This window comes from Roseateles sp. FW301-B2 (genome assembly GCF_058788955.1).
The window spans coordinates 1-94,734 of the sequence record NZ_JBYTBE010000023.1 but is presented as its reverse complement, the minus strand read 5'-3'; the positions used below and the strand labels follow the sequence as shown (position 1 = coordinate 94,734).

Here is a 94,734-nt window from a genome sequence, read left to right as displayed (position 1 = left end):
CCCCATGGCAGCGCCCGCCACCCCCCTGCCCGGCGACCGCGCCTTCTTCGGCCATCCCGCCGGCCTGGGCTGGCTGGCCTTCTGCGAGCTGTGGGAGCGCTTCTCCTACTACGGCATGCAGGCCCTGCTGGTGCTCTACCTCAGCAACTACCTGTTCCTGCCCGAACACATCGGCCAGGTGGCCGGCATCGAGACGCTGCGCGCCTTCATCGAAGGCATCACCGGCCCGCGTTCGCCGCAGCAGCTGGCCTCGGTGGTGTTCGGACTCTACGCCGGCCTGGTCTACCTGACGCCGCTGTTCGGCGGCCTGCTGGCCGACCGCTGGCTGGGCCGCACCAAGACCGTGGTGATGGGTGCCAGCCTGATGGCGCTGGGCCATTTCCTGATGGCCTTCGAGGCCAGCTTCCTTGCCGCGCTGGCCTGCCTGCTGGTGGGGGTGGGCTGCTTCAAGGGCAATATCGCGGCCCAGGTGGGCGCGCTCTATGCGCCCGGCGACAAGCGCCGCGCCAGCGCCTTCCAGATCTTCATGCTGGCGGTGCAGATCGCGGTGATCCTGGCCCCCATCGTGTGCGGCACGCTGGGCGAGAAGGTGGCCTGGCACTGGGGCTTTGGCGCCGCCGGCGTGGGCATGCTGATCGGCCTGGTGGTCTATCTGCTGGGGCGGCGCTGGCTGCCGGCCGAGGCCGCGCGCGGCGCTGCCGCGAAGGCCGAGCTGGCCGGCCAAGCCAGGCCGCGCATGAGCCGCCAGGAGCTCGCCCGCCTGCTGCTGCTGATCGCGCTGATCCCGGTGCTGGTGCTCTCGGTGGTGGGCAACCAGCAGTACAACAACGCCTTTCCACTGTGGTCGCAACGGCATATGGACCTGGTGCTGCTGGGCTGGCAGGTGCCGGTGACCTGGCTGCAGGCGGTGGACGCCTTCTTCAGCACCGCCACCATGGTGGCCTCGCTGGCCTTCTGGCGCTGGTGGGCCACGCGCCGCCGCGAGCCCGACGAGATCACCAAGATGGCGCTGGGCTGCCTGGTCAGCGCAGCGGCCCCGGCGCTGCTGATCCTGGCGGCGGGTCATATCGCGGCCACCGGCGAGAAGGTCAGCTTCGCCTGGACCGTGGGCTACACCCTGCTCAACAACCTCGGCTTTGCCAACATCATGCCGGTGGGCCTGGCGCTTTACTCGCGCGCCGCGCCACGCCGCCTCGAGGGCCTGCTGATCGGCATCTACTACCTGCACCTGTTCGTCGGCAACTCCTTCGTCGGCTGGCTGGCCGGCCTGCTGGACGAGCTGCCCGGCAGCCAGTTCTGGGCCCTGCATGCGGCGCTGGTGGCGGCGGCGGGCCTGCTGTTGCTGATGGTGAAGCTGCTGTTCGGCAAGGTGCTGGCGCCGGACGACGCGCCAGCCTAACTGTCCGCAAGCCTGCGATAGGCAAGCAGGAACAGCGTGCCCAGCAGCACGTCGATGGCCGCGAAGATGCCCAGCGGCAGCGGCGCCCGCGCGGCCGCCAGCAGGGCGAAGCTGGAGGCCGCGAACGAGAACTTCTCGAGCACGGCGGCCAGCATCACCGGACGCAGCCGCGTGGGCTGCCTGGCAATCGCCAGAAAGGCGAACTGCCAGGCCAGCGCCAGGCCGATGAAGCCGTAAAAATGCTCCGGATGGGTGATGGGCGGCGGGAAGTCCCGCCCCAGCTGGCCCTCCAGAAAATACTGCGGCGCCAGCATGACGATGCCGTAGACGGCGGCCCAGAAGAACACGCGCTTGGCGAAGGTTTCGGATCTGTTCATGGCTGGAGAGTCTAGGCTTCGGCCGCATGGCAGACCACGCAGAGCTTGTTGCCATCGGGATCGCGGAAATAGGCGCCGTAGTAATGCTCGTGATACTCGGGTCGCAGGCCCGGGGCGCCCTCGTCCGTGCCGCCATGGGCCAGGGCCGCCGCATGGGCCGCGCGCACCAGCGCCCGGCTGGCGGCCAGCAGGGCCACCATCTGACCGTTGCCGGCATGATGGGGCGCGCGGTCGTAGGGCTTGCCGATCAGGAACAGCGGGCGCGGATCGGGGCTCGATTGCCAGCCCGCCCATGGCCGGCCGGCATCGCAGAAGCGCGCCTGGATGCCAAGCGCGGCCATCAGCGGCCGGTAGAAGGCGAGCGCGCGCTCGAAGTCACTCACGCCGACGAAGATGTGTGAAAACATGGCTGAACAAGAGGGGCGAGGTGGGCGTTGCGGGAAGATTCAGGCCTTTGCGGTCGCATCGAACAAGGCCCGCCGTGCGGCCCAGGCGATCGGTACGCCGAACAGCAGCATATGGGACAGCAGGTCCAGCACGGTGGCGAGCGGCTTGAAGCTGACCGGATAGGGGAAGGCCGACAGCGGCAGCACCAGCAGCCGCATGGCCAGGAAGACCAGGGCACCGAACAGGACGCCAGCAAGCAGCGGATGCAGCGTCAGCGCCGGCAGGCGCAGCGCCAGCGCGAGGAACAGGCCCGCCCAGAGCAGCGAGATCGCAAAGTGCAGCGCCAGACCCAGGGCGGCGACCGGCAGGCCGCCGGCAAACGCGGCGCTGCCGAGCAGGCCGCTGGCCACGGTCTGCAGCAGGCGCACGGGCGTGGCGCCCTGGTAGGCGGCAAAGGAAATCGCAAACAGGATGTCCAGCGCGCCGGCGATCGAGCCACCCAGCAGCACGGCGTAAAGATGCGCAGCGTTCATGAGCGAGCGATTCTCACGATGCGCCGGCAGGCCTGGCCAGTGCCATTGCTCACCTCGGGCGATCAGCGCGACACCGCCACCACACAGGCCTGGATGCGCCCCTGCACCGCGCCACTGCCGAAGGCCGCGGCGAGCGCGGCCTCGGCGGCCTCGGTCGCGGGCACGAGCCGGGCGGGGTCGATGGCTTCGATCTCGCTGCGCAGTGGCGTGCCCTGGCAGTAGGCCAGCGCCGGCAGGCGCGGCGATGCCGCGCGGCTCACGAAGCCGAGGGTGTGGAAGCGCGCCGGCGCCGCAAAGCCGGCGCGCGCCAGATCGGCGGCCATCTGCGCCCGGTCGTGGTAGCCATGCGGCAAGCGCAGCAGAAACTGCGGTGGCCGTTCGGGAAACAGCGCCGCCAGCGCGCGGATCACGACAGCGGCGAACTCGTTGTGCTCGATGGCGTCCCAGGCGCTGAAGAGGAAGGCGCCGCCGGGCCGCAGCACACGGCGCGCCTCCGCCATGGCGACGGCCCGGTCGGGAAAGAACATCACGCCGAACTGGCACACCACCACATCGAAAGAGGCGTCGGGGAAGGGCAGGCTCATCGCGTCGGCCTGCCGCCACTGCACCGGCCGCGCCGTGCCGATGGCGGCCGCATGCTCCAGCATCGGCGCATTGAGGTCGCTTGCCACCACGGCCGCCTCGGGCGGCAGGCGCGCCGCCAGCTTGCGCGTCAGCACCCCGGTGCCGGCGGCGACCTCGAGCACGCGCGCCGGCTGCAGCGCGGCGACGCGCTCGGCCATGTCGGCGGCATAGGGCTCGAAGATCAGCGGCACCAGGTATTGCTCGTAGAGCTGCGGAATGGAGCCGGCAAACAGGCGATCGGTCTGGGCTGGGTTCATCAGCGGGCTTATACGCCGCGGCGCTCGCTCGATCTTCATCAACCTTGCCCGCATATCGGCGTATGCGGCCCGCAGCAGCGCCCCCGCGGGCTATGCCTGCCACACCCCGTACCCCGCCTCGCGCAGGCCGATGGCAAGCTCGACCTCCATGTCGCGGGCGGCCTCGTAGGGCATCGGGTTGTAGCACTCGTAGAGCTCGGGCAGCAGACGCACGCCGTACTTCAGCACGAAGCGGTTCGCCTGCACGCCGGCCATGTGGCGATCGAAGCGCAGATCGGGATCCAGCCCGGTCATACCCACGTAGACGCAGGGCTTGCAGATATCGTGCGCCGGGTTGGCCTTGCGGAAGGCGGGCTCGTTCCAGACGCGGTCGGACAGCTGCACGACGTAGACGTGATGATGATGGCGTTCGCGGGGCCGGCTCATGGCAGGGCGAATTCTGCCCGCGCTCAATCCACGAAGAAGTCCGGCAGGAAGTTCGTCGTGCCCGGCTTGACGCTGTAGCGGTCCAGCTCGGTGATGCCGTGCTGACGCAGCAGATCCTCGTCGATGAAGAAGTTGCCGGTGGTGCTGCGCGCATCGCTGGTGAGCACCAGGTGGGCGGCATCGGCCATGATCTCGGGCTTGCGGCACAGCGCGGTGTCCACGCCCGGGATCATCTGCAGCGCCGCGGTGGCGATCGGGGTGCGCGGCCACAGCGAGTTGACGCCTATGCCCAGCGGCCGGAATTCGCCCGCATGGCCCAGAGTGCATTCGCTCATGCCGTACTTGGCCATGGTGTAGGCCACATGGTTGGCGAACCAATGTTCCTTCATGTTCAGCGGCGGCGACATGTTCAGCACATGGGGGTTGCGGCCGGCCTTGGCGCTCTTCGTCAGCTCGGCCAGGCAGGCCTGGGTGCAGAGATAGGTACCGCGCACGTTGACGCCAAACATCAGGTCGAAGCGCTTCATCGGCGTAGCCGCGGTGGGCGTGAGGCTGATGGCGCTGGCATTGTTGACAAGGATGTCGATGCCGCCGAAGCGCGCCACCGCCTCCGCCACCGCGGCCAGCACGCTGGCCTCTTCGCGGATATCGCATTGCAGCGGCAAGGCCTGACCCCCGGCGGCCTCGATCTCGGCCGCGGCGCTGTGGATGGTGCCGGGCAGCTTGGGGTTGGCCTCGACGGTCTTGGCCGCGATGACGATGTTGGCGCCGTCCGCCGCGGCGCGCTTGGCCACCGCCAGGCCAATGCCGCGCGAGGCGCCGGTGATGAAGATGGTCTTGCCCTTGAGGTTCAACATGCTTGCGTCTCCTGGTGTCCGAGCCGGCCCGCGCCGGGCGCGAGGCCGACGGTACACCAGTTCAGGGCGCGGGCGCCCAGCCGCGCGGCAAGCGCCGGCGCGCCCGCGGCAGCAGCAGCAACATCAGCCCGCCCAGCAGCATCGCCGCGCTGGCCGGCTCGGGCACGGCCGCCGCCACGCCCACCAGGCCGGGCTTGCTGAAGTCCAGCACGAAGGCATTGCGGTCCACGCCGTCCGGCAGGCTGCCGATGCGCAAGCCCTGGTGGTCCAGGCTGCCGCTATAGGCCAGGAAGCTGGGCAGGCTGCCGGCCGCAAAAAAGGCCGCGTCGCCGCTGAAGTTGATCACCCCGCTCAGCACCAGATCGCCCTGCACCAGCAGCAGATCGCTCTGGGGGCCCAGCTCGATCTGCAGCGCGCCGAGCGGGTCCAGGCTCACCGTCCCGTGCACGGCCAGGGTGCCCGGGCTGTTGCCGGGTGCGAGCACGCCACCGGCCAGCACATGCACGGCGCCGGCAATGCTGCCGCTGCCGCCCAGGATGGCGCCGGCCTGCACCTCCACGTCACCCGTGAAGCTGCCGTTGACGAGCAGGCGGCCGGCCTCCACCGTCGAGACGCTGGCCAAGAAGGCCAGGCCCTGCAGGTCCAGCGTGCCCTGGCCCAGCTTGTGCAGGCCGCCCGCGCCGCTCAGCGTGGTGTTCACGCCCAGGTTGTGGCCATTGCTGTCGAGATGGGCGCCGCCGGCCTGCACCACCACGCCCGCCACATTGAGCAGAAAGCTCGGCTGGTTGACGCTGGCGCGCAGCACGCCGCCGTCGAAGACGATGCTGCCGTTGGCGCGCACGATCTGCTCGGTTTCCAGCACGCCGCGCGCGGCGGCGGTGCCGTCCAGGTAGAGCGCGCCGCCGCCCGCCAGGCCCTGGCCCAGATAGGTCTTGGCGCTTTGCACCAGGCCGCCGCCGGCGATGCGCAGCGTGCCGCTGCCGCGCTCGCCGATATAGAGCGGGCCGGTGATCCAGCTGGCGGGCAGGCCGCCGGCGTCGGCGCCCTTCACCTCCACCGTGCCGCTGGCGCCGAACCATTTGCCGATCTCGCCCCAGGCGCTGCTGACGCGCGCGCCATTGCGGATATTGAGCTGGCCGCTGGCGTGGCCGTCGTAAAGGTCGCCCGTCAGGCCCGCCAGGCCGTTGCCGACGACCAGGCCCTGGCTCAGGGCCAGCGTCGTGCCGTCCACCGTCACCAGGCCCTTGCCGAGCTTGGAGGCGCCGATGTCCAGCGCCACGCTGCTCAGGCTGGCGGCGCTCTTGATGAGCAGCGTGCCGTCGCCGTTGTAGCCCACGAAGAAGGCGCCGCCATTGCTCCAGCTGGCGCCGTCCAGGGTGGCGTTGGCGATGGCGCTGGCCTCGCGGCCGATATAGGCGTTCTGGCTGCTGATGAGGGCGCCGTTGAGCGCGCTGAGCTGCGCCTTGCCATAGCCACCGATGATGAAGTCGCCCGCATGGGTCCAGCTGCTGTTGTCGACGATGGCATTGCCCAGCAGCGCATTCCTGCTCAGGTAGTAGCTCGAGCCGGCGCCGATCACGCCCGTCACATCGCTGACGAGGGCATGGTCGTGCAAGTAGAGCGTCGCCAGCCCGGCGCTGCCGACCACGAAGCTGTTGCTGTTGACCCAGCTCGAGTGCTTGATGTCCACCAGGCCCACGCCGTCGCTGCCGCCCACCGTGGTGTCGCGCGAGCCGATCCTGGCGTCGTTGGTGAGCAGCACGGTGCCGTTGTAGACGCCGTCACCCACGCCCACGTCGAAGCCCAGCGCGTTGGCCCAGCTGGCGCGGCTGCCGTCCAGCGTGGCCGCGCCATCGATGCTCACCAGCCCGGGCCCGCCGGCGCTGCCATTCAGCGTCACGCTGCCGCTGGTGAGGCGCGCACCCTTGCTGAGCCAGACCTGCCCGGCCGCGCCGCTGGCATAGAGGGCCTCCACCGAGAGCGTCGCCGGCGGCCCCACCGAGGAGAGCTCGAGCGAACCGTAGACGAACGCGAAGCGCGCGCCCGCGCCGGCCTGCTGCACCGTGACGGTATGGCCCGCCTTGATGGTGGCGGCATCGGCGCCGCCGGGCATGCTGGGCGTCCAGGTGGCGGCATCGAACCAGTCGCCGCTCTGCTTGGTTTCCACCGCCTGCGCCGCTGGCGCCAGGCCGATCAAGGCAAGCAGCAGCGCGGCGGCAAGTCCGGTGCGGCGGCATGGGCGGCGGCGTGAACATGGGCCTTGCATAGCTGCTCTCCCCGGTCGGGTGCGCCGCCGCCGGAAGCGCGGCGGGACGTTCCGCAATGTCACACACATTGCGCCCGCGCGGGGGGCCCACCCCCTAGGAGCGTCAGCGCCGCTTGCCCTGCTGCTGCATCAGCTCGCTGACCATCTTCACCGGCGCGCTGCCATGGCTGAGGAACTCGGTGTGGAAGTCCTTCAGCGAGAAGGCCGCGCCGCGCTGCGCCTTGAGCTGCTCGCGCAGCGCCATGATTTCCGAGTAGCCGGCAAAGTAGCTGCTCAGCTGCACCGCGGTGACCTGGGCGCGGTGCCATTTCTCGCTCGCCTCGGTCTTGGACTGGAAGGCCTCACGCTCCAGCAGCGCCTCGGCCTCGGCCTGGCCCTGGCCCAGCACATGGGTGCGGTAGTCGAGGATGGCGTTGCAGACGGTGCGCAGATTCCACTTCGAGTACATCAGCCACATCTCGGGGCTGGGCTGGCCGTCCACGTCGCCCCAGCCGGCCTCCATCATCATGCGCTCGCCATAGACCGCCCAGCCCTCCACCATCGCGCCATTGCCGAACAGGGCCTTGACCTTGGAGGGCGATTTGTTGGCGTGCAGCAGCTGCAGGTAATGGCCGGGGATGGCCTCGTGGATGCTGAGGATCTGCAGCACCCAGTGGTTGTACTCGCGCAGATAGCTCTCGGCCTCCGCGGGCTGGTACTTGTCCAGCGGGTCGACGTTGTAATAGGTCGCGCCCTGCGGGTCCAGCGGGCCGGGCGCGCTGATCGAGGCGCCGGCCACGCCGCGCATATAGGCGGGCGTCTCGCGCACCTGCAGCGGACGCGTCGGGTCCAGCGCCAGCAGATCATGCTGCTCGACGAACTTCGCCAGCGCCGGGATCTGCGCCTTGATCTCGTCCACATAGCCGGCCGGGCTGACGTGGTTCGCGCTCAGCTTCTCAATCACGCGGGCGATCTTGTCCAGGCGCTCGGCGGGCTTGGCGGCGTCGCCGAACAGGCCGGGCCAGAGCCGATCGGACAGCTCGCTCATGCGCTGGTGCAGCGCCTCCTTGTGCTGCAGCGCGCGCTCGTAGAGGCCGCGCGCATCGACGCCGGCCTGGATGTCGTAGCCGAACTTGGCCTCGAAGGCGGCCTGGCCGATGCGGAAGCTGCGCCCCGTGCCGGCGGCGGTCTGGCGCGCGTCCAGGGCCTTCAGCGCGGCGATATAGGCCTGCAGCGCGCGCTCGGCCGCGGCGTTGTGGCGCGCCAGGCGCTGCGCGGCCGCGGCAGGCAGCCGGGCCTGCTGTGCGGCCTGGGGGATGTCGGTGCTGAAGGTGGCCAGCGCACCTTCGCTCTGCTGGATCGCCAGGCGCAGATGCTCGGGGCTGGGTTCCTGCAGCTGGGCCAGCGCGGCGCGGTAATAGGCCGGCACCTGCTGCAGGCGGCGCTCGACCAGGGCCAGGCGCCGCGGCAACGGCGCGAAGTCCTTGTTGAGCAGCTCGCCAAAGGCGCTGGCGACGTTGTACTCGGAGGGGTCCCACTGCCAGCTTTTGAACTCGCGCAGCGACCAGAGGCTGCCGCGCAAATGGTTCTGCAGCAGCGCCAGGTCACCCTGCTGGGCGGGCGTGAGCCGCGCGCGGTCCAGGCGTGCCAGGCGCTGCAGCCAGGCCTCGCTGAAGCGCAGCTGGGCCTGGCGGTTGGCCGCCGTGGGCGCGGGCAGGCGCGCCGCGGCGGCGTATTCGCCGGCCGCCACCGCGGCCTCGGGCAGCAGCGCCCAATAGGCCTTCAGAAAGGCATCCACCTCGGCATCGAAGGCAGCAGGCTGTTGCTGCTGATGCGCGGCCTGCAGCGGCGCGGCCTGCAGGGGCGACAACGCGCCCAGCGCCATCAGGCTGGCCAGCGCGCAGCGGGTGAGTAGGGGAGCAAGGTTGGGCGACATGGCAGGGTTGTGGATGGCTGAATCCGGCGCATTGTGCATGGCCGGCGGGTGCGCAATTTCAAGACGACATAATGCCGGCAATGCTGATGAATCCTCCCGCCCTGCGTGCCCTGCTGCCCGCCTGCTACGTGGCCCTCAGCGCCGCGTTGCTGTCCGCCTGTGGCCTGAGCTCGCCGCTGAAGAGCCCGCCCAAGCCCTCGGTCTACCAGAACGAGAAGTTCCAGGCCGACGAGACCTTCTCGCGCCTGTTCGACGCCGGCGTGGGCGAGACCTGCGAGGCCGCGCGCCGCGCCCTGCTGAGCCAGGGCTATGTGATCACCAATGCCAACACCGGCATGGTGATGGGCGCCAAGCGCTTCCAGCCCGATGGCGAGGAGCATGTGGAGATCTCCTTCAACGTGGTGTGCGTGCCCGACGGCCGCAACAGCCAGATCGCCACCGCCTTTGTCTCGGCCCAGCAGGACCGCTACGTCATCAAGAAGAGCGCCAACGCCACCAGCATCGGCGTGAGCGCGCTGGGCTCGATCTCGGTGCCGCTGTCGTCCTCGCAGGACTCGCTCGTCAAGATCGCCTCCGAGACCATCCCCGCCGGCGCCTTCTACGACCGCTACTTCGCGCTGATGCAGCGCATGTTGCGCGAGCAGGCGGCGGATCAGCCGCAATAGCCGGCCCGGCCCGGCGCAACAGGAGTTCAAGCCATGGCCACCTACCGAACTCCTGGCGTCTATCTGGAAGAGATCCGGCCCTTCCCGGCCTCGGTGAGCGCGCCGGACAGCGCCGTGGCCGGCTTCTTCGGCTGCACCGAGCGCGGGCCGCGGCTGCAGCCGCAGGCCGTGCGATCCCTGCTGGAATTCGAGCAGCTGTTCGGCGGCGCGCCGGCCCTGCTGCACGCTGCGCTGCAGCTCTTCTACGCGAATGGCGGCGCTGCCTGCGTGGTGAGTTCGGTGGGCCCGGCCGCGCCGACCCTGGCGGCCCTGCGCGCCGGCCTGGATACGCTGGCCACGCAGGCCGCGGTGACCCTGCTGGTCTGCCCCGAGGCCTGCAGCCTGGCACGCCCCGACTATGCCCAGCTGGTGCAGGCCATGCTGGCGCAATGCGCGGCCAGCGCCAACCGCTTTGCCATCCTGGATCTCTACGACGGCGGCCAGAGCCGCGCCGACCTGGCCGCCCACCGCGCCCTGTTCGGCAGCCAGCACCTGATGTTCGGCGCGGCCTATGCGCCCTTTGTGCGCAGCGCCTTCGCGCCCGGCCTGGCCTTGCCGCCCAGTGCCGCGGTGGCCGGCGCCTACGCCAGCACCGACCAGCAGCGCGGCGTCTGGAAGGCCCCGGCCAATGTCGCGCTGCAGCAGGTCAGCGCGCCGCTGCTGGCCTTCAGCGACCGCGACCAGCAGGCCTTCAACGTCGATGCGGCGGGGGGCCGCTCGATCAACCTGATCCGCAGCTTCAGCGGCCGCGGCTGCCTGATCTGGGGCGCCCGCACCCTGGCCGGCAACGACAACGAATGGCGCTATGTGCCGGTGCGGCGCCTGTGCAGCCTGGTGTTGGCGAGCCTGCAGGCCGGCAGCCAATGGGCCGTGTTCGAGCCCAACGAGGCCTCCACCTGGACGCGGCTGGTGGCCATCGCCGAGAATTTCCTGACCCTGCTGTGGCGCCAGGGCGCGCTGCAGGGCCTCAAGCCCGAGCAGGCCTTCTACGTGCGCTGCGGCCTCAACCAGACCATGACAGCGGCCGACCTCGCCGCCGGCCGCCTGATCGTCGAGCTGGGCCTGGCCGTGGTGCGGCCGGCCGAGTTCATCGTGCTGCGCTATGCGCTGCAGCTGGCCGCCGCCTAAAGCGGCCGCTCGTACTGCAGCCTTGCCGTCATGCCGCTGCGCCAGCGGTCGTCCAGCCGGTGCTCGCTGCCCTGCACCAGCACGCGGCGCTGCGTCAGCTCGTCGGCGTGCAGCAGATGGCTCAGGCTGGCGCGCCACTGGCCGCCGCCGGCCGGCTCCTTCCACAGCGCGTAGAGGTCCAGCACACGCTTGCTCGGCAGATCGATGAAGCGCGTCTCGGCCTGGCGCTGCGGCCCGCCCGCCTGCAGGTTCAGGTTGCCACCCCAGCTCAGCGCCGTGCCGGCGACGCGGTGGTCCAGACCCAGGTTCAGGCTGGCGGGCGTCTGCTGCGCCAGCCGGTTGTCGGGCCCGGGCACGGCCGCCAGGCGCGAGCGGTTGAAGGCCAGGTTGGCGCGCAGGTCCAGCGCCGGCAGCACGGGCCAGAGCCGCTGCACCGCCAGGCGCGCCTCCAGCTCGATGCCCTGCAGCAAGGCGCGGCCGCGGTTGGCGCGCGTCTGCACCCAGGCGCCGTTGACTGCTTGCAGCAGGTCTTCGACCACCACGTTTTCGATGCGCTTGGCATAGGCGTTCACGCCCAGCTGGCCGGCCTTGCCGGTGGCCCCGAGCGGATGGCTCCAGCCCAGGTCCAGGCTCCAGGCCAGCTCGGGCCGCAGCGCCGGATTGCCCTGCAGATCGGGCGTGGTGGGGCTGTTGTTGTTAGCCACGAAGCGGCGCGGCATCAGCTCGCGCGGCGTGGGGGCCTTGTAGCTGCGCGCCAGGCCCAGGCGCAGCTGGTCGCGGCTCGCGGGCAGCTTCCACAGCAGCTGGGCCACCGGGCTGAGCACGCTGGCGCGGCTCGTCACGCCCTCGAACACATTGCCCTCGCTGCGCTGGTGCAGGCCCTCCCAGCGCAGGCCCAGGGTGGCCTGCCATTGGGGCGAGAGCTCCCATTCGTCCTGCACGAACAGGGCCAGGCGGCGCACCCGCGCCTGGTAGACCTCGTCGAGGTTTTCCACCGGCAGGCCGCCGGGCAGGGGCTGCTCGCGCTGCAGGCGGTCTTCGTTGCGCTGGCTTTGTTCGCCGTCCCAGCCCAGGCTGAGCTGGTGCGCCTCGCCGGCCGGCCGGCGCCAGCGACCGGCCAGGCTCAGGCCCTGATCCACCGCCAGCGACAGCACCTCGGCATCGCGGATCCAGCGGCCGTCGAAGTCATAGCCGTCGAAGTCGGCATGCGAATCGCGCTGGTTGCGCGTCAGCCCCAGCTTCAGCTCCCATTGCTGGCCGTCCTCCTGCTTGCGCTGCCAGTTGAAGCGGCTGCGCAGGCTGTAGCCATGGGCGGCGATGAGCAGATCGTTGCGCGCCTGCTGGGGCGGCGCGCCGAACTCGCTGCTGCGCCGGTCCAGCGCGCCGCCGCGCGAACGGAACAGGCGCAGCAGATGGTCGGTGCCCAGGCTCTCGTCAGGCGCGAGCGTCCAGCTGGCGCGCGGCGCCAGCGTCAGCCGGTAGGAATGATCGAACTCGCGCTTGTCGGTGGCATAGGCCTGGATGAGCTGGCCCTGCCCATCGTTGGAGGCCTGGCGCACCTGCTGCCGCAGCGCCATCGGCCAGACCAGCTTGTCGCTCGAGACCCCCAGGCCCAGGCCCCAGGCCAGCGCACCGGCGCGGTCGCCCAGCTGCAGGTCGGCATTGGCACTGGGCCGGTCGAACTGGCTGGCGAGGCCCAGCTTGAGCTCGCGCTGCGCGCTGCGCGGCACGCGCCGCAGCACGATGTTGACGCTGCCCGCGATCGCCTGGTTGCTCTGCGCCACCGAGGCGGCGCGTGAGACCTCGACGCGCTCGATCAGCTCGGGCGAGAGGCTCTCCAGCGCAAAGCCGGGCGGCACCGGCTCGCCATTCAGCAGGATCTGCGTGTAGCCGCCGCCCAGCCCCGACATGCGGATCTCCGCGCCGCGCGGGCCGTTGTTCACCACGCTCAGGCCCGGCATGCGCTGCAGCGCGTCGGTGAGGCGGGTATCGCCATGGCGCAGCAGGTCCTCGCGCCCCAGCACCACCAGGGCACCCACCGATTCGCGCCGCAGCGCCTGCGCGCTCGCCTCTCCCTGCACCTGCACCCGCTCCAGCTGTGCCTTGCCGCCATCGGCCGGCTGCGCCTGGGCGCAGGCCAGCAGGGGCGCGGCCCACAGCAGGGCCGCGCCGACCTTCTTCTCCCTCGTCTTCACTCGATCGCTCCTCCTCAAGGCCGGCGATTAGACAAGCACAATGCACATCAATCAATCTTGATCGGGTCGATCAACCTATGGCCAAGACCAGCCCCGCAATCCCCCTGCGCAGCCCCGTCACCCTGCTCAATTCCGACCAGGTGGTGCAGCGCCTGGGCATCAGCAAGCCGACGCTGTATGCCTATGTGAGCCGCGGCCTGCTGCAGGCGGTGGCCGACCCGGCGGACCCACGGGCACGGCGCTATTCCAGCTTCGAGGTGGAGCAGCTGCAGCGGCGCAAGCAGCGCGGCAGGCGCGTGGAGCCGCAGGCCAAGGCGGCGCTGCAAGGCCATTGGCCGGTGCTGGAGACCGCGCTCACCGGCATCGTCGACGGCGCGCCGGTGTACCGCGGCGAGCCGGTACTGGCGCTGGCACGCAGCGCCTCGGTGGAGGACGTGGCGCGGCGGCTCTGGCAGTTCGAGGCGGCCGACCCGTTCGCGAGCCCGGCACCGCGCCTGAACGCCGCCTGGCAACGCCTGACGCGCGAGTTGCACGCCCAGCCGCTGAGCGAGCGCACGCTGGCGCTGTTCGCCCATGCCAACACCCAGCTGCACGCCCCGGCCTGGCTGCCGGAGGGGCCGGCGCTGGCGCAGGCCTGCGGCGAACAGCTGCGCGCGGCGGTGGCCTGCTTTCTGTGCCAGCCGCCGCAAGCCGCCCCCATCGCCACCCAGTTTGCGGACGCCTGGGGCCTGCGCACCGGCAACAACAGGGCCGCCGAAGACGCGCTGCGCCAGGCCCTGGTGCTCTGCGCCGACCACCAGATGAACTGGGTCAGCTTCAGCGCGCGCGGCCTCGCCTCGGTGGGCGCGGGCCTGGGCGCGGCGCTGCTGGGCGCGCTGTGCAATCTGCCGGCGCAGTTCAACGGCGGCTCCTGCGCCCAGGTGGAGGCGCTGTGGGACGAGCTGCTGGCGGCGCCGCACCTGGAGACCGCGCTGCGGGCCAGGCTGGACCGCGGCGAGGCCCTGCCCGGCTTCAACCATTACGACTATCCGGCCGGCGACCCGCGCGCCACGCTGCTGCTCAAGCTCGCCGCCCAGCATGCGAAAGAAAAAAAGCTGCCGCCGATCGCGCGCCTAGCCGAGCGCCTCACCGGCGCCAAGCCGGCGCTGGACTTCGGCCTGGTGGCGCTGCGCCGCGCCCTCGGCGCGCCCCCCGAAGCCGCCGCGGCCCTGCTGATGGCCGGCCGCTGCGTCGGCATCCTGGCCCATGTGCTGGAACAGCGCCGCAGCGGCGAGCGCCTGGTGGCACGCTCGCGCTATGTCGGGCCCTGAGAGCCTGGCCGTGGTGCACGCCGCCTGTTCGGCATGTTTCGCGGTACAAACACCTGCCACCATCTCGCCAACGGCTTCTCAACCCGATCACTCTGGAGACCCCGCATGTTCAGCCACATCATGATTGGATCGAACGATATTGAACGGTCCAAGCGCTTCTACGACGCCGTGTTGGGCGTCCTCGGCGCAGGCGAGCCGATACGCAACACCGCAAAGACGGGCCACACACGCCTGTTCTATCGCCATGCCGGCGCCACCTTCTGCGTCAGCGAGCCCATCAATGACGAGGCCGCCACCTTCGCGAATGGCGGAACGATAGGCTTCAGCTGCGACTCGCCGGAGCAGGTCAAGGCCTTCCACGACGCGGCCGTGGCTCAGGGCGGCATTTCGGTGGAGGATGCTCCGGGGCTTCGGGAGGGCCCGATGGGCCCCTTGTACCTGGCCTACGTCAGGGACCCGGACGGCAACAAGCTCTGCGCACTCCATCGGCCCAAGTGAGCCGCTAAGCCGCCCCCTGCGCCCAAGCGGCGCGAGGCCTTTCTTCGCAAGCCTTGAGAACCAATGCCGGCCACACGCGACGCCTCAAGACTGTTCGCCATCAAGCTGCTCCACAGCGTGGTTTGGGCCTTCTTTGCCGGATGCATCGTCGCCATTCCCCTGGCCTCGTGGCGGGGCCACCACCTCACTGCGGCGGCGCTGATCGGCGTGGTCGCGCTTGAAGTTGCGGTGCTGGCTTTCAACAAGATGCGCTGCCCGCTCACCTCCGTGGCGGCACGCTACACCAGCGACCGGCGCGCGAACTTCGACATCTTTCTGCCCGAGTGGCTGGCCAGGCACAACCAGCTGGTGTTCGGCGCGCTCTATGCGCTTGGCCTTGTTTTCGCGTTGCTGCGCTGGGTTCAAACGCCGGGCTTGCAAGGGCAGTAGGGCCGCGCGCATGTGCAAAACTTCCAGCGACGCTCCTTTCAAATACTAGGTGTCTGTCCATGCTGATTGCCTTTCGAGTCGGAACAGTCAACCTTGCACTTGCCGCGATGGCTGTCGTATCTCCCTGCGCACATGCCCAGTTGAAGGAGCCCACGTCGCAATCCGATCGTGAGCTGGTCGCGTCCGTGTCTAAGCGCCTGGCAAGCTGCTTCACGAGCCTGGGCGTCAAGGGCGCGTTCGCACTTGCGCCTACGCTGCCTGCTGAATCCGAGCTGGCGGCGGTTACCCTGCTGCCGGCCACGGGCCCTGTTGTCAATGACGGCTACGCCTACTGGCTTGCGCTCCATGCCTCTCGGAAGCAGGTGTATGTCAGGCAGGTCGGCGGCTTCGCCGGCGCACAGAAGCTGTATGGGCCGATCGCCATCGACGCACAGTGCGGCTAAGGCGCCCCAGCAGCCGCTTCGCCGCTGAATCAGGAGAGCTCCCATGTACACAGGTTCATGCCACTGCGGCGCGGTCCGGATGACCTTGCCGTCCAGGCCCGAAGTGGCCACCGCCTGCAACTGCTCGCTGTGCCGTCGCATCGGCGGACCTTGGGTCTACTTCGAGTTCGGCACCGTCCAGATCGAAGGGCACCCGGAGGCCACGGCGGCGTACATCTGGGGCGACAGGACGCTGCGCACCATTCACTGCCGAACCTGCGGCTGCGTCACGCATTGGGAGCCGCTGCAGGCGACGGCTGGCGCGAAGCACGGGGTGAACCTCGGGAACTTCGATCCGGAGCTGATCGCCTCCGTACGAGTGCGGCGCTTCGACGGCGCGCACAGCTGGACATTCATCGATGCATGACCCGGTCGCATGGCCGGCCAGGCGCGCCGGCTGAGCCCGCGTCAGTGGCGCAGCGCGCCGTCGCCGCCGCCCATGGGGGGGGCGCGTTCCAGCAGCAGCGCGCGCTCGCGTGCGTTGCGCGTCAGCGCCGCGGCGCGTTCAAACTCGGCCTGCGCCTCGGCCGCGCGGCCCAGCTTGGCAAGCAGGTCGCCGCGCACGCTGGGCAACCAGTGGTAGTTCTGCAGCGCCGGCTCCTGGCGCAGCGCCTCCACCAGCTCCAGCGCCGCCGCCGGGCCAAAACCGGGGCCGCTCGCCATGCCCACCGCGACCGCGCGGTTGAGCAGCACCACCGCATTCGGCTGCAGTTGGGCCAGCGCGTCGTAATAGGCCACGATGCGCGGCCAGTCGGTGTCTTCGGGGCGGCGCGCACGCGCATGGCAGGCGGCCATGCCGGCCTGCAGCAGATAGGGCCCCGGCTCCTTGCCCAGCGCCTCGGCGCGCGCCAGCGCGGCCAGGCCGCGGCGTATCAGCAGCTGGTCCCAGCGGCCACGGTCCTGCTGCATCAGCAGCACCGGCCGGCCCTCGGCATCGACCCGCGCATGCAGGCGCGAGGCCTGGATCTCCATCAGCGCCACCAGGCCATGCACCTCGGGCTCGTCGGCGCTCAGCTCGGCCAGCACGCGGCCCAGGCGCTGCGCCTCCTCGCACAGCGCGGGGCGCACCCAATCCTCGCCCGCGGTGGCCGAATAGCCCTCGTTGAAGATCAGGTAGATCACCTCCAGCACCGAGGCCAGGCGCTCGGCGCGTGCGGCCGCCTGCGGCACCTCGAAGGGCACCTTGGCGGCCTGCAGGCTGCGCTTGGCGCGCACGATGCGCTGCGCAATGGTGGGCTCGGGCGCCAGGAAGGCACGCGCAATCTCGGCGGTAGACAACCCGCCCAGCAGCTTGAGCGTGAGCGCCACGCGCGCCTCGGTGGAAAGCACCGGGTGGCAGGCGGTGAAGATCAGGCGCAGCAGATCGTCGCCGATGTCGTCGGCGCGCTTGTCGTCCAGGCCGTCGACGAAGTCGGGCACCACCAGGGCCTCCTGCGCCTGCAGCTCCTGGCCGAGTTCCTCATGCTTGCGCGCCTGCATGGCAAGCTGGCGCAGGCGGTCCAGGGCCTTGTGCTTGGCGGTGGTCATGAGCCAGGCGCCGGGCTTGTCGGGCAGGCCATCGCGCGGCCAGGTCTCCAGCGCGGCGATGAGCGCGTCCTGCGCCAGTTCCTCGGCCTGGCCGACGTCGCGCAGCATGCGCGCGAGCACGGCGATCAGCTTGGCGGATTCGATGCGCCAGACCGCCGCAATGCTGCGCTCGAGTTCGACCCGGTCGAGCTCAGGCATCGCTGCTGGCATTGGCCTCGGGGCAGGCGCTGGCATCCATGAAGGCCAGCTCCCAGATATGGCCGTCCAGGTCCTCGAAGCCATGCGCGTACATGAAGCCATGGTCCTGCGGCGGGCGCGGCACCGCGGCGCCGGCGGCGCGCGCCTTGGCCACCAGAGCGTCGACCTCGGCGCGGCTTTCGCAGCTCAGGCAGATCAGGGTCTCGGTGCCGGCCCTGGCATCGATGATGGGCTTGCCGGTGAAGCCGCTCATGAAGCCCTCGGTCAGCAGCATCGCGAACAGGGTCTCGCCCAGCACCAGGCAGGCGCCCTGCTCGTTGCTGAACTGCGGGTTGAACTCATAGCCCAGGCTGCGGAAGAAGGCCTGCGAACGTGCCAGGTCCTTGACGGCCATATTGATGAAGATTTGCTGGTGCATGTTGGCTTCCTCTCAGGCGGCTTCCGCCAGGGTTTTCAGATTCTGCAGTCCGGCCTCGAAGTCCTGCCCGATCATGCGGTCCATATTGAAGAACATGCCCATCAGCTTGCTGACGAAGGGCACCGGACCCTGCATGGCCCAGCTGACCCGCTGCGCGCCGCCCGCCGGCGTGATGGTGAATTCCGCCTGGCTATGGGCCTCGAAGGGCTTGACGAAGTCCAGCCGCATCGCCACCCGCGTGGGGGCGGTGGCGGCGGTGATCTCCAGGCTGCCCACGCCCACCTCCTTGCTCTCCCAGGCATAGCGCGCGCCCGGGCCGGCCAGGCGTTCGCCGTAACTGCCTCGGATCGCCGGGTCCTTCTTCTCGTAGGGATTCCAGCGGTTGAATTGCTTGAGGTCGTTGATGAGGGCAAACACGCGCTCGGGCGGTGCCTGCACCGTGATGCTGCGTTCGACTTGGAAGCTGTCGGGCCGGTTGGCGGCCACCACCAGCAGCAGGGCCAGCGCAGCCAGCAACAGCAGGGCGATGGTCTTGATCATGACCGCTCTCCTTGCAGGTCGCGGAAGCGCTGCAGGGCCGGCTGCGGCTCGAAATCCTCCAGCTCGTAGAGCTGGCGCACCTCGACCTCGCCGCCATCGCCCTGGCCGCGCTTGCCGAAGGGGGCCGGGAAGCGGCGCGCCCATGCCAGCGCCTCTTCACGCGAGCGCACCTGGATCAGGGTGTAGCCGGCGATCAGCTCCTTGGTCTCGGCATAGGGGCCATCGGTGATGCGCGGTTTGCCGTCCTGGTAGTGCATGCGCCAGCCGCTGCCGCTGGGCTTGAGCCCGTTGGCGTCCAGCAGCACGCCGGCCTTGGCCAGTTCCTCGTGATAGGCGGCCATTTCGGCCATCACGCCATCCTCGGGGGCCGGCATCTCGCCGGCCTCGCTCTGGGCATTCGCCCGCACCATGATCATGAATCGCATTACTTCGCTCCTTGCAGGTGGACAGAGCGCGCCAACTTGCGCTCATGCCCACACGACGAAGCAGGCGCGGCGTTTTCGACAGGCCGCCGCGGGCTTCAGGGTTTTCCTGGCCTACTCATAGCAAGGGCCGACGCCGCGCACCTCCACGGTGGCCCATTCGGCCGCCGGGCAGCTGGCCGCGATCGCCAGCGCCTCGGCCTTGGTCTCGCAGTTGAGCAGGAAGAAGCCGCCCACCATTTCCTTGGCCTCGGCGAACGGGCCGTCGACCAGGCGCTGGCGGCCCTCGCGCAGCTGCAGGCGCACGGCGCGGTCGGTGGAGGCCAGGGAGTTGCTGGCCTCGAGCAGGCCGCGCTCCTGCAGGTCGGCGGTGAAGCGCAGCATGCGCTCGTAGACCTGCTCGCCCATCTCGCGGCCGCGCTCCTGGCGCTGGCCGGTGGGCTCGATGATCAGCAGCATATAGGACATGGATTCGCCTCCCTAGTGGTTCGCTTGCGCGTCATTGTGCTGGCTTTTTCTGCCCGCCGGCGGCAGGGGGCTCAGGGGCTCTTGCCGCGCTCGCCCTCGATCAGCCGGCCGGCCTCGCCGCTGTTGCGCAGCCGGGCCAGCTGCATGTCCAGCGCGCGCACGAATTCCTGCAGCTCGGGCCGCTTGGCGAGGGACTGCGCCGAGAAGCCGACCCAGGCGGTCTGCGTCGCCAGCACAAGGCCGGGCTCCAGCTGCTCGGGCATGCGTTTGGCCCACAGCGGGTCGGCCTTGGCCAGGCGGTAGGCGCTTTCGATGCTGATGCGGTCGTTGGCGTAGCAGTCGATCTGCGCGCTGGCGAGCGCGGCGAGGGCGTCGCGGGCATTGCGGAATTCGGTCTTCGTCAGCAGCTGGCGGGCAAAGGCATCGCTGAGCTGCTGGCTCAGCAGATAGCCGCGCATCACGCCGATGCGCTTGCCGACGAAGTCGGCGGGCCATTGGCTGGCCGGGCCCAGCGCGGTCTGCCGGCGGCAGCTCAGGATCACTTCCTCGCGGTGCAGCGGGCCGACATAGCTGGCAATCCACTCGCGCCCGAGGCCGCGGTAGGGCGGCAGGAAGCCGTCCACCTGGCCCTGCTCGGCCGCCATCAGCGCGCGTGCCCAGGGCATCGGCACCAGGCGCAGCTGCCAGCCCGGGATGGCCTGGGCGGCGCGCTGCACCAGCTGCACATAGAGGCCGGCGGGCTGCTCGTTCTCCACAAGGCTGTAGGGCGGGTAGGCGTCGTCCACCGCCAGCACCACCGGCTGCGGCTCGGCGGCGAGCGCGGCGCCCAGGCCCCAGCAAGCCAGCCATCCCGATAAGCTGCGTCGCCACATCTGCGTTCCAGGCCCCGCCTGCGTTGGATCTGCGTTTCAGTGTACGGCCGGTCCGGCGGCGCCTGCGCTGCGGGTAGCATCCGGACACACGCAGACTTGGGCCCCCTATGAAGCAACTCGCCGGACTGGACGCCAGCTTTCTGTTCCTGGAAACGCCCGAGATGCCCATGCATGTGGGCGCCCTGCATGTGCTGGAGCTGCCGCCGGGCTTCCAGGGCAGCTATCTGGACGCGCTGCGCGCCCATATCGCCAAGCGCCTGCCCTATCTGGCGCCGCTGCGCCGCCGCCTCGCCAGCGTGGGGCTGAATGTGGTGACGCCGGCCTGGGTGGATGCCGAACCCGACCTCACCCAGCACATCGTGCCCGTTAGCCTGCCGCCTGGCAGCGGCATCGCCGCGCTGGAAGAGGCGGTGGGCCGGCTGCATCCGGTGCTGCTAGACCGCAGCCGGCCGTTGTGGAAGTTCCATGTTTTCGAACAGCTCTCGCCCGCGCCGGACGGCAGTACGCGGGTGGCCCTCTACACCCAGGTGCACCATGCCGCCGTCGATGGCCAGGCCGCGGTGGCGCTGGCCGCGGTGATGCTGGACCTGGGCCCGGTGCCGCGCGAGCTGCCGGAGAAGCCGAAACGCCAGCGCCATGAGCCCGGCACGCTGGCCCTGATGCGTGGCGCGCTGGCGCACCAGTGGCAGCAATATGTGAAGCTGGCCAAGGCCCTGCCCGCGGCCATCGGCACGCTCGCCAGCCTGGCGGGGGAGACCCTCGGCCAGGCCGTCGCTGACAGGGCCGGCGGCCTCTCGCAGCGCCTGCGCGGCCACACGCCCGAGGGCGTGAGCCAGCTGCGCCTGGCGCCACGCACCCGCCTCAACCGCAGCATCGGCAGCAGCCGCGCCTTCGCCTCGGTGAGCCTGCCGCTGGCCGACATCCACGCGGCGCGCCAGCGCCATGGCGCCAGCCTCAACGACGCGGTGCTGATGATGTGCGGCTCGGCGCTGCGCCGCAGCTTCCTGGACTGGGGCGAGCTGCCCAAGAAGCCGCTCATCGCGGCGGTGCCGGTATCGCTGCGCGCCGAGGGCGATGCCAGCTCCAACAACCAGGCCACCATGACCACGGTGAGCCTGGGCACGCACATCGCCGACCCGAAGAAGCGCTGGGCCCATGTGCTGGCGGCCTCGCGCAATATGAAGTCCTCGCTGGGTCATCTGAAGGACCTGATGCCGCTGGACTTTCCCTCGCTGGGCCTGCCCTGGCTGATGGCCGGCGCGGCGCGGCTCTACGGCAAGGCCCATGTGGCCGAGAAGATCCCGGTGCTGGCCAATCTGGTGATCTCCAATGTGCCGGGCCCGCGGCAGGCGCTCTACCTGGCCGGCGCGCGCATGCTCAGCAATGCGCCCACCTCCATCGTCGTGCATGGGCTGGCGCTCAACATCACGGTGCAGAGCTATGGCGACTCGCTGGAGTTCGGCCTGATCGCCTGCGGCGAGGCCATGCCCGATGTGGCGGCGCTGGCCCGGCATCTGCGCGCGGCCTTCAATGAGTTCCAGGCCCTGCCGCCTGTCGCCAGCGCGACAGGCGACTAGGGCAAGCGCTCCATATGCGAGCGGGCGCGGCCGCTACCATGGCGGTATGACTGCAGCCCAGCGCAAGCCCCGCCTGCCCAAGCACGCCCAGCCGCAACGCGGCCTGCCCGCGGACGACCTGTCCTCCACGCACGACGATCTGCGCGCTCCCAACGCTTTCCTGATGATGCTGGAGGGCCGTGCGCCCTGGGAGTTCGCGGCCCTGCTGGCCAGCTACCCCTGGCTGCGCAAGCTGCCGCCGGGCGATGGCCATCCGGTGCTGGTGTTTCCGGGCCTGGGTGCCAACGACATCACCACGCTGGCGCTGCGGCGCTTCCTCGACGAGCTGGGCTATGTGACCCATCCCTGGGGCCAGGGCTTCAATTTCGGACCGCGCCACGGCGTGCTGGAGCAATGCTCGGCCGACGTGAAGCGCCTGTTCCGCCACCATGCCAAGCCGGTCAGCCTGATCGGCTGGAGCCTGGGCGGCATCTATGCGCGCGAGCTGGCCAAGGAGCTGCCCGACCATACGCGCTGCGTCATCACCCTGGGCACGCCCTTCACCGGCCACCCGCGCGCCACCAATGCCTGGCGCTTCTTCGAGCTGGTGAGCGGCCAGCAGGTCAAGGACCATGCGCTGCTGGAAGAGATACGCCGCACCCCGCCGGTGCCCACCACCTCGATCTACTCGCGCACCGACGGCGTGGTGGCCTGGCGCTGCAGCGTGATGGAGCCCGGCCCGCTGAGCGAGAACATCGAGGTGCATGCCAGCCATCTGGGCCTGGGCATGAACCCGCTGGCCCTCTATGTGGTGGCCGACCGCCTGGCCCAGCATCCGGGCGACTGGCAGCGCTTCGAGCCGCATGGCGCAAGGCGCTGGTTCTATCCGCGGAGCAGCCACTGATGCAGATCAGCGCCAACGGCATCGCCATCGAGGTGGAAGACCATGGGCCCGCCAACGGCGAGCCGCTGCTGCTCATCATGGGCCTGGGCATGCAGCTGCTGGCCTGGCCCGACGAGTTCGTGCAGCAGCTGGTGGCGCGCGGCTTTCGCGTGATCCGCTATGACAACCGCGACATCGGCCTGAGCCAGCGCTTCGACGAACTGGGCGTGCCCCATGTGGGCCTGGCCTCGATGCAGCATCTGCTGCACCTGCCGGTGAAGAGCGCCTACAGCATCGGCGACATGGCCGAGGATGCGCGCGGCGTGCTGGACGCGCTGGGCATCGCGCGCGCCCATGTCTGCGGCGCCTCGATGGGCGGCATGATCGCCCAGCATCTGGCGGCCCGCCATCCCGCGCGCGTGAAGAGCCTGACGCTGATGATGACCACCAGCGGCTCGCGCCGCCTGCCCGGCCCCAACTTCAAGGTGCGCAGCGCCCTGCTGGCGCGCCCGCCGCGCGAGCATGAGGCGCTGGTGGCCCATTCCGCCGCCTTCATACGCCTGATCGGCAGCCCCGCCTACCCGGCCCCCAAGGGCTGGCTGGAGGCCCGCACCGACCGCGCCATCCGCCGCAGCTACCGGCCGCGCGGCATGCTGCGCCAGCTGGTAGCGGTGGCCGCCGACGGCGACCGCAGCGCCCTGCTGCGGCAGATCCAGGCCCCGACCCTGGTGATCCACGGCAGTGCCGACCCGCTGGTGCCGGTGCCCGCCGGCCGCGACCTGGCCGCGCGCATCGCCGGGGCGGCGCTGGACGAGGTCCCCGGCATGGGGCACGACCTGCCCCCCGAGCTCTGGCCGCGCTTCGTCGACGGCATCAGCGCCAACGCGGCCAAGGCCCCCTAAGTTTCAGGATGCGAGGCGGCGCCGCCTGCGCCTAGGCTGCGGGTGTCAAGACCTGACACCAGGAGCCGCCCATGATCTACGACCACCAAGTCCTTGCCAGCCGCTACGAGAAGGCCTTCGGCAAGCTCACGCCCTCGCAATACCAGGGCTTGGATCAGATCCTGGGCTATGTGCAGCTGGACCCCGACATCACGGACGAGCGCTGGGTGGCCTATCTGCTGGCCACCGTCAAGCATGAGTGCGCCAACCAGTTCCACCCCATCACCGAGTTCGGTGCCGAGTCGTATTTCGCCAAGTACGAGCCCGGCACCAGCATCGGCCAGCGCCTGGGCAATACCGAGCCCGGCGATGGCAGCCGCTACAAGGGCCGCGGCTATGTGCAGATCACCGGCCGCGCCAACTACCAGCGCGTCGGCCAGGCGCTGGGCCTGGGCGCGGCGCTGGTGAAGCAGCCCGAGCTGGCGCTGGAGCCCAATGTGGCCTACCGCATCGCCTCGCTGGGCATGCGCATGGGCCTGTTCACCGGCCGCAAGCTGGCCACCTACATCAACGACGCGCAGTGCGACTATCTGAACGCGCGCCGCATCATCAACGGCACCGACCGCGCCCAGGACATCGCCGGCTACGCCCAGGCCTTCGAGACCGCGCTGCGCGCCGCGCGCCTGGACTGAGGCCGGAACTGCACCGGCTTCACCACGTTTTCCTGCCTGCACAGGGCGGGCCGATCGCGCTATGTTGCCGTTCTCGCTGCGCGCAAGGAGACCGGCCATGAACCTGAACAGCCTGAAGATCACCACCAAGCTCTGGGGCTTCGTGTCGCTGGTGGTGGTGCTCATCGTCACCATCGCGGTGGTGGGCGTGGCGCGCGGCAACGCCATCCTGGCCGAGGGGCGGGCCGCCCAGGGCGTCGCCACCGAGCTGGTGCAGGTGACCACGCAGTGGTACGGCATGACCGAGAGCAATGCCATGCGCAACCAGGCCCTGGCGCTGAGCGCCGAGCCGGCCATCAAGAACGCCTTCGCCAGCCAGGTCGAGAAGGCAGTGGCGGAGATCTCCGAGCTGCAGAAGCGCCTGGAAGCCCTGCCGCTGCGCGACGAAGACCGCGCCCAGCTGAAGAAGATCGGCGAACTGCGCGGGCAGGTGATCGAGACGCGCAAGAAGGCCGTGGCGGCGCGCGCCGAGGGCAATCCGGAGGAGGCCGTGCGCCTCGTCACGGAGCAGTACCTGCCGGCGATGGGCGGCTATCTGGGCGCGCTGAAGGAGCTGGTGAAGATGCAGGAGCAGCATGTCGTCAGCATCCAGAGCGACACCGAGGCGCGCCGCCAGCGCAACAGCCTGGGCATCATGGTCGGCCTGGTGCTGGTGATGGTGACGATCTTCTTCTCCACCGCCTGGCTGGTGCGCTCGATCCGCGAACCGCTGGCGCAGGCCAATGCGCTGGCCGCCAGCATTGCCCAGGGCGATCTGCGCGGCAGCATCAGCAGCCAGCGCGACGACGAATTCGGCGCCCTGCTGCGCTCGCTCGCCGAGATGGCGGCGGCGCTGGTGAGCATGGTGGACCAGGTGCGCCACAGCAGCGACAGCATCGCCACCGGCAGCGCCGAAATCGCCACCGGCAACAACGACCTGGCGCAGCGCACCGAACAGACCTCCAGCAGCCTGCAGTCCACCGCCTCGTCGATGGAGCAGCTGACGCACACGGTGCGGCAGAGCGCCGACAACGCGCGCCAGGCCAGCAGCCTGGCGGCCGATGCCTCCGGCGTGGCACAGAAGGGCGGCGCGGTGGTGGGCCAGGTGGTCAGCACCATGCAGGAGATCAACGACAGCAGCAAGCGCATCGCCGACATCATTGGCGTGATCGACGGCATTGCCTTCCAGACCAATATCCTGGCGCTGAACGCCGCCGTCGAGGCGGCGCGCGCCGGCGAGCAGGGGCGCGGCTTCGCGGTGGTGGCCAGCGAGGTGCGCAGCCTGGCGCAGCGCAGCGCCGAGGCCGCGCGCGAGATCAAGACCCTGATCCAGGCCTCGGTGGAGCGGGTCGAATCGGGCAGCCGCCTGGTCAGCGATGCCGGCGCCACCATGAACGACATCGTGCAATCGGTGCGCAAGGTGGCCGATGTGCTGAACGAGATCACCGCCACCTCGGCCGAGCAGAGCGCCGGCATCGCCGCCGTCAACGACGCGATCGCCAAGCTGGACCAGATGACCCAGCAGAACGCCGCCCTGGTGGAGCAGAGCGCCGCCGCGGCCGAAAGCCTGAAGGATCAATCCACCCAGCTGGACCGCGCCGTTTCGGCCTTCAAGACCTGAGTCGCGTGCACAATCGCGCCTTGCCCTGAGTTTCGAGGTTCGATCCATGCTGCATTCCTTCAAGCAACGCGTCGGCGTGCTGCTCGTCTCCTTTGCCTGTATCTCCATCAGCCAGCAGGCGCGGGCCTTTGCCGCGGTGGGGCATTCGGCGGTGGGCGATGTGGCGGCAGCGCTCATCAAGGGCAGCCGGGCCGAGACCGAGGTGAAGCGCATCCTGGGTCCGGTGTCGCTGCATGACATCGCCGTCTGGGCCGATTGCGTCAAGGGCATCGATGCCTACAACGACTTCAAGTACACCGTCGCCGGCCGCTATCCGGAATGTGCGCCGTTCGAGAACAACGCCGCCGAAGAGCGCTTGATGCGCGACTACGTGCAGCGCAACAACGATGCCTGCGCGCCCAAGCCGGGCGAGGAAAGCTGCCACAAGCAGTACCACTACACCAACCCCGCGGTGCAGACCGGCCGCTATGTGGCCGGCGCGGTGGGCACCGGCAAGAACGACATCGTCATGAGCTTGCGTGCCGCCATCGCCAGGCTGCAGGGCGGCAGCGTGCCGGCCCCCTACAGCCTGACGAACGAGCGCGAGGCCCTGGCCCTGCTCGTGCATGTGGTCGGCGATCTGCACCAGCCCCTGCACGTGGGTTCGATCTACCTGGATGCCGAGGGCAAGGTGATCGTGCCGCAGGCCGAGAGCTACGACCCGCTCAGCCACACGGTGGGCGGCAATGCCATCACCATGGTCGGCGGCAACCTGCATGGCTACTGGGACGGCGCGCCGAATCGCCTCAGCGAGGCCGAGCTGCAGGCGCTGCCCGAGGCGGCGCGCGCGGTGGCGCCCAGCGCCGGTGCCGTCAACACCTGGCCCCAGGCCTGGGCCGACGACACCATCCAGCAGGCAAATCAGGTGTTCGAGGGCCTGAGCTACGGCGCGCGCCAGCAAAGCCTGCGCGGCCCGCGCTGGTTGACCACCCTGCCGCCCGACTACGACGCCCGCTCGCTGGCCCTCACCAAGGCCCAGCTGGCCAAGGGCGGCGCGCGCCTGGCGCAGCTGCTGAAGGCGCTCTGGCCTTAACTCTGCCCTTAATTCCGACCCGCCGCCGGCTTGCGCCTGGCGGCGCGTGACGTCTGCGCCAGCTCCAGGCAGCGGCCCTCGGCCCATTCGGCCTGCATCTGCTGCATCAAGGCCTCCATCTCGGCGCGCTGGGCCGCCAGGCTGCGCTGCATGGCGTCGATCTCGGCGAGGCGCTCGCGCATGCTCTGCAGCACCAGCTCGTGCGGCAGCTCCTCACCCGGCGCCAGCAGCTTGCGCAGCACGTCCAGCGTGAAGCCCAGGCGCTGGGCCGTCTGTATCAGTAGCAGGCGCTGCAGCGTGTCCTCGTCGTAGATGCGGTAGCCATTGCCGCCGCGCCTGGCGGCGGGCAGCAGGCCGCTGGATTCGTAGAAGCGGATCGCCGAACTGGCCATGCCGCTGCGTTGTGCCAGTTCGCCGATCTTCATGTCCACAGGCTCTTGACTTTAAAGTTGACTTGAAGCTTAGCATGCGCGCCATGAACAGCCATCAAGCCCTTTTCGAGCCCCTGCGCCTGCCCAACGGCCAGACCCTGCCCAACCGCCTGGCCAAGGCCGCGATGGAGGAGGGCATGGCCGAGGCCGGCCAACTGCCCGGCACGGCCATCGAGCGGCTCTACGCGCGCTGGGCGCGCGGCGGCGTGGGCCTGATGATCACCGGCAATGTGATGGTGGACGGCCGCGCGATGACGGGCCCGGGCGGCATCGCGCTGGAACGCGGCACGCCGCTGGCCCCCTTCCAGCGCTGGGCCGAGGCCGCGCATGCGGGCGGCGCGCGCATCTGGATGCAGATCAACCACCCCGGCCGGCAGGTGTTCGCGGCCATGGGCGGCAGCAGCTGGGCGCCCTCGGCGGTGGCGCTGGAGCTGGGCAAGCATTCCAGCCTGTTCGCCCCGCCCGAGGCCATGAGCGAGGCCCAGATCGCCGAAGTCATCGCACGCTTTGCCGACAGCGCCGCGCTGGCCGAGCGGGCCGGCTTCGACGGCGTGCAGATCCATGCCGCGCATGGCTATCTGCTCTCGCAATTCCTCTCGCCGCTCGCCAACCAGCGGCGCGATGGCTGGGGCGGCGCGATCGCGCAGCGCGCGCGCCTGCTGGTCGAGGTGGTGCAGGCGGTGCGCGCCGCGGTGAGCCCGGACTTTGCGGTGGCGGTGAAGCTGAACTCGGCCGATTTCCAGCGCGGCGGCTTCAGCGAGGCCGATGCGCGCGCGGTGGTGCTGATGCTCAACGAGCTGAGCGTCGATGTGCTGGAGCTCTCGGGCGGCAGCTACGAAAGCCCGGCCATGCAGGGCCGCACCGCCGATGGCCGCACGCTGGCACGCGAGGCCTATTTCCTGGCCTTCGCGCGCGAACTGGCGGATGTGGCCCGCATGCCGCTGATGACCACCGGCGGCATCGGCCGCCCGGCCGTGGCGGCCGAGGTGCTGGCCAGCGGCGTGGCCCTGGTGGGCCTGGGCACGGCGCTGGCGCTGGCGCCGGATCTGCCGCTGGCCTGGCGGCAGGGTGGCGAGGCCGCCGCGCCGCGGCCGCGCGTGGCCTGGAAGGACAAGGTGCTGGCCGCCATGGCCACCATGGCCCTGGTGCGACGCCAGCTGCAGCGCATGGGCGCGGGCCGCGAGCCCCGCCCGCATGCCTCGCCGGCGCTGGCCCTGCTGCTGGATCAACTGCTGAAGAAAAGGCTCACCAGGCGTTATCGTGCCTGGCGCGCCGCGAGCGCCGAGCTGGCCGCCCTCAAGACCTGACCCCGCCGGAAAGAACCGCCATGACGACACTTGTGATCAACGGCCGGCAACGCCAGCTGGATATCGAACCCGAGACGCCGCTGCTGTGGGTGCTGCGCGATGAGCTGGGCCTCACCGGCACCAAGTTCGGCTGCGGCATCGCCAGCTGCGGCGCCTGCACGGTGGAGATCGACGGCGTGGCCACGCGTTCCTGCGTGATGCCCATACAGGCGCTGGAGGGCAAGACGGTGCGCACCATCGAGGCCGAGCCCGACCGCATCGTGGCCGCCCTGCAGGCCGCCTGGCTGCAGCACCAGGTGCCGCAATGCGGCTACTGCCAGAGCGGCATGATCATGGCCGCGGCCGGCCTGCTGCGCAGCCAGCCCCGGCCCAACGATGCGGACATCGCCGCCGCCATCACCAATATCTGCCGCTGCGGCACCTACCAACGCATTGTCGCGGCCGTGCACAGCGCGGCCGCGGCGCTGCAGGGAGTGCCGGCATGACGATCAAGCGACGCGGCTTCCTGATCGCCGGCGGCCTGGCCGGCGGCGGCCTGCTGCTGGGCGTGGGCATCAGCACCCCGCCCTCGGCGCGCACGCGCCTGGGCGACAAGCAGGTGTTCGCGCCCGCCGCTGGCCAGCTGGCCCTGAACGGCTGGGTCAAGATCACGCGCGAGGGCCGGGTGATCGTGGCCACGCCGCGCGCCGAGATGGGCCAGGGCGTTCACAGCGCGCTGGCCATGCTGGTGGCCGAGGAGCTGGACGCCGACTGGTCCATGGTCGGCACCGAGCAGGCGCCGGCGGCGCAGATCTATGCCAACGCGGCCCTGCTGTTGAATGTGGCGCCGTTTGAATCCGATGACGACGGCCTGCTGGCCCGCGTCGCGCGCGGCAGCCTGCAGCGCCTGGGCTACACCCTGGGCCTGCAGGTCACCGGCGGCTCGTCCAGCATCCGCGATGCCTGGGAGCCGATGCGCCTGGCCGGTGCCAGCGCGCGCGCCATGCTGGTGGAGGCGGCCGCGCGGCGCTGGCAGGTACAGGCCGGCGAATGCGTGGTGAAGCAGGGCGTGGTGAGTCATCCGCCCAGCGGCCGCCGCGCCGGTTTTGGCGAGCTGGCCGAGGCCACGGCCGCCATCGACCCGCGCAGCGACGTAGTTTTCAAGGACCCCGGCAGCTACCAGCTGATCGGCAAGCCGCAGCCGCGCCTGGACCTGCCCGCCAAGGTGAACGGCCAGGCGCAGTTCGGCATCGATGTGCGCCCCGAGGGCCTGCTGTACGCGGCGATCCGCCACGCGCCGGCCTTCGGCGGCTCGATCAAGCGCCTGGACGACGCCAGCGCCAAGCAGGGCCGCGGCGTGGTGGATGCCTTTGTGTTGCCGAACGGCCGCGCCGCCGTGGTGGTGGCTGACCGCTATTGGCGCGCCAAGCGCGTGCTCGACGCGCTGCCGCTGGACTTCGAGCCCGGCCCGCATGGCCAGCTGGATTCGGCCCAGATCAGCCAGCAGCTCCGCGCCGCGCTGGAGGGCGGGCAGAGCGGCACGGGCTTTCGCAACCAGGGCGACGCCGCGGGCCAGCTCGGGCAGGCGCGACGCAAGCTGCAGGCCGTCTACGAGGTGCCCTTCCTGGCCCATGCGGCGATGGAGCCCATCAACTGCACGGCGCAGTTCAAGGACGGCCGGCTGACGCTCTGGTGCGGCACCCAGGTGGCCTCGCTGGCGCGCTGGCGTGCCGCCCAGGTGGCCGGGCTGGACGGCGAGCGGGTGGACCTGCATGTGCCGCTGCTGGGCGGCGGCTTCGGCCGCCGGCTCGAGCTGGACATGGTGGAGGAGGCGGTGGCGATCGCCATGCGCCTGCCCGGCCGGCCCATCCAGCTGCTGTGGTCGCGCGAGGAGGACATGCAGCACGATATGTACCGCCCCGCAGCGATGGCCAGCTTCGAGGCGGCGCTGGATGAGGGCGGCCGGCCGCTGGCCTGGCTGAACCGGGTGGCGGCGCCCTCGGTGGGCCTGGCCACCATGGAGCGCCTGCTGCCCAGCATGGCGATGGACACGCCCGACAAGAACCAGATCGAGGGCGCCTTCGACCTGCCCTATGCGGTGCCGCACCTGAGCGTGCGCCAGCTGCGCGTGGCCACGCCGGTGCCGGTGGGCTCCTGGCGTAGCGTGGGCCATTCCTACAACGCCTTCTTCACCGAGAGCTTCATCGACGAGCTGGCCCACGCGGCTGGGCAGGACCCGTTCGCATACCGCCGCGGCCTGCTGGCCGCCAAGCCGCGCCATCGCGCCGTGCTGGAGCTGGCCGCTGCCAAGGCCGGCTGGGGTCAGGCATTGCCAGCGGGCCATGCCCGCGGCATCGCCCTGCACGAGTCCTTTGGCTCGATCTGCGCGCAGGTGGCCGAGGTCTCGCTGGAAAGCGGCAAACCCCGCGTGCACCGGGTGGTGTGCGCGCTCGACTGCGGCATCGTCGTCAACCCCGACACCGTGCGGGCGCAGATGGAGGGCGCCATCGTCTACGGCCTCAGCGCCGCGCTGTATGGCGAGATCAGCATCAAGAACGGTGCGGTGGAGCAGGGCAACTTCCCCAGCTACGAGGTGGTGCGCATGGCACAAATGCCAAGGGTGGAAACCCATCTCGTGGCCAGTACGGCCGCCCCCGGCGGCGTGGGCGAACCCGGCACACCGCCGATCGCGCCGGCGCTGGCGAATGCCTTGTTTGCCCTCACGCAGCAAAGGCTGCGGCGCCTGCCGCTGCGGCCGAAGACCTGAGGACTACACTCAAACCGCCGTCTTGCCCCACAGCCCTGTGCTGCATTGCGCCGATTCACGCATCACGCATTGGAGCCAGGCATGCCGGGTTACCAGGTCAAACAGGAGCGCGTCCACTTCGATGGGGTGGCCGCGCTCGACATCCGCTCCCTGCTCGACAAGCAGCAATACGCCGACCCGCTGGGCCAGGCCGAGGCCCTGGGCATCTCCAGCGCCCATTGGCCGCTGTTCGGCCTGCTATGGCCCTCGGGCCTGAGGCTGGCCCAGGCGATGGCGGACCGCCCCCTCATCGCGGGCGAAAGCATTCTGGAGATCGGCTGCGGCCTGGCCCTGGCCAGCCTGGTGAGCCACCGCCGCGGCGCGCTGGTGACCGCCAGCGACTGCCACCCTTTGGCAGGCGCCTTCCTGCTCGAGAACCTCCTGCTCAACCAGCTGGCGCCGATGCGCTACTGCCATGGCGACTGGTCGGCCGCCCCGGCCGAGCGCCAGGGCGCCCAGCTCACGCCCGGGGTACAGGGCCGCTTCGACCTCATCATGGGCAGCGACGTGCTGTACGAGCGCGACGAGGGCGGCGCCCTGCCCCTCTTCATCGAGCGCCATGCCGCGCCGGTCAGCGAGGTGCTGATCGTGGACCCCGAACGCGGCAACCGCTCGGCCTTCAGCAAGCGCATGGCGGCGCTGGGCTACCGCCTGGAAGAGACGCTGCTGCACCGCGATCTGCCGCCGGCCCAGGCCTACCGCGGGCGCCTGCTGCGCTACCGCCGCGAGCAGGGATAAGTCTGTGCACAAGTCTTGAACAACTGGGGGCTTATCCACAGGCGCCGGCCGCGCGGCGAAGTTGTTATCGCCCGGGCCAGCACAATGTGCGCACCGGCCCACATGGTTTGGCGGCGCCTAAGCGCTTGTCGGGCCTGCACAAAAGCCGCTTGTCCACAAATGCACGCCGGCTCTATTACGACTACCACCTTGAGAACCTTCAAATTCAATTGATAGAGAGTGCGGTGCGAAAATACGCCCACACAGCTCCCTGGTTCCATGAACACCTCCACCCTCCATGTGGCATCGGCCGGCTTCGAGTCGGCCTGCCAGATCGGCGCGTTGCCGATCGGTCACCGCAGCCATGGCCTGCATGGCCACAGCTATTTCGCCAGCGTGCGTGCGCTGCTGCCCGCCGGCACATTCGCGCCCTTCCCTGGCGCCGAGGTGGAAGAGCTGCGCCGGCGTCTGCTGGCCTGCGTCGCCCCGCTGGACCATGCGCTGCTGAACCGCCATATCGCCGAGCCCACCGACGAGAACATCGCGCGCTGGATCCGCCAGCGCCTTGAGGCGGAGTACGAGGTGCCGGGCATCCAGCAGATCGGCATCCAGAGCACCCAGCATTCGGGCGTGGATCTGGATGTGGACGGCCAGGCCCATGTCTGGCGGCGCTACCGCTTCCAGGCCGCGCACAAGCTGCCGAATGTGCCGCTGGGGCATAAATGCGGCCGCATGCATGGCCATGGCTTCGAGGTCATCCTCCATGCCAACCAGGACCTGGGCGAGCGCGACCTGAGCGTGGACTACGACCACCTCGACGAGATCTGGGCGCCCCTGCATGCCCAGCTCAACTACCAATGCCTCAACGAGCTGGAGGGCCTGGCCAATCCCACCAGCGAGGTGATCTCGGCCTGGCTGTGGGCGCGCATCAAGCCGCTGCTGCCCGAGCTCAGCTGGGTGACGGTGTACGAGACCGGCTCCTGCGGCGCCAACTTCGACGGCCGCCAGTACCGCATCTGGAAGGAGCTGACGCTGGACAGTGCCATCCAGCTCAAGCGCGCGCCGGCCGAGAGCCCGCTGCGCGCCATCCATGGCCACACCTACACGCTGCGCCTGCACCTCAGCGCCGAGCTCGACGCGGTGATGGGCTGGACGGTGGACTTCGGCGATGTGAAGATGCTGTTCGACCCGATCTTCAAGGCCATCGACCACCGGCCGCTCTACGAGATCGCCGACCTGCCCGATGGCGACACCGCCAGCCTCTCGGCCTGGGTGCTGGCCAAGGGCCGCGCCGTGCTGCCCCAGCTGGACCGGGTGGACATGTACGAAACCCGCGGCTCGGGCGCGATCGTGAGCGCCTCGGCGGCGGATGAGCTGATACCCGTATGACTTACGCCGTCAAAGAGATTTTCTATACCTTGCAGGGCGAGGGCGCGCAGGCCGGCCGGGCCTCGGTGTTCTGCCGCTTTGCCGGCTGCAACCTCTGGAGCGGGCGCGAGCAGGACCGCGCCGACGCGGTCTGCAATTTCTGCGATACCGATTTCGTCGGCACCGATGGCCAGGGCGGCGGCAAGTTCGCCAGCGCCGAGGCGCTGGCCGAGGCGATCGCCTCGCGCTGGCCGCAGGGCCAGGCCGGCAAGCCCTATGTGGTGTGCACCGGCGGCGAACCGCTGCTGCAGGTGGACGAGGCGCTGATCGCTGCGCTGCATGCGCGCGGCTTCGAGATCGCGGTGGAGACGAATGGCACGCAGCCGGCACCGCCTGGGCTGGACTGGATCTGCGTCAGCCCCAAGGCCGACGCCGAGATCGTGCTGACCCGGGGCGACGAGCTCAAGCTGGTGTTCCCGCAGCCACTGGCGCGGCCGGAGCGCTTCGCGGGCCTGCAGTTCCAGCATTTCTTCCTGCAGCCGATGGACTCGCTGCTGCAGAAGCAGCACACCCGCGAGGCGGTGGCCTATTGCATGGCCCATCCGCAATGGCGGCTCTCGGTGCAGATGCACAAGGTCATCGGCATCGAGTAGCCGGCGCTCCGGCTCAGGTTCAGGCCGGCTTGCCGGTGGGCATGTGCTGGTCCACCGCGTCCAGCACCTGCTCGGGCGCATCGGCCTCCAGCGGGGTCTCGTTGTTGAGCTGGCGCTGCAGGCGCTCGGTATCCAGATCGCCGGTCCACTTGGCCACCACCAGGGTCGCCACGCCGTTGCCGATCAGGTTGGTGAGGGCGCGCGCCTCGCTCATGAAGCGGTCGATGCCCAGGATCAGGGCCAGGCCCGCCACCGGCACACCGCCCACCGCCGAGAGCGTGGCCGCCAGCACGATGAAGCCGCTGCCCGTCACGCCCGCCGCGCCCTTGGAGGTGAGCAGCAGCACCGCCAGCAGGGTGAGCTGCTGGGTCAGGGTCATGGGCGTGTTGGTGGCCTGGGCGATGAACACGGCGGCCATGGTCAGGTAGATCGAGGTGCCGTCGAGGTTGAAGGAATAACCGGTGGGGATCACCAGGCCCACGGTGGACTTGCGCGCGCCGAGGTTTTCCATCTTGGCCATCATGCGCGGCAGCACCGATTCGGAGGACGAGGTGCCCAGCACGATCAGCAGCTCTTCCTTGATGTACTTGATGAACTTCCAGATCGAGAAGCCATGCGCGCGGGCGATGCTGCCCAGCACCACGAAGATGAAGAGCAGGCAGGTCAGGTAGAAGCTGGCCATCAGCTGACCCAGCTGCACCAGCGAGCCCAGGCCGTACTTGCCGATGGTGAACGCCATCGCGCCAAAGGCGCCGATCGGGGCCAGCTTCATGATGTAGCCGATGATCACGAAGAGCACATGCGAGCCCTTCTCGATCAGGTCGAACACCAGGGTGCCGCGGCCGCCAAAGCGGTGCAGGGCGAAGCCGAACAGGGTGGCGATCAGCAGCACCTGCAGCATCTCGCCCTTGGCAAAGGCATCGACCACGGTGCTGGGAATGATGGCGAGCAGAAACTCGGTGGTGCTCTGCATCTTGCCGGGGCCGGTATAGGCGGCGATGCCCTTGGTGTCGAGCGCGGCCGGGTCCACATTCATGCCGCTGCCGGGGTGCACCAGGTTCACCACCACCAGGCCGATCACCAGCGCCAGGCTGGAGACGATCTCGAAGTACAGCAGGGCCAGGCCGCCGGTCTTGCCCACCTTCTTCATGTCTTCCATGCCGGCGATGCCCACCACCACGGTGCAGAAGATGATGGGCGCGATCATCATCTTGATGAGCTTGATGAAGCCATCGCCCAGCGGCTTCATGGCCGCGCCGCTCTCGGGATAGAAATGCCCCAGCGCAACCCCCACCAGGATGGCGAAGATCACCTGGGCATAGAGCGATTTGTAGAGGGCTTGTTTGGGCTTCATGGCGGCTCCTGGGCGAATTGCGCCCATGTTGCATCGCAACAGGCCCGAAGTCTGTACGTGGAATTGCAGATTTGTGCCCCAGCACGAAGGCGGCGGGCTTGTCTAGTCACAAGTCTGTGGACAAGTCTTGCGCAGTTGGGCTGTTACCCACAGGCCGGCGCCCTGCGGCCAAGTTGTTGTAGATCCATACGCCCGCAAAAGAGGGCTCCGCACACATGCTTGTGAATTCGCCAAGCCCTTGTCGCAGCTGGCAAAAGAACGCTTATCCACAGAAATGGGCCGCCTCTACTACGGCTACCAATTCAGATATCTAAAACAATTCTGTTGAAAACAGTGGGCGCCCTTTTTCTGTGCTGTTGTCCTGCTGCAGCCCCGGCGCACGCCGCGCTTGGCGCGGGCCGCCGGCCCATGCACACTCGCGGCCCATGAACATTGCCGAGCTCCAATCCCGACTGCGCGCCTTTGCCGCCGAACGCCAGTGGGAGCCCTACCAGACGCCCAAGAACCTGGCCATGGCCATGGTGGTCGAGGCCGCCGAGCTGGTGGAAATCTTCCAGTGGCTGACGCCCGAGGAATCGCAGGCGATCGCGCAGGATCCCGCCAAGCACCAGCACCTGGGCGAGGAGATCGCCGATGTGCTGCTCTACCTGCTGCAGATCGCCGATCACAGCGGCGTGGACGTGGCCGCGGCGGTGGAAGCCAAGCTGGCCAAGAACGCGCTCAAGTACCCCGCCAAGGGCTGAACAGCCATGTCCGAGACCATTGCCGTCATCGACTTCGAGACCACCGGCATGTCACCGCAGAGCGGCGGCCGTGCCACCGAGATTGCCGCAGTGCTGGTGCGCGAAGGCCGGGTGGTGGACCAGTTCCAGAGCCTGATGCAGACCGGGGTCTGGGTGCCGCCCTTCATCGAGCAGCTGACCGGCATCAGCAACGCCATGCTGGCCAAGGCGCCGCCGGCCGAGGCGGTGATGCGCGAGCTGGCCCGCTTCACGCGCGGCTGCCCGCTGGTGGCGCACAACGCGTCCTTCGATCGCGGCTTCTGGCACTTCGAGCTCGAGCGCGCCGGCTGTGAGCCCGACCCGGCGCATGAGTTCGCCTGCACCGTGCTGCTGGCCAGGCGGCTCTATCCGGAGGCACCGAACTGCAAGCTCGGCACGCTGGCGCGCTACCACGCCCTGCCCGACACCGGCCGCGCCCACCGCGCGCTGGCGGATGCGCAGACCACCGCCCATCTGCTGCTGCGCATGCAGGACGATCTGGCCCAGCGTTATGCCGCCGAGCTGGGCAATATGGCGGTGGAGCATGGCCTGCTCGCGCGCCTGCAGCGGAGCGCCAGGACGGCGCTGAAGCGCTGTGTGCAGGACTATGCCAAGACCCGCCGGCCCCATGGCCAGGCGCTGCTGCACGCAAACTGAAGTCGAAAATATCGCGCTGTCAAGCGGCCGCAAGAACGCTTTTCGCTGGGAAAATTCCGCCCTTCGTTTTCATTTTCGACCCACTGGTTCTTCGTATGCCGAGTATTCAGGTACGTCCCGCAAGCCTGCGCGACGCCAAAGCCATTGCCGAAATCCACGTTGCAGCCGTGCAGGACGCCTACAAGGGTCTGCTGCCCGAAGCCACGCTGGACAGCTTCTCGGTGCAAAAGCGCCAGGCCTTCTGGCGCGAGGCGATCGACCTCTGCGAACCCCAGGTGATGGTCGCCCACATCGACAACGAGATGATGGGCTTTGTGGGCTTCGACCGTTCGCGCGACAAGGGCACGCCCTCCAGCACCGGCGAGATCTGGGCCATGTATGCCGCTCCCCAGCATTGGGACAAGGGCGTGGGCCTGGCGCTGTGGGACGCCGCGCGCGACGGCCTGCAGGAAGAGGGCTGCACCAAGGTCACGCTGTGGACCTATCTGCGCAACGAGCGCGCACTGCGCTTCTTCGAGCTGGCCGGCTTCAAGCGCGAGCTCAACACCACCAAGACCACCGAGGTGGGCAATGTGCGCCTCGAGGAGCTGCGCCTGCAGCGCTCGCTGGTCTGAGCGGCCAGACGGCGCAAACCAAGAGAGCCCGGCATGACCGGGCTTTTTTGCGCCCGTGGCATGACTATTTAATTGCGCGTCTCAATCCGAACGCATGGGGTCAGGTCTTGCCTGAGCGCCGAGCGACTGTCGGAAAGCGCTAAAGTAATGCCTCCTTACTTTCTGACTCTCCTACAATTGCTCGCGAAGATCACCTCCAAGAATCAATTGACCCTGCCGAAAAGCGTGACAGAACCACTGGGTCCGGTGCAGTACTTCGACGTGCAAACCAAGGCTGGGCAAATCGTGCTGACGCCGGTGCGCATCCAGCGTGGCGATGCCCTCAGAGCCAAGCTGGCCGAGCTCGATCTGAGCGACAAAACCATTGAGAGGGCGCTGGGTCAGGAAAAACCGGCGGCGCCCAGAAAAACACCCGCCAGGAAAAAACCGCTTGCGGCCAAAAAAGCGGCTGCAAAACCATTGAGTGGCAGCTCGCGCCGCGTCGGCCGCAAATGAGCGGCCGGGGAAAGAAAAAAACGGCCGCGCAGGCATTGCGCGTGGCCATCGATGCGCGCGTGCTGCTAGCCAGCCTGCTGCGCGGCGACGGCCGTGCCACGGCGCTGCGGCAGGCCTGGCAGGCGGGCCGCATCCAGCCCCTGGTCAGCCCGGCGATGGCGCAACACCTGATGCATGGCCTGGCCTATTCGGGCTTCGGCTTGAACGCGGCGCAGCAGCAGGAGCTGCTGGCCGATTTCCTGCCCTATGCCGAGGTGCTGCGGCCGGCATCCAAGCCCGCGCCCGCCGCGCTGGGCGCGCCGGCCTGGTCGGCGCTGGAGCTGGCCGTTGCCGGCCAGGCCGGCCTGCTGGTGAGCGACGATCCCGCCCTGCAAGCCTGGCTGAAGCGCAGCCGCAGCGCGATGGCGCGCGCCGTGTGCGAACTGCGTACCTCTGACGCGCTGCTGGCGGACTTTTGTTGACTTGTTCGCAGAGCCCGTTGCGGGCGCTTGTTACATTGCGGCGGCTATGAGCAGTTTCGACAACAAGATCTCGAAGAACATGTGGAGGGTGGTGTTCTACGAACGCCGCCAGAACCGCGTGCAGATGGATCGCACCGGGCCCTGGTTACCGCAGAAGCAGCTGGCCATGAACTGGGCTCAATGGTTCGCCGAGCAGGGCTATTTCGTGGCCCTGCAGGACCAGGCGGGCACGCTGGAGCGCCTGCACCAGGGCCTGCCGGCCTGAGCTGGCGGGCGTCAGAGTAAACACGCTTTCAGGGCAGGGCCCAGCCCTCGGTGGCATGCGCATGCTGCTGCACGCGCATGGGGCAGAGCTTCTTGGCCACCGCCTTGTGCAGCACCGCCTCGGCCTGGGCCGCCGTCATGTGCAGGGCAAACCTGGCCCAGCGCTTTTGCACCAGCGCGTCGGCCCAGGCATCTTCCAGGGCCCAGCGGATCTCCTGCGGCTTGACCAGACCCTGACGCTGCAGCACGCGTGGCACCAGGGCCAGCACGAAGCGGTTGAAGTCGGCGCGCAGGGCGTCGGTGGGCAGCAGGGCTTCGATGCGCGCCAGACGCTGGCTCCAGCCGGGCGTGGCGAGCTGGCGCGTCACCAGGGCCTGCAAGGCCTGGATGGGGTTGAACAGGCGCAGGCGGTTCGGTGGCAGCACATGCAGCGGGATCAGCGCCGCCTGCTCGTGCGGCAGTTCGGTGACGAAGCTGCACAGCACGGCGATGCGCTGCCATGCCTGGCTGCCCAGGCCCGCGATCTCCGTGAAGGGGCCCATGGCCAGGCTGCGCGCGATCTCGCTGGCCTCGGCCCAGCCATGGCTGGCCTTGGCCCGGTTGGCGGCGGGGCTCATCACCGCGAGGTTGCCGGCGGCATAGCCGGCGTCGTCGCGCACGCGGTCGACCGAGCGCAGGTCCAGCGCATGGCGGGTGATGGGGCACCAGTCGGTGTCGAGCTGCTGCAGGTAGTTGGGCGTCAGCAGCAGGGTCTCGAAATGGCGGCCGCGCGTCCAGGCATGGGTGCGCAGCTGCAGCCACAGCAGGGTGTGCGAGCGTGCCTTCAGGGTGCGGCGGCCGAAGGTGGCCTGGCCGGCCTGCCAGCCCTGGCGCAGCGGCGAGTTGCTGAACAGATGTTCCACCGGCGGGGTGACGCCGTGGTGGGCATAGTCCCAGCCCAGTTCGAAGCCGACGCGCTTGCCGGCGGGCAGAGGCGCCAGATCCGGCATCCGGACCTCATCGGGCGTGATGCCCAGTTCGATCTGCGCCGGGATGCGCTCTTGGGTGACGCGGGGTGCTGCTGCGATCTGTGCCATGGTCTCTCTCCGGTTAAGGCACCTGCCACACGCTTGTCAGGAACCATATGGCACAGTGTGGTCGCTGGCTAGCTCATGGCGTGAGCTAGCTCAAACCACGGGTAAATACGGGAGAGGGCATGGACCGGACCGAGCGCTTCTACAAGATCGAGATGCTGATTCGCGCGCGCGAATGCGTCAGCTTCGCCGCGCTGCTGGAGGCGCTGGAGGTCTCGCCTGCCACGCTCAAGCGCGACCTGCAGTACCTGCGCGAGCGCATGGATGCACCGATCGAGTACGACGCCATGGCCAACGGCTACCGCTTCGGCCAGCAATGGCGCGGCACCAAGCATGAGCTGCCCGGCGTGTGGTTCAGCGAGAAGGAGCTGCATGCCCTGCTGACCATGCACCAGCTGATGTCCAGCCTGGACGAGGAGGGCCTGCTGACGCGCCATCTGCAGCCCATGTTCGACAAGCTCAGCGGCATGCTGGGCAGCGACGAGGCCGAGGCGCGCGAACTCACCAAGCGCGTCAAGCTCATCGTCACCGCAAGGCGGCGCGTGCCCTCCGAGCATTTCGAGACGGTGGGCAGCGCGGTGGTGAAGCGCCAGCGCCTGCGCCTGCGCTATCGCAAGCGCTCGGGCGGCGGCGCCAGCGTCAGCGAGCGCGTGGTCTCGCCGCAGCGCCTGGTGCATTACCGCAATACCTGGTACCTGGATGCCTGGTGCCACCAGAGCGAGGGCTTCCGGCGCTTCGCGCTCGATGCTATTGAGCAGGCGCAGGTCCTGGAAGAAAAGTCCAAGGCGGTGAGCAGCAAGCAGCTGGAGGCCGAGCTGGACCAGGGCTATGGCATCTTTGCCGGAGGCAGGACGCAACAGGCCACGCTGGTGTTCAGCGCCGAGGCGGCGCAATGGGTGGCGCGCGAGGAATGGCATCCCAGCCAGCGCAGCGCCTGGCTGGACGATGGCCGCTGGCGTCTGGAGCTGCCCTATGTGGACGCCACCGAGCTGCTGATGGACCTGCTGCGCCATGCCGGCCAGGTGCAGGTGGAGGCGCCGGCGGCGCTGCGCCAGGCCTATGCCAGGCGGCTCAGGGAGGCCGCAGCGGCGCTGGACTGAACGCTCAGTCGCCCTGCTGCTTCAGGCGCTCGCTGTGCCAGTAGACGTCGTCGCCGCCCAGGCCGTCGAGGTTGGCGCGGTTGAGCACGCGGGCCAGCACGAAGAGCAGGTCGGAGAGCCGGTTCAGGTACTGGCGCGGCGCCTCGTTGATGGGCTCGGCCCCGGACAGCGTGACCACGGCGCGCTCGGCGCGTCGCGCCACCGTGCGGCACACATGGGCGATGGCGGCGCTGCGCGTGCCGGCCGGCAGGATGAATTCCTTCAGTCGCGGCAGGTTGGCGTTGTGGTCGGCCAGGGCCTGGTCCAGGCGCAGCACCGCATCCATCTTCAGCAGCGCATAGCCGGGCATGCAGAGTTCGCCGCCGAGGTTGAAGAGCTCGTGCTGGATGGTGATGAGCAGCTCGCGCACATCCTCAGGCAGGGGCTCGGCCAGCAGCACGCCGAGCTGGGAGTTGAGCTCGTCCACATCGCCCATGGCCTGCACGCGCAGGTGGTTCTTGGGCACGCGGCTGCCATCGCCGAGGCCGGTGGTGCCGTCGTCACCCGTGCGGGTGGCTATCTGGGAAAGTCGGTTTGCCATCTTTGTTCTGATGCTCAGCGGCCGGTAAAGCCCGCATCTTGCCTTACTCAAGCCCGGCCCGCGCCGGGCACCCGGAAGGTGTTCACCAACTCGGCCAGGTGCTGGGCCTGCTCACGCAAGCTCATGCCGGCCGCGGCCGTCTGCTCCACCAGGGCGGCGTTCTGCTGCGTCAGCTCGTCCATGTGCGAGACCGCCTCGTTGATTTGCACCAGGCCGCCGGTCTGCTCGGTGGAGGCCTGGCTGATGCGCGCCACCAGCTCGGCCAGGCTGCGGATCGAGCTGACCGTGTCCTGCATGGTGACGCCCGCGCCGTTCACCAGCTTGGCACCCGCGCCGACCTGATTGACGCTGGTGGCGATCAGCTGCTTGATCTGCTTGGCGGCCTCGGCGCTGCGCTGTGCCAGCGCACGCACCTCGGAGGCCACCACCGCAAAGCCGCGCCCCTGCTCGCCGGCGCGGGCCGCCTCGACGGCGGCGTTGAGCGCCAGGATATTGGTCTGGAAGGCAATGCTGTCGATCACCGCGATGATCTCCTCGATCTTGCGGCTGCTGGCCTCGATATCGCCCATGGTGCTGATGATCTGCGCCACCGCCTGGCCGCCGGTCAGCGCGACCTCGCAGGCGCGCTGGGCCAGGCCGCTGGCCTCGGCGGCCTGGTCGGCGTTGCTGCGCACCGTCACGGTCAGCTCTTCCATCGAGCTGGCGGTCTGCTGCAGCGCCGAGGCTTGCTGCTCGGTGCGTTGCGAGAGGTCGTTGTTGCCCTGGGCCAGTTCCTGCGAGGCCTGGGCCACATGGTCGGCATTGCCGCGCACCTCGCCAATCACGCCGCGCAGGCCGTCGCGCATCGCCAGCAGCGACTGGTTGAGCTGGCCGATCTCGTCCCTGGAGCTGGCATCCACATCGCCGCTCAGATCGCGGCGCGCGATCTGGTCGGCCAGCACCACCGCATGGCCCAGCGGCACGATGATGCTGCGCGAGATGCCGCGCGCCACCAGCAGGATGACCGCCATCATCAGGGCCAGCAGGATCAGCACGATCCAGCTGCTCCATTGCAGTTCGCGCACACGCTGGCTCAGCAGCTTCTCCAGCGCATCCATGGCCTGCTCGCCGCAGACGAACATCGCGTCGATGGTCTTGGTGTAGCTGGCGATGTAGTCGGGCGCCGGGTACTTGAGTTCGGTGGCGGCGACAAGTTCCTGGCGCGTCAGCTGCAAGGAGCCCTCCACCTGGCTTGCCAGGTTGGTGATGGCGCCGGCGAGCTGACGCTTCAGCTCGGCGTCGACGGCAAAGCTTTTCTCGAAGGCCGTGACCATGCCGCTGTGCTGGTCGGAGGCCTGCTGCACCAGGCCGGTCAGCAGGGTGCGGCCTTCCGGACCGATCTGCGCCTCGGCCAGGAAGCCGGCTCCGCGCGCACGCGCCTGACCCATGGCCTCGGTGGCCAGCGGCAGCTTGACCAGGCTGGCGGTGATGAGGAAGTAGGTGGCGGCCTCGGGGTCCAGGATCAGGCCCGACTGGTCGACCAGCTGATCGAGCAGCTTGAAGTAGACCGCGATCAGCTGCGCATGCTTGCTGCTGCTCTGTGCTGCCTTCAACGACTTGGCATCCACCTCGCCGGACAGCGCCTGCCACTGCTGCTGCGCGTTCTGCCAGGTCTTGCGCATCGGCTCGGTCAGCTCCAGCCGGGTCAGCATGCCGTCCACCTTGGCGAACTGCTTCTTGACCTCGGCGTTCTTGGCGGCGCGCGCGTCCTGCACCGCGTTGTTACCGCCCAGCTGCGCGGCCGAGAGGCCACGGTGTTGCTGGGTCAGTTGGGTGAGTTTGACGAGCTGGCGCGCCGGCGCCAGGCCTTCGAGTTCACCCTCGGCGGCGGCGGCCAGGTCGCGCGCCTGCTTGATCTGGAAGGCCGAGGGGATGCTGAGTGCCAGCAGGACGAGCAGGCTCAACAGCAGGAGCTTGCGGCGGATGGTGAGTCGGTTCAGCAGGCTCATGGAGATTCTCCTCAGAGCGCAGAAAGGGCGGCAGCCATGCCACCCGAACGACTCAGCGCGTGCTCCCACCTGTGCTCTTGGGCAACAGGACCGCTGACTTGGCTTTTGCTAGTCTACGCAGCCGTGCGAACGCCGGCCAGCCCTTATTCGCGGCAGGGTATCAGCCGCGCCGGCCGCTGCGATGAAAGTCGGGCTTGCGCGCCATCTGCGAATGTGCCGGCTCGGTGGGTTCCGGGAAAGCGGCGCCATGATGCAGCTCGGTGGGCGGTGGCGGCACCGGGGGACTGGGGGCCTTGAACAGGTTCAGCACGATGGCCGGCAAGAGATCAAAGCGCACCGCGCCGGCCAGGGCCAGCACCAGCACCAACAGGATCAGCAGGGATGAAGCAAGGTCGGACATGGATGGCCTCCGGGCTGTGCGCGTGTAAGGATGGTGGCACTGCGAGCGCGGGTGCACAAGTGGCGCGGCTTGCGTGATCACAAGCATTCAGCATGGGTTCAGCCCCGGCTTCCTAGAATGCCTGTTCCACCGGCCCGGAGGATTCCGCCATGAACGCTGCCCTGCCTCGCGATCTGCTGCCCGACTATGCGCCGCGGCCCCTGCCTCCGGCGATGCTGGAGGCCTTGCAGGCGCGCTTTGGCAGCCGATGCTCGGTGGCGCTGGCGCTGCGCGAGCAGCATGGCCGGGATGAGTCGCCCTTCGACGTGCCGCCGCCCGATGCGGTGGTGTTTGCCGAAACGAACGAGGAGGTGGCCGTGGTCGTGGCGCTGGCCCAGCAGCACCGCGTGCCGGTGATCCCCTATGGCGCCGGCACCTCGCTGGAAGGCCATCTGCTGGCGGTGCAGGGTGGGGTGAGCCTGGATGTGTCGCGCATGAACAAGATCCTGCGTGTGCATGCCGAGGACCTGACCGTGACGGTGCAGGCCGGCGTGACGCGCAACCAGCTCAACAACGAGCTCAGGCACCAGGGCCTGTTCTTCCCGATCGACCCGGGTGCCGATGCCTCGCTGGGCGGCATGGCGGCCACGCGCGCCAGCGGCACGAATGCGGTGCGCTACGGCACCATGCGCGAGAACGTGCTGGGCCTGACGGTGGTGACGGCGCAGGGCGAGATCGCGCAGACCGGTTCGCGTGCGCGCAAGAGCAGCGCCGGCTACGACCTGACGCGCCTGTATGTGGGCAGCGAGGGCACGCTGGGCGTGATCACCGAGCTCACGCTCAAGCTCTATCCGCTGCCCGAGGCGGTGTCGGCGGCGGTGTGCTTCTTTCCCAGCATCGATGCGGCGGTGCAGACCACCATCCAGATCATCCAGATGGGCGTGCCGATCGCGCGCTGCGAGCTGCTGGACGCCAACACGGTGCGTGCGGTGAACCTGCACGACCGCCTGGGCCTGCGCGAGTCGGCCATGCTGCTGATGGAGTTCCATGGCTCGCCGGCCAGCGTGGCCGAGCAGGCCGCCACGGTGCAGGAGATTGCGCGCGAGTTCGGTGGCGAGGACTTCGACTGGGCCACCACGCCCGAGGCGCGCAGCAAGCTCTGGACCGCGCGCCACCATGCCTACCTCTCGGCCCTGCAGACGCGGCCGGGCTGCCGCTGCGTCACCACCGATACCTGCGTGCCGATCTCACGCCTGGCCGAGAGCATCAATGCCTCGGTGCAGGAGGTGGAGGAGGCCGGCATTCCCTACTTCATCGTCGGCCATGTGGGCGACGGCAATTTCCACCTCGGCTATCTGATCGACCCGGCCAAGCCCGCGGAGCGCGAGACCGCCGAGCGCCTCAGCCATCAGATGGTGGCGCGCGCGCTGGCGCTGGAGGGCACCTGCACCGGCGAGCACGGCATCGGCCTGCACAAGCAAGGCTTTCTGGTGGAAGAGGCGGGCGAGGCCGCGGTGGCGCTGATGCGCACGCTCAAGCGCGCGCTCGACCCGCACAACATCATGAACCCGGGCAAGATCTTCCGGATCTAGCGCTCAGCTCAGCTCAGTTCAGCTCGCTGACGCTGTAGCTGGGCGTGTCGCTGCCGCTCGCATAGCTGGCGGTGACGGTGTAGCGCTTGGTGGCGCCCGCCGCGCTGATCTGCACCGCATAGACCACGCTGGCGGCGGCCGAGGCGGTGACCTCCACCTTGGCGCTGGCAGCGTTGCTGGCGGCCAGCGTGGCGATCGAGCCCAGGGCGGGCCGCGAGGCCTTCAGTTCCCAGGGCTTGAGCAGGTAATCGATCTTGTTGCCGCTGCCGCTGGCCCAGTAGGGCTGGCGCACCTGGGCGTTGGCCAGGCGGTACTGGCTGTTGGTGAGCGGGCCTTCCAGCTGGACCTTGCTGAGCACCAGATCGCCGATGGTGAGGGTGGGGGCACCGCTGGCGTCGTAGTCCACCGTGGCCACCGAGCTGTCGGGGCCGAAGCTGTAGTCGCCCAGCTTGCCGGCGAAGGCCGTGGTGCTGAGCTTGAGGTGGGCGTTGGCGTAGCTGCTGGCCTTGGTGTCGATCTCGCTGAGGAAGTCGATGCGGTACTGGCCGCTCAGGCTGATGGCGAGCCCGTCGACCGGGCCGGCCAGGTTGGTGAAGCTCATCGCGATGAAGCTGCTGGCCGGGATCTTGACGGCGTCGGCGGCGAAATTGGCCTCCACCGTGGCCGAGCCGGTGCAGGGGCCGGTGAACAGCTCCAGTTCCACACAGGTGAAGGCCTCGACCGCCTGCGCCTTGCCGAGCGCCAGCACCTGGGCGCTCGGCCGGTTGGCCGCCGCGGCATTGGCCGCCGCGGCATTGGCCGCCGCGGCATTGGCCGCGGCCGCACTGGGGCTGCCCAGGTCGAACAAGGGGTTCTGGCCCAGCACCACGCTCTTGCTGACCGCCGTGTTGGCGGCGCTCAGGCTGCCCTCCACCGCCTTCTGCGCCTCGGAGCTGGCGGCGTAGAGGTTGTCGGTGGGGCTGCTGCTGTCGGAGGAGCCGCCGCCACCGCAGGCGGCCAGCGCGGCGGCCAGGCCGAGGGCCGCCAAGCGGCCGGGCCGCGGGTTGATGAGCACAGACATGGGGAACTCCCTGAGCGAGCGATAGCCAGCAAATTCTAGGAGTCGGCAGCCGCTTCGCGCGTCGCAAGTAGGGCGGCTAAGCCCCGCTATTGACCTGTTCAGCCCCCCTTCAATGTTCGGGGGCGGGCACGCTCCAGCGCTGGGTGATGTCGCCCAGGGCGTTGGCGCTTTCCAGGTGCACGCCAAAGCCCCACAGCCTTGCCACATGCTTGAGCACCTCCTGCGCGGTTTCATGCAGGGGGCGGTCCATATGCTGGGTGTGGCGCAGGGTCAGCGAACGGTCGCCGCGCAGATTGACGTTCCAGACCTGGATATTGGGCTCGCGGGTGGAGAGGTCGTACTGCTTGGACAGGGCCTCGCGCACATGCTGGTAGCCGGACTCGTCGTGGATGGCCGAGATCTCGTAGTCCTTGAGCTTCTCGTCGTCGACGATGGAGAAGAGGCGGAACTCGCGCATCAGATTCGGGCTGAGGTACTGGCCGATGAAGCTCTCGTCCTTGAAGTTGCGCATCGCATGGTGCAGGGTGGGCAGCCAGTCGCTGCCGGCGATGTCGGGGAACCAGCGCCGGTCCTCCTCGGTGGGCTGCTCGCAGATGCGCTTGATGTCGGTGTACATCGCGAAGCCCAGCGCATAGGGATTGAGGTTGGCCATGGGCTGCTGGGCGATCACATTGGTGTGCGACTTCAGCCACTCGATCATCATGCCGTCGCTGAGGTAGCCGTCGTCATACATCTGGTTCAGCAGGCGGTGGTGCCAGAAGGTGGCCCAGCCCTCGTTCATCACCTGGGTCTGGCGCTGCGGATAGAAGTACTGGGCGATCTTGCGCACGATGCGCACCACCTCTCGCTGCCAGGGTTCCAGCAACGGCGCGTTCTTCTCGATGAAGTAGAGGATGTTCTCCTGCGGCTCCTCGGGGAAGCGGCGCGCGCTTTGCGCCTCGGCCTCCTTGTCGGCGCGGCGCGGCAGGGTGCGCCAGAGGTCGTTGATCTGCTGCTGGGCGTAATGCTCGCGGTCCTTGAGCCTGGCGCGCTCCTCGGCCAGCGAGAGCTTGGCCGGGCGGCGATAGCGGTCCACGCCATGGTTCATCAGCGCGTGGCAGGAATCCAGCAAGGCCTCCACCGCCTCCATGCCGTGGCGCTCCTCGCATTCGGCCACATAGTTCTTGGCATAGACCAGGTAGTCGATGATGGACGAGGCGTCCGTCCACATGCGGAACAGGTAGTTGCCCTTGAAGAAGCTGTTGTGGCCGTAGCAGGCATGGGCGATCACCAGCGCCTGCATGGCCATCGTGTTCTCCTCCATCAGGTAGGCGATGCAGGGGTCGGAGTTGATGACGATCTCGTAGGCCAGGCCCATCTGGCCGCGCTTGTAATTGCGCTCGGTGGCGATGAACTCCTTGCCATAGCTCCAATGCCGGTAGTTCACCGGCATGCCCACCGAGGCGTAGGCGTCCATCATCTGCTCGGCGGTGATGATCTCCAGCTGGTTGGGGTAGGTGTCCAGGCCATAGCGCTCGGCGGTGGCACGGATCACGTCGTGATATTCGTCGATCAGCTCGAAGGTCCAGTCGCTGGGCGATGCCAGGTGCTGGCTGGGGCGCCTGGGCAGGGGCTTCATCTCGCGCAGCGGCTCGGGCGTGCGGCGGCCGCCGTATTCGCCGCTGTCCGAGGCCCTTCCGATATTGCGGCGGTTCTCGATCTGGCTCATGTGCTTGCTCCTTCCTTCTTGAACAAGTCACGGAACACCGGGTAGATCTGCGCCACCTCCACCGCCTTGCGCATCGCGAACGGATAGCCCTCGTCGGCCAGCTTGCAGTATTCCTCCCAGAGGTTCTGCTCCTGCTCGGCCACCTGCACATAGGCGAAGTAGCGGCACAGGGGCAGGATCTTCTCGGCCAGCAACTCGCGGCAGCGGCCGCTGTCGTGGTGCCAGTTGTCGCCATCGCTGGCCTGGGCGCCGTAGATATTCCACTCGGTGGGGGAATAGCGCTCGCGGATGATCTGTTCCATCAGCACCAGGGCCGAGGAGACCACCGTGCCGCCGGTTTCGGTGGCGTGGAAGAAGTTCTGCTCGTCCACCTCCTGGGCCTGGGTGTGGTGGCGGATGAAGACCACGTCGATCTTCTCGTAATGCCGCGTCAGGAACAGGTAGAGCAGGATGAAGAAGCGCTTGGCCAGATCCTTGCGCGATTCGTCCATCGAGCCCGACACATCCATCAGGCAGAACATCACGGCTCTTGTGGTCGGCACCGGCACGCGCACGCGGCTGCGAAAGCGCAGATCGATGGGATCGAGAAACGGGATCCTGGCGATGCGTTCCCTCAGCAGCGCGATGCGCGCCTCGGTCTCGGCGATCAGGGCCTTCACATCGGGCTTGTTGGCGTCCTCCCGCTTGAGCAGCTCCAGGCGTTCCTCCAGCTCGTGCAGCTCGCGCCGCTTGCCCATGCCCAGCGCGATGCGCCGGCCTAATGCGCCGCGCATCGAGCGCACCACGTGCAGATTGGTGGGCGTGCCATCGCTGGTGTAGCCGGCCCGGTGCGTCTTGTACTCGGGGGTGTCGGCCAGCGTGGTGCGCGCCAGATTGGGCAGGGCCAGGTCCTCGAAGAAGACCTGCATGAACTCTTCCTTGCTGAGGTGGAAGACGAAGTCGTCCTCGCCCTCGCCTGAGTCGCTGGCCTTGCCGCCGCCCTGACCCTGGCCGCCTCCCTTGGGCTTGGGCACGCGGTCGCCCTTCACATGCTCGGTATTGCCCGGCCGCACCACCTCGCGGACGCCGCCCTCGCCATGGCCGAACACCGGCTCGCTGAGGTCCTTCTTGGGGATGTGCACATCCTCGCCGCGCTCCATGTCGCGGATACCGCGCCCGTCCACGGCGCGGCGCACCGCCTCGCGGATCTGCTCCTTGTGGCGGCGCAGGAAGCGCTCGCGATTGCCTATGGACTTGTTCTTTCCCGAGAGCCGCCGATCAATGATCTGTTGCAGCATTTGTGCTCCTGGTTCAAGAACTCTTGCGCACTCTCAAGTACCACTCGCAGAGCAGGCGCACCTGCTTGGCCGTGTAGCCCTTGTCCACCATGCGCTGCACGAAGTTCTCGTGCTTCTTGGCCTCGTCGGCACTGGCCTTGGCGTTGAAGCTGATCACCGGCAGCAGCTCCTCGGTGTTGGAGAACATCTTCTTCTCGATCACCGTGCGCAGCTTCTCGTAGCTGGTCCAGGCCGGGTTCTTGCCGGCGTTGTTGGCGCGCGCGCGCAGCACGAAGTTGACGATCTCGTTGCGGAAGTCCTTGGGGTTGCTGATGCCGGCCGGCTTCTCGATCTTCTCGAGCTCGGCGTTCAGGGCCGAGCGGTCGAACACCTCGCCGGTGTCGGTGTCGCGGTACTCCTGGTCCTGGATCCAGTAGTCGGCATAGGTGACGTAGCGGTCGAAGATGTTCTGGCCGTACTCGCTATAGCTTTCCAGGTAGGCGGTCTGGATCTCCTTGCCGATGAACTCGGCATAGCGCGGCGCCAGATGCTCCTTGATGAAGCCGATGTACTTGTCTTCCAGCTCCTTGGGGAACTGCTCGCGCTCGATCTGCTGCTCCAGCACATACATCAGGTGCACCGGATTGGCCGCCACCTCGCTGGAATCGAAGTTGAAGACCTTGGAGAGGATCTTGTAGGCAAAGCGCGTGGAGACGCCGCTCATGCCCTCGTCGACGCCGGCATAGTCGCGGTACTCCTGGTAGCTCTTGGCGCGTGGGTCGGTGTCCTTGAGGTTCTCGCCATCGTAGATCTGCATCTTCGAGTACAGCGAGGAGTTCTCGGGTTCCTTCAGTCTCGTGAGGATGGCGAACTGGCTCATCATCTTGAGCGTGCCGGGGGCGCACTTGGCGTCGGACAGCGATGAGCCGCGGATCAGCTTCTCGTAGATCTTCACCTCTTCGCTGACGCGCAGGCAGTAGGGCACCTTGACGATGTAGATGCGATCGAGGAAGGCCTCGTTGTTCTTGTTGTTGCGGAAGGTCTTCCACTCACTCTCGTTGCTATGCGCCAGCACGATGCCGTCGAAGGGGATGGCGCCAAAGCCCTCGGTGCCCTTGAAGTTGCCTTCCTGCGTGGCGGTCAGCAGCGGGTGCAGCACCTTGATGGGGGCCTTGAACATTTCCACAAACTCCAGCAGGCCCTGGTTTGCCAGGCAGAGGCCGCCGGAATAGCTGTAGGCATCGGGATCGTCCTGCGCGTAGGTCTCGAGCTTGCGGATGTCGACCTTGCCCACCAGCGAGGAAATGTCTTGGTTGTTTTCGTCACCCGGCTCGGTCTTGGCCACGCCGACCTGCTTGAGCACGCTGGGGTAGCGCTTCACCACCTTGAAGCGGCGGATGTCGCCGCCGAACTCGTCCAGGCGCTTCACCGCCCAGGGGCTGAGGATGCGGTTCAGATAGCGGCGCGGGATGCCGTATTCCTTCTCCAGCAGCGGGCCGTCCTCGGCCGCGTCGAACAGGCCCAGCGGCGATTCGTTCACCGGCGAACCGGCCAGCGCATAGAAGGGCACATGCTCCATCAGCTGCTTGAGGCGCTCGGCGATCGAGCTCTTGCCGCCGCCCACCGGGCCCAGCAGATAGAGGATCTGCTTCTTCTCTTCCAGGCCTTGCGCGGCATGGCGGAAGTAGCTCACCACCTGCTCGATCGCATCCTCCATGCCGTAGAACTCGGCGAAGGCGGGGTAGAGCTTGATGGTCTTGTTGGCGAACAGGCGCGAGAGGCGCTGGTCGTGGCGGGTGTCCACCGTATGCGGCTCACCGATGGCCTGCAGCATGCGCTCGGCGGCGCTGGCGTAGGCGAGGGGATTGCGCTTGCACTCGGCGAGGTATTCCTCAAGCGTGAGTTCCTCGACGCGGGTGCGTTCGTAGCGTGCGGCAAAACTGCTGATCACGTCCATGCTGACCTCCTGTGTTCGTGGGAGGCGACGCCGGATCCGGCAGCGATGCTGGCGTCGTCTGGGAAGTTCTGGCGGCGTCCTGAATCAAGGCGCCGTCAGAGCTTTCCTGAGCTCGGCATGTCTACAGCTTCGATCAAGGCAAGCGTGTCAATGCTTTGAAAAAGAGGGCAGTTGGCGCCGCCCAAATTCGATCGCTTGACACCATGCTACGCCCATCCGCCATCATGTGCGCGGCAGGCGACGTGATGCCCTTCACACTGCCTTCAGCGTGTTGCGCGCACGGCCAGTTGACAGCTGTTTGCATGGCCCGAGTTTGCATGAAAAAAGCCGTGCGCTCCGGCACGGCTTCGTTGCATTGCTGCTTTGCTTTTTACTGCGGACCGCGCAGCCTGTCGATCAGGCCGTTGAGCTCGTCGAGCGAGCCGAACTGGATGCTGAGCTCGCCCTGTTCGCCGCGCTTGGTGCGCTTCTTCACCACGATCTCGACCTGTGCGGTGAGCAGATCGGACAGCTCTTCCTCGAGCCGCAAGAGGTCGCGGCTCTTCTCGTTCTTGACGCGCAGCAAGGGCGTCTGGCGGCCCGCGCCCTGGCGCTGCACCAGCTTCTCGGCCTCGCGCACGCTGAGCTTCTTGGCGGCGATCTCGGTGGCGCAGGTGATCTGGTGCGCGCCGTCCAGGGCCAGCAGGGCGCGTGCGTGGCCCATGTCCAGATCGCCCGCCATCAGCATGTTCTGCACCGGGCTGGCGAGCTGCAGCAGACGCAGCAGATTGCTGGCGGCACTGCGCGAGCGACCCACTGCCTGGGCGGCCTGTTCGTGCGTGAGACCGAACTCCTCGGTGAGGCGCTTCAGACCCTGCGCCTCTTCGAGCGGATTGAGGTCCTCGCGCTGGATGTTCTCGATCAGGGCCATCGCCGCGGCGGCCTCGTCGGGCACCGCCTTCACCAGCACCGGCACCTCGCGCAGGCCTGCCAGCTTGGCGGCGCGGAAGCGCCGTTCGCCGGCGATGATCTCGTAGCGCACCGCGCCATCCGGCTTGATGGGGCGCACGAGGATGGGCTGCATGATGCCCTGCGCCTTGATGCTCTCGGCCAGCTCGTAGAGCGAGCCTTCGTCCATGCGCGTGCGCGGCTGGTACTTGCCGGCCTGCATCTGCTCCAGCCTCAGTTGGCTGGGCTCGCCGTCACCGGCGGGTGCGGCGGATTCGCTGACTTTGGGGCCGAGCAAGGCCTCCAGGCCCATGCCCAGGCCCTTGGGTTTTTTTGTCACCATAGGGCGCGATTGTCCCTTACTGCCGGAGTTGGCCCAGCAGGGCCTGGCCGGCGGGCCAGCCGCCCAGTCCGGACGCCGTGTTGAGATGGCCCAGCGCGCCGGCGATCACCAGCTTGGCGCCCCAGTCGGCGGCCATTTGCGCGCCGCGCTCCGGTGCACAGAAGGGGTCATCGCTGCTCACCACCGCGATGGCGGGAAAGGGCAGGGCGCGGCGCCGGATCGGCCGCCAGTTGTGCAGCTGTGGCGGCATGTCATCGCGCTCGGTATCGGGCGGCGCCACCAGCAGTGCGCCCGCCACGCGGGCGCTGTGCCGGCTGTGCTCGGCCCAGCTGGCCACCAGCTGGCAGCCCAGGCTGTGCGCCACCAGCAGGGCCGGCCGGTGCAGCAGGCGGGCGTCGTTCAGGAGCACCTCGTCCAGGCGCGCCATCCAGTCGCCACGGCGCGGCCAATCCCAGTCGGCCTGCTCGATGCGCTGGTGGCCCAGCTCGCGCTCCCAGCGGCTCTGCCAATGCTCGGGATCCGAGTTCAACCAGCCGGGCAACAGGTATACAGGGTGATCCGACATGCTTTGGCTTTATGCTTTCAGTCCTTTTGTTTGGATTGTGCTGGAGAAGTCATGACGTACGCGGTGTTTGTGGATGGCCAGGAGGGCACGACGGGCCTGCGTATTCACGAGTACCTGGCCCAGCGCCAAGACATCGAGGTGCTGCGCATTGACGCCGACAAGCGCAAGGACGCCACCGAACGCGCGCGCCTGCTGAACGCCGCCGATGTGGCCTTTCTCTGCCTGCCCGACGCCGCCTCGCGCGAGGCCGCGGCCATGATCAGCAATCCCAACACCTGCCTGATCGACGCCAGCACCGCGCACCGCACGGTGCCGGGCTGGACCTTCGGCCTGCCCGAGCTGTGCAAGGGCCAGCGTGAGGCCATCCGCGCCGCCAAGCGCATCGCCAACCCGGGCTGCCATGCCAGCGCCTTTATCCTGGCGCTGCGCCCCTTGGTGGACGCTGGCCTGCTGGGCGCTGAGGCGCTGGTCTCGGCCACCTCCATCACCGGCTACTCGGGCGGTGGCAAGAGCATGATTGCCCAGTATGAAGCTGGCGGCGATGCCAGGCTGCAGGCCCCGCGGCCCTATGCTCTGGGCCTGACGCACAAGCACCTGCCCGAGATGATGGCGCACACCGGCCTGCGCCATGCGCCGGTGTTCCAGCCCATCGTCGGCAATTTCTACAAGGGCCTGGCGGTGAGCGTGCCCCTGCACCTGAGCCAGCTGCGCGCCGGCAGCACGCCCGCGCAGGTGTGCGAGGCCCTGGCCGCGCATTACGAGGGCGAGCGCTTCATCCGCGTGATGCCGCTGCGCGACCCCGCCACGCTGGAAGACGGCTTCTTCGATGTGCAGGCCTGCAACGACACGAACCGGGTGGACATCTTTGTGTTCGGTAGCCCGGACGACAAACCTGGCCAGATCCTCATGATGGCACGCCTGGACAACCTCGGCAAGGGCGCCAGCGGTGCCGCCGTGCAGGCGATGAATGTGCACCTGGGCGTGGAAGAAAGCCTGGGCCTTTGAGCGCGCTGCGGCAATGGCGGCGTGACGAGGAGGTGCCGCAGGCCGCGCTGGATGCGGTGCGCGAGGGCGTATTCATCCACGGCCGCCAGCAGGCCCAGGGCAGCGATGCGCGTGACATTGCCTGCGCCCTCTACGAAGGCGATGAGCTGCTGGCGGGCGCTACCGGCCGCACCGAGTTCGGTCGGCTCTATGTGAACTATCTCTGGGTGGAGGCCGATCGGCGCGGCGAGGGGCTGGGCGGCGCATGCCTGCGCCAGCTCGAGGCGCAGGCGCTCAAACGCGGCTGTGTGGACGCGCTGATCGAGACCCTCTCGGACGAAACGGCGCAGATCTACGAGCACCTGGGCTACGCCTGCATCGCCCATGTGCATGACTATGTGCCGGGCTTCACCCGCCACATCCTGCTCAAGGTCTGGAAGCCGCGCGACTGAGCGTCGCTCATGCCGCGGCGCGCGGATCGTGGCTGCGGTAGTGGTAGCGATAGGCCTGGATGAAGCCCAGCCGGCGGTAGAGGCGCTGTGCCACGGCGTTCTCGGTGCCGACCTGCAGATAGGCCGCGCACGCGCCCTGCGCTGCCGCCTGACGCAAGAGGGCGCGGCACAGCTGCTCGCCATGCCCCTGGCCGCGCTGATCGGCCGGCGTGAAGATGTCGAACAGGCCGACCATGTCGCCCTCGCGTGCGAACTGGCCGCAGCAGAGCAGGGCGCTGTCGTTGCTGCGTTGCAGCAAAAACCCCTGATAGGGAACGGCCGAGGCCTGCATGCGTTCGGCATGGGCAGCAATTTCGGTGGCGCTGGAGCCGCGCAGCAGGCCCACCGCCCGCGCATAGGTATCCGCATCCACCGCCCGCAAGACCTGACCCTCGGGCAGGCCCTGCCATGCCGCATCGACGAGATGCGCGCGCACCATCACATCGGCAGCGTCGAACTCGAACCAGCCGCGCCCGGCCAACTGTTGGTCCAGGTCGGCGGGCTGGCTGTAAGGGGTGATGCGCAGCACCAGCGGCAGGCCGGCGGCGTCGAAGCTGGCCTGGCAACGCGCCAGCAATTCATCCAGCGGCAGGCTGCCGGCCTGCAGGGCGTTGATGCAGCGCGAGCGCTTGGCTTTGCCGGGGGAAAGGCGTATCAGCCAGCCATCCACCCAGGCCTCCTGCGGCGGTGCGCTGGCGTTCAGGCCGGCCTGCTCGGCGCGCTGCGCCAGCGCCGCCAATGCTGCGGTGTCCACCGTCACATCGTGGCGATGCGCCGCACCATCTCGCGGGCAAAGTCCACAAAGGCCTGGGCACCCTTGGAGCTGGGGTCGAACACGACGCCGGGCAACCCATAGCTGGGCGCCTCGGCCAGGCGCACATTGCGCGGGATCACGGTGTCGAACACCTTGTCGCCGAAATGCGCCTTGAGCTGGTCGCTGACCTGGTTCTGCAAGGTAATGCGCGGGTCGAACATGACGCGCAGCAGGCCGATGATCTGCAGATCGGCATTCAGATTGGCATGCACCTGCTTGATGGTGTTGACCAGGTCCGACAGACCTTCCAGCGCGAAGTACTCGCACTGCATGGGCACCACCACGCCATGGGCGCAGCACAGGCCGTTGAGCGTCAGCATCGAGAGCGAGGGCGGGCAATCGATCAGGATGAAGTCGTAGTCGGCGCTGGCGGCGGCCAGGGCAGTCTTGAGGCGGCGCTCGCGGCGCTCCAGCTCCACCAGCTCGACCTCGGCGCCCGCCAGCTCGCGGTTGGCGCCCAGCACGTCGTAGCCGGCCTTCTCGCTGTGCTGCTTGGCCTCGGCCACGCTGGCGGATTCCAGCAGCACGTCGTACACGCTCAGTTCCAACGCGCGCTTGTCGATGCCCGAGCCCATGGTGGCGTTGCCCTGCGGGTCCAGATCCACCACCAGCACGCGCTGGCCCACCTTGGCCAAGCCGGCGGCAAGGTTGACGGTGGTGGTGGTCTTGCCGACCCCACCTTTTTGATTGGCAACGCAGAAGATCTTGGCCATGGTCTTTTATTTTGTGCAGGCAGGATGGTAGCCGCGATGCGAAGCGGCCATGGTGAGATCAGCCCTTGGGTTTGATCCAGATGAGACAGCGCTGCGCATCCAGGCCTGGCACCTGCAGTTGTTCCACGTGAAACACATCCAGGTCGGCCGGCAGGGCCGCCAGTTCTTCCGTGGGGTGTTGGCCCTTCATGGCCAACCAGATCGCGCCGGGTTTCAGGTGTGCCCGGGTGAGGGTGGTGAAGTCCAGCAGCGAGGCAAAGGCGCGCGAGGTGATCAGGTCAAAGGCCGGCACCTTGAGCGCCTCGACCCTTGAGTGTTCCCCGTGCAGATTGGATAAGCCCAGCTCCGCCGCTACCTGCTTGATAAAAGTGGCCTTCTTGGCCACGGCATCCACGCAGGTCACATCGATGCCCGGCTCGCAGATGGCCACCACCACGCCCGGCAAGCCACCGCCGCTGCCCACGTCCATCATGCGCAGAGCTTGGCCTTGGGCATGGCGGCGCAGCGCCGGCAGCAGGCTCAGGCTGTCCACCAGATGCTGGGTCAGCATGGCCTGGGGGTCGCGCACGGCGGTGAGGTTGTAGACCTTGTTCCATTTCTGGATCAGGTCCAGATAGGCGAGCAGTTGGTCCAGTTGCTTGTCGCTGAGCGTCAGGCCCAGGGTCTGCGCGGCCGCTTGCAGGGGGGCGCGCAGGGATGCGATGTCGGTCATGCGGCGGCGTTGCTGTCGTCGTTGGAGGCAGGGGTGGAGCCGTCGAAGCCCTTGAAGCGGCCCTTCTTGAGGTGCACCAGCAGCAGGGAGATGGCGGCCGGGGTCACGCCCGAGATGCGCGAGGCCTGGCCCAGGGTCTCGGGCAGGTGCTTGCTGAGCTTCTGCCGCACCTCGAAGGAGAGGGCGCTGACCTGGCTGTAGTCCAGCTCGGCGGGCAGGCGCAGGTTCTCGAAATGCGCGGCGCGGGCCACATCCTCGACCTGCTTGTTGATGTAGCCGGCGTACTTGACGCTGGTCTCCACCTGCTCGATCACGGCCGCGGCCAGGGTCTCGCCCAGCTCGGCATTCAAGGAAGCGCGCGAAACATCGGCCTCGGGGCGGGCAATACGGCTCACCTCGGTCAGGGTGTCGAACACCACGCCGGGGCGGCGCAGCAGGTCGATCAAGGTGTACTCGCGCTCCAGGGCCTTGCCCACCAGGCGCTCGGCGTCGCCGGCCGGCAGGATGCCGGGATGCACCCAGGTGGACTTGAGCTTCTCTGTTTCACGTGAAACAGCATCGCGCTTGCGGTTGAAGGCATCCCAGCGTTGATCGTCCACCAGGCCCAGTTCGCGGCCGACCTCGGTCAGGCGCAGGTCGGCGTTGTCCTCGCGCAGCTGCAGGCGGAATTCGGCGCGGCTGGTGAACATGCGGTAGGGCTCGGTCACGCCCTTGGTGATGAGGTCGTCCACCAGCACGCCCAGGTAGGCCTGGTCGCGTGCCGGCAGCCAGGGGCCGCGGCCTTGCACCTGCAGGGCGGCGTTCAGCCCGGCGAACAGGCCCTGGGCGGCGGCTTCCTCATAGCCCGTCGTGCCATTGATCTGCCCGGCGAAGTAGAGGCCGTGGATGGCACGGGTTTCGAAGCTGCTCTTCAGCTCGCGCGGGTCGAAGTAGTCGTACTCGATGGCGTAGCCGGGGCGCAGGATATGCGCCTCTTCCAGGCCGGGAATCGAGCGCACGGCGGCCAACTGGATATCGAAGGGCAGTGAGGTGGAGATGCCGTTGGGGTAGAACTCGTGCGTTGTCAGGCCCTCGGGCTCCAGGAAGATCTGGTGGCTGTCCTTGTCGGCAAAGCGGTTCACCTTGTCTTCGATGCTGGGGCAGTAGCGCGGCCCGACGCCCTCGATCACGCCGGTGAACATGGGGCTGCGGTCGAAGCCCGAGCGGATGATCTCGTGCGTGCGTGCCGAGGTGTGCGTGATCCAGCAGGGCAGCTGGCGCGGGTGCTGGGCGGCGTTGCCCAGGAAGCTGAACACCGGCACCGGGTCCAGGTCACCGGGCTGCTCCTGGCACTTTGAAAAATCGATGCTGCGGCCGTCGATGCGTGGCGGCGTGCCGGTCTTGAGCCGGCCCTGCGGCAGCTTCAGCTCCTTCAAGCGCGCCGAGAGCGAGACCGCCGGCGGATCGCCGGCGCGGCCGGCGCTGTAGTTCTGCAGGCCGATATGGATGCGGCCATCGAGGAAGGTGCCGGCCGTCAGCACCACCGCGCGGGCGCGGAACTGCAGGCCCGACTGGGTGACGGCGCCGACCACGCGATCGCCCTCCACCATCAGATCGTCCACCGCCTGCTGGAACAGCCACAGGTTCGGCTGGTTCTCCAGGCGCTGGCGGATGGCGGCCTTGTAGAGCACGCGGTCGGCCTGGGCGCGGGTGGCGCGCACGGCCGGGCCCTTGGAGCCATTGAGGATGCGGAACTGGATGCCGGACTCGTCGGTGGCCGCGGCCATCGCGCCTCCCAGGGCGTCGACTTCCTTGACCAGATGGCCCTTGCCGATGCCTCCGATCGAGGGGTTGCAGCTCATCTGGCCCAGGGTCTCGATATTGTGGGTCAGCAGCAAGGTGCTGACGCCCATGCGCGCGGCGGCCAGCGCGGCCTCGGTGCCGGCATGGCCGCCACCGACCACGATGACGTCGAATTCCTTGGGATAGAGCATGGGGAGTGGGCCTCGATTCGGCGCCGTCGCAGGGATGTGCAAAGTGGCGCGGGCAAACCCTGGATTTTACGCAAGGGGCTGTGGATAAGTCACGGTCGCCAAGCTTGTCCGCATCGACAATATCGCGATGAATTGCCGTGACCATTGCGCCGCCTGCTGCATCGCGCCCTCCATCAGCTCGCCCATCCCCGGCATGCCCCTGGTCAATGGCATCAGCAAGCCGGCCGGCGTGCGCTGCATCCAGCTCGACGAGCAGGACCGCTGCAAGATCTTTGGCCGCCCCGAGCGCCCCGCCGTGTGCGGCTCGCTGCAGCCCAGCGAGCTGATGTGTGGCGAATCGCGCGAACAGGCGATGCGCTGGCTGGGCTGGATGGAGCGCGAGACAGCACCTTGACAGCGGGGCTGTATAGACTGGGCCGACAAGCCCATACGGAGACCAGCCCCATGACCCTCGATCGCCGCCTCTTGCTTCAATCCGGCCTGGCCGGTGGTGCTGCCCTGCTGGGCCTGCCCGCGGTGGCCCAGGCCGGCTGGCCCAGCCGCTCCATCCGCCTGGTGGTGCCCTTCGCACCCGGTGGCAGTTCGGAGATCGTGGCGCGCGCCACCGCGGCCGAGCTCACCAAGACCCTGGGCCAGACCGTCTATGTGGAAAACAAGCCCGGCGGCGGCGGCAATATCGCGATGGGCGAGGTGGCGCGTTCCGACGACCAGCACACCCTGATCCTGGGCCATGTCGGCACCCTGGCGGTGAATCCGTACATCTACGACAAGCTGCCCTACGACCCCAACAAGGACTTCAAGCCCGTCACCCTGCTGGCCAAGGTGCCCAGCCTCTACGTGGTGCACCCCGATGTGCCTGCCAAGGACCTGAAGGAGTTCGTCGCGCTGGTGCGCAAGAACCCCGGCCGCTACAACTACGGTTCGGCCGGCAATGGCAGCGCCGGCCATCTGGCGATGGAATACCTGAAGATGGCCGGCAACCTCTTCATCCTGCATGTACCCTACCGCGGCACCGGCCCGCAGCTGACCGATCTGCTCGCCGGCCGCCTGGAGGCCGCCTCGGTGGGCGCGCCGGCCATCATGCAGTTCATCAAGGCCGGCAAGCTACGCTGCATTGCCACCGGCTCCAAGGAGCGCCTGGCCCAGCTGCCCGATGTGCCCACCGTGGCCGAGCAGGGCTTCCCCGGCTTCGAGATGACGCAGTGGTATGGCCTGATGGCGCCGGCCAGCATGGCCAACGCCAACCTCGACAAGCTCGCCAGCGAGGCTGCCAAGGCGATACGCGCCAGCGGCTCGCGCGAGCGTCTCAGCAACGACGCCGCCGAGGCGGTGGGCAACACGCCGGCGCAATTCGCCGCCTTCATCGCCCAGGAGCAGCAGCGCTGGAAGGCGGTAGTGGCGCGCGCCAAGATCAAGCCCGATTGAATGCACTAGGGCTTGGCATCAGGCCTGCGCGCCCGGGCTGGCCACCGTGCGCAGGTCCTGCATGACGCGCCCGCCCTGCAGGTTGATGACGCGCTGCGCCGCCGCGATGGTCTCCTGCCTGTGAGCAATCACTATCTTCGTAAGTGAGAGCTGGCGTAGGCTGGCGTTGACCTGGCGCTCGCGCTCCGGGTCCAGCGCGCTGGTTGCTTCGTCCAGGAACAGGAACTTCGGGCGCTTGTAGAGCGCGCGCGCCAGCAGCACGCGCTGGCGCTGGCCGCCCGAGAGGCTGGAGCCCATGTCGCCGATCAGGGTCTGGTAGCCCATCGGCATGGCGGCGATGTCCTCGTGCACGCAGGCCAGGGTGGCGCATTCGGCCACCCAGCCGGGGGCGGCCTCGGGGTCGAAGAAGGAGATGTTGTCGGCCAGGCTGCCGGCGAAGAGCTGGTCGTCCTGCATCACCGTGCCGATCTGCTCGCGCCAATGCTGCAGGCCCAGTTGTGCCAGCGGCACGCCGCCCACCAGGACCTCGCCCTGCTGCGGCGTGTGGATGCCCAGCATCAGCTTCAGCAGGCTGGTCTTGCCGCAGCCCGAGGGGCCGACGATGGCCACCGATTCGCCGGCGGCGATCTGCAGGTCGCAGCCGCTGATGACCTCGGCCTCGCCCTCGGCATAGCGGAAATGCACCCGCGTCAGCGTCAGGCCGGCGTCCGCGGGCAGGGGGCGCGGCGCGGCGCTGGCCGCCGCCTCGGCCGGGCTCAGCACGATGTCCGCCAGGCGTTCGCCCTGCAGGCGCAGCATCTTCAGCTGCACCGCCTTGTCGATCAGCGCGCTGACGCGCAGGCTGAACTGCTCCTTGTAGGCCAGGAAGGCGAACAACATGCCCACCGAAAGTTCGCGGTCCAGCACCAGCAGGGCGCCCAGCCAGACGATGGCCACGCGCTCCAGGCCGAACAGCAGCTTGTTGCCCAGGCCCATCCAGAGGTCCAGCTTGCGCCCCACCAGGCTGGCATTCATCTGCTCCACCACCAGGTTCGCGAAGCGCGAGCCGCGGTCGGCCTGGGCGTTGAAGAGCTTGATGGCCTGGGCGCCGCGCAGGCTCTCCAGGAAATGGCTGTTCTGGCGCGCCTCGTGCACCAGGGTCTCCTGCGCCGCCTCGCGCAGCGGCCGGAAGAAGGCCCAGCGCAGCAGCGCATAGCCGGCCACGGCGCCAAGCGCCAGTGCGCTCAGGCGCGCGCTGTAGACGGCCATCATCGCGAGCGTGATCAGCACCATGGTGCCGTCCAGCAGCGCCTCGATGAAGCTGCCGGTGAGGGTCTTCTGGATCTCCTGCACGCTCGCGAAGCGCGACCAGATGTCGCCCATATGGCGCTTCTCGAACCAGGCCAGCGGCAGGCGCAGCAGATGGGCGAACACATTCGTCAGCCACTGCAGATTCAGCGAGGCCGAGAGGTAGAGCACGGCCCAGGAGCGCAGCGCGCCGATGGCGCCGGAGAGCAGCACCAGCAGGCCGAAGCCCAGGCCCAGGGTGACGAGCAGATCGCGGTCGGCGCTGACGATCACCCCGTCCACCACCCATTGCAGCAGGAAGGGCGAGAGCAGGGCCAGCAGCTCCAGCGCCAGCGCCAGCGCCAGGATCTGCGCCAGCGAGCGCTTCAGCCCGCTGATGCGGCCCAGCAGTTCGCGCCAGCGCGGCGCCGGCGCGGCGGCCTTGGGGGCGAAGGCCTGGCCGGGGCGCAGCTCCAGCGCCACGCCGGTGAAATGCTTGCCCAGCTCGGCCAGGCTCAGGCGGCGTTCGCCGCGCGCCGGATCGAGGATCAGCGCGCCGCCGGCGCCGACTTCGCTGAGCACCACGAAGTGATTGAAGTCCCAGTGCAGCACGCAGGGCAAATGCAGCTGCGCGAGCTGCTCCGGCTCGGCGCGCAGCGCGCGGCCGGCGAGGCCCAGCTGGCCGGCCATGCGCACCAGCCCGGCCATGGTCACGCCCTTCAGCGAGACCGCGAAGCGGCCGCGCAACTCGGCCAGGCTCCAGCGCTGGCCATGCGCGCCGGCCACCATGGCCAGGCAGGCCAGGCCGCACTCGGTGGCCTCGCCCTGCAACACCACGGCCATGCGCGGGCCGCGGCCCGGGCCCAGATTCAGTCGATGAAGAAGATGCGCAGGCATGTGCTCAGACACGGCGTGCCAGGCTCAGGAGGGGTTCGAAAATCCATTCGATCAGGCGGCGGCGCTCCAGCAGCACATCGGCATCGAGCTGCATGCCCACCGCCAGCGCCTGTTCCTGCCCGTAGGCCTCGACGGTCTGCCGTTCCAGCTGCACGGTGATGCGGTAGAGCGGCTCGCTCGCCGGCCCCTGGCTGAGCGTGGCGGGCAGGGCCAGCTTGGCCAGCTCGCTGGCGCCCAGCGGCGTGCGCGAGACCTGCAAGACCTGACCCTTCTGCTGGCCGAAGCGCTGGTACGGAAAGGCCTGGTAGCGCAGCTGCACCGCCTGGCCCGGCCGCACAAAGCCCACCGCGCTGCTGGGCGCGTAGAGCTGCGCCAGCATGCGGGTCTGCGCCGGCAGCAGGCTGGCCAGCGCCGCGCCCGCCGCCACCGGCTCGCCGGGCTCGGCCTGCAGCGTGCTGACGATGCCATCGCTGGGCGCGCGCAGCACCAGCCGGCGCTTCGCCTCGGTCTCCAGGCCCAGGGCCTTGAGGCTGGCGAGGTCGCGGCTGATCTCGCCCTGCTGCACCTGCTGGCGCAGCGGCAGCTCGCGCTGCTGGGCTTGCAAGCTCAGCAACTCCCTGTGCAGGCCCTCGCGCTGTCGCGCCAGGGCCTGCTGCTGAGCTTGCAAACCCAGCAACTCCTCGCGTTTGGCCTGCACCTGGGCGCTGGATGCGAACTGGTCGCGGCCCAGCGCCTCCAGGCGGGCCTGCGCCTGTTCGGCCAGGGCCAGCCGCTCCTGCTGCAGCTTCGCCTCGGTGCTGATCTGCGCCAGCTCGCGCTGCAGGCCGGCCACGCGCAGCTCCAGCGCCTGCGCCTGCGCGCGCGCGAGCTGCTGCTGCTGGCCCGCGGCCTGACCCAGCGACTGCTCGCGCTCCGCCAGGCTTTGCGCGATGCCCTCGCCGGTCTGGCTGGCACTGTCCAGCGCGAGCACGAACAGCACCTCGCCGGCCTTGACGCTCTGGCCCTCGCCAACCGGCCTGGCCAGCACCGTGGCGCCCTGCGGCGGCGCGATGCGCAGCACCCCGCGGTCGGGCACCAGATAGCCGCTCACGCGGGCCTTGCGGGTGTATTCGGCGGTGCAGAGAAACATGCCCACCAGCACCAAGCTGCCCAGGGCCGCGGCCGTGAGCAGATGGAGGGGCAGGGGGCGATGCAGGCTGATGCTGCCCAGCCCGGTCTGTTGTGCGACTGCGAGCGCCTGTGCTCTGAACAGCTTGGCCATCGAGAATTTGCGGGCGCGAAACTGCGCCTGCGAGGGCCTTACCAGCCTTGGCGCGGCGTTTCGATCGGGCCCGAACCACCGCCCACCTGCTCCAGCAGCTCCAGCGGCAATTCCTGCAGCAACTCGCGCGTGACGCGGTCTTGCTCGGTGGCTTCAGGGCGGGGTGAAGGCAGATGTTGTGCGAGCTGTTCCATGCGGGACTCCTGTTTGGTGCAACGCGAGAGGGGCGTTGATCAAATTGGAGCAGTGCGTCTGGAGGCTCGTAACTGTCAACTCTTACAGGGACAGCGTCGCTGGCGCAAGGGAGAAATCAACGGATCAGGCCAAGGCGCAGGGCCTTCAGCACGGCCAGATGCTTGTTGCTGCAATCCAGCTTGTGCATGGCATTGTTGATGTGCAGCACGGCGGTGCGTTCGCTGATGCTGAGGATGGCGCCGACCTCCCAGGCCGTCTTGCCCTCCATGGTCCAGCGCAGGGCTTCGAGCTCGCGCGGCGTCAGCCGCGCGCCACTGTGGGCCGATTCGCTGATCGCGGGCATCAGCACGCGCCATGCCGCCTCCTGCGCATGCACGGCGAACAATTGCAGGTCGGCCACCATGCGCGTGAGTTCGCCGCTGTTGCGCGGCAGGGCCTGGTCGCGCTCCACGCCCAGGATGAAGTGACGCCCCTCCGGCAAATGCAGCGCCATGGCGATGCCAGTGCGGAAACCGAAGGGTGCCTGTTCTTCCCAGAGATCGCCCAGCCCGTTGCCGACATAGGTGCCCTGATCCCAGACGATGGGCACGCTCTGACGCTTGCAATGCTGCATCACCGGGTCGACGCGCCAGCTTTCCTGGTCCACGAAGGCGTCGGAGAAGGTGCTGGGAATGTTGTCGACGGTGACGAACTGGGTTTCGCTGACGGCGTGGTCGATCACCGCGGTTGCCGCGACGGTCTCGAAGCCCAGGCCGCCGGCGAAGCGCACGACCTCCCCGCGGAACTCATCCCGGGTTCGCGCCTCCAGCACCGACTGGTACACACCCTGCAGCATCGCACCTTCCACATTCGCAAAGCCCATTGACGGGCACAACTGCAGCCCTCGCGTGCATCTCCCTGACAAGGTTTACAGCTATCGGCGAAGTGAGCAAGTTCCGAAACTGCCCGGACGGGTCGCTCAGACCTAACCTCTCAACTTCAACGAAGCAGATGACGCCAGCTTGGATTGTGTACGCATGGCCGCGGATATTGTGCGAAGCAGAGCGCGCACCTTGCCTGCAGTTCGCTCATTTAAGTACCCGGGTGTTGGTCGCGGGCGACGCGGCGCGGCCGTCCACCGGGCAAACCCTGTGGTTTGGCGAGTCGGGCCATGGGGCCGCCGGGGTGGCCTGGGATTGGGTGCGCCTGCCCTATGGCGTGGTGGCGATGGCCGATCCGATGGCGCTGATCACCAATCTGCAGCTGATCAACACCGCCGGCGAGGTGCTGGCGCCGATGGAATCGGTGCGCCAGCTCAACGAGATCGTGCACGCGCTGCCCTGGCAGAGCGAGGTGCAGCGCGCGCTGGGGGTGCATTGACGCTGGGGGTGCATTGACGTTTAGCGCGACACCGCGTTGCGCATCGAGTGCGCAACGTAGCCGAGGCAGGCCACCGTCAGCGCCGCGCCCACCAGCATCGGCGGCAGCAGCTTGGCCAGGTCCAGGGCCTCGCCCTTCAGCACCAGCATCATCTGGGTGTTCTGGGCCAGGCCCGGCACCCAGTAGTACCAGGCCGCCTCGCCGCCCGGGTTGAGCAGGCTCACCATCGGCGCCAGGCCCACCAGGGTGATGATGATGGTGCTGCTGGCCTGCGCCTCCTTGAAGGTCTTGGAGCGGATCGCGATCGCCATCAGCGCGGCGCCCAGGCCGGCGGCCAGCGGCAGCTGCAGCAGCAGGAAGCTCGTCACCTCGTGCCAGCCGAACTGGAACATCGCCTGCAGGCTGTCGCTCTTGATGAGCTGCTGCGCCGGGATGAAGCTCAGGTTGGCGAGCAGGGCCACGGCCATGCCCAGCAGCGCCACCGCGCCCCATTTTCCCAGCACCAGCGCCATATGCGGCGCCGGGTTCATCAGCAGCGGCTCGAGCGAGCCGCGCTCGCGTTCGCCGGCGGTGCTGTCCAGCGCCGCGGTGAGCGCGCCATAGAGCACCGCCATGATGATGAACATCGGGATGATGCCGGTCAGGCGTGCCGCGCGCGCCTGGGTGCTGGCGAGATCGCGCTCCTCCACGGTCGCCGGTTGCAGCAGCTCGGCCGAGACCCCGCGCAGCGCCAGCTGGGTGCGCGCACGCTCGCGGCCGAAGCCCTGCAGCAGCCGCGTGAGCGTGCCCACCCCGGCGCTGGCGCGCTGGTTGGCGCTGTCGGTCACCAGGGTCAGCGTGGGTTGGTCGCCGGCGGCAAGCTCCTGCTCGAAGTCCTTGCCCACCACCAGCACCGGGTCCAGCAGGGTGGTGGCGCGCAGCTGGGCCTCGTAGTCGGCGGGGGCCGGCTTGATGGTGTAGGTCTGGCGCTCGAGGAAGTTGCGCAGCGTCGGCGCATGCTCGATGCCCACCACCTGGATCTGGCGCAGCTCGGCGCGCTCCTCCAGCGAGGCGATCAGGCCCGAGAGCGCCAGCAGCAGCAGCGGCCCCATCAGCACCGAGGGGATCAGCAGGCGCAAGAGGGTGCGGCGGTCGCGCAGCGCGTCCACCACTTCCTTGAGGAACACCACCTTGAAGGGGCGCATGAATGTGTGGAGCTTGGTGCTGCTCATGCCTGAGCCTCCTGGCTGTGATCGGGGTGGAAGGCAAGCCTGACGAAGGCGTCCTCGAAGCGGCTCTCGCCGGCCTGGGCCAGCAGTTCGGGCACCGTGCCCTGGGCCACCGAGCGGCCGTGCGCCACCACCACCACGTGGTCGCAGAGCTGTTCCACCTCCTGCATGATGTGGCTGGAGAAGACGATGCACTTGCTGCCGCCGGCGGGCGAGCGCAGATGGCGCAGCGCCTCGCGCAGGGCGCGGGTGGCGAGCACGTCGAGGCCGTTGGTGGGCTCGTCCAGCACGATGTTGGCGGGGTCGTGCACCAGCGCACGCGCCAGCGCGGTCTTCATGCGCTCGCCCTGGCTGTAGCCCTCGCTGCGGCGGTCCAGGATGTGGCGCATGTCCAGCAGCTCGGCCAGGGCCTCGGCACGCGCGTTGGCGGCGTCGGCCTCCATGCCCTGCAGCTGGCCGAAATAGACGATGTTCTCGCGCGCCGAGAGGCGCGGGTAGAGCCCATGCGCGTCGCCCAGGATGCCCATGCGGGCCAGCGCCGCGCGCGGCTGGCGCTTCACGTCGATGCCGTCCACGCCGATCTCGCCCTGGTCGGGCGGGAACAGGCCGCCCAGCATGCGCAGGGTGGTGGTCTTGCCGGCGCCGTTCGGGCCCAGCAGGCCGGTGATGCGGCCGTTGGGCGCGTCCAGGTCGACCTGGCGCACCGCGTGCACGATCTGCTTGGGGGCGCGCTTGAACACCGAGCCGCCCGGCCGGGTGACGAATTGCTTGCTGAGTTGGCTGATCTTGATCATGGCTTGCTGGCCTCCGTACCGGTGGCCGACTTGGCTGCCTGCACCGGCAGGAAGGGGGTGGGGCGGGGGATGCGGGTGGCGCAGCCGGCATCGACCTTGAGCGCCTCGGCATCCGCCTTGGCGTCGATGAAGCGGGTCAGCACCTCGCCCATGCAGCCGATGCCCATCACGCCGTGGCCGGCCTCGGGCACCACCACATGCAGGGCCTGCGCGCCCAGCGCCTTGGCCACGCGCTCGCCATGGCGTGGCGGCGTCGCCGGGTCGGCGCCGCCGCTGAGCAGCAGCACCGGGGTCTTGGCCGGCGGCAGGCTGTAGAAGGCCGCGGGCACCTCGCCGCGCGGCCAGTGCTTGCACACCTGGCCGTAGAGCTCGGCATCGCTGCGGCCGAAGTCGCTGCCGGGCTGGTCGCTGCTCTGCGCCAGGCGCGGCATGTCCTCGGCGCAGACCACCGAGAAATGCATGCCCATGGCCAGGCGCGTGCCCTTGCCGGCGATCGCGCCGCCCAGGCCGGCAATGCCCTCGAAGCGGCCCTGGTGCGCCGCATGGATGGCGGCGGGCAGGGCGGCCGCCTGGCTGGGCACGTAGAGCGGCATGCGCACCGCGCGCAACAGCATCTCGCGCGTCAGCGTCAGGCGCTCGGGTTCGCCGCTGAGCGGGTGCTGCAGGCTGATGCTGCGCGGCAGGCCTTGCAGCAGGCCGGCCCATTCGGCGCGCAGGCCGGGGTAGCGCGCCTGGCAGGCGGCATCGCCCTCGCAGCTCTTGAACACCGCGTCCAGCGCCGCCTGGCCGTCGGTGGAGAAGCTGGCCGGCAGCACCATGTCGGGCGGGGCCACGCCATCGATCACGCTGCGGCGCACCTGCTGCGGGAACTGGCGCAGGTATTCCAGCGCGGCGCGCGTGCCATAGGAGGCGCCCACCAGATTCCATTGCGCGACGCCCAGCGCGGCGCGCACGGCGTCGAAATCCTGCATCGCGATGGCGGTGGTGTACTGGCGCAGATCGCCCTGCGGCAGCTTCTGCAGATCCGCGCGGCATTGCTCCAGGCGCTGCTGCATGGCCTTGCCGTCGAGTGCCTCGGCGGTCGGCAGCTTGCTGTCGTCCGCGCATTGCAGGGGGGCGGAGCGGCCGGTGCCGCGCTGGTCGATGAAGACCAGGTCGCGGCGGTTGTTGAGCCGCGCCAGGCGCGGCAGCACCAGGGGCGCCACCTGGATGGCGCTCTGGCCGGGGCCGCCGGCCAACAGCAGCACCGGGTCGGGGAGCTTGTTGCGCGCCATCGCCGGCACGACCAGATAGTGGATGGCTATCTGCGTGCCCTGGGGCTTGGCGGGGTCCAGCGGGCGCGCCAGCTGGCCGCATTGCAGCTCGGTGGGCACGCCCTCGATGCGGCAGGGTGCGGTGCCGGCATGGGCCGCCGTGCCCAGCGCCGCGATCAGCAGCGCCAGCGCCTCTCTGTTGGGAAACATATCCGTCCTCCTTGGTGGGGCGGATTATGTTCAGCGCGGCCCGGCGCCGCCTCGGTCATGTCCCGAATGGCAAACGGCGCCGACGAGCTGTCGGATTCAGCCGGCGGCTGGCGGCTGGCGCAGGCCGAACATGCCCCAGCCCTCCATCGTCATCACCGGCTCGCCATGCTGGTTGAAGACCTCCCAGCCCGAGCGCACCAGGCCGATCTGGGGTCGGGTCTTGCTCTGGCGCGCTTCCAGCACCGTCATGCGCACCTTGAGGGTGTCGCCCGGCCGCACCGGCTTGAGCCAGCGCAGCGCGTCGATGCCCGGCGAGCCCTGGCTGGTGGAGTCCAGCAGATAGGCGTCGCACATCATGCGCATGGTCATGGCGCAGGTGTGCCAGCCGCTGGCCGAGAGCCCGGCCAGCACCGAGGCCTCGGCGGCGGCCTCGTCCAGATGCAGGGGCTGGGGGTCGTAGGCGGCGGCAAAGCGCAGCAGTTCCTCGCGGTCTACCACGCGCTGGCCGAACTCGAAGCTGCGGCCGGGCTGGAAGTCCTCGAAGGCGTAGGTCGGTGTGTTGCTCATGCCAGCGCTTCTAGCACAGCCCGGCCGCAGCCGCTGTCACCGGGTTATCAACAAGCGCGTATCGTCCGAGCTCCCATCGAATCCAGAGAGGAAATGTCAATATGAAGCTCTATCACAGCCCCGGCGCCTGCTCGCTGTCGCCCCACATCGTGCTGCGCGAAGCCGGTCTGCCCTTCGAGCTGGTGTTGGCCAGCACCAAGACCAAGAAGCTGCAGGACGGCACGGACTTCTACACCATCAATGCCAAGGGCTCGGTGCCCGTGCTGGAGCTGGACAACGGCGAGCGCCTCACCGAAGGCCCGGCCATCGTGCAATACATCGCCGACCAGGTGCCCGCCAAGAACCTCGTGCCCGCCGCCGGCACCTGGCCGCGCTACCGCCAGCAGGAATGGCTCAACTTCATCACCAGCGAGCTGCACAAGGGCTTCTCGCCGCTCTTCAACCCCGACGTGCCCGAGGCCTCCAAGGCGATCTCGCGCGCCAAGCTGGGCGAGCGCCTGGCCTGGGTCAACGAGCAGCTGGAAGGCAAGCAGTACCTGATGGGCGATACCTTCACCGCCGCCGACGCCTATCTGTTCACCGTCTCCAACTGGGGCCAGTACGTGGGCGTGGATGTGAGCGGCCTGGCGCACCTGGTGGCCTACCGCGCCCGTGTGGCGGCGCGTCCGGCCGTGGTCGAAGCCATGAAGGCCGAGGGTTTGCTGAAGTGACGGGCCAGCGCGCCGAAGCGGCCGGGCAGCTCGCAGGCTATCTGGCGCGCTACCCCGACGAGGCGGCGCGCCTGGCCGCGCTCGCGGCGCAGCTCGCCGAAGACGGCGGCGATGTGTTCGGCCGCGCCAATATGCGCGGCCACATCACCACCAGCGCGATCGTGCTGGACGCCAACCTGAGCCGGGTGCTGCTGATCCATCACAAGACGCTGGATCGCTGGCTGCAGCCCGGCGGCCATTACGAGGCGCCGGGCTCGCTGTGGGACTCGGCGCTGCGCGAGGTGGCCGAGGAGACCGGCGTGCAGGGCCTGCGCGCCCACCCGGCGCTGCAAGGTCTGCCGCTGGACATCGACAGCCATGCCATTCCCGCCAACCCGCGCAAGCAGGAGGGCGCGCACTGGCACCACGACTACGCCTATCTGGCGCTGGCGAATCAAGACGCTGCCGCGCCGCAGGCACTCAGCGCCCAGCTGGACGAGGTGCATGCGGCCGCCTGGCGGCCGCTGGCGCAACTCGGCAGTCTGCCCAGCGACAGGTTGCGCACCGTGCTGCGCAAGCTGGCGTCCCTGCTGGCTTAGCCCTTCTTCGCCGGCGTCTTCACCAGGCTCTCGCAGGTCTCGCGCTGCTTGTCGGCCGCGTCCACCTTGGCGCAGATGCCGTCCAGCTGGCTCTTCAGGCGCGCCAGCACGGCGTCATGCTGGCCGTTCGCGTTCCACTTGGCGAGCGAGCCGCCCACCTTCTGCAGCGAGCGCGCGCTGCGCTCGTAGAAGCTGCCCTTGTCCTGCGCGGCCTCGCTGAAGAGCTGGGCGGCGGTCTTCTCGATGCGGGCGGCATCCTGCGGCGCCAGCTCGGTGAGGGCGGCGAAATAGCCCGAGCCCCATTGCAGGCGCGTGGCCGGGCCCTCGCTCTTGTTGAAGGCCTCCTCGTACCACTTCAGCGCCTCGTCCTTGCGGCCCTGCTTCTTGGCATTGCCGCCCAGCGAGCTCATCAGGTAGTAGGGCGAGTGGCTCTTGGTGAGGCTGGCCTTGAGCAGCTCGTCGCTGTCCTTCCAGAGCCCGGCCTGGCCCAGCACATGGGCGGCCGAGGTGATCACGGCCTGGCGCTCGTAGCCGTCGGTGATTTCGCGGTCGGCGCGCGCGGCATGTTCCTTGACCTCGTTCACCAGGCCGGCGCTGAGCTTGGGATGCAGCTCGCTCGGCGCCACCTCCAGGCGCGCCAGGTCCACGCGCGCGATCAGCGCGGTGATGCGGTCGGCGCGCGAGAGCGTGGCATCGGCCTCCAGGCGCTTGAGCGTGGTCTCGAAGGCGGCCACCAGGGCCTTGCGCTCGGCGCCGGCCGCGGGCGTCAGGGTCTTGACGATGTCGGCCGCGCCATTCGTCAGCACATCCATGTGCAGGCGCGACTCGGCGGGGTTGGCCAGCACCGCCCTGACCTTGTCGCCCAAGGCCTTGTCGGGCTTGACGCCCTTGCCATCGTCGCTGGCGGCCAGGGTCTTGAGCCACAAGCGCGTGGTGGTCTCGCCGTCCACGCCCTGGCTGGCCGCGGCCAGCTGGGCCAGCAGGCCGGCGCGCTCGGCCACCGGCACCAGCTGCTGCTCGTCGGTTTCCCAGGAGTAGAAGCTCAGCAGCTTCCATTCATTCGCTGACAACTTCTTGCCGGCCTTGGCATCGGCCAGCACCGCCTTGATGGGGCGGCCGCCGGCCAGGCCCAGCTGCAGCACCTTCAGCACCTGCGGCGCATCCGCCTCGCCGGGCAGGCGCGTGAGCTCCTGGCCGTCGGGGCTGAACAGAATCATGGTCGGGTAGCCGCGCACCTTGAAGCGGGTGCCCAGCTTCTGCGCGCCGGGCACGTCGCCGTCGATATGCACCGGCACGATGGCGCGGGTCTGCTCGATGAAGTCCTGGCGGTTGAACAGCGTGGCCTTGAGCTGGTTGCAGGGCGGGCACCACTTGGCGCCCCAGTACAGCAGCACCGGCTTCTTCTCGCCGCGCGCCTGCGCAAAGGCCTTGTCGACATCGCTGTCGCCGGCGGCCTCCTGCCAGGCGATGCTGGCGCTGGCGGCGGCATGCGCTTGCGGCGCGGCCAGACTGAGGGTGACCGCGAGGGCGATGGGCGTGAAGAGTTTCATCATGGTGCGTGAGTCCCCGGGGCCGCCCTTGTGAGCCGGCCATGGTTGGCTGGAAAGAGGCTGATTGTCCGCGTTGGCGCCGGCTGCCGATAGTCGGGCTGCGCCTGAGCTTATGCTGCCAACTCATTCTGCTCCGCCCCCCGCCCGATGGCCGAAATGCATCCCTCCGTGCCCCTGGCGCAGCGCCTTCAAGAGGCGCTGGCGGCCCTGCGGGCCCAAGCGCGCCCCGATCAGCTGGCCGGCATGGCGCGCTTCGGCCTGACCGGCGCCGGCCGGCTGGGCCTGGCCGTGCCCAGCCTGCGTGCGCTCGGCAAGCGCCTGGGCCCCGACCATGAGCTGGCGCTGGCCCTGTGGGACAGCGGCATTCCCGATGCCCAGATCCTGGCCTCGCTGCTGGCCGAGCCCTCACGGTTCACGCTGGCGCAGCTGAACCATTGGGTCGCCGGCATGCAGGCCTGGGATGTGTGCGATCAGGCCTGCCTGAACGCCCTGCGCCGCTCGCCGCTGGCCTGGGCGCGCATCCCGGTGTGGGCGCGCCGCCGCGAGGAATTCGCCAAGCGCGCCGCCTTCTCGCTGCTGGCCGTGCTGGCGGTGCACGACAAGGCGCGCCCCGATGCCGATTTCGAGGCCATGCTGCCGCTGATTGACGCGGCCGCCGGCGACGCGCGCAACTTCGTCAAGAAGTCGGTCAATTGGGCGCTGCGCCAGATCGGCAAGCGCAACAGCGCGTTGTGCAGCGCCGCCATCGCCGCAGCCGAGCGGCTGCGCGAGCGCCCCGAGCCCAGCGCGCGCTGGATCGCGGCCGACGCGCTGCGTGAGCTTCAGCGCCGGCGCGGCGCCTGAGTTCAGGCGGCCGGCCAGCTCAGCCGCACCTCCAGCCCGCCCAGCTCGGCGCTGCGGCCCAGCTCGATGCGGGCGCCCTGGGCCTGGGCGATGCGGCGCACGATGGACCAGCCCAGGCCGCTGCCGTCGCGGCCGCTGCCCAGCACGCGGAAGAAGCGCTCGCCCAGGCGCTGGCATTGCGCCGCGTCCAGCCCTGGCCCGCTGTCGGCCACCAGCAGCCGGGTGGCGCCGGCGGCCTGGTCGACGCTGACGCGCACGCGTGCGCCGGCCGGGCTGTAGCGCAGCGCGTTGTCCACCAGATTGCGCAGCAGCACCGCCAGCAGGGTTTCGTTGCCGGCCACCGGGCAGGGGGCTTCGCCCTCCAGGGCCAGGTCTTGCCCCTGCTGCAGGGCCGCCGGTGCCAGCTCGGCCAGCACGCGGCGCGCCAGCGCCAGCAGGTCCACCGGCGCGCCCGCCGGCGCCTGCTCGGCCTCCAGCCGGGCCAGGGTCAGCATCTGTTCCACCAGCCGGCCGGCGCGGTCGCAGCCCTGCAGCGTGGCCTGCAGGGCATGGCGGCGCTCGCCGTCCTCGCTCGCACCCAGCGCCACCTGGGCCTGGGCGCGGATCGCGGCGATCGGGGTGCGCAGCTCATGTGCGGCGTCGGCGGTGAAGCGGCGCTCGGCCTCCAGCAGCGCGGCGATGCGCTCGAACAGGGCGTTGAGCGCGTCCAGCATGGGCCGCATCTCGGCCGGCGCGTCCGGCAGCTGCAGGGCCAGCAGGCTGTCGGGGCGGCGCTGGCGCAGCTGTGCCCCCAGGGCGCGCAGGGGCAGGGTGCCGCGCCGCACCGCCCACCACAGCGCCAGGGCCAGCAGGGGCAGGGCCAGCAGCATCGGGCTCAGCATGCCGCGCAGCACCGCCCAGACGATGGAGGCCCGCGAGGCGAGCTGCTCGCCCACATAGACCTGCACATCGCGCTCGCTGCCATGGGCGGCGAACACGCGCCAGGCCTCGCCGCCAACCCGCACGCTGCGCAGGCCGCTGCGGAAGCCCGCGGCGGCATCGACCAGCGGCGCCGCCGGCGCATTCGCCGAGCGCAGCACCAGCCGGCCCTCATGAAAGACCTGGAAGGCCACCTTGGGCGCGTAGCGGTGCAGGCTGGGCGCGTCCACGCCCGCGCCATGCTCGTCCGCCATCTCGTGCACCTGCTGGGCCACCAGCAGGGCGGCGGCCTGCGCCAGGTGGGCGTCCAGCAGCTCGTCGAGTTCGTGGCGCGTGTCCAGCCACACCACCAGTGCGCTGGCCAGCCAGGCGCCCAGCACCAGGCCCAGGGTCAGCGCCAGCAGCCGGGCCTGCAGCGAGCGCGGGCGCGGCCAGGTCGGCCTCATGGCTTGGCTGCCTCGCGCTGCAAGAGATAGCCGACGCCGCGCACCGTCTGTATCAGGCCGGCGCCGAGCTTGCGGCGCAGGTGGTGCACATGCACCTCGACGGCATTGCTCTCCACCTCCTGGCCCCAGGCATAGAGCTGCTGCTCCAGCTGCTCGCGCGAGAGCACGCGGCCGGCGTTGAGCATCAGCAGCTGCAGCAGATCGAACTCGCGCGTGGCCAGCGTGACGGGCTGGCCGTCCAGGCTGACGCTGCGCCCGGCCGGGTCCAGCACCACGCCCTGGGCGCGCAGCAGCTCCTGCGGCTGGCCATGGGCGCGGCGCACCAGCGCGCGCAGGCGCGCCGCCAGCTCATGCAGGTCCACCGGCTTGAGCACATAGTCGTCGGCGCCCAGGTCGAGGCCGCGGATGCGCTCGGGGATGGCGTCGCGCGCCGTCAGCACCAGCACCGGCAGGCTCACGCCCGCGCGCCGCACGCTGGCCAGCACCTCCATGCCGTCCAGGCCGGGCAGGCCCAGGTCCAGCACCGCGGCGGCATAGGGCTCGGCGCGCAGCTCGCGCTCGGCGGCCGGGCCGTCGCGCACCCAGTCCACCGAGAAGCCGAGCTGGCGCAGGCCGGCGCGCAGGCCGTCGCCCAGCAGGGGGTCGTCTTCGGCAAGAAGGATGCGCATGGGGTGATTATTGGTGGTTCAGCGCGGCACGCGCACGCGGTGCTCGCTGAAGTCGCCCTGCTCGGCGCCGGTGTGGCAGGCCGCGCAGTTGGCCGGGCTCTTGATGGCGGGGCGCTGCCAGACGCCGGCCGGCAGCTCGTCGTGCTTGCGCTGGAACCAGGCGGCGCGCGTGATGCGGTCCTGCGGCGGTGCCTCGCGGGCGCGCTTGCCGCTGCCGGCGTTCAGCAGCAGCCAGCGCGTCAGCGTCTGCGTGGTGGCCGGGTCCAGCGAGGCATCGCTGCCGTAATGCTTGCCGAGGTCGGCGGTGATGCGCTGCCACGAGGCGGCCGGCAGCAGGGCGGGCGGATAGGCCAGGTGGCAGCCACCGCATTCCTGCTGGTAGCTGGGGTTGGCGGTGGCGGGGCGCAGGCGCTCGCCATCGGCGCGGGCGGCGGCGGCGGGCAGCAGGGCCGCCGCCAGCAGCAGCGTAAAGCTCTTCATGTTCATCATCGGTCCTCAGGGTTTGAGCGTGATCAGCCAGGCCAGCACATCGGCCTTCTCGCCGGCGCTGCATTCGCGGCCCAGCACGTCCTTGCAATTGCGGCGGAACCATTTCTCGCTCTTGGCCGCATCGCCGAAGCGCTCGGGGTTGAAGGCCGGCGCCAGCGGCGCGATCGGCTTGCCGGTGCTGGCATGGCGACCCGCCTGGGTGGGCAGGGCGCCATGGCAGGACGAGCAGCTCCACTCGGCGCCATGCTTGCTGGTGAAGAGGCGCTGGCCGCGCGCCGGGTCGCCGGCGGTGCCGGCCTGGGCGCTCAGCGCGGCCAGCTGTTCGGCCGGCGTGGCGGCACCGGCCATACCGTTGACCATACTGCCGGCCACGGCCAGCAGCGCAATGAAGATGAGGTGCCAGGTCTTGCTTCGCATGTCGACTCCTTGATGTCCGACATGCTGGGCCGTGCCGCTTAGCGCTTTCTTAACGCGGGCGGCTCGCATAATCGCTGCACCATGGCAGCCAGCGACACGACGCCCCGAGGACTGAGCGCCGCGCAAGCGGCCGCGCGCCTGGCGCAGGACGGCCCCAACCAGCTCACGCCGCCGCGCCCGCGCACGCTCTGGCACATGCTGGCCGAGCTGGTGCGCGAGCCGATGCTGCAGCTGATGCTGGCAGCCGGCCTGATCTATCTGCTGCTGGGCGACCGCCGTGAGGCGCTCATGCTGCTGGCCTTTGTGGTGCTGATGGTGGTGATCAGCCTGGTGCAGGAGCAGCGCACCGAGCGCGTGCTGGAGGCGCTGCGCGATCTCACCAGCCCGCGCGCCCTGGTGCTGCGCGATGGCGCGCCGCAGCGCATTGCCGGCACGGCGGTGGTGCGCGGCGATGTGCTGGTGCTGGCCGAGGGCGACCGCATCGCCGCCGACGCGCGCCTGCTCGAGGCCTACGACCTGCAGGCCGACGAGTCCCTGCTCAGCGGCGAGTCGCTGCCGGTGCTGAAGGCGCGGGGCGAGGCGGTGCTGGCCGGTTCCATGGTGGTGGGTGGCCAGGGCCTGGCCGAGGTGACGGCGATCGGCGCGGCCAGCGAGATCGGCCGCATCGGCAGCGCGCTGGCCGAGATCGCCAGCCCCGATTCGCCGCTGCGCAGCCAGACGCGCCGGCTGGTGCGCGTGTTCGCGCTGCTGGGCCTGACGCTGAGCGCCGGCCTGGTGCTGCTCTACGGCCTGGCGCGCGGCGACTGGCTGGCCGCCGTGCTGGCGGGCATCTCGCTGGCGATGTCGATGCTGCCGCAGGAGTTCCTGCTGATACTGACCGTCTTCATGGCGATGGGCGCCTGGCGGCTCTCGCGCCAGCGCGTGCTGACGCGCCGCGCCGCCACCATCGAGACGCTGGGTTCGGCCACCGTGCTGTGCACCGACAAGACCGGCACGCTCACGCTCAACCAGATGGCGGTGGCCGAGCTGCAGCCCTGGGGTCAGGTCTTGCCGGCCGAGCTGCTGGAGTTTGCCGTGCTGGCCAGCGAGCGCGAGCCCTTCGATGCGATGGAGCGCGCGCTGCTGGAGCGCGCGCGCAGCCAGCAGCCGCCCGCGCCCCTGCACCCGGGCTGGCGCCTGGTGCATGAATACGGGCTCAGCAGCAGCCTGCCGGCCATGACCCATGTCTGGCACGACGAGGCGGGCGCCGTGGTGGTGGCGGTGAAGGGGGCGCCCGAGGCGGTGCTGAGCCTCGCCCGCCTGCCCGCCGCGCAGGCCGAGGCGCTGGCGGCGCAAGCGCAGGCGATGGCGGCGCGCGGCCTGCGCGTGCTGGCGGTGGCGCGCGCGGGCTGGCAGGGGCAGGAGGACTGGCCGGCCGCGCCGGACGGCTTTGCCTGGCAGCTGCTGGGCCTGGTGGCCTTTGCCGACCCGCTGCGCCCCGAGGTGCCGGCCGCGATCGAGGAATGCCGCGCCGCCGGCCTGCGCGTGCTGATGATCACCGGCGACCATGCCGAGACCGCGCGCGCGATTGCCGCGCAGGCCGGGCTGGCGGCGACGGCCGGCGTGCTCACCGGCCCCGAGCTGGCCGGGATGGGCGAGGCCCAGCTGCGCGCGGCGGTGCGCAGCCACCAGGTGTTTGCGCGCATCCGGCCCGAGCAGAAGCTGCGCATCGTGGCGGCGCTGAAGGCCCAGGGCGAGGTGGTGGCGATGACCGGCGATGGCGTCAACGACGCGCCCTCGCTGAAGGCCGCGCATATCGGCATCGCGATGGGCGGGCGCGGCACCGACGTGGCGCGCGAGGCCGCGGCCCTGGTGCTGCTGGACGACAACTTCGCCTCCATCGTGCAGGCGGTGCGGCTGGGGCGGCGCATCTTCGACAACCTGCGCAAGGCCATGGCCTTCGTGTTGGCCGTGCATGTGCCGATCGCCGGGCTCTCGCTGCTGCCCCTGCTGCTGGGCTGGCCGGTGCTGCTGGGGCCGGTCCACATCGCCTTTCTGGAGCTGCTGATCGACCCGGTGTGCTCGGTGGTGTTCGAGGCCGAGCGCGAGGAGGGCGATGTGATGCGGCGGCCGCCGCGCGACCCGCAGGCGCCGCTGTTCTCCGCCGGCCTGATGGCCTGGAGCGCGGCCCAGGGCCTGCTGGTGCTGCTGGCCGTGGCCGGCCTGTTCGGCTGGCTGCTGGCGCAGCAGTTCAGCGCCGAGCAGGCGCGCAGCCTCGCCTTCGTGGCCCTGGTGGCCTGCAATATCGGCCTGATCCTGGCGAACCGGAATCTGCGCAGCAGCCTGCTGCAGGCCTGGCTGCGGCCGAACGCGATGCTGTGGAGCATGTTGCTGGCCACCGCCGCGCTGCTCGCCGCGACCCTGGGCCTGGCGCCGCTGCGCGAGGTGTTCCGCTTCGCGACGATGCCGCCGCCGCAGCTGCTGGCGGCGCTGGGCCTGGGCCTGCTGGTGTGGCTGCTGCTCGAGGCCATGAAGGCCTTGGCGCGCCGGAGGCTGTGATAGCGTGATGGCGATGTGGACGAGCGCGCTGCGGGCAAGCGAAAAAAGCGTCGGCAGGGCCTGGGCCCTGGCGCTGTTGGGCGCACTCGCGGCCCCGGCCTGCCCGGCGGTGGAGGTGACGATGGCCTTCGGCGAGAAGATCCCGCCCTTCTGCTTCCCGCAGACCAACTCGGGCATCGAGGTCGAGGTGATACGCGAGGCGCTGGCCTACAAGGGCCACCAGCTCAAGCCCAGCTACTACCCGTTTGCGCGCGTGCCGCTGGCCTTCAAGGACCGCTCGGTCGACGCCACCATGACCGATCTGGGCCAGGACCTGGGCGCGCATGGCGGCCATTACGGCGACACCGCGGTGCTCTACGACAACGTCTTCATCAGCCTGCACAGCCGCGGGCTCAACATCCGCAAGCCGGCCGACCTGGCGGGCCTGTCGGTGGTGTCCTTCAGCGGCGCCGCGACGCGTTTTCCGGAATGGCTGGAGCCGGTGAAGCGCGCCGGCCGCTATCTGGAGGTCAACGACCAGGCGGCCCAAGTCAAGACCCTGATGCTGGGCCGCTACGACCTGGTGCTGAGCGACCGCAGCATCTTCAAGTACTTCGCCCTGCAGCTCAAACGCGAGGGCGTGGCGATCGCGCCGGTGGACGAGCATGCCTTCACCGTGCCCAACCCGATGGACTACCGCCCGGTGTTCCGCAGCCGCCAGGTACGCGACGATTTCAATGCCGGCCTCAAGCACATGAAGGACGCCGGTCGGGTGCAGGCGATCTACGACAAGTATTTGAAGGAGTAGCTCAATCGGGCGCGGGCGCGGCCACCACCGCCGCATGCGGCGCGAACTGCGCCAGCGCCACGCCCGAGAGGGTCAGCGCCGCGCCCGCCAGCTTGACGGCGGTGAAGCTCTCGCCGGTGCTGAGCCAGGCCGCCAGGCCGGCGATGGGCGGCATCAGGTAGATCAGCGGCGCGGTGCGCGCCACGCCGCGTTGCGCATTCACCCAGCCCCAGCCCAGCCAGCTGACGAAGCCGATCATCACGATGGCCCAGGCCGCGCCCAGCCACAGCCAGGGCGAGACGCCGGCCCAGTCCACCCGCAGCGCGACGGGCGTGGCGTAGGCCAGCACCGGCAGGGTGGTGGCCAGGCTGGCGTAGCACATCACCAGCACCGCGCCATGGCGTTCGATCAGCGGCTTGGCCGCCACCGTGTAATAGGAGAACAGCGCGGCCGCCAGCAGCAGCACCAGATCGCCGCCGCTGGCGCGCCATTGCCCGCCGGCAAGCTTGTCGGACATGAAGACCAGGGCGCCCAGCGCCGCCAGCGCGATGCCGATCAGCTGGGCGCGCTGCAGCCGCTCGAGGCCGTAGGCGCGCAGGATCAGCAGGGTGAACACCGGCCCGCAGGCCAGCAGCACCGAGCTGGAAAAGGGCGTGGAGAAATGGATGCCGTAGCTGGAGAGCGCCAGGTGCAGGCCCTGGCCCAGGCAGCCCAGTCGCGTGAGTGCCCAGGCATCGCCACGCGACACGCGCGGCCAGGCCAGGCCATAGCGCTGCAGCAGCAGGCCAAGCACCAGCAGCGGCATGAGTGCAAAGCGCAGGAACAGAAAACCCTCGGGCTGCATGGCCGTCAGCAAGGCCTTCTGGATCGGGAAATTCAGGCCCCAGATGATGACGATGAGCAGGCCGGTGATGAGCGAGCTGCGGCCGGCGGGCGCGGGCGTCGGGTTATGCATCGCGGCATCATGCCGCAGCTTTCGGGGACGCGCAGGGCCGGGGCCATCCACTAGAGTCGCTAGCTTTCCGAGTCAGCTCCCTAGCCAACCGCCATGCAACGCAAGCTTTCCCTTTCCCTCCTCGCCCTGAGCGCGCTGGCGCTCACCGCCTGTGCCACGCCCGATGCCGGCAAGCCGCCGATGACGATGGGCGGCCGCATGGCCGTGGCCTCGCTCACCCCCACTCAGGGCAACCAGGTGCGCGGCCTGGTGATGTTCCACGCCATGGACGGCCACCTGATGGTGCATGCCAAGCTCAGCGGGCTCAAGCCCAACGGCGAGCATGGCTTCCATGTGCACGAGAACGGCAGCTGCGCCAGCACCGACGGCAGCAGCGCCGGCGGCCATTTCAACCCCGATGGCCAACCCCATGGCCCGCAGCAGACCGCCCACCATGCCGGCGATCTGCCGGCGCTGAAGGCCGATGCCGAGGGCGCGGTGGACCAGAAGTTCATGCTGATGGGCCCGACGCTGGGCCAGGGCGCCGCCAACCTGATCGGGCGCGCGGTGATCGTGCACGCCCAGGCCGACGATTACGCCACCCAGCCCACCGGCAACTCGGGCGCGCGCATCGCTTGCGGCGTGATCGCCGGGCATTGAGGCGCCGCTCAGAACAGCTGGTAGTTCAGCGCGCCGCCGTCCTGTGCGCGCACCGAGGCAAAGCGCGCCGAGAGGCGCGATTGCACGTTCACCGTCAGCGGCGCGAAGCCGGTGCCGCGGGTCAGCTCGTCGCCGTGCAGAAAGCACCAGTAGAGAAAGCGCATCGTCATGGCGGCGCTGTCGGCGCGCTGCGGGCGCGCATCGAAGAGCACGAAGCTGGTGAGGGTGATGGGCCAGCTGTCGGCGCCGGGGCGGTTCAGCAGGCTGGCCGTGTCCTTGCCCTGGGCGGCCAGGTCGCTGTGGCGGATCGCCGAACGAAAGCCCTGGTCCGAGGCCGCCACCCACTGGCCATCGGCATTGCGCAGGCTCACGCCGATGAGCTTCTCGCGTACCACGCGGTCGTAGCTGACATAGCCGATCGCGCCCTCGTTGGCCTTGAGCGCGGCGCTGACGCCGTCGTTGCCCTCGGCCGCCAGCACCTCGCCGGGCCAGTGCGGCAGCTGGCTCGCGCCCACACGCTCGGCAAAGGCCGCCGAGCTCAGCGCCAGGTAGCGCGTGAAGCCCTCGGTGCTGCCGGACTTGTCGGCCCGCACCACGCGCCGGATGCGCAGCGCTGGCAGGGCCAGGCCGGGGTTCTGCGCGGCGATGCGCGCATCGTTCCAGCGCAGCACCTCGCCGGCCATGATGGCGGCCAGCAGCTCGCCGCTCAGCTGCAGGCGGTTCGCCGCCACGCCGGGCAGGTTCACCACCGGCACGATGCCGCCCACCAGCATGGGGATCTGCACCAGGCGGCGCTGCTCGAGCTCGCTGGCGGACAGCGGGGTGTCGGAGCCGCCGAAATGCACCGCGCGTGCGCTGATCTTCTTGAGCCCCTCGCCCGAGCCGGTGGCGCGGTAGTCCACCCGCACCCCGCTGTCCTTTTCATAGGCCTGGGCCCAGCGCTCATAGACCTTGGAGGGGAAGCTGGCGCCGCTGCCCTGCACCTGCGCCTGGGCGGGCAGGGTGCACAGGGCGAGCAGCAGGGCGAGGAGGGCAGTTCGAAGCATGGGCTGGACAGGGCACACCGGCAACCGGCGGCGCGATGCTAGCCATGGCATATGAAAGCTTGATGTCCGGTGTGCCCGGCAAGAAAAAACCCCGCGTCGCAGGGCGATCGCGGGGCGAAGAGGAGTCGGAGCAGGGCTTAGCGCTCGCGCCGCAGCGTGCCCAGCATATTGCTGGCGCCGCCCATCATGAAGACGCTGTAGACGCCGCTGGAGAGCACCGGCAGGCTGGCGATGCTGAACACCGGCGTGCCCGAGGTGGGCGAGCTGACGCTCAGCAGCGAGGCCGTGCTGGACGGGATGCTGCTGTTGGCCGAGCTGGTGCCGGGCACCACATTGGTGGCGATGGCGCTGTAGTCCACGCTCATGGTGAGGCCGGTGTTGAGGCTGGCCACGCCGTTGATGAGGCGGATCTTGGCGGTGCTGAGGGTGGTGGGCAGGCGGTTGTCGTCGGCCAGCACGCTCAGCTGCGGCGCGGCCGCGTCGCCCCACACCAGCAGGGTGTAGTCCCCACCGGCCTTCAGGTTGGGGCTGGCCACGGCCATGGCCTGGCCGTTCACCGTCAGGCCCAGGTTGGCGCTGCCGGCCGCCACCGTCTTGTACTCGCCGATGGTGGGCGCCACCGAGGTGGGCAGCAGGCTCACGTCGCCCAGCAGGCCGCTCACGCTGGCATTGCCCGAGACGGCGGCCACCACGCGGGCACGCGCCACCGCGCCGGGGTAGTTGGTCACCGCGCCCTGCTGTTTCACATGCAGGCCGTTCACCAGCACGCCGCCCTCGGTGGCGGTGATCAGCAGGGTGGAGACGCCGGTGGATTCCAGCGTGATGCTGGGGATGTCCAGGCGCACATCGCTCTTGTTGCCATAGCCGGTGAGGCGCACGCGGTAGCTGCCGGCGTTGATGCTGTTGTAGCCGCTGCCGCTGCCGCCGGCCAGGTTGGTGGAGATGGGCGTGGCGTTGTCGAGGCTGTCGGTGGCTGGGGTGACGTAGACGTCCAGCGCGCCGGCGTCGGTGGCCAGGTTCAGCACCAGCAGCTTGCTCTTGCCGCTGTCGGCGGCGGTCTCGGCCTCCTGCAGCAGGGTGGTGTGCAGGGCGCCAGCCCAGCCGTAGGCGATCAGGCTGTAGTGGCTGCCGCTCGCCAGCGAGGGGGTGGTGCTGGCCACCGTGGTGCCGACGCCGCTGGCCAGCACTTGCGAGCTGGTGGCGCTGGTGCTGACGCTGGCATAGCTGCCGGCGTTGGCATAGGCGACGTTGCCGTTGACGCTGACGCTGTTGACCGTCAGGTCCAGCGAGCCGTAGCCGCTGCTGGCGTTGAGCAGGCGCAGGCTGGTGTCGTTGCCACTGCTGCTGCCGCCGCCGCAGGCGCTGAGCAGAAGGCTTGCGCCCGCCATGGCCAGGCCAAGGGCCCAGGGTTTGAATCGCATCTGATGACTCCGCAAGGAAAGGGTTCGAGAGGGTTCGGGCGATTCCAACCGGGGCGCGTTGCTGATCGGTGTGCCAGCGTGTCGCAGCGGTGAAGAACTGTGTCTGGGCGGGGCGGGCGTGCGAGTAGTGCAAGCTCTCCAAAGCGGGGTTTGCCAGCATCGGCGCCGCGAGGGCCGCTGCTAGCATGGCCCGCACTTTTCACGAGATCCGCCCCGCCCATGAGCTATCCGCACCTGCTTGCCCCCCTGGACCTCGGCTTCACCACGCTGAAGAACCGCGTGCTGATGGGCAGCATGCACACCGGCCTGGAAGACGGGCGCAAGCATTTCGAGCGCATGGCGGTGTACTTCGCCGAGCGCGCGCGCGGCGAGGTGGGGCTGATCGTCACCGGCGGCTATGCGCCCAATATCGAGGGCTGGGCCAAGCCCTTTGCCGGCACCCTGGCCACCTCGGGTGCGGCCAAGCGCCACAGCATCATCACCAAGGCCGTGCATGCCGAGGGCGGCAAGATCGCGCTGCAGATCCTGCACACCGGCCGCTATGGCTACCAGCCCTTTTGCGTGGCGCCCTCGCGCATCCAGTCGCCGATCTCGCCCTTCACGCCGCGCGAGCTGAGCGCGCGCGGCATCGAGCGCCAGATCCGCGCCTTCGTGCGCTGCGCCAGGCTGGCGCGCGAGGCCGGCTACGACGGCGTCGAGGTGATGGGCTCCGAGGGCTATTTCATCAACCAGTTCCTGGTGGAGCACACCAACCAGCGCCAGGACGAATGGGGCGGCAGCTACGCGAACCGCATGCGCCTGCCGCTCGAGATCCTCACGCGCATGCGCGAGGCGGTGGGGCCGGACTTCATCATCATCTACCGGCTCTCGATGCTGGACCTGATCCCCAACGGCAGCAGCTGGGACGAGGTGCTGCAGCTGGCGCGCGGCGTGGCCAAGGCCGGCGCCACCATCATCAACACCGGCATCGGCTGGCACGAGGCACGCATCCCGACGATCGCCACCTCGGTGCCGCGCGCCGGCTTTGCCTGGGTCACGCACAAGCTGCGCGAGCAGCTGCGCGCCGAGGGCATCACGACGCCGCTGATCACCAGCAACCGCATCAACACCCCCGAGGTGGCCGAGAACGTGCTGGCCGAGGGCGCGGCCGACATGGTCAGCATGGCGCGGCCCTTCCTGGCCGACCCCGACTTCGTCAAGAAGGCCAGGGAGAACCGCGCCGACGAGATCAACACCTGCATTGCCTGCAACCAGGCCTGCCTGGACCATACCTTTGCACAGAAGATCTCCACCTGCCTGGTGAACCCGCGCGCCGCCTTCGAGACCGAGCTGAAGATCGTGCCTATCGCCGCCGGCGGCCAGCGCCGCAAGAAGATCGCCGTGGTGGGCGCCGGCCCGGCCGGGCTGGCGGCCTCCACCACCCTGGCCGAGCGCGGCCACGAGGTGCATCTGTTCGATGCCGCCGGCGAGATCGGCGGCCAGTTCAATATGGCCAAGCGCATCCCCGGCAAGGAGGAGTTCCAGGAGACGCTGCGCTACTTCGGCCGCCGCATCGAGGTGACGGGCGTGCAGCTGCGGCTGAACACGCGCGTCGGCGTCGAGGCGCTGAAGGGCTACGACGAGGTGCTGCTGGCCACCGGCGTGACGCCGCGCAACCCGCGCATCAAGGGCCAGGAGGAGGGCGCGGCGCGGGGTCAGGTCTTGAGCTATATCGAGGTGCTGGCCGGGCGTGCCCAGGTGGGCCAGCGCGTGGCCATCGTGGGCGCCGGCGGCATCGGCTTCGATGTGGCCGAGTACCTGCTGGAGGCCGGCCATTCGCTCACCCTGGACGCCGCCGCCTGGCGCCGCCACTGGGGCGTGGGCGACCCCACCGAGACGCGCGGCGGCCTGCTGCGGCCGGCGCCCGAGGCGCCCACGCGCGCCATCACGCTCTTGCAGCGCAAGGCCGGCAAGCTCGGCGCGGGCCTGGGCAAGACCACCGGCTGGATCCACCGCGCGGCGCTGAAGATGAAGAACGTCGACATGCTGGACGGCGTCAACTACGAGGCGATCTCGCCCGAGGGCCTGTGGGTCAGCTATGGCGAGAAGCGCGCCGACACCCAGCTGATCGAGGCCGACACCATCGTGCTGTGCGCCGGCCAGGAGCCGCTGCGCGAATTGCAGGCCCCGCTGCAGGCCGCCGGGGTCTCGGTGCACCTGGTGGGCGGCGCGCTGGAAGCCGGCGAATTGGACGCAAAGCGTGCAATTTTGCAGGGAACGCGGCTGGCGTCGTCGCTGTAAACCCTAGCCAGTATCAAGCCAGCTCACGACACTCCGAAAGGCCGAGAACGAGGGGACGCCCGCAGTGCAGGGGTGATCGACGAATGGCCTGCGCCGCGCCAGCGGCGCCCGAGGTTTCCTGGGACTTATGAGCTTGACCTTGCACCGCCGCATCGTGCCGTTGGCGCTGGCTTGGCCCTGGTGGGCCAACGCGCAAACGTCTGCCGAAAGCATCGCCAACCCGCTGGGGCTCAGCGGTGGCAGCGCCATTCTGTGGCTGAGTTCGCTGTGCGTGGCCGGTGGCGTGGCCATGGGGCTGGTGCTCAGCCTGGTGCTGAGCCAGCGCGTGCGCCTGCGCCGCCGCCGTGAGGAGCTCCTGCGCCTGCGCCGCGACCGCGCCAAGCTGCGCGCCCTGCTCAACGCCATCCCCGACCCGATGTATTTCAAGGACGCCCAGGGCGCTTACGAGGGCTGCAATCCGGCCTTCGAGAGCGTGGTGGGCGCCGGCGAGGCCCAGCTGATGGGCCGCCGCGATGCCGATCTGGCCAAGCCCCCCACCTGGACCAAGCAGACCAGCGCCAGGCGCGTGCTCAACTGGGTGGAGAAGCCCGATGGCCAGCGCCTGTGCCTGGACGTGGTGAAGGCCGAGGTGTTCGACGACGACCATTACCTGGGCCAGGTGGCGGTGGCGCGCGACGTCACCCAGCTGCAGCAGGCCATGGAGCAGGCGCGCCGCGCCGCCACCGTGTTCGAGCATTGCGGCGAGGGCATCATGGTCACCGATGCGCGGCTGCAGATCTGCGATCTCAACCCGGCCCTGTGCGCCATCACCGGCTACAACCGTGCCGAGCTGCTGGGCCAGGTGCCGCGCCTGTTCCGCGACGGCGAGCAGGACCCCGAGAAGCTCAAGGCCCTGTGGGCCGATGTGGAGCGCTGCGGCAAATGGAGCGGCGAGCTAGTGGACCGCCACAAGAACGGCGACACCGTGCCCGTTTGGGTGACGGTGGTGCGCGTGCCGGCCGATGAGTCGCAGGCGCAGGAGGTGCAGTACCTGAGCGTGCTGACCGACATCTCGCGCATCAAGCAGACCGAGGCCGAGCTGCTGCACCAGAGCCTGCACGACCGCCTCACCGGCCTGCCCAATCTGGCCCTGCTGCGCGACCGCATCGCGCGCCAGATCGGCATTGCCCAGCGCGACCATACCTGCGTGGCGGTGCTCTATATCGATCTGGACGGCTTCCGCGACGTCAACGACATCGCCGGCCATACGGCGGGCGACCAGGTGCTGCTCACCACCACCGAGCGCTTCGTCAACGTGATGCGCGCCAGCGATTCGGTGGCGCGCGTGGGGGCCGACGAGTTCGTCGTGGTGCTCAGCGGCCTGGTGGACGAAGAGACCGCGATGCGCCTGGGCGACCGCCTGATCCAGGCCATGGACGAGCCCATCGTGGTGGGCCAGCAGCGCTTCAACCTGGGCGCCAGCATCGGCCTGGCGCTGTTCCCCACCGACGGCGTGGCGGTGGACGATCTGCTGCGCAATGCCGAGGCCGCGATGTGCCGCGCCAAGGTGCATGCCCGCAACACCGTGCAGGCCTACCGCCCCGAGCTGACCCAGGTGGTGCAGCAGCGCTTCGAGCTCACCCATGCGCTGCGGCATGCCAACGAGGCGGCGCAGTTCCGCCTCGAATACCAGCCCCAGGTGCGCCTGTCCGACGGCCATCTGGTCGGCGCCGAGGCCCTGCTGCGCTGGCGCCACCCGACCCGCGGCCCGATCTCGCCGGCCGAGTTCATCCCGCTGGCCGAGGACACCGGCCTGATCATCCCGATCGGCCGCTGGGTGCTGGAGCAGGCCTGCGCCCAGGCGGCGCGCTGGCAGGGCCAGCCCGGCAAGCCCCAGCAGGTGGCGGTGAACGTATCGGCGCGCCAGCTGCGCCAGTCGGACTTCATCGACACCGTCGACTTCATCCTGAAGGAAACCGGTTGCCCGCCCCAGGCCCTGGAGCTGGAGGTGACCGAGAGCCTGCTGCTGGAAGACGCGGAGCAGGCCATCGAGCTGCTGGGCCAGCTGGCCAGCCGCGGCGTGCGCGTGGCGATCGACGATTTCGGCACCGGCTATTCCTCGCTCTCCTACCTGAAGCGCATGCCGGTGCAGACGCTCAAGATCGACCGCAGCTTTGTGCAGGAGCTGGGCAGCGACAGCAACGTCGCCGCGATCGCGCGCACCGTCATCGTGCTGGCGCGCAGCCTCAACCTGGACGTGCTGGCCGAGGGCGTGGAAACCGCCGAGCAGGCCGAATGGCTCAAGCGCGAGGGCTGCGACTGGGCCCAGGGCTGGCACTACGGCCGCCCCATGCCGGCCGAGGACTTCGTGCTGCCCAAGCAGGAGCCGGCGCGCAAGCCCCAGCTCAAGCATCTGCATCTGGCCTGAGCGTTTAAGCTCGGCCCATGCTCGCAAACCCTGGGTCTTCGCCGGACTTCTTCTGGCCCCTGTTGACGCGCCTGGGCGAGGCCCAGCTGCTGCTGCCGCTGGCCCTGGCCGGCGCCGCCTGGCTGGCCTGGCATGGCGGGCAGGGCACTCTGGCACGACGCTGGCTGCTCGCCTTGGCGGCGGCGGTGGCGCTCACCACCGCCAGCAAGCTGGCCTTCCTGGGCTGGGGCCTGGGCCTGGCCGAATGGGACTTCACCGGCTTCTCGGGCCACGCCATGTGCGCCGCGGCGGTGCTGCCGGTGATGGGATGGCTGGCGCTGCGCGGCCGGCCCTGGGGCTTTGGGCTGGGCCTTGGCCTGGCCGCCCTGGTCGCCTATTCACGTGTGCAGGTGAGCGCACACTCGGCGTCTGAAGCCTTGTCTGGCTTGGTGCTGGGTGCGGCCGTCAGCCTGTGGGCGCTGCGCGGCCAGTTCTGCCTGAGGCTGGTGCTGCCGGCCTGGCTGCCCGCCGGCGCGCTGGCCTTGCTGCTGCTGGCGCCGGTGGCCGCGCCGCGCGCCCGCACGCATGACTGGGTGGTCCAGCTGAGCCTGCAGCTCTCCGGCCGCGACCAGCCCTATACCCGGCTGCAGCTGCAGCGACGCATCCATCAGCCAGAGCGCTGGCAGGCGCCCCGGCCTTCGTGAGCCGTCGCTCATGCCGCAGGGCATGAACTCGGTGCTCACTCAGTGCAAGGCAGCGGGGGCCGGCTTGAGCTCGCTCCACAGCGCCAGCAGCTCCAGGTCCGACAGCTCGTGCACATCCAGTCCCTGGCGCAGCTCCAGGCTGGAGTCAAACCAACCGCAGTGCGGGTGTTGCGGGTGTTGGCGTTGCAACTGGCTGGCGGTGGTTTGCATGGTGCGGCTCCTGGACAGCGGCTTGATGTGAGATCCAGTTTGGGCGCTCGTGCCTCGGCTTCCCATCACACGCGGGTGGGATCGAAGGGGGTGCACCCCCCGATGGGGGAGTCGCTTGAAATTCCTAAATGGGCAGGGCGGTGGTGTTCTTCACCTCTTCCATCACCGCATAGGTGCGGGTCTCGCGCACGCCCGGCAGGGTCCAGATCACGCTGCCGATGAACTCGCGGTAGGCGCTCATGTCCGAGACGCGGGTCTTCAGCAGGTAGTCGAAGCCGCCCGCCACCAGATGGCATTCGAGGATCTCGGGGCGGGCCTGGACGGCGGCCTTGAAGTTGTCCATCACGTCCTGCACCGTGCGGTCCAGCAGGATCTCGATGAAGACCAGCATGGCCGCGCCCAGCTTGGCGGGGTTGAGCCGCGCCTCGTAGCCAAGGATATAGCCCTCGCGGGTGAGGCGCTTGACGCGCTCCAACACCGCGGTGGGGGAGAGGTGCACCGCCTCGGCCAGCTTGAGATTGGAAATGCGCCCATCCTGCTGCAGCACGCGCAGAATGCGGGCATCGATTTTGTCGAGTTCGTTGGCTTCGCTGCCCATCTGGATTTCTCACTAGCGATCAGTTGATCATCGGAATTTAATCCAAGAGGCGCGCGAATAAAGTTCAGGTCTTCACTAGATGACCGCCCTTTCCGGGGGATGCCATGACCGCCTTCGCCTTGCCGCCCGAGACCGCCCGCCTGCCCAACCCCTACCGCGACGAGACCGAGGTCCTGCGCGCCCTGGTGGCCGCCTTCGGTGCCGGGCCCGACTGGACGGCGGTGATCAACCAGGCCACCCCCTGGGTCCAGCATGTGCGCGACAACCCCGCCCCCTTCTGGGCGATGGAATCGCTGCTGCGCGAGTACCCCATCACCAGCGCCGAGGGCCTGGCCCTGATGCGCCTGGCCGAGGCGCTCCTGCGCGTGCCAGACGCGCCCACCGCGATCGCGCTCACGGCCGACCAGCTCGGCCGCGCCCAGTTCGAGGGCGGCTCCGACGGCCCGCACAAGATGCTGGCCAGCCTCTCGGCCAGCGCCATCTCGCTGTCCAAGAAATTCCTGCCCGACGCCGATGGCGAGGGTGGCCTCTTGACCCGTCTGGGCGCGCAGACGGTGGTGGCCGCCACGGTGCGCGCCATCCAACTGCTGGGCCGCCAGTTCGTGCTGGGCCGCAATATCAAGGAGGCGATGGCCGAGGCCGACAGCGAGCGCAAGGCCGAGCCCAAGCTCAGCTTCAGCTACGACATGCTGGGCGAGGGCGCCCGCACCGAGGCCGATGCGCGCCGCTACCACGCCGCCTATGTGAGCGCCATCGAGGCCATCGCCAGCGGCCGCAAGGCCGAGGCGCCCGAGACCGCCGACGGCATCTCGATCAAGCTCAGCGCGCTGTTCTCGCGCTACGAGGTGCTGCAGCGCGAGCGCGTGTTCGCCGAGCTGCTGCCGCGCGTCTGGCAGCTGATCGAGAAGGCCGCGCAGGCCAATATCAACCTCACCATCGACGCCGAGGAGGTGGATCGCCTGGAGCTCTCGCTGGAGGTGCTGGACGCGCTGGCCGCGCGCATCGCCAGCCATTTCCCGCAGTGGCGCGGCTTCGGTCTGGCGGTGCAGGCCTACCAGACGCGTGCGCTGGAAGTGGTGGACGAGGTGGCCCGCATCGCGCGCCAGCATGGCCTGCACTTCATGGTGCGGCTGGTGAAGGGCGCCTACTGGGACGGCGAGATCAAGCGCGCCCAGGAGCAGGGCCTGGAGGCCTACCCGGTGTTCACGCACAAGCAGCACACCGATGTCTCCTACCTGGTCTGTGCCCAGCGCCTGATCCGGCATGCCGACGTGATCTACCCGCAGTTCGCCAGCCACAACGCCGGCACCATCGCGGCGATCCTGCAGATGGCCAAGGCAGCGGGTGCCAACTTCGAGCTGCAGCGCCTGCACGGCATGGGCGAGGGCATCCACCGCGAGGCCATCAAGGACGGCACCATCGCCTGCCGCGTCTACGCCCCGGTGGGTGAGCACCGCGACCTGCTGGCCTATCTGGTGCGCCGCCTGCTCGAGAACGGCGCCAATTCCTCCTTCGTGCACCAGCTGGCCGACCCCAGCGTCAAGCCGGCCGAGCTGCTGGCCTCGCCGCTCACCCAGCTGCAGCAGCATGGCGCCCTGCCGCTGCCGGTGCGCCTCTACCAGGACCACCAGGGCCTCGGCCGCCGCAACTCCAGCGGCGTGGACCTGACCGTGCTGGCGCAGCGCGCGCCGCTGGCGCAGGCGCTGGCCGGGTGCCAGGTCTTGCCGGTGGCCGAGGCCACGCCGGCCGAGGTGGATGCCGCGATGGCACGCCTGCAGGCCGGCTTCGGCGGCTGGAACGCCACGCCGGTGGAGCAGCGCGCCGCCATCCTGCGCCGCGCCGCCGACGCGCTGGACGCGCGCCTGCCCGAGTTCTGCGCACTGCTGGTGCAGGAAGCCTTCAAGACCCAGGGCGATTGCGTGGCCGAGGTGCGCGAGGCGGTCGACTTCCTGCGCTACTACGCCGACGAGGCCGAGCAGCATGGCGGCGCCATGCAGGGCCGCGGCGTGTTCGTCTGCATCAGCCCCTGGAACTTCCCGCTGGCCATCTTCGCCGGCCAGGTGGTGGCCGCCCTGGTGGTGGGCAACACGGTGGCCGCCAAGCCCGCCGAGCAGACCCCCTATGTGGCGCTGAAGATGGTGGAGCTGCTGCACGCCGCCGGCGTGCCCGAGGATGCGCTGGTGCTGCTGCACGGCCCAGGCGAGACCGTCGGCGCCCGCCTCACCGCCGCGGCAGAAACAGCCGGCGTGTGCTTCACCGGCTCCACCCAGGTGGCGCAGATCATCAACCGCACCCTCGCCGCCAAGCAGGGTCAGGTCGTGCCCCTGATCGCCGAGACCGGCGGCCTGAACGCCATGCTGGTGGACTCCACCGCGCTGCCCGAGCAGGTCTCCGACGCGGTGGTGCAGAGCGCCTTCCGCAGTGCCGGCCAGCGCTGCTCGGCGCTGCGCCTGCTGTGCGTGCACGAGAGCATTGCCGATGGCGTGATCGAGATGATTGCCGGCGCGCTCAAGGAGCTGTGGGTGGGCAAGCCCGCCGACCTGGCCACCGATGTGGGCCCGGTGATCGACGACGAGGCCTTCGACAACATCGCCCACCATGTCGAGCGCCTCAAGCGCGAGGCCAGGCTGATCGCCGAGGCCCCGGTGCACGACGCCGTGCCCCGCCTCATCAAGCCGGTGGCCTTCGAGATCCGCAAGGCCAGCGAGCTGGGCGCGGAAATCTTCGGCCCGGTGCTGCACGTGCTGCGCTGGAACGGCGAGCCCGATGCGGTGATCGCGCAGATCAACGCGCTGTGCTATGGCCTGACCCTGGGCATCCAGACCCGCATCGACAGCCGCGCCCTGCGCCTGGCTGACAAGGCCCGCATCGGCAATGTCTATGTGAACCGCAACATCATCGGTGCGGTGGTGGGCGTGCAGCCCTTTGGCGGCGAAGGCATGTCGGGCACCGGCCCCAAGGCCGGCGGCCCCAACTACCTGTGGCGTTTTGCGGCCCAGCCGGATACCGGCGCCGCGGCCGCCGGCCAGCCCGAGCCGGTGCCGGCCAGCGGCCAGGTGGATCTGAGCGCCGTCAACACCCTGCGCGTGGGCCATGCCCATTGGAGCGAGGTGGCGCTGGAAACCCGCGTGGCCGCGGTGCAGCGTGCCACCGCGGGCCTGGACGAGGCGGCGGCGCGCGCCCTGCGCGCCCATGCCCAGCAGGCCCAGCGCGGCCTGGCCACCAAGGTGCTGCCCGGCCCCACCGGCGAAAGCAACGAGCTGCGCCTGCATGGCCGCGGCGTGATCGCGGTGCTGGCCCAGGGCGCCAGCCCGGCCGAGGTGGCCGGCGCGGTGGGCGCGGCCCTGCTGGCCGGCAATGCCGTGGCCCTGCTGGGCGCCGCCTCGGGCGACGCGTTGCGCCTGGCGCTGCTGCGCGGTGGCGTGGCCGCCGAGGCCCTGGCGCTGCTGCCGGGTGATGGCGGCACCCAGCGTGCGCTGCTGCAGCATCCGGAGCTGGCCGGCGTGTGCATCGCCGCCGCCAGCAACGGCTCGGCGCGCGCCCTGGTGCAGGCCCTGGCCGAACGCAAGGGCGCCATCCTGCCCCTGATCAGCGCCGCCGAAGCCGCCAACCCGCAGCACCAGTACCGCTTCGCCGCCGAGCAGACGCTCACCATCAACACCGCGGCAGCGGGCGGCAACGCCGCCTTGCTGGCTGGCATGCACTGAGCGAGGCTGCCGCACAGGCCGCCTACACTTGCCCCCCATGAACAGCACCCTGGCATTCATCGGCGGCGGCAATATGGCCAGCGCCATCATCGGCGGCCTCATCAAGGCCGGCCGCCCGGCCGACTCCATCCTCGTGGTGGAGCCCTTCGAGGCGCAGCGTGCCAAGCTGCAGGCCGAGTTTGCCGGCCTGCGCGTGCATGAGGCGGCCGCCAACGCCGGCCTGGCCGAGGCCGCGCTGCTGGTCTGGGCCGTCAAGCCGCAGCTGTTCGGCGCGGCTGCCGCACCCTGCGCCGCTCATGTGTCCCAGGCCCTGCAGCTCTCGGTGATGGCCGGCATCCGCAGCGAGACGATCGCGCGCGCCACCGGCGCCGCGCGCGTGGTGCGCGCCATGCCCAACACCCCGGCCCTGATCGGCCAGGGCATTGCCGGCCTCTACGCCAATGCGGCCGTCTCGGCCGCCGACCGCGCCCTGGTGGGGGCCGTGCTGGCACCCACCGGCCGCACCCTGTGGGTGGACGCCGAGGCCGATCTGGACGCGGTGACCGCGCTCTCCGGCTCGGGCCCGGCCTATTTCTTCTATGTCGTCGAGGCCATGACGGCGGCCGCGCAGCAGATGGGCCTCAGTGAGGCCCAGGGCCGCGAGCTGGCCCTGGCCACCTGCGCCGGCGCCGCCGCGCTGGGCCTGCAGTCCAGCGAATCGCCTAGCGTCTTGCGTGAGCGCGTCACCTCCAAGGGCGGCACCACCTACGCCGCCATCACCAGCATGCAGGCCGCCGGCGTGGGCGAGGCGATCCAGCGCGCCGTGCTGGCCGCCCAGCATCGCGCCCGCGAGCTTGGGGACGAGTTCGCTGGCTGAGCTGCGGTGGGGATCGCTAGTCGTTCAAGCCTGCGCGCCTGGCTGCGCGCGCCCGGTTCGCTGAGCCGGCGCCTGGCGCGCCTGGGCGAGCGCTTCGAGGTCGAGGTGCTGCGCCAGGCCGTCACGCCGCTGCGCGCGCAGGAGCGCCTGGCCCTGGGGCTGCCGCGGCGCGGCTGCACGGTGGTGCGCGAGGTGCTGCTGCGGGTGGATGGCGTGCCCCTGGTGTGGGCGCGCTCGGCCCTGCACCAGAGCGCCCTGGCCGGGCCCTGGAAGGCGCTCAAGGGCCTGGGCGCCCGGCCGCTCGCGCATCTGCTCTACGACGATCCGCGCATCACGCGCAGCGAGCTGCAGCCGCGCCGCCTGGCCCGGCATGGCCACACGCGCCGGCAGATGCTCAAGCAATGGCGCCAGGCCACCGGCACCGAGGCCTCGGCCCAGATGCTGTGGGCGCGCCACTCGGTGTTCAGGCGCGGCGGCGCGCAGCTGCGCGTGCTGGAGTTGTTTGCGCCGGAGCTGGCGGGGCGGGCTGTAGGGCGG

General features: G+C 69.4%; 94 protein-coding genes. 45 read left to right on the top strand and 49 right to left on the bottom strand.

Going from position 1 to position 94,734, the window contains the following annotated elements; all coding sequences use genetic code 11:
* Positions 1–1,399 (top strand): peptide MFS transporter (locus AC3WQY_RS16420; RefSeq protein ID WP_492709649.1); only part of this gene is annotated, 1,399 nt, incomplete at its 5' end.
* Here the strand turns inward: AC3WQY_RS16420 and AC3WQY_RS16415 are convergent.
* From AC3WQY_RS16415 to AC3WQY_RS16380, 8 genes are all read right to left on the bottom strand, one after another.
* Positions 1,396–1,776, bottom strand: a complete 381-nt coding sequence (locus AC3WQY_RS16415; protein WP_492709648.1) for a hypothetical protein — start codon at positions 1,774–1,776, stop codon at positions 1,396–1,398. The two genes, AC3WQY_RS16420 and AC3WQY_RS16415, sit on opposite strands and share 4 nt — an antisense overlap.
* An 11-nt stretch (positions 1,777–1,787) precedes the next feature.
* The gene (locus AC3WQY_RS16410) at positions 1,788–2,183 is read right to left on the bottom strand and encodes a VOC family protein (protein WP_492709647.1); all 396 of its coding nucleotides are present in this window, start codon (positions 2,181–2,183) and stop codon (positions 1,788–1,790) included.
* Positions 2,184–2,222: 39 nt separating this feature from the next.
* A complete protein-coding gene (locus AC3WQY_RS16405; protein ID WP_492709646.1) occupies positions 2,223–2,696 on the bottom strand; it encodes a hypothetical protein in 474 nt (157 codons plus the stop codon).
* A 62-nt stretch (positions 2,697–2,758) separates the two neighbouring features.
* Positions 2,759–3,577, bottom strand: coding sequence for a class I SAM-dependent methyltransferase (locus AC3WQY_RS16400; RefSeq protein ID WP_285234476.1), 819 nt, complete (start codon positions 3,575–3,577; stop codon positions 2,759–2,761).
* A gap of 90 nt (positions 3,578–3,667) precedes the next feature.
* Positions 3,668–4,003 (bottom strand): hypothetical protein, encoded by a 336-nt coding sequence (locus tag AC3WQY_RS16395; RefSeq protein ID WP_492709645.1) that lies wholly within the window; start codon positions 4,001–4,003, stop codon positions 3,668–3,670.
* Positions 4,004–4,026: 23 nt separating this feature from the next.
* Positions 4,027–4,860: an SDR family oxidoreductase gene (locus tag AC3WQY_RS16390; protein ID WP_285234478.1), complete on the bottom strand. Its 834-nt coding sequence runs from the start codon at positions 4,858–4,860 to the stop codon at positions 4,027–4,029.
* A gap of 61 nt (positions 4,861–4,921) precedes the next feature.
* Positions 4,922–7,126: a hypothetical protein gene (locus tag AC3WQY_RS16385; RefSeq protein ID WP_492709644.1), complete on the bottom strand. Its 2,205-nt coding sequence runs from the start codon at positions 7,124–7,126 to the stop codon at positions 4,922–4,924.
* Between the two features lie 103 nt (positions 7,127–7,229).
* Entirely contained in the window at positions 7,230–9,041 is a 1,812-nt protein-coding gene (locus AC3WQY_RS16380) for a DUF885 domain-containing protein (RefSeq protein ID WP_492709643.1), read from the bottom strand.
* Positions 9,042–9,121: 80 nt separating this feature from the next.
* Here AC3WQY_RS16380 and AC3WQY_RS16375 point away from each other — a divergent pair, with 80 nt between their 5' ends.
* Both AC3WQY_RS16375 and AC3WQY_RS16370 read left to right on the top strand, forming a co-directional pair.
* Positions 9,122–9,706, top strand: a complete 585-nt coding sequence (locus AC3WQY_RS16375; RefSeq protein ID WP_492709642.1) for a DUF2242 domain-containing protein — start codon at positions 9,122–9,124, stop codon at positions 9,704–9,706.
* Positions 9,707–9,739: 33 nt separating this feature from the next.
* Positions 9,740–10,873 (top strand): phage tail sheath family protein, encoded by a 1,134-nt coding sequence (locus AC3WQY_RS16370; RefSeq protein ID WP_492709641.1) that lies wholly within the window; start codon positions 9,740–9,742, stop codon positions 10,871–10,873.
* Here the strand turns inward: AC3WQY_RS16370 and AC3WQY_RS16365 are convergent.
* The gene (locus tag AC3WQY_RS16365; protein ID WP_492709640.1) at positions 10,870–13,068 is read right to left on the bottom strand and encodes a TonB-dependent receptor plug domain-containing protein; all 2,199 of its coding nucleotides are present in this window, start codon (positions 13,066–13,068) and stop codon (positions 10,870–10,872) included. The two genes, AC3WQY_RS16370 and AC3WQY_RS16365, sit on opposite strands and share 4 nt — an antisense overlap.
* Positions 13,069–13,145: 77 nt before the next feature.
* On the opposite strand from AC3WQY_RS16365, the gene AC3WQY_RS16360 reads away from it, so the two are divergent.
* From AC3WQY_RS16360 to AC3WQY_RS16340, 5 genes are all read left to right on the top strand, one after another.
* On the top strand, positions 13,146–14,378 hold the full coding sequence (locus tag AC3WQY_RS16360; RefSeq protein WP_492709639.1) for a citrate/2-methylcitrate synthase: 1,233 nt from the start codon (positions 13,146–13,148) through the stop codon (positions 14,376–14,378).
* Between the two features lie 105 nt (positions 14,379–14,483).
* Positions 14,484–14,876 (top strand): VOC family protein, encoded by a 393-nt coding sequence (locus AC3WQY_RS16355; protein WP_492709638.1) that lies wholly within the window; start codon positions 14,484–14,486, stop codon positions 14,874–14,876.
* 63 nt (positions 14,877–14,939) lie between these two features.
* On the top strand, positions 14,940–15,305 hold the full coding sequence (locus AC3WQY_RS16350) for a hypothetical protein (protein ID WP_492709637.1): 366 nt from the start codon (positions 14,940–14,942) through the stop codon (positions 15,303–15,305).
* 59 nt (positions 15,306–15,364) lie between these two features.
* Complete coding sequence (locus AC3WQY_RS16345; RefSeq protein ID WP_492709636.1) at positions 15,365–15,748, top strand: hypothetical protein; 384 nt, start codon at positions 15,365–15,367, stop codon at positions 15,746–15,748.
* 43 nt (positions 15,749–15,791) lie between these two features.
* Entirely contained in the window at positions 15,792–16,154 is a 363-nt protein-coding gene (locus tag AC3WQY_RS16340; RefSeq protein ID WP_492709635.1) for a GFA family protein, read from the top strand.
* Between the two features lie 41 nt (positions 16,155–16,195).
* Here AC3WQY_RS16340 and AC3WQY_RS16335 read toward each other — a convergent pair whose 3' ends face one another.
* From AC3WQY_RS16335 to AC3WQY_RS16310, 6 genes are all read right to left on the bottom strand, one after another.
* The gene (locus AC3WQY_RS16335; protein ID WP_492709634.1) at positions 16,196–17,512 is read right to left on the bottom strand and encodes an RNA polymerase sigma factor; all 1,317 of its coding nucleotides are present in this window, start codon (positions 17,510–17,512) and stop codon (positions 16,196–16,198) included.
* A complete protein-coding gene (locus AC3WQY_RS16330) occupies positions 17,505–17,930 on the bottom strand; it encodes a VOC family protein (protein WP_492709633.1) in 426 nt (141 codons plus the stop codon). Before AC3WQY_RS16330 ends, AC3WQY_RS16335 begins: the two co-directional genes overlap by 8 nt.
* A gap of 12 nt (positions 17,931–17,942) precedes the next feature.
* Positions 17,943–18,470 (bottom strand): SRPBCC family protein, encoded by a 528-nt coding sequence (locus AC3WQY_RS16325; protein WP_492709632.1) that lies wholly within the window; start codon positions 18,468–18,470, stop codon positions 17,943–17,945.
* Complete coding sequence (locus AC3WQY_RS16320) at positions 18,467–18,895, bottom strand: YciI family protein (RefSeq protein WP_492709631.1); 429 nt, start codon at positions 18,893–18,895, stop codon at positions 18,467–18,469. Before AC3WQY_RS16320 ends, AC3WQY_RS16325 begins: the two co-directional genes overlap by 4 nt.
* Positions 18,896–19,006: 111 nt before the next feature.
* Positions 19,007–19,360 carry a YciI family protein gene (locus AC3WQY_RS16315; RefSeq protein ID WP_285234492.1) on the bottom strand — a complete coding sequence of 118 codons (354 nt, stop codon included), beginning with the start codon at positions 19,358–19,360 and terminating at the stop codon, positions 19,007–19,009.
* A gap of 71 nt (positions 19,361–19,431) precedes the next feature.
* A complete protein-coding gene (locus tag AC3WQY_RS16310) occupies positions 19,432–20,232 on the bottom strand; it encodes a substrate-binding periplasmic protein (RefSeq protein ID WP_492709630.1) in 801 nt (266 codons plus the stop codon).
* A gap of 107 nt (positions 20,233–20,339) precedes the next feature.
* Between AC3WQY_RS16310 and AC3WQY_RS16305 the strand changes: the two genes are divergently transcribed.
* From AC3WQY_RS16305 to AC3WQY_RS16280, 6 genes are all read left to right on the top strand, one after another.
* Entirely contained in the window at positions 20,340–21,809 is a 1,470-nt protein-coding gene (locus AC3WQY_RS16305) for a wax ester/triacylglycerol synthase family O-acyltransferase (RefSeq protein WP_492709629.1), read from the top strand.
* Positions 21,810–21,855: 46 nt separating this feature from the next.
* Positions 21,856–22,692: an esterase/lipase family protein gene (locus AC3WQY_RS16300; RefSeq protein WP_285234495.1), complete on the top strand. Its 837-nt coding sequence runs from the start codon at positions 21,856–21,858 to the stop codon at positions 22,690–22,692.
* Positions 22,692–23,573, top strand: coding sequence for an alpha/beta fold hydrolase (locus tag AC3WQY_RS16295; RefSeq protein ID WP_285234496.1), 882 nt, complete (start codon positions 22,692–22,694; stop codon positions 23,571–23,573). Before AC3WQY_RS16300 ends, AC3WQY_RS16295 begins: the two co-directional genes overlap by 1 nt.
* Positions 23,574–23,644: 71 nt before the next feature.
* Positions 23,645–24,244, top strand: coding sequence for a glycoside hydrolase family 19 protein (locus AC3WQY_RS16290; RefSeq protein WP_492709628.1), 600 nt, complete (start codon positions 23,645–23,647; stop codon positions 24,242–24,244).
* Between the two features lie 97 nt (positions 24,245–24,341).
* On the top strand, positions 24,342–25,883 hold the full coding sequence (locus AC3WQY_RS16285; RefSeq protein ID WP_492709627.1) for a methyl-accepting chemotaxis protein: 1,542 nt from the start codon (positions 24,342–24,344) through the stop codon (positions 25,881–25,883).
* Between the two features lie 46 nt (positions 25,884–25,929).
* A complete protein-coding gene (locus AC3WQY_RS16280) occupies positions 25,930–26,955 on the top strand; it encodes a S1/P1 nuclease (protein ID WP_492709626.1) in 1,026 nt (341 codons plus the stop codon).
* A gap of 8 nt (positions 26,956–26,963) precedes the next feature.
* On the opposite strand, the gene AC3WQY_RS16275 is transcribed toward AC3WQY_RS16280, so the two are convergent.
* Positions 26,964–27,380, bottom strand: a complete 417-nt coding sequence (locus AC3WQY_RS16275) for a MerR family transcriptional regulator (RefSeq protein ID WP_285234500.1) — start codon at positions 27,378–27,380, stop codon at positions 26,964–26,966.
* 50 nt (positions 27,381–27,430) lie between these two features.
* Between AC3WQY_RS16275 and AC3WQY_RS16270 the strand changes: the two genes are divergently transcribed.
* From AC3WQY_RS16270 to queE, 6 genes are all read left to right on the top strand, one after another.
* Complete coding sequence (locus tag AC3WQY_RS16270) at positions 27,431–28,693, top strand: NADH:flavin oxidoreductase/NADH oxidase family protein (protein WP_285234501.1); 1,263 nt, start codon at positions 27,431–27,433, stop codon at positions 28,691–28,693.
* Between the two features lie 20 nt (positions 28,694–28,713).
* A complete protein-coding gene (locus AC3WQY_RS16265; RefSeq protein ID WP_285234502.1) occupies positions 28,714–29,178 on the top strand; it encodes a (2Fe-2S)-binding protein in 465 nt (154 codons plus the stop codon).
* On the top strand, positions 29,175–31,439 hold the full coding sequence (locus AC3WQY_RS16260) for a xanthine dehydrogenase family protein molybdopterin-binding subunit (RefSeq protein ID WP_285234503.1): 2,265 nt from the start codon (positions 29,175–29,177) through the stop codon (positions 31,437–31,439). Before AC3WQY_RS16265 ends, AC3WQY_RS16260 begins: the two co-directional genes overlap by 4 nt.
* Positions 31,440–31,520: 81 nt before the next feature.
* On the top strand, positions 31,521–32,216 hold the full coding sequence (locus AC3WQY_RS16255; protein WP_285234504.1) for a class I SAM-dependent methyltransferase: 696 nt from the start codon (positions 31,521–31,523) through the stop codon (positions 32,214–32,216).
* Between the two features lie 258 nt (positions 32,217–32,474).
* Positions 32,475–33,584 carry a 6-carboxytetrahydropterin synthase gene (locus tag AC3WQY_RS16250; protein WP_285234505.1) on the top strand — a complete coding sequence of 370 codons (1,110 nt, stop codon included), beginning with the start codon at positions 32,475–32,477 and terminating at the stop codon, positions 33,582–33,584.
* Positions 33,581–34,216 carry a 7-carboxy-7-deazaguanine synthase gene (queE, locus tag AC3WQY_RS16245; protein ID WP_285234506.1) on the top strand — a complete coding sequence of 212 codons (636 nt, stop codon included), beginning with the start codon at positions 33,581–33,583 and terminating at the stop codon, positions 34,214–34,216. The genes AC3WQY_RS16250 and queE overlap by 4 nt, the downstream gene beginning before the upstream one ends.
* 19 nt (positions 34,217–34,235) lie before the next feature.
* Here the strand turns inward: queE and AC3WQY_RS16240 are convergent, their stop codons facing one another.
* On the bottom strand, positions 34,236–35,570 hold the full coding sequence (locus AC3WQY_RS16240) for a dicarboxylate/amino acid:cation symporter (protein WP_285234507.1): 1,335 nt from the start codon (positions 35,568–35,570) through the stop codon (positions 34,236–34,238).
* A 425-nt stretch (positions 35,571–35,995) separates the two neighbouring features.
* Between AC3WQY_RS16240 and AC3WQY_RS16235 the strand changes: the two genes are divergently transcribed.
* From AC3WQY_RS16235 to AC3WQY_RS16210, 6 genes are all read left to right on the top strand, one after another.
* On the top strand, positions 35,996–36,313 hold the full coding sequence (locus AC3WQY_RS16235) for a nucleotide pyrophosphohydrolase (RefSeq protein ID WP_285234508.1): 318 nt from the start codon (positions 35,996–35,998) through the stop codon (positions 36,311–36,313).
* A 6-nt stretch (positions 36,314–36,319) separates the two neighbouring features.
* Positions 36,320–36,988: a 3'-5' exonuclease gene (locus AC3WQY_RS16230; RefSeq protein ID WP_285234509.1), complete on the top strand. Its 669-nt coding sequence runs from the start codon at positions 36,320–36,322 to the stop codon at positions 36,986–36,988.
* A gap of 95 nt (positions 36,989–37,083) precedes the next feature.
* On the top strand, positions 37,084–37,602 hold the full coding sequence (locus tag AC3WQY_RS16225) for a GNAT family N-acetyltransferase (RefSeq protein WP_285234510.1): 519 nt from the start codon (positions 37,084–37,086) through the stop codon (positions 37,600–37,602).
* A gap of 177 nt (positions 37,603–37,779) precedes the next feature.
* Positions 37,780–38,097 (top strand): AbrB/MazE/SpoVT family DNA-binding domain-containing protein, encoded by a 318-nt coding sequence (locus AC3WQY_RS16220; RefSeq protein ID WP_492709625.1) that lies wholly within the window; start codon positions 37,780–37,782, stop codon positions 38,095–38,097.
* A 41-nt stretch (positions 38,098–38,138) separates the two neighbouring features.
* Positions 38,139–38,558, top strand: a complete 420-nt coding sequence (locus AC3WQY_RS16215) for a PIN domain-containing protein (protein ID WP_492709624.1) — start codon at positions 38,139–38,141, stop codon at positions 38,556–38,558.
* A gap of 46 nt (positions 38,559–38,604) precedes the next feature.
* A complete protein-coding gene (locus tag AC3WQY_RS16210; RefSeq protein WP_285234513.1) occupies positions 38,605–38,823 on the top strand; it encodes a hypothetical protein in 219 nt (72 codons plus the stop codon).
* A gap of 28 nt (positions 38,824–38,851) precedes the next feature.
* Here AC3WQY_RS16210 and AC3WQY_RS16205 read toward each other — a convergent pair whose 3' ends face one another.
* A complete protein-coding gene (locus AC3WQY_RS16205) occupies positions 38,852–39,898 on the bottom strand; it encodes a hypothetical protein (RefSeq protein WP_492709623.1) in 1,047 nt (348 codons plus the stop codon).
* 119 nt (positions 39,899–40,017) lie between these two features.
* Here AC3WQY_RS16205 and AC3WQY_RS16200 point away from each other — a divergent pair, with 119 nt between their 5' ends.
* Positions 40,018–40,995, top strand: a complete 978-nt coding sequence (locus AC3WQY_RS16200; RefSeq protein WP_285234515.1) for a helix-turn-helix transcriptional regulator — start codon at positions 40,018–40,020, stop codon at positions 40,993–40,995.
* Between the two features lie 4 nt (positions 40,996–40,999).
* On the opposite strand, the gene AC3WQY_RS16195 is transcribed toward AC3WQY_RS16200, so the two are convergent.
* The 3 genes from AC3WQY_RS16195 to AC3WQY_RS16185 form a co-directional block, all read right to left on the bottom strand.
* Complete coding sequence (locus AC3WQY_RS16195; protein WP_492709622.1) at positions 41,000–41,575, bottom strand: cob(I)yrinic acid a,c-diamide adenosyltransferase; 576 nt, start codon at positions 41,573–41,575, stop codon at positions 41,000–41,002.
* A 47-nt stretch (positions 41,576–41,622) separates the two neighbouring features.
* Positions 41,623–43,563: a methyl-accepting chemotaxis protein gene (locus AC3WQY_RS16190; protein ID WP_492709621.1), complete on the bottom strand. Its 1,941-nt coding sequence runs from the start codon at positions 43,561–43,563 to the stop codon at positions 41,623–41,625.
* 160 nt (positions 43,564–43,723) lie between these two features.
* Positions 43,724–43,963, bottom strand: coding sequence for a hypothetical protein (locus AC3WQY_RS16185; protein WP_285234518.1), 240 nt, complete (start codon positions 43,961–43,963; stop codon positions 43,724–43,726).
* A 149-nt stretch (positions 43,964–44,112) separates the two neighbouring features.
* Here AC3WQY_RS16185 and AC3WQY_RS16180 point away from each other — a divergent pair, with 149 nt between their 5' ends.
* A complete protein-coding gene (locus tag AC3WQY_RS16180; RefSeq protein ID WP_492709620.1) occupies positions 44,113–45,534 on the top strand; it encodes an FAD-binding oxidoreductase in 1,422 nt (473 codons plus the stop codon).
* A 13-nt stretch (positions 45,535–45,547) separates the two neighbouring features.
* Here the strand turns inward: AC3WQY_RS16180 and AC3WQY_RS16175 are convergent, their stop codons facing one another.
* From AC3WQY_RS16175 to AC3WQY_RS16150, 6 genes are all read right to left on the bottom strand, one after another.
* Positions 45,548–46,594, bottom strand: a complete 1,047-nt coding sequence (locus AC3WQY_RS16175; protein ID WP_492709619.1) for a hypothetical protein — start codon at positions 46,592–46,594, stop codon at positions 45,548–45,550.
* A gap of 109 nt (positions 46,595–46,703) precedes the next feature.
* Entirely contained in the window at positions 46,704–48,302 is a 1,599-nt protein-coding gene (locus AC3WQY_RS16170; protein WP_425334676.1) for a SpoVR family protein, read from the bottom strand.
* Positions 48,299–49,579, bottom strand: coding sequence for a YeaH/YhbH family protein (locus AC3WQY_RS16165; protein ID WP_492709618.1), 1,281 nt, complete (start codon positions 49,577–49,579; stop codon positions 48,299–48,301). Before AC3WQY_RS16165 ends, AC3WQY_RS16170 begins: the two co-directional genes overlap by 4 nt.
* A 13-nt stretch (positions 49,580–49,592) precedes the next feature.
* Complete coding sequence (locus tag AC3WQY_RS16160) at positions 49,593–51,515, bottom strand: PrkA family serine protein kinase (RefSeq protein ID WP_285234522.1); 1,923 nt, start codon at positions 51,513–51,515, stop codon at positions 49,593–49,595.
* Between the two features lie 370 nt (positions 51,516–51,885).
* Positions 51,886–52,785, bottom strand: coding sequence for a ParB/RepB/Spo0J family partition protein (locus tag AC3WQY_RS16155; RefSeq protein WP_285234523.1), 900 nt, complete (start codon positions 52,783–52,785; stop codon positions 51,886–51,888).
* A 16-nt stretch (positions 52,786–52,801) separates the two neighbouring features.
* Positions 52,802–53,350 carry an RBBP9/YdeN family alpha/beta hydrolase gene (locus AC3WQY_RS16150; protein WP_492709617.1) on the bottom strand — a complete coding sequence of 183 codons (549 nt, stop codon included), beginning with the start codon at positions 53,348–53,350 and terminating at the stop codon, positions 52,802–52,804.
* A 51-nt stretch (positions 53,351–53,401) separates the two neighbouring features.
* Here AC3WQY_RS16150 and argC point away from each other — a divergent pair, with 51 nt between their 5' ends.
* On the top strand, positions 53,402–54,355 hold the full coding sequence (gene argC, locus AC3WQY_RS16145) for an N-acetyl-gamma-glutamyl-phosphate reductase (protein WP_492709616.1): 954 nt from the start codon (positions 53,402–53,404) through the stop codon (positions 54,353–54,355).
* On the top strand, positions 54,352–54,786 hold the full coding sequence (locus tag AC3WQY_RS16140; protein WP_492709615.1) for a GNAT family N-acetyltransferase: 435 nt from the start codon (positions 54,352–54,354) through the stop codon (positions 54,784–54,786). The genes argC and AC3WQY_RS16140 overlap by 4 nt, the downstream gene beginning before the upstream one ends.
* 7 nt (positions 54,787–54,793) lie before the next feature.
* Here AC3WQY_RS16140 and AC3WQY_RS16135 read toward each other — a convergent pair whose 3' ends face one another.
* Genes AC3WQY_RS16135 through mnmG form a run of 4 tightly spaced genes read right to left on the bottom strand, consistent with a single transcriptional unit; the run spans position 54,794 to position 59,037 of the window.
* Positions 54,794–55,579, bottom strand: coding sequence for a GNAT family N-acetyltransferase (locus AC3WQY_RS16135; protein ID WP_492709614.1), 786 nt, complete (start codon positions 55,577–55,579; stop codon positions 54,794–54,796).
* Between the two features lie 2 nt (positions 55,580–55,581).
* Entirely contained in the window at positions 55,582–56,352 is a 771-nt protein-coding gene (locus AC3WQY_RS16130) for a ParA family protein (RefSeq protein ID WP_285234528.1), read from the bottom strand.
* Positions 56,353–56,410: 58 nt separating this feature from the next.
* On the bottom strand, positions 56,411–57,064 hold the full coding sequence (rsmG, locus tag AC3WQY_RS16125) for a 16S rRNA (guanine(527)-N(7))-methyltransferase RsmG (protein ID WP_492709613.1): 654 nt from the start codon (positions 57,062–57,064) through the stop codon (positions 56,411–56,413).
* Complete coding sequence (mnmG, locus tag AC3WQY_RS16120; RefSeq protein WP_492709612.1) at positions 57,061–59,037, bottom strand: tRNA uridine-5-carboxymethylaminomethyl(34) synthesis enzyme MnmG; 1,977 nt, start codon at positions 59,035–59,037, stop codon at positions 57,061–57,063. Before mnmG ends, rsmG begins: the two co-directional genes overlap by 4 nt.
* A gap of 127 nt (positions 59,038–59,164) precedes the next feature.
* Between mnmG and AC3WQY_RS16115 the strand changes: the two genes are divergently transcribed.
* Together AC3WQY_RS16115 and AC3WQY_RS16110 are read left to right on the top strand one after the other, a co-directional pair.
* Positions 59,165–59,431, top strand: coding sequence for a YkgJ family cysteine cluster protein (locus AC3WQY_RS16115; protein WP_285234531.1), 267 nt, complete (start codon positions 59,165–59,167; stop codon positions 59,429–59,431).
* Between the two features lie 50 nt (positions 59,432–59,481).
* On the top strand, positions 59,482–60,462 hold the full coding sequence (locus AC3WQY_RS16110) for a Bug family tripartite tricarboxylate transporter substrate binding protein (RefSeq protein ID WP_285234532.1): 981 nt from the start codon (positions 59,482–59,484) through the stop codon (positions 60,460–60,462).
* An 18-nt stretch (positions 60,463–60,480) separates the two neighbouring features.
* Here AC3WQY_RS16110 and AC3WQY_RS16105 read toward each other — a convergent pair whose 3' ends face one another.
* From AC3WQY_RS16105 to AC3WQY_RS16090, 4 genes are all read right to left on the bottom strand, one after another.
* On the bottom strand, positions 60,481–62,625 hold the full coding sequence (locus tag AC3WQY_RS16105) for a peptidase domain-containing ABC transporter (protein ID WP_492709611.1): 2,145 nt from the start codon (positions 62,623–62,625) through the stop codon (positions 60,481–60,483).
* 4 nt (positions 62,626–62,629) lie between these two features.
* Entirely contained in the window at positions 62,630–63,886 is a 1,257-nt protein-coding gene (locus tag AC3WQY_RS16100) for an HlyD family secretion protein (RefSeq protein WP_285234534.1), read from the bottom strand.
* 38 nt (positions 63,887–63,924) lie between these two features.
* Complete coding sequence (locus tag AC3WQY_RS16095) at positions 63,925–64,080, bottom strand: hypothetical protein (RefSeq protein WP_285234535.1); 156 nt, start codon at positions 64,078–64,080, stop codon at positions 63,925–63,927.
* A gap of 116 nt (positions 64,081–64,196) precedes the next feature.
* Positions 64,197–64,916 carry an autoinducer binding domain-containing protein gene (locus tag AC3WQY_RS16090; protein WP_492709610.1) on the bottom strand — a complete coding sequence of 240 codons (720 nt, stop codon included), beginning with the start codon at positions 64,914–64,916 and terminating at the stop codon, positions 64,197–64,199.
* Positions 64,917–65,164: 248 nt separating this feature from the next.
* Here AC3WQY_RS16090 and AC3WQY_RS16085 point away from each other — a divergent pair, with 248 nt between their 5' ends.
* Positions 65,165–65,440 (top strand): DUF4902 domain-containing protein, encoded by a 276-nt coding sequence (locus AC3WQY_RS16085; protein ID WP_285234537.1) that lies wholly within the window; start codon positions 65,165–65,167, stop codon positions 65,438–65,440.
* 20 nt (positions 65,441–65,460) lie between these two features.
* Here the strand turns inward: AC3WQY_RS16085 and AC3WQY_RS16080 are convergent, their stop codons facing one another.
* The 4 genes from AC3WQY_RS16080 to AC3WQY_RS16065 all read right to left on the bottom strand — a co-directional run bounded on the left by AC3WQY_RS16080 (position 65,461) and on the right by AC3WQY_RS16065 (position 69,472).
* A complete protein-coding gene (locus tag AC3WQY_RS16080; protein ID WP_492709609.1) occupies positions 65,461–66,651 on the bottom strand; it encodes an ABC transporter permease in 1,191 nt (396 codons plus the stop codon).
* The gene (locus AC3WQY_RS16075) at positions 66,648–67,442 is read right to left on the bottom strand and encodes an ABC transporter ATP-binding protein (RefSeq protein WP_285234539.1); all 795 of its coding nucleotides are present in this window, start codon (positions 67,440–67,442) and stop codon (positions 66,648–66,650) included. Before AC3WQY_RS16075 ends, AC3WQY_RS16080 begins: the two co-directional genes overlap by 4 nt.
* On the bottom strand, positions 67,439–68,905 hold the full coding sequence (locus AC3WQY_RS16070) for an alpha/beta fold hydrolase (protein ID WP_492709608.1): 1,467 nt from the start codon (positions 68,903–68,905) through the stop codon (positions 67,439–67,441). The genes AC3WQY_RS16075 and AC3WQY_RS16070 overlap by 4 nt, the downstream gene beginning before the upstream one ends.
* A 96-nt stretch (positions 68,906–69,001) precedes the next feature.
* Entirely contained in the window at positions 69,002–69,472 is a 471-nt protein-coding gene (locus AC3WQY_RS16065; protein ID WP_285234541.1) for a MaoC family dehydratase, read from the bottom strand.
* Positions 69,473–69,573: 101 nt separating this feature from the next.
* Here AC3WQY_RS16065 and gstA point away from each other — a divergent pair, with 101 nt between their 5' ends.
* Together gstA and AC3WQY_RS16055 are read left to right on the top strand one after the other, a co-directional pair.
* The gene (gene gstA, locus AC3WQY_RS16060; protein ID WP_285234542.1) at positions 69,574–70,182 is read left to right on the top strand and encodes a glutathione transferase GstA; all 609 of its coding nucleotides are present in this window, start codon (positions 69,574–69,576) and stop codon (positions 70,180–70,182) included.
* Complete coding sequence (locus tag AC3WQY_RS16055) at positions 70,179–70,760, top strand: NUDIX hydrolase (RefSeq protein WP_492709607.1); 582 nt, start codon at positions 70,179–70,181, stop codon at positions 70,758–70,760. Before gstA ends, AC3WQY_RS16055 begins: the two co-directional genes overlap by 4 nt.
* Here AC3WQY_RS16055 and AC3WQY_RS16050 read toward each other — a convergent pair.
* Positions 70,757–72,313: a thioredoxin family protein gene (locus AC3WQY_RS16050; RefSeq protein WP_492709606.1), complete on the bottom strand. Its 1,557-nt coding sequence runs from the start codon at positions 72,311–72,313 to the stop codon at positions 70,757–70,759. The genes AC3WQY_RS16055 and AC3WQY_RS16050 overlap by 4 nt on opposite strands.
* 153 nt (positions 72,314–72,466) lie before the next feature.
* Here AC3WQY_RS16050 and AC3WQY_RS16045 point away from each other — a divergent pair, with 153 nt between their 5' ends.
* Entirely contained in the window at positions 72,467–73,153 is a 687-nt protein-coding gene (locus tag AC3WQY_RS16045; RefSeq protein ID WP_285234545.1) for a DNA alkylation repair protein, read from the top strand.
* Between the two features lie 2 nt (positions 73,154–73,155).
* Here AC3WQY_RS16045 and AC3WQY_RS16040 read toward each other — a convergent pair whose 3' ends face one another.
* The 4 genes from AC3WQY_RS16040 to AC3WQY_RS16025 are packed head-to-tail and all read right to left on the bottom strand — an operon-like array spanning position 73,156 to position 76,034.
* A complete protein-coding gene (locus tag AC3WQY_RS16040; protein ID WP_492709605.1) occupies positions 73,156–74,517 on the bottom strand; it encodes an ATP-binding protein in 1,362 nt (453 codons plus the stop codon).
* Positions 74,514–75,185, bottom strand: coding sequence for a winged helix-turn-helix domain-containing protein (locus tag AC3WQY_RS16035; protein WP_285234547.1), 672 nt, complete (start codon positions 75,183–75,185; stop codon positions 74,514–74,516). The genes AC3WQY_RS16040 and AC3WQY_RS16035 overlap by 4 nt, the downstream gene beginning before the upstream one ends.
* An 18-nt stretch (positions 75,186–75,203) precedes the next feature.
* The gene (locus AC3WQY_RS16030; RefSeq protein ID WP_492709651.1) at positions 75,204–75,665 is read right to left on the bottom strand and encodes a diheme cytochrome c; all 462 of its coding nucleotides are present in this window, start codon (positions 75,663–75,665) and stop codon (positions 75,204–75,206) included.
* A gap of 15 nt (positions 75,666–75,680) precedes the next feature.
* Complete coding sequence (locus AC3WQY_RS16025; protein WP_492709650.1) at positions 75,681–76,034, bottom strand: DUF1924 domain-containing protein; 354 nt, start codon at positions 76,032–76,034, stop codon at positions 75,681–75,683.
* A 138-nt stretch (positions 76,035–76,172) separates the two neighbouring features.
* Between AC3WQY_RS16025 and AC3WQY_RS16020 the strand changes: the two genes are divergently transcribed.
* Together AC3WQY_RS16020 and AC3WQY_RS16015 are read left to right on the top strand one after the other, a co-directional pair.
* Positions 76,173–78,629, top strand: a complete 2,457-nt coding sequence (locus AC3WQY_RS16020; protein WP_492709604.1) for a cation-translocating P-type ATPase — start codon at positions 76,173–76,175, stop codon at positions 78,627–78,629.
* Between the two features lie 7 nt (positions 78,630–78,636).
* Positions 78,637–79,416: a substrate-binding periplasmic protein gene (locus AC3WQY_RS16015; protein ID WP_492709603.1), complete on the top strand. Its 780-nt coding sequence runs from the start codon at positions 78,637–78,639 to the stop codon at positions 79,414–79,416.
* Between the two features lies 1 nt (position 79,417).
* Here the strand turns inward: AC3WQY_RS16015 and AC3WQY_RS16010 are convergent, their stop codons facing one another.
* Positions 79,418–80,350, bottom strand: a complete 933-nt coding sequence (locus tag AC3WQY_RS16010; RefSeq protein WP_492709602.1) for a DMT family transporter — start codon at positions 80,348–80,350, stop codon at positions 79,418–79,420.
* A 93-nt stretch (positions 80,351–80,443) separates the two neighbouring features.
* On the opposite strand from AC3WQY_RS16010, the gene AC3WQY_RS16005 reads away from it, so the two are divergent.
* Complete coding sequence (locus tag AC3WQY_RS16005) at positions 80,444–80,989, top strand: superoxide dismutase family protein (protein ID WP_492709601.1); 546 nt, start codon at positions 80,444–80,446, stop codon at positions 80,987–80,989.
* Positions 80,990–80,997: 8 nt separating this feature from the next.
* Here the strand turns inward: AC3WQY_RS16005 and pstS are convergent, their stop codons facing one another.
* Both pstS and AC3WQY_RS15995 read right to left on the bottom strand, forming a co-directional pair.
* Positions 80,998–82,035: a phosphate ABC transporter substrate-binding protein PstS gene (gene pstS, locus AC3WQY_RS16000; RefSeq protein WP_285234553.1), complete on the bottom strand. Its 1,038-nt coding sequence runs from the start codon at positions 82,033–82,035 to the stop codon at positions 80,998–81,000.
* A 137-nt stretch (positions 82,036–82,172) separates the two neighbouring features.
* Complete coding sequence (locus tag AC3WQY_RS15995; protein ID WP_285234554.1) at positions 82,173–83,456, bottom strand: DUF4397 domain-containing protein; 1,284 nt, start codon at positions 83,454–83,456, stop codon at positions 82,173–82,175.
* A 219-nt stretch (positions 83,457–83,675) separates the two neighbouring features.
* On the opposite strand from AC3WQY_RS15995, the gene AC3WQY_RS15990 reads away from it, so the two are divergent.
* From AC3WQY_RS15990 to AC3WQY_RS15980, 3 genes are all read left to right on the top strand, one after another.
* A complete protein-coding gene (locus AC3WQY_RS15990) occupies positions 83,676–85,736 on the top strand; it encodes an NADPH-dependent 2,4-dienoyl-CoA reductase (RefSeq protein ID WP_285234555.1) in 2,061 nt (686 codons plus the stop codon).
* A gap of 127 nt (positions 85,737–85,863) precedes the next feature.
* Positions 85,864–88,143, top strand: coding sequence for a putative bifunctional diguanylate cyclase/phosphodiesterase (locus tag AC3WQY_RS15985; RefSeq protein ID WP_285234556.1), 2,280 nt, complete (start codon positions 85,864–85,866; stop codon positions 88,141–88,143).
* A gap of 17 nt (positions 88,144–88,160) precedes the next feature.
* A complete protein-coding gene (locus AC3WQY_RS15980) occupies positions 88,161–88,826 on the top strand; it encodes a phosphatase PAP2 family protein (RefSeq protein ID WP_285234557.1) in 666 nt (221 codons plus the stop codon).
* A gap of 39 nt (positions 88,827–88,865) precedes the next feature.
* Here AC3WQY_RS15980 and AC3WQY_RS15975 read toward each other — a convergent pair whose 3' ends face one another.
* Together AC3WQY_RS15975 and AC3WQY_RS15970 are read right to left on the bottom strand one after the other, a co-directional pair.
* Positions 88,866–89,036 carry a hypothetical protein gene (locus tag AC3WQY_RS15975; protein WP_285234558.1) on the bottom strand — a complete coding sequence of 57 codons (171 nt, stop codon included), beginning with the start codon at positions 89,034–89,036 and terminating at the stop codon, positions 88,866–88,868.
* 124 nt (positions 89,037–89,160) lie between these two features.
* Positions 89,161–89,634 (bottom strand): Lrp/AsnC ligand binding domain-containing protein, encoded by a 474-nt coding sequence (locus AC3WQY_RS15970; RefSeq protein ID WP_285234559.1) that lies wholly within the window; start codon positions 89,632–89,634, stop codon positions 89,161–89,163.
* Between the two features lie 104 nt (positions 89,635–89,738).
* On the opposite strand from AC3WQY_RS15970, the gene AC3WQY_RS15965 reads away from it, so the two are divergent.
* The 3 genes from AC3WQY_RS15965 to AC3WQY_RS15955 form a co-directional block, all read left to right on the top strand.
* A complete protein-coding gene (locus AC3WQY_RS15965; RefSeq protein ID WP_492709600.1) occupies positions 89,739–93,341 on the top strand; it encodes an L-glutamate gamma-semialdehyde dehydrogenase in 3,603 nt (1,200 codons plus the stop codon).
* A 37-nt stretch (positions 93,342–93,378) separates the two neighbouring features.
* Positions 93,379–94,197, top strand: coding sequence for a pyrroline-5-carboxylate reductase (gene proC, locus AC3WQY_RS15960; protein ID WP_492709599.1), 819 nt, complete (start codon positions 93,379–93,381; stop codon positions 94,195–94,197).
* Between the two features lie 6 nt (positions 94,198–94,203).
* Positions 94,204–94,734 (top strand): chorismate--pyruvate lyase family protein (locus tag AC3WQY_RS15955; protein WP_492709598.1); only part of this gene is annotated, 531 nt, incomplete at its 3' end.

Bases quoted from the DNA above. Each gene is read 5' to 3' on its own strand.
- AC3WQY_RS16415 (WP_492709648.1), bottom strand. From the start codon at position 1,776: ATGAACAGATCCGAAACCTTCGCCAAGCGCGTGTTCTTCTGGGCCGCC.
- AC3WQY_RS16410 (WP_492709647.1), bottom strand. From the start codon at position 2,183: ATGTTTTCACACATCTTCGTCGGCGTGAGTGACTTCGAGCGCGCGCTC.
- AC3WQY_RS16405 (WP_492709646.1), bottom strand. From the start codon at position 2,696: ATGAACGCTGCGCATCTTTACGCCGTGCTGCTGGGTGGCTCGATCGCC.
- AC3WQY_RS16400 (WP_285234476.1), bottom strand. From the start codon at position 3,577: ATGAACCCAGCCCAGACCGATCGCCTGTTTGCCGGCTCCATTCCGCAG.
- AC3WQY_RS16395 (WP_492709645.1), bottom strand. From the start codon at position 4,003: ATGAGCCGGCCCCGCGAACGCCATCATCATCACGTCTACGTCGTGCAG.
- AC3WQY_RS16390 (WP_285234478.1), bottom strand. From the start codon at position 4,860: ATGTTGAACCTCAAGGGCAAGACCATCTTCATCACCGGCGCCTCGCGC.
- AC3WQY_RS16385 (WP_492709644.1), bottom strand. From the start codon at position 7,126: ATGCAAGGCCCATGTTCACGCCGCCGCCCATGCCGCCGCACCGGACTT.
- AC3WQY_RS16380 (WP_492709643.1), bottom strand. From the start codon at position 9,041: ATGTCGCCCAACCTTGCTCCCCTACTCACCCGCTGCGCGCTGGCCAGC.
- AC3WQY_RS16375 (WP_492709642.1), top strand. From the start codon at position 9,122: ATGCTGATGAATCCTCCCGCCCTGCGTGCCCTGCTGCCCGCCTGCTAC.
- AC3WQY_RS16370 (WP_492709641.1), top strand. From the start codon at position 9,740: ATGGCCACCTACCGAACTCCTGGCGTCTATCTGGAAGAGATCCGGCCC.
- AC3WQY_RS16360 (WP_492709639.1), top strand. From the start codon at position 13,146: ATGGCCAAGACCAGCCCCGCAATCCCCCTGCGCAGCCCCGTCACCCTG.
- AC3WQY_RS16355 (WP_492709638.1), top strand. From the start codon at position 14,484: ATGTTCAGCCACATCATGATTGGATCGAACGATATTGAACGGTCCAAG.
- AC3WQY_RS16350 (WP_492709637.1), top strand. From the start codon at position 14,940: ATGCCGGCCACACGCGACGCCTCAAGACTGTTCGCCATCAAGCTGCTC.
- AC3WQY_RS16345 (WP_492709636.1), top strand. From the start codon at position 15,365: ATGCTGATTGCCTTTCGAGTCGGAACAGTCAACCTTGCACTTGCCGCG.
- AC3WQY_RS16340 (WP_492709635.1), top strand. From the start codon at position 15,792: ATGTACACAGGTTCATGCCACTGCGGCGCGGTCCGGATGACCTTGCCG.
- AC3WQY_RS16335 (WP_492709634.1), bottom strand. From the start codon at position 17,512: ATGCCTGAGCTCGACCGGGTCGAACTCGAGCGCAGCATTGCGGCGGTC.
- AC3WQY_RS16330 (WP_492709633.1), bottom strand. From the start codon at position 17,930: ATGCACCAGCAAATCTTCATCAATATGGCCGTCAAGGACCTGGCACGT.
- AC3WQY_RS16325 (WP_492709632.1), bottom strand. From the start codon at position 18,470: ATGATCAAGACCATCGCCCTGCTGTTGCTGGCTGCGCTGGCCCTGCTG.
- AC3WQY_RS16320 (WP_492709631.1), bottom strand. From the start codon at position 18,895: ATGCGATTCATGATCATGGTGCGGGCGAATGCCCAGAGCGAGGCCGGC.
- AC3WQY_RS16315 (WP_285234492.1), bottom strand. From the start codon at position 19,360: ATGTCCTATATGCTGCTGATCATCGAGCCCACCGGCCAGCGCCAGGAG.
- AC3WQY_RS16310 (WP_492709630.1), bottom strand. From the start codon at position 20,232: ATGTGGCGACGCAGCTTATCGGGATGGCTGGCTTGCTGGGGCCTGGGC.
- AC3WQY_RS16305 (WP_492709629.1), top strand. From the start codon at position 20,340: ATGAAGCAACTCGCCGGACTGGACGCCAGCTTTCTGTTCCTGGAAACG.
- AC3WQY_RS16300 (WP_285234495.1), top strand. From the start codon at position 21,856: ATGACTGCAGCCCAGCGCAAGCCCCGCCTGCCCAAGCACGCCCAGCCG.
- AC3WQY_RS16295 (WP_285234496.1), top strand. From the start codon at position 22,692: ATGCAGATCAGCGCCAACGGCATCGCCATCGAGGTGGAAGACCATGGG.
- AC3WQY_RS16290 (WP_492709628.1), top strand. From the start codon at position 23,645: ATGATCTACGACCACCAAGTCCTTGCCAGCCGCTACGAGAAGGCCTTC.
- AC3WQY_RS16285 (WP_492709627.1), top strand. From the start codon at position 24,342: ATGAACCTGAACAGCCTGAAGATCACCACCAAGCTCTGGGGCTTCGTG.
- AC3WQY_RS16280 (WP_492709626.1), top strand. From the start codon at position 25,930: ATGCTGCATTCCTTCAAGCAACGCGTCGGCGTGCTGCTCGTCTCCTTT.
- AC3WQY_RS16275 (WP_285234500.1), bottom strand. From the start codon at position 27,380: ATGAAGATCGGCGAACTGGCACAACGCAGCGGCATGGCCAGTTCGGCG.
- AC3WQY_RS16270 (WP_285234501.1), top strand. From the start codon at position 27,431: ATGAACAGCCATCAAGCCCTTTTCGAGCCCCTGCGCCTGCCCAACGGC.
- AC3WQY_RS16265 (WP_285234502.1), top strand. From the start codon at position 28,714: ATGACGACACTTGTGATCAACGGCCGGCAACGCCAGCTGGATATCGAA.
- AC3WQY_RS16260 (WP_285234503.1), top strand. From the start codon at position 29,175: ATGACGATCAAGCGACGCGGCTTCCTGATCGCCGGCGGCCTGGCCGGC.
- AC3WQY_RS16255 (WP_285234504.1), top strand. From the start codon at position 31,521: ATGCCGGGTTACCAGGTCAAACAGGAGCGCGTCCACTTCGATGGGGTG.
- AC3WQY_RS16250 (WP_285234505.1), top strand. From the start codon at position 32,475: ATGAACACCTCCACCCTCCATGTGGCATCGGCCGGCTTCGAGTCGGCC.
- queE (WP_285234506.1), top strand. From the start codon at position 33,581: ATGACTTACGCCGTCAAAGAGATTTTCTATACCTTGCAGGGCGAGGGC.
- AC3WQY_RS16240 (WP_285234507.1), bottom strand. From the start codon at position 35,570: ATGAAGCCCAAACAAGCCCTCTACAAATCGCTCTATGCCCAGGTGATC.
- AC3WQY_RS16235 (WP_285234508.1), top strand. From the start codon at position 35,996: ATGAACATTGCCGAGCTCCAATCCCGACTGCGCGCCTTTGCCGCCGAA.
- AC3WQY_RS16230 (WP_285234509.1), top strand. From the start codon at position 36,320: ATGTCCGAGACCATTGCCGTCATCGACTTCGAGACCACCGGCATGTCA.
- AC3WQY_RS16225 (WP_285234510.1), top strand. From the start codon at position 37,084: ATGCCGAGTATTCAGGTACGTCCCGCAAGCCTGCGCGACGCCAAAGCC.
- AC3WQY_RS16210 (WP_285234513.1), top strand. From the start codon at position 38,605: ATGAGCAGTTTCGACAACAAGATCTCGAAGAACATGTGGAGGGTGGTG.
- AC3WQY_RS16205 (WP_492709623.1), bottom strand. From the start codon at position 39,898: ATGGCACAGATCGCAGCAGCACCCCGCGTCACCCAAGAGCGCATCCCG.
- AC3WQY_RS16200 (WP_285234515.1), top strand. From the start codon at position 40,018: ATGGACCGGACCGAGCGCTTCTACAAGATCGAGATGCTGATTCGCGCG.
- AC3WQY_RS16195 (WP_492709622.1), bottom strand. From the start codon at position 41,575: ATGGCAAACCGACTTTCCCAGATAGCCACCCGCACGGGTGACGACGGC.
- AC3WQY_RS16190 (WP_492709621.1), bottom strand. From the start codon at position 43,563: ATGAGCCTGCTGAACCGACTCACCATCCGCCGCAAGCTCCTGCTGTTG.
- AC3WQY_RS16185 (WP_285234518.1), bottom strand. From the start codon at position 43,963: ATGTCCGACCTTGCTTCATCCCTGCTGATCCTGTTGGTGCTGGTGCTG.
- AC3WQY_RS16180 (WP_492709620.1), top strand. From the start codon at position 44,113: ATGAACGCTGCCCTGCCTCGCGATCTGCTGCCCGACTATGCGCCGCGG.
- AC3WQY_RS16175 (WP_492709619.1), bottom strand. From the start codon at position 46,594: ATGTCTGTGCTCATCAACCCGCGGCCCGGCCGCTTGGCGGCCCTCGGC.
- AC3WQY_RS16170 (WP_425334676.1), bottom strand. From the start codon at position 48,302: ATGAGCCAGATCGAGAACCGCCGCAATATCGGAAGGGCCTCGGACAGC.
- AC3WQY_RS16165 (WP_492709618.1), bottom strand. From the start codon at position 49,579: ATGCTGCAACAGATCATTGATCGGCGGCTCTCGGGAAAGAACAAGTCC.
- AC3WQY_RS16160 (WP_285234522.1), bottom strand. From the start codon at position 51,515: ATGGACGTGATCAGCAGTTTTGCCGCACGCTACGAACGCACCCGCGTC.
- AC3WQY_RS16155 (WP_285234523.1), bottom strand. From the start codon at position 52,785: ATGGTGACAAAAAAACCCAAGGGCCTGGGCATGGGCCTGGAGGCCTTG.
- AC3WQY_RS16150 (WP_492709617.1), bottom strand. From the start codon at position 53,350: ATGTCGGATCACCCTGTATACCTGTTGCCCGGCTGGTTGAACTCGGAT.
- argC (WP_492709616.1), top strand. From the start codon at position 53,402: ATGACGTACGCGGTGTTTGTGGATGGCCAGGAGGGCACGACGGGCCTG.
- AC3WQY_RS16130 (WP_285234528.1), bottom strand. From the start codon at position 56,352: ATGGCCAAGATCTTCTGCGTTGCCAATCAAAAAGGTGGGGTCGGCAAG.
- rsmG (WP_492709613.1), bottom strand. From the start codon at position 57,064: ATGACCGACATCGCATCCCTGCGCGCCCCCCTGCAAGCGGCCGCGCAG.
- mnmG (WP_492709612.1), bottom strand. From the start codon at position 59,037: ATGCTCTATCCCAAGGAATTCGACGTCATCGTGGTCGGTGGCGGCCAT.
- AC3WQY_RS16115 (WP_285234531.1), top strand. From the start codon at position 59,165: ATGAATTGCCGTGACCATTGCGCCGCCTGCTGCATCGCGCCCTCCATC.
- AC3WQY_RS16110 (WP_285234532.1), top strand. From the start codon at position 59,482: ATGACCCTCGATCGCCGCCTCTTGCTTCAATCCGGCCTGGCCGGTGGT.
- AC3WQY_RS16105 (WP_492709611.1), bottom strand. From the start codon at position 62,625: ATGCCTGCGCATCTTCTTCATCGACTGAATCTGGGCCCGGGCCGCGGC.
- AC3WQY_RS16100 (WP_285234534.1), bottom strand. From the start codon at position 63,886: ATGGCCAAGCTGTTCAGAGCACAGGCGCTCGCAGTCGCACAACAGACC.
- AC3WQY_RS16095 (WP_285234535.1), bottom strand. From the start codon at position 64,080: ATGGAACAGCTCGCACAACATCTGCCTTCACCCCGCCCTGAAGCCACC.
- AC3WQY_RS16090 (WP_492709610.1), bottom strand. From the start codon at position 64,916: ATGCTGCAGGGTGTGTACCAGTCGGTGCTGGAGGCGCGAACCCGGGAT.
- AC3WQY_RS16080 (WP_492709609.1), bottom strand. From the start codon at position 66,651: ATGAGCAGCACCAAGCTCCACACATTCATGCGCCCCTTCAAGGTGGTG.
- AC3WQY_RS16075 (WP_285234539.1), bottom strand. From the start codon at position 67,442: ATGATCAAGATCAGCCAACTCAGCAAGCAATTCGTCACCCGGCCGGGC.
- AC3WQY_RS16070 (WP_492709608.1), bottom strand. From the start codon at position 68,905: ATGTTTCCCAACAGAGAGGCGCTGGCGCTGCTGATCGCGGCGCTGGGC.
- AC3WQY_RS16065 (WP_285234541.1), bottom strand. From the start codon at position 69,472: ATGAGCAACACACCGACCTACGCCTTCGAGGACTTCCAGCCCGGCCGC.
- gstA (WP_285234542.1), top strand. From the start codon at position 69,574: ATGAAGCTCTATCACAGCCCCGGCGCCTGCTCGCTGTCGCCCCACATC.
- AC3WQY_RS16050 (WP_492709606.1), bottom strand. From the start codon at position 72,313: ATGATGAAACTCTTCACGCCCATCGCCCTCGCGGTCACCCTCAGTCTG.
- AC3WQY_RS16045 (WP_285234545.1), top strand. From the start codon at position 72,467: ATGCATCCCTCCGTGCCCCTGGCGCAGCGCCTTCAAGAGGCGCTGGCG.
- AC3WQY_RS16040 (WP_492709605.1), bottom strand. From the start codon at position 74,517: ATGAGGCCGACCTGGCCGCGCCCGCGCTCGCTGCAGGCCCGGCTGCTG.
- AC3WQY_RS16035 (WP_285234547.1), bottom strand. From the start codon at position 75,185: ATGCGCATCCTTCTTGCCGAAGACGACCCCCTGCTGGGCGACGGCCTG.
- AC3WQY_RS16030 (WP_492709651.1), bottom strand. From the start codon at position 75,665: ATGAAGAGCTTTACGCTGCTGCTGGCGGCGGCCCTGCTGCCCGCCGCC.
- AC3WQY_RS16025 (WP_492709650.1), bottom strand. From the start codon at position 76,034: ATGGTCAACGGTATGGCCGGTGCCGCCACGCCGGCCGAACAGCTGGCC.
- AC3WQY_RS16020 (WP_492709604.1), top strand. From the start codon at position 76,173: ATGGCAGCCAGCGACACGACGCCCCGAGGACTGAGCGCCGCGCAAGCG.
- AC3WQY_RS16015 (WP_492709603.1), top strand. From the start codon at position 78,637: ATGGCGATGTGGACGAGCGCGCTGCGGGCAAGCGAAAAAAGCGTCGGC.
- AC3WQY_RS16010 (WP_492709602.1), bottom strand. From the start codon at position 80,350: ATGCATAACCCGACGCCCGCGCCCGCCGGCCGCAGCTCGCTCATCACC.
- AC3WQY_RS16005 (WP_492709601.1), top strand. From the start codon at position 80,444: ATGCAACGCAAGCTTTCCCTTTCCCTCCTCGCCCTGAGCGCGCTGGCG.
- pstS (WP_285234553.1), bottom strand. From the start codon at position 82,035: ATGCTTCGAACTGCCCTCCTCGCCCTGCTGCTCGCCCTGTGCACCCTG.
- AC3WQY_RS15995 (WP_285234554.1), bottom strand. From the start codon at position 83,456: ATGCGATTCAAACCCTGGGCCCTTGGCCTGGCCATGGCGGGCGCAAGC.
- AC3WQY_RS15990 (WP_285234555.1), top strand. From the start codon at position 83,676: ATGAGCTATCCGCACCTGCTTGCCCCCCTGGACCTCGGCTTCACCACG.
- AC3WQY_RS15985 (WP_285234556.1), top strand. From the start codon at position 85,864: ATGAGCTTGACCTTGCACCGCCGCATCGTGCCGTTGGCGCTGGCTTGG.
- AC3WQY_RS15980 (WP_285234557.1), top strand. From the start codon at position 88,161: ATGCTCGCAAACCCTGGGTCTTCGCCGGACTTCTTCTGGCCCCTGTTG.
- AC3WQY_RS15975 (WP_285234558.1), bottom strand. From the start codon at position 89,036: ATGCAAACCACCGCCAGCCAGTTGCAACGCCAACACCCGCAACACCCG.
- AC3WQY_RS15970 (WP_285234559.1), bottom strand. From the start codon at position 89,634: ATGGGCAGCGAAGCCAACGAACTCGACAAAATCGATGCCCGCATTCTG.
- AC3WQY_RS15965 (WP_492709600.1), top strand. From the start codon at position 89,739: ATGACCGCCTTCGCCTTGCCGCCCGAGACCGCCCGCCTGCCCAACCCC.
- proC (WP_492709599.1), top strand. From the start codon at position 93,379: ATGAACAGCACCCTGGCATTCATCGGCGGCGGCAATATGGCCAGCGCC.